Here is a 110,075-nt window from a genome sequence, read left to right on the forward strand (position 1 = left end):
CAATGTCCGCGAGCGCTGCGACCGCGCCGCCACCACCTGGGAGGCGATGGCGGTCCGGGCCGAGCAGACCCAGGTTCGCCGCGCCGCACGCGAAGCCGCCACCGCCGAGGCACGCGTCGCGTCCTTGCAGGACTAGGGGACGCATTCCAGGCGTCTTCCCTGCCGGGGGAGGAATTTTTCCGCTTCGTTCGACACCTATCCGATGATCGCCTAGACGCCGGGGCATGACAGAGCATGTCGCGATCGTCGGCGGCGGGTTCAGCGGTACGCTGCTCGCGATCAACCTGCTGCGCTTCGGCGGACCCACGGCGACGCTGATCGACCGTTCGGCCGAGCGGATCGCGCGCGGCGTCGCCTATAGCGCGACCGATCCCGCGCATCTGCTCAATGTCCGGGCCGCCGGCATGAGCGCCTTTCCCGACGATGCCGATCATTTCGTCCGCTGGCTGGCGGCGCGGCATGGCGGGGCGGCGGCCAGCTTCGTGCCGCGCCTGCTCTACGGCGAATATCTGGCGGAGACGCTCGCCGCCGTGCGCGACGACCGGCTGACGCTGTGCACCGGCGATGTGCGGGCGGTGACCGACGCGGGCGTCCGGCTGGCCGATGGACGCGCGATCGCGGCGGACATGGTAGTGCTGGCGACCGGCAACCTGCCTCCGCATACGCCGCCCGGCATCGATCCGGCGGCGCTGCCGGAGGGCCGCTATCTCGACGATCCGTGGCGCGCCGATCCGGCGCGGGGACTGGGCGCGGAGGATCGGGTGCTGTTGCTCGGCACCGGGCTGACCGCGATCGACGTGGCGCTGCAACTGGATGCCAGCGGGTTCGAGGGGCGGATCGTCGCCCTGTCGCGGCGCGGGTTGCGGCCGCACCGCCATGTCGAGGGCGCGGCCCCGGCGCGGCCGAGAACCGACCTGCCCGGCGTGGCTTTGTCGGGACTGATCCGCGACCTCCGGGACCAGGCGGCGGCGGAACCGGGTGGCTGGCGCGCCGCGGTCGACAGCCTGCGGCCGGTGACGCAACGGCTCTGGGGCGCCAGCGACCGGGCGACGCGCGCGCGCTTCCTGCGGCACTTGCGCCCTTTCTGGGACGTGCATCGCCACCGCCTGGCACCGGCGGTCGCCGACCGGATCGATGCGATGGTCGCGGCGGGGCGGCTGCGCTTCGTCGCGGGCAAGGTGGCCGGTGCGGCAGCGACCGCGCCCGGCATCGACCTGTCGTGGCGGCCGCGCCACGCGGAGGCGATCCGGCACATGGCGGTGGCGCGGATCGTCAACTGCACCGGGCCGCAGGGCGACCTGACCCGCACCGACGATCCCCTGCTGGCCGGGCTGGCGGGCGAGGGGGCGATCCGGCCCGACGCACTGCGGCTCGGCATCGATGTCGATGCGCAGTCGCGGGTGATCGATGCGTCGGGTGCGGTGTCCGACCGGCTCTGCTGCATCGGCCCGATGACGCGCGGCGGCTTGTGGGAGGTGGTCGCGGTGCCCGACCTGCGCCGCCAGACCTGGGATTTGGCGCGCCGCCTGTCCCACGCCCAATGGGTGGGCGGCGAGGGCCTGTAGCCGCCGCGGCGTTGCGCGCCGCCCTGCGCACGCCTATCTCCGCGCAATAGAGTCCATGCCTTGGGGGAATGAGCGGAATGACCAGCTTCGACGATCGCGAGCGCGCCTTTGAGGCGAAGTTCGCCCGGGACCAGGAGATGGCGTTCCGCATCACCGCGCGGCGCAACCGGCTGCTCGGCCAATGGGCGGCGGCGCTGATGAAGCTGACCCCGGAGGAGACGGACTCCTATGCCAAGGGCGTGGTCCAGGCCGATTTCGAGGAAGCGGGCGACGAGGACGTCATCCGCAAGCTGGTCGGCGACCTGACCGCCGCCGGGATCGAGGTCGACGAGCCGACCGTGCGCCGCGCGCTCGACGAGCGGCTGGTCGAGGCGCGCCGCCAGTTGATGGAGGCGCAGTAATCATGCCGATGGCCGCCGACGAGATCGCGGAGATGATCCGCGCTGCCATTCCCGATGCCCAGGTCGAGATCACCGACTTGGCCGGGGACGGCGATCATTATGCCGCCCGCGTGGTGTCACCCAGCTTCGCCGGGGTTCCGCGCGTCAAGCAGCACCAGCAGGTCTATGCCGCTTTGGGTGGTCGGATGGGGGGCGTGCTCCACGCGCTCCAGCTCACCACCGCCGCTTCGTGAAGGAAGAGATGATGACCCAGGACGTGAACGCGCGCATCGACGCGCTGGTGAAGGCCAATGACGCCGTGCTGTTCATGAAGGGCAGCCCGCTCTTCCCGCAATGCGGCTTCTCCAGCCGGGCGGTCGCGATCCTCGACCATCTGGGCGCGACCTATGAGAGCGTCGACGTGCTCCAGGACCAGGACATCCGCCAGGGGATCAAGGCCTATTCCGACTGGCCGACCATCCCGCAGCTCTATGTGAAGGGCGAGTTCGTCGGCGGCTCGGACATCATGATGGAGATGTACGAGAGTGGCGAGCTGGCCACGCTGTTCGGCGGCGAGCAGCCGGCGGCCTGACCGGACGGCGATCCCCATGCAACCATCCCGTTGAAGGTCAGGCCTTTGCGGAGGTCCCTACCGTGCTCCTGCGAAGGCAGGAGCCTAGGGTTGCGGATGCCTAAAGGCGTTGTTTTGCTCGGCTCTGGGCTCCTGCCTTCGCAGGAGCGCAAGCTTTGCCGGACGTTCGCAGAGTTCCGCCTCTATCCGGGTGGTGCCTGATGAAACACCGGGCATGAAAAAGGCACGGATCGTATCGTACGATCCGTGCCTTTTCAGCGTCCGGGACGATGCGCCGTCAGGTGCGGCGCGGCTTCGTCGGCTTGGCGCGGTAGGGCGCGCGACCACCCAGGCCACCGGCGTTCGACGGGCGACGGCCATGCGAGGCGCCGCGCGGCGGCGGGCCGTCGGCGGGGACGATCATCAGGTCGCCCTCGTCGCCATCCTTGCCGGCGGTCTTCTGCACCGAGGCCTGGAAGCGACCCGCGATCGCTCGCGGGATTTGCACTAGCGTCTCCGCCGGGCCGATGCGGATCGCACCGATCTCGTCGCGAGTCACATGGCCGCGACGGCAGAGCAGCGGCAGGATCCAGCGCGGATCGGCATTCTGCCGCCGGCCGATGTCGAGCCGGAACCACACCGTGTCCTCGAACCCGGCGCGATGCTCGGTCTCGCGCTGCGGCCGGTCGTTGGGGCCCGATTCGGCGAGTTCCTCGGGCGCGGGCTGGCTGGGCGCGCAGCGCGCGGATCAGCATCGCCGCGACCTCGCCCGGCGCGCGGGTCTCGAGCAGGCGGGCGCCCATCGCCACATCCTCTTCCTCGAACTCCACTGGCTCCGCCAGCTTGGCGAGCAGCCGCTCGCGATCGGCGTCGCGGATCGCCTCGGCGGTCGGCACCGGATGCCAGGCGAAGGCGATCCGCGCGCCCTTCAGCATCATCTCGACCCGGCGGCGGCGCGGATAGGGGACGATCAGGATCGCCGTGCCCTTGCGCCCCGCGCGACCGGTCCGACCGGAGCGGTGCTGCAACGTCTCCGCATCGCGGGGCAGCTCGACATGGACGACCAGGCTCAGGCCCGGCAGGTCGATGCCGCGCGCCGCCACGTCGGTGGCGACGCAGACGCGGGCGCGACCGTCGCGCAGCGCCTGGAGCGCCTGGTTGCGCTCATTCTGCGAATGCTCGCCCGACAGCGCCACGGCGGCGAAGCCGCGCTCGACCAGGCTGGCATGGAGATGGCGGACATTGTCGCGCGTGGCGCAGAACAGGATCGCCGTTTCCGCCTCGTGGAAGCGGAGCAGATTGACCACCGAATGCTCGATGTCCGACGGCGCGACCGCGACCGCCTGGTAATCGATGTCGCCATGCCCGCGGTCCTCGCCCACCGTCGAGATGCGGACCGCATCCTTCTGATAGGTGCGGGCCAGCGCCACGATCGGGCGCGGCAGCGTCGCGGAGAAGAGCAGGGTGCGCCGCTCGGCCGGGGTGCCGTCGAGGATCTGTTCCAGATCGTCGCGGAAGCCCATGTCGAGCATCTCGTCCGCCTCGTCGAGCACGGCGGCCTTGAGGTTCTGGAGCTTCAGCGCGCCGCGTTCGAGATGGTCGCGGAGACGGCCGGGGGTGCCGACGACGATATGCGCGCCGTGGTTGAGCGTGCGCCGCTCGCGCACCGCGTCCATGCCGCCGACGCAGGTGGCGATTCGGGCACCGGCATAGAGCCATTCCAGCTCGCGGCTGACCTGCAGCGCCAGTTCGCGCGTCGGCGCGATCACCAGCGCCAGTGGCGGGCCGGCCGGCGGCATCGCGCCGTCGACCAGCAGGTCGTCGGCCATGGCGAGGCCGAAGGCGACCGTCTTGCCCGAGCCGGTCTGGGCCGACACGAGCAGGTCGCGCCCCTGGGCTTCGTCGGCGATGACCGAGGCCTGGACGGGGGTGAGGGTTTCATAACCACGCGCGGCGAGAGCCGCCGAGAGTGGGGCAGGAAGCGTATCAGGAAGCATGTGGCTCCAATATGGGGACGCCGACACCCATAGGCCAGCATCATAAGCATAGGGGTCCATCCCCCTATAGCGCGTGCCCTGTAGCCGATCCGCTCGCCCATGCCCATTGAAAATTATAGCCGCCCAGCCATCCGGTCACATCGACCGCCTCGCCGATCGCGTAAAACCCGGGAACACGGCGTGATTCCATGGTCTTGGAGGAAAGCTCGGCGGTGCTGATGCCGCCCACCGTCACCTCGGCCTTGGCATAGCCCTCGGTCCCGTTGGGCCGGAACGGCCATGCCCCGAGTCGTTCACCCGCCGCACGCAGCGCCTTGTCGGTCGCGTCCGCCAGCCGGTCGATGCCCAGCCGCTCCGCCAGCGTCTCGGCCAGCCGGTCGGGCAGGGGAAGCAGCTTGCGCAGCGACGCGCGCGGCTGTTCCCGCTTCGCCGCGAGCAGCCAGTCGGACGGGCGGTCGGGCAGGAAGTCGATCCGCACCTCCGCGCCCGACCGCCAATAGGAGGAGGCCTGGAGGATGGCCGGGCCCGACAGGCCGCGATGCGTGAACAGCGCCGCCTCGCGAAAGCCGGGACCGGCGGCGGTCGCGCACACCTCGGTCGCGACTCCCGACAATTCGCGGAACAGCGCCTCGTCCGGGCCCAGCGTCAGCGGCACCAGCGCCGGGCGCGGCTCGACCAGCTTCAGCCCGAACTGCTTGGCGAGCCGGTAGGAAAAGTCGCTCGCCCCGATCTTGGGGATGGAAGGACCGCCGGTCGCGATCACAAGGCGGGGCGCGCTATCGGTGCGGCTGGCCGAGGCGACGCGGAACCGCGTGCCGTCATGCTCGACCGTCACCGCCTGGCCCATCGCCCAGTCGACGCCGCCCATCTCGCACTCGCCGACCAGCATCTCGACGATCTGCCGCGCGCTGCCGTCGCAGAAGAGCTGGCCCAGCGTCTTCTCATGCCAGGCGATGCCGTGCCGCTCGACCAGCTCCAGGAAATCGGCGGGCGTGTAGCGGCCGAGCGCCGACTTGGCGAAATGCGGATTGGCGGACAGGAAGCGATCGGGCGTGGTGTCGCGATTGGTGAAGTTGCACCGCCCGCCGCCCGAGATCAGGATCTTGGCCCCGGGGCGCGGCACATGGTCGACCAGCAGCACCCGCCGGCCGCGTTGCCCGGCGACGGCGGCGCACATCATTCCGGCCGCGCCGGCCCCCAGCACGATCGCGTCATAGTCGCTCACGGAATGTCGGGCCCTATCGCAGCTTGGCGATCGACAGGCCGTCGGCCTTGGCGCGGTCCTTGACCGACTCCTCGCTGCGGGTCAGCGCCTTGGCGATCGCCTTCAGTGCCATGCCCTTCTTGGCGAGCTGGTGCAGCTTCTGCACTTCGTCCGGCTTCCAGGGCTGGCGATGGCGTTCGAACTTCTCGGCCATTATCGGCGCTCCACATCAAGGACTTCGATCGCGTCGTCGCGACCCTGGAAGGGCAGGCAATCCCCCGCCGCCGCGCCCATCAGCGCGCGGGCGAGCGGCGCGGCATAGGCGATGCGCGCCTCCGCATCCGCCTCGTCATGGCCGACGATGGTGATCGTGCGCGTCGCGCCGTTCAGGCGGAAGGTGACGGTGCTGCCGATCCCCGCCTCGTCCGGCGCGGGGGCGGGGGCGACCACGGCGGTGGCGACGCGGGTGCGCCAGTAGCGAAGGTCGCGGAGCAGCGGCTCGCGCGCCTCACCCTCGGTACCGGCGAGTTGCGCCTCGATCGCGGCGGCCCGCGCGGCGAGCAGCGCCGGACCGGCGGCGGTCACCAGATTGGGGCCGGGCGGGATCGGCAGCTCGAATTTCGGCTCCAGATGCTCCTCGTCGCTTTCGCGGCGGAAGGCGACGCTCATGATGGCATGTCCATCACCGGCACATAGGGACGGCGGGGCGCGCGCGAAAGCAGGCGGATACGGTGAACGGAGGGGGCATCGGTTCGCATCGGGGGGCCGGGCATGCTATATGGGAGTCATGACAACGATCCCCCATCAATATCCGATCGCGGTCGATCCCGCGGACATCGACTTCATGGGGCATGTCAACAATGCCAGCTACCTGAAATGGGTGCAGCATGCCGTCGTCAGCCATTGGGAAAAGCTCGCCCCCGCCGAGGCGGTGGCCGAGCATCTCTGGGTCGCGCTGAAGCATGAGATCACCTATCGCAAGCCGGCCTTCCTCGAAGACGAGGTGATCGCCACCGTCATCTTGGAAAAGGTGCAGGGCGCGCGGGCCTTTTACGAAACGGTGATCCGCCGGGGCGAGGAAGTGCTGGCCGAGGTCAAGTCGAGCTGGTGCTGCCTGGACGCCGAGACGCTGCGCCCGGCGCGGCTCGCGAAGAGCGTGGTCGACCGGTTTTTCTGATCCTCACGCGCGGGCCGGTCGTGGTTCGTGCGGAGTTGCGATGGCGCCACGTCGTAAGGCTATAGGTGTCGTTCCCTGATCCCGTGTTCCCCGGCGAAGGCCGGGGCCCAGTTGGGAAGGTTGCAGTCATGGAGCGCTGCGCGCCGTCACCATCGTCCCCCAACTAGGCCCCGGCCTTCGCCGGGGAGCAGGATGGAGGGGATCGAGTAACGCCCCCTGCCTTCACTCCACCGGCGCGACATCGACGCTGACGTCCATCGCCTGCGCGCCCGAACCCAGCACCACGCCGTCGACGGGTGCGATCTCGGCATAGTCGCGGCCGACCGCCATCACGATATGGTCGCTCGCCATCCAGATGCCGTTGGTGGGGTCCAGCCCGACCCAGCCGCGCGCCGGCCCGCACCAGAGCAGGACCCAGGCATGGGTCGCGTCCGCGCCGACCAGTCGCGCCTGGCCCGGCGGCGGGATGGTGCGGATATAGCCGGAGGCATAGGCGGCGGGCAGGCCCGCGCCGCGAAGCCCGGCGATCATGATCTGCGCGAAATCCTGGCACACGCCGCGCCGCTGGCGGAACGCCTGTGCCGGCGGCGTGTCGACCAGGGTGGCGGTCGCGTCGAACTGGAACTCGCGCTGGATGCGCAGCGCCAGCGCGATCCCCGCCTCCAGACTGCCGCGATCCGGGTCGAGATCGGGTGCGCACCAGGCGGCGATGTCGCGGTCGAGCGGGATCAGCGGCGAGGGATAGAGATAGGCCGCCGGTCCCGCCGCCGACAGGTCGCGGCTGGTCCGCGCCAGCGCCGCGATCTCCGCCAGCGTCGGGTCGTCGGCGGCGGGCACCGGCACCAGCCGGTCGACCGTCACCCGCGCGACGCTCTCGATCGTCAGCGTCCGCACCGGCTTGTCGACCACCAGCCGGGTGACGTTGGCGAGCCCCGCCTCGGCACGGGCCGGGGAGAGGCGCCCGGTCGGCTCGGCGGAGAGGTTGTAGGCCTCCAGCCGCTGGCCCGGCCAGTCGATCGGCTTCAGCCGCAGGTTGCAGCGCGCGAACTTCACCTGCGCGCCATAGTCGAAGCGGGTCCGGTGGCGGATGTCGTAGGTCGTCATGCCAGCGTCAGCCCGGTCGCGCGCAGCGGCTCCGCGCCTTGCAGGAAATAGCGGCGGGCGACCGCATCGGCCAGCATCCCCAGCCGCCGCTCGATATCGCCCAGCACATCGGCGTCGAGCGTCGCGGCCTCGGCGGTGACGACGATGGCGTGGAGCGCGGTCGCCTGCGCCTGTTGCGGCTCCGCCATCTCGTCGTCGCTCAGGACCGGCAGTTCGGCGAGGCGCGCGCCGATCCGCTCGGTCTGGAAGGCGATGCTGCGCGGATTGCCGGGGTCGAGCGCGACCAGATCGACCACCGCGACCCGCGCGATGCCGGTCGGGTAACGCTGGCGATAGCTGATCTGGCTGTCGGCCAGGTCGAGCAGCGTCGACAGGTCGTCGATGCTGGCCCCCGCCATGCCGAACAGCCGCACCGCGCGGGCGATGCCCATCGCGCGCTCGATCCGCCGGCCGAGATCGTGGAAGCGCCAGGCCGAGGTACGGACCATATGTTCCGCCGACAGGCCGGCGATCGCGGCATAGCGGCGCTGGAGCGAGCCGGCGCGCTCCAGCATCCCGCGCTGGCTGGGGAAGGGGGCTTCGAGCAGCCGCACCATGTCCGCCGACAGCCGGTCGCGCGATCCCTCGCCGATCGTGCGGGCGTGGCGGTTGATGCGGGCGACCGAGTGGAAGCCGTCATCCTCCATCGCCTGCTTGGCGAAGGCGGTCAGCGCGGCGCGCGACAATGAGGGCGGATGGGCCGCCGCGCCCGCCCCCTCGATCGCGCCGACCAGCCGGCCGAGCGTCGCGGGCGGCAGCACCGCGCCCGCCTCCACGTCGATCGAATGGCCGAGCAGCACGCGGATCGCGCCGAGCAGCGCCTCGCCCCGCTCCAGATAGCGGCCGAGCCAGAAGAAATTGTCCGCGACCCGGCTGGGCAGCGTGCCCGGATTGCGGCGGACATGGAGCGAATCGGGCGCGGTCAGCAGCGAGACGGGCGCCACCGGGTCGGGCCCGTGGATGCAGACATCGGCCGACCACAGCCCCTCGCCGATCACCGAGGCGGTGGCCTCGGGATGCTCGCCGATCCGGCCGAAGCCGCCGGGCATCACCACCCAGCCGCCATCGCCGCCCCGCGCCAGGAAGACGCGCAGGGTGAAGGGCCGCGCCTCCAACCGGTCGTCGATCACCACTGGCATGGTCGACAGGCGGACCTGTTCCTGCCCGACATAATCCTGCGGCCGGCGCGCCAGGTCGGCGAGCAGCGCGGCGCGCGGCGCATCCTCGGCCAGGCCGAAGGGCAGGTGCTGGAAGGCCGGACCGATCGCCAGCCTGTCGAGATTCGCGGCGACATGCGCACGTTCCGCTTCGCCGCCGCACCACCAGGTGGCGATGGTCGGCAGGCGCAGGCCTTCGCCCAGCACCGCCTGGGCCAGCGCGGGCATGAAGGCGTGGAAGGCCGGGGCCTCCAGCACGCCGGCACCCGGCGCATTGGCGAGCACGACATTGCCGGCGGCAAAGGCGTCGATCAGGCCGGGCACGCCGATCTGCGAATGGGCGTCGAAGGCGAGCGGGTCGAGCAGGCGCGGGTCGAGCCGCCGCCACAGCGCGTCGATCCGCTTCAGCCCGCCGATCGTGCGGACATAGACCTGGTCCTCCAGCGCGGCGAGGTCCGCGCCCTCGACCAGCAACAGCCCCAGATAGCGCGCCAGATGCGCCTGTTCGGGATAGCTGGGATTGTAGCGGCCGGGCGTCAGCAGTCCGATTCGCGGGTCGGTCCGCCGGCAGAGCGCGGCCAGGCCGGCGCGCCACGCGGCGAAGAAGGGGGCATGGCGCTGGACGTTGAGCTTGGCCTGGAGCCCGCCCAGCGTCCGCCCGACCGCCAGCCGGTTCTCCAGCGCATAGCCGGCACCGGCGGGCGCGCGCAGGTGATCGGCAAGCACGCGCCATTCGCCGCTCGGCCCCCGCGCCAGGTCGAAGGCGATGAAATGCAGATGCCGGCCGCCCGGCGGGGTCAGTCCGACCATCGGTCGCAGGAACAGCGGGCTGCCGGTGACCAGGGCGGCGGGCAGCACCCCGTCCGTCACCAGCTTCGCCTCGCCATAGAGATCCGCGACGACGCGTTCGAGCAGCTCGGCGCGCTGTATCACGCCGGCGGCGATGCCGGCCCATTCGCCCGTCTCGATCAGCAGCGGCACGGGCGAGACCGGCCAGGGGCGCTCCTCCATCTCGCCGATGACGCGGAAGCCGGTGCCCATGTCGGCGGCGTGGCGCTGCACCCGTTCGCGCGCATGGCCGAGATCGTCGGAGGCGACGGCCGCCAGTTCCTCGAACATCGCGCGCCACGGCGCGGGGCTGCCGGCGCGCAGCATGTCGGCGGCGGGCGCGCGGGCGCAATACTCGTCGATCCAGCGCCGGGCGTGGAGACCGGCATCGAACAGCGGCGCGGCGGGCGGGGAGGCGGCATCGTTCGCCATGGGGAACAGGCGGTCTCCAGCGAAGGGGCAGGCTTGGGCTGGTGTCACGGATCGATGCGGCCGCGCAACAGCAATCTATCGGCCGCCGCCATTCCCTTACATCGGCGTTCCGCCTAGAGCGCGGCGCATGTCGGTGGACTCTCTTGGCCAGGCGCCCGCCGATTGGCGGGGCGAAGCGCGCGCATTGGCGTGGCTGGCGGGGCCGCTGGTCGCGGCGAATCTGTTGCAGATGGCGGTGTTCGCCATCGACGTGGTCTTCGTCGCGCGGCTGGGCGCGGTGCCGTTCGCGGCGGCGACGCTGGGCGTGTTCCTGTTTCATATCCTCGGATTCGGCATGGTCGGGCTGGTCGGCGCGGCCGAGCCGCTGATCGCGGCCGCGATCGGCCGGCGGGTCGGCGCGGTGCGGCAGGTGCGCCGTTCGTTCCGCATGGGGATGTGGCTGTCCGTCGCGGGCGGGCTGGTCGCGATGCTGGTGCTGAACCTCACCGCGCCGCTGCTGCGTCTGGCCGGGCAGGATGCGGCGGTCGCGGCGCAGGCGGGCGCATTCTGCCGCATCCTGTCGCTGGCGGTGATCCCGGCGGTGCTGTCCGCGCTGATGCGGATGACGGCGGCGGCGCTGGGCCGGCCGGGCTGGGCGCTGCTGGTGACGGCGATCAGCCTGGTCGTGGGCCTATTGGCCAATTATGCGCTGGTCTTCGGTCATTTCGGCCTGCCGGCCCTGGGCCTGCGGGGATCGGCGCTGGCCAGCGTCACCGTCTCCGTGACCGCGACCTTCGCCTATGCCCTGATCCTGTGGCGCGACCGGCGGCTGCGTCGCTTCCACCTGTTCGGTCGCTGGTGGCGGCCGGAGGGGTCGCGCATGGTCGAGATCGCGACACTGGGCGCGCCGATCGCGCTCGGCTGGATCGCGGAGGGCGGGCTGTTCGGCAGCGCGGGCCTGTTGATGGGGCGGATTTCCGTCACTGCGATCGATGCCCATGCGGTCGCGCTCAACATCGCCGCCATCGCCTTCCAGATTCCGTTCGGCATCGCCCAGGCGGCGACGATCCGCGTCGGCTTCGCGTACGGCGCGAAGGATGCCGTCTGGGTGGCGCGCGCCGGCCGGGTGGCGATCGTCAGCGGCATCGGCGTGATGGCCGCGACCGCCATGCTGCTCTGGGCGGTGCCGGGCCTCCTGGTGCGCCTCTATGTCGATCCCGCGACCCAGGGCGCGGAGGCGGCGCTGGCGATCGAGCTGCTCGGCGTGGCCGCGCTGTTCCAGCTGTTCGACGGCGCGCAGGCGGTGGCGGCGGGCGTGCTGCGCGGCGTGCAGGATACGCGCGTGCCGATGATGCTCCAGATCTTCGGCTATTGGGCGATCGGATTCGTCATCGCCGCGCTGCTCGCCTTTCCGCTTCGGATGGGCCCGATGGGGGTGTGGTGGGGACTGGCGGCGGGGCTGGGCGTGGTGTCGGCGCTGCTGCTGTGGCGCTGGCATGGCCGGCGCGCCCTGATCCTTGCATCATAGATCAACAAGATAGCTGGAATTTCGATCCAAGCGGAGACGATCGGGCCGCACAGCATCTTTCCCCGCCCGGCGGGTCTGATATGATCGCCGGCATGTTGGGTGTGGGCGCCAAGATCGACGAGACCGGAACGCTGATCCGCGATGGCGGGGCCTTCTACCTGCGCCGCGACCAGGGCGGCCGGTACGAACTGGAACTCCACCGCACCCCCGTCGACCTGGTCGAGAAGCGCGTGCGGCTGGTCGGCACGCTGGTCGGCCCGGCGCTGGTCAATGCCGACGGGGTCGCACCCGCCGAGTGAGGGAGGTCGGCGGCGGCAATGCCGCGCCGCCCGTTCGGTTCCGAAAAATTTCGCCAGCCCCCGTTGACGGTGGGTAGGGCCCGCCACATATCCCGGTCGTTGGCACTCGCATCAGCAGAGTGCCAGAAATTTGTAACACTGACCAAAAGGGACACCTAGCAATGAACTTTCGTCCGTTGCACGACCGCGTCCTCGTCCGCCGCGTCGAGGCGGAAGAGAAGACGGCTGGCGGGATCATCATCCCCGATACCGCCAAGGAAAAGCCCCAGGAGGGCGAGGTCGTCGCCGCCGGTTCGGGCGCCAAGGCCGAGGACGGCAAGGTCACTCCGCTGGACGTGAAGGCCGGCGACCGCGTGCTGTTCGGCAAGTGGTCCGGCACCGAGGTCAAGGTGAATGGTGAGGATCTCCTCATCATGAAGGAATCCGACATCCTCGGGATCGTCGGCTGATCCCAGTCACCGCCCCGGCCGCAGGACGGCCGGGTCTCTTCCCCCATTCTTCCGGCACCTGCCGGACACATTCCATCGAAAGGTCAGCCCCATGGCAGCCAAGGACGTGAAATTCAGCCGCGACGCGCGCGAGCGCATCCTGCGCGGCGTCGACATCCTCGCCGACGCGGTGAAGGTGACGCTCGGCCCGAAGGGCCGCAACGTCGTGATCGACAAGAGCTTCGGCGCGCCCCGCATCACCAAGGACGGTGTGTCGGTCGCCAAGGAGATCGAGCTCAAGGACAAGTTCGAGAACATGGGCGCGCAGATGGTGCGCGAAGTGGCCTCGAAGACCAACGACATCGCGGGTGACGGCACCACCACCGCCACCGTGCTGGCGCAGGCGATCGTCCGCGAGGGCATGAAGTCGGTCGCGGCCGGCATGAACCCGATGGACCTGAAGCGCGGCATCGACCTGGCGGTCATCAAGGTCGTCGAGGATCTGAAGGCCCGCTCCAAGCCGGTCGCCGGTTCGCAGGAAGTCGCCCAGGTCGGCATCATCTCCGCCAATGGCGACCGTGAGGTCGGCGAGAAGATCGCGGAAGCGATGGAGAAGGTCGGCAAGGAAGGCGTCATCACCGTCGAGGAGGCCAAGGGTCTCGAGTTCGAGCTGGACGTCGTCGAGGGCATGCAGTTCGACCGCGGCTATCTGTCGCCCTACTTCATCACCAACCCGGAGAAGATGACGGTCGAGCTGAGCGATCCGTACATCCTGATCCACGAGAAGAAGCTGTCGAACCTGCAGGCGATGCTCCCGATCCTGGAAGCGGTCGTCCAGTCGGGCCGTCCGCTCCTGATCATCGCCGAGGACATCGAGGGCGAGGCGCTCGCCACGCTGGTGGTGAACAAGCTGCGCGGCGGCCTGAAGGTCGCGGCCGTCAAGGCGCCGGGCTTCGGCGATCGCCGCAAGGCGATGCTCGAGGACATCGCGATCCTGACCAAGGGCGAGGTGATCTCCGAGGATCTCGGCATCAAGCTCGAGAGCGTCACGCTGGGCATGCTCGGCACCGCCAAGCGCGTCACCATCGACAAGGACAACACCATCGTCGTCGACGGCGCGGGTGAAGCCGATGCGATCAAGGGCCGCACCGATGCGATCCGTCAGCAGATCGAGGTCACGACCTCGGACTATGACCGCGAGAAGCTCCAGGAGCGTCTGGCGAAGCTGGCCGGCGGCGTCGCCGTCATCAAGGTCGGCGGCTCGACCGAGGTCGAGGTGAAGGAGCGCAAGGACCGCGTCGACGACGCGCTGCACGCGACCCGCGCGGCGGTCGAAGAGGGTATCGTCCCCGGTGGCGGCACCGCGCTGCTCTACTCGACCAAGGCGATCGACGGCCTGACCGGCGCGAACGAGGACCAGACCCGCGGCGTCGACATCGTGCGTCGCTCGCTGACCGCGCTGGTTCGCCAGATCGCGCAGAATGCCGGCCATGACGGTGCGGTCGTGTCGGGCAAGCTGCTCGACCAGACCGACACGTCGTTCGGCTTCAACGCCGCGACCGACACCTATGAGAATCTGGTCTCGGCCGGCGTGATCGACCCGACCAAGGTCGTGCGCACCGCGCTCCAGAATGCGGCCTCGGTCGCCGGCCTGCTGATCACGACCGAAGCGGCCGTGAGCGAGCTGCCGGACGACAAGGCGGCGGCCCCCGCGATGGGCGGCGGCATGGGCGGCATGGGCGGCATGGACTTCTAAGCCGCTGCCGGGAAAGCGGATCGGCCTCGGGTCGGTCCGGTTTCCCGGACGCTCTGTCCACAGACGAAGAAGCCGGGGAGGGCGACCTCTCCGGCTTTTTTGCGTCCAGGTTCCGGGGAAGTCGGAAGGACCCCGGCCGGTTCCTCGCCCGACCGCGCAACATCCGGTGGGGAGCGGCGTTTCCCGCGCCATGAGCCGCGCCGACGATCCCCGCATCCCCCTGAACAGCATCATCTTCGGCTTCGGGCCGATGCTGCCGCTCGCCTTTGCCGCGCTCGGGGCCTGGATGTTGCCGCCGCCCTGGCCGATGCTGGCGGTGCGGCTGGCGATCATCTGGGGCGCGATGATCCTGATCTTCGTCGCCGGGGTGCGGCGCGGCTTCGGCTTCGGCAATCCGAGTGCATCGACCGGGGTCGAGATCGCGACGATGCTCGCCTATTTCGTACCGGCGGGACTGGCGCTGGTCGTGCCGGTCGGGCCGATCGCGCTCATGCTTTTGCTGGTCGGCTATGTGCTGGTGCCGGTGCTCGACACGCGTGCGGCGCGGGCTGGTAATGCGCCCGCCCATTTCGCCCAGTTGCGCTGGCCGCAAATGGCGATCGCCATCGTCTCGGTCACGGCGCTGCTACACTATGTCGTCCGCGTCTAAAGCGCGATGACCTGACCCTGACCGGCGATCGTCATTGCGAGCGAAGCGAAGCAATCCACCGTCGCGCGCGACGCCCTGGATTGCTTCGCTGAGTTCGCAATGACGGCCTGGGGCGACCCGATGTCATCCGCGTCTTGGGCGCGGAAGGCGCCGGTCAGCCTCGCCGCACGCCGATGGTCGTGAAGGGCAGGGGCTCGTGCGGCGGCGTCGCCGGTTGCGCCAGCTCGCATTGCCACAGGCCGACATCGATCCAGCGGCCATGCTTGTAGCCGACCTCGCGCTGCACGCCCGCCCGGCGAAAGCCGACCGCCTCGTGCAGGGCGATCGAGCCGTCATTGGGCAGCGCGATCCGCCCGACGGCCTGGGTGAAGCCCTGCGCCCGCAGCGTCTCGACCAGCGCGCCATAGAGCAGCCGTCCCGCCCCGCGCCGCTGCGCGGCATCGGCGACATAGATGCTCGTCTCGACCGTCCAGCGATAGGCCGCGCGGGGGTGGAAGGCGCTGGCATAGGCATAGGCGAGGACGCCGCCCTGTTCCTCGCCCTGCGTCGCGACCATCCAGGGATAGAGGCCCTGGCTGGCATCCATCCGCGACCGCATCGTATCGGCGTCGGGGGCCTCCTCCTCGAACGAGGCCGCGCCGATCAGCACATGCGGCGCATAGATCGCCGCGATCGCCGCCGCGTCGCCGGGCTGGGCGGCACGGATCGCGATCACAGGCCGACCCGCGCCAGGATCAGGTCGAGCAGCCGCGCATCCTGCGCCTGGGTCAGGCTGGGGCCGATGCCGCCGCATTCCAGGCAGCGCGCCTGCACCGATCCGCCCATCGCCAGCCGCCGGGCGTCGCCCAGCGCCTGTGCGACCAGCCCACGGCGTTCGGCGGCGATCCGGGCGAAGCTGTCGCCGGCCGGGCTGCTGCTGTCGTCGTCGCGGTCGGCGACCGAGCCGGCGAAGCGGGCCAGCCAGCCCGGCTCCTTCTCCAGATAGACGGCATGGACCTTGGCGGGGTCGAGCTTCGCCTGGCGCGCGGCATAGGCGATCGCGTCCGACAGGCCGCCAAACTGGTCGACCAGGCCGATCTGGCGGGCGGTGCCGCCGTCCCACACCCGGCCCTGGCCGATCTCGTCGACCCGCGCCGGGGTCATCCGCCGTGCCTGGGCGACTCGGCCGATGAACTCGCGATAGCCATTCTCGATATTGGCCTGGAGGATCGCGTCGAGCTCGGGCGTGGTGCCGGCGAACAGGTCGGGCTGGCCCGACAGCGGGGTGGTGCGGACGCCGTCGGCGGTGACGCCGATCTTCGCCAGCGCCGATTCGAAGGTCGGCAGGATCGCAAAGATGCCGATCGAGCCGGTGATGGTGTTCGGCTCGGCGAAGATATGGTCGCCCGCCGTCGACACCCAATAGCCGCCCGATGCCGCGACGCCGCCCATCGAGATGGTGATCGGCAGACCGCGCCGCTTCGCCTCCAGCACCGCCTGGCGGATCTGCTCCGACGCCATGGCCGAGCCGCCCGGCGAATCGACGCGGACGACGACGGCCTTGAGGTTCTTGGTCGCCAGCCCGTCCAGCATCGCCTTGGACACGGTATCGCCTGCGGCGGTGCCGGGGCCGGCCTTGCCGTCGACGATGTCGCCCGCGACGGTCAGCACGCCGATCGCGTCGCCGGCGGTGGGCAGGGGGTTGGCGCCGACCCAGGCGTCATAGCCGATGGTGCGGAAGCTGCCGATCGGCTTGCCGCTCTCGCTGCCGACGATCTTGGCGACGCGCTGGCCGAAGGCGAAACGGTCGCCCAGCTTGTCGACGATGCCGGCGCGCAGGTTCGCCTGGGCGATGTTGCCGTTGGCGGCGACCACCAGGGCCTGCGGATTGCCGAGGAAGGCGGCGATCTGCGCCTTGGGGCGGGTCTGCTTGATGCCGCCGATCCACTGGTCGAGCAGCGAGCCGTAGAGCGCCTGCGACGCGGCGCGCGCATCCGGGCTCTGGTCGGTGCGGGTATAGGGTTCGACGAACGACTTGTAGCGGCCGACGCGATAGACATGCGTGTTGATGCCCAGCTTGTCGATCAGGCCCTTGTAATAGAGCTGCGTGCCGCCCGGCCCGGAGAACAGTGCGCCGCCCTGCGGGTTGATCCACACTTCGCTGGCGGCGGCAGCCAGGCGATAGCTGGCATCGGTATAGCCGGTCGCATAGGCCAGCACCGGCTTGCCGGCCTGGCGCACGCGGACCAGCGCATCGGCGATCTCGCCGAGCGGGGCCGGATAGGCGCCGCCAAACCGGTCGAGGTCGAGCACCACCGCCTTGACCCGCGCGTCCGTGCGCGCGGCGTCGATCGCGCGGATCACGTCGCGCAACCGGTACTGGCGCGGCGCCTCCCGGCCCGACAGCGCGGCGAAGGCGGCCGGCTCGGCCGGCTGCTCGACGATCGCACCGTCGAAATCGAGCAGCAGCGCGCCCGGCACGATCGCCTTGGTGCCCGGCCGCGCATTGAGCGCCGCGAACAACAGGCCGAAGAACAGCAGCATGGCGACCAGGACCAGCCCGTCCTTCACCGCGACCAGCAGCTTCCACACGCCGCGTACCAGGCGCCAGCCGGTGCGTCGCCGCCGGGGCAGGCCATCGGTGAAGGAGGGAGCGCCGCTGGCGGCCGGGACGGTGGTGTCGGTCATAGCCAAGGGCTAATCGAAGCGCCGCGCCGTGGCAACGGCACGGTGAGGGGCGGGGGCCGCGGGGTGACATGGATTGCGGGCTGGGCATGGATGGCGGCGACTTCATGGCATATTAACACGTCCGTCACGGCCGGTTGACTTGGGCTTCACCCCCCCGTAAACGGACCGCGCCTTGGCGGGAAAGCTCGCCGTTTGCGCGCTTTCCCCTGGCCAATATCGCAAGATGTTCAGAGGATGGCACGTGGCGGAAAGCGAACCCGGACAGGACTTCGACGATGCGGAGGACCCGCGGCTGGCGGCGCTCGATGAGCGGCTGCGACAGGCCAGGGTCCAGGAGGCGTCGCGATCGGGGGTGAAGCAGGACACGGACCGGGGCTATTCCCAGGGCAATCGTGTCATCTCGGCCCTGATTGGAAGTCTCGTCGGCAGCGCGCTGATCGGCTGGCTCATCGACCGCTGGTTCGGCACGACGCCCTGGGGACTGATCGTGATGCTGTTCCTGGGAATAGCGGTCGCGTTCAGACAGATTATTCGTATCGGCAACGAGCGCCCGGAGTAATCCGAGCGCTTTTTCGTAGGTTGGAGCTAGAGAGCAGTGGCGGCAGCGGAAGGCGGCAAGATCGACCCCATGCACCAGTTCCTGATCGAGCCCGTGCTCGGTCGGCACTGGATCGTCGGCGGGTACGACCTGTCCTTCACCAATTCGGCGCTGTGGATGGTGGTGACCCTCGCCAGCCTGTGGCTGTTCATGCTGGGCGGCATGAAGCGCGAGCTGGTGCCCGGTCGCTGGCAGGCGGCGGTGGAGGGCTTCACCGGCTTCGTCTCGTCGATGCTCACCTCGAACATCGGGCCGGAGGGCAAGCGGTTCATCCCCTATGTCTTCTCGCTGTTCATGTTCATCCTGTTCGCCAACATCCTAGGCCTGCTGCCCTTCGGCATCGTGCCGGGTGTGCATCCCTTCACCGTGACCAGCCACCTGACGGTCACCGGCGTGCTGGCGATCATCTCCTTCACGATCGTGCTGATCGTCGGCTTCGGCCGCCACGGCTTCCACTTCTTCTCGCTCTTCGTGCCGCACGGCACGCCGCCGCTGATGATCCCGCTGATCTTCGTGGTCGAGCTGATGAGCTTCCTGGTCCGCCCGTTCAGCCTGGGCCTGCGACTGTTCGTCGCGATGACCGCCGGACACATCCTGCTGAAGGTGCTGGCCGCGTTCGTCGTCAACGGCATCAACCTGGGTGGCGGCTATATCGCGCTCGTGACGCTGCCCAGCTTCCTGCTGATGATCGGCATCACCCTGCTCGAACTGCTGGTGGCGGCGATCCAGGCTTATGTGTTCGCGCTGCTGACCTCGGTCTATCTCAACGATGCGGTGAACCTGCACTGAGAGACGGGGGCACCGGCCCCGACTTCGACTTTCCCTTGAACGTGTGTTTTTGAACTGGAGAATGTGATGGATCCGCAAGCTGCAAAGATGATCGGTGCCGGCCTGGCCGCGATCGGCATGGGCATCGCCGCGCTGGGCGTGGGCAATGTGTTCGCGAAGTTCCTCGAAGGCGCGCTGCGCAACCCCGGCGCCGCCGACAGCCAGCAGGGCCGCCTGTTCATCGGTTTCGCGGGCGCCGAGCTTCTCGGCCTGCTCGCCTTCGTGACGATGATCATCCTGGTGTTCGTCGCCTAACACGCGATTCCCCGACCGGTCGCCTTTTGCGCGGCCGGTCGGCATCAGAGGACGCCCATGCCCCAGATTTCCCAGATCGCCGCGACCTATGCTTCGCAGATCTTCTGGCTGCTCATCACCTTCGGCCTGCTGTATTTCGTGGTGGGCAAGGGGATGGTGACCAAGATCGTGTCGACGGTCGACGCGCGCGAACAGCGCATCACCGGCGATCTCGCCGCGGCGGAAGCGGCGCGCGCCCAGGCGGACCGCGTCGAAGAGGCGTGGCGTATCGAAATGGACGCCGCGCGCAATGCCGCGATGGCGGAGACCGCCAGCGCCAAGGCGCAGGCGGTGCAGTCGGCCGAACAGCAGGTCAAGGCGGCGGATGCCGACCTGGCCGAGCGGATCGGCCATCATGAACTTGCGATCGCCAACGCCAAGGCGGAGGCGCTCGCCACGCTGGAGACGGTGGCGGCCGAGGCTGCGCGCGACCTGGTCGCGAAGCTGTCCGGCGTCGGCGTGACGGTCGATCAGGCCGCCCATGCGGTGCGGGAGGTGCGGGCGCATGGCTAATCATGGCAATTCCCCGGCAGCGGGGGCGGTCGAGCAGACCGATCTCAGCCAGCGGCCGATCAAGGGTGCGGACGGCATGACCGGCGAAACGACCGCCGGCACCGAGCATCACGTCGCCTCGCCCACCGCTTTGGGGCTCGACTCGACCGGTTGGGTGGCGGTGGCGGCGATCGTCGTGATCGCGCTGATGCTGTGGAAGCGGGTGCCGGCGCTGATCGGCGGGATGCTCGACGCGCGCATCGCGACGATCCGCTCGCAGCTCGACGAGGCGGGCAAGCTGCGCGCCGAGGCGGAAGCGCTGCGGACCGAATATGAGGCCAAGGCCCGCTCGGCGCACGAGGATGCCGAGGAGATGCGCCGCCACGCGCATCAGGAGGCGCATGCGATCGTCGTCAAGGCCAAGGCGGATGCCGAGGCACTGATGGCCCGCCGCGCCAAGATGGCCGAGGACAAGATCGCCGCCGCCGAGCACGCTGCGATCGCCGAGGTCCGGGCGCGGGCGGCCGATGCGGCGGCCAAGGCGGCCGGCGTGCTGATCGCGGAGCATCACGGCGTCGAGTCCGACCGGCTGATGGTCAATCGCGCGATTGCGGGACTGGGACGGCCGAACTGATCCCTTCGGGGCGTCACGGCGCTCCGGCTTCCGGGATCGGCGACAAGGGGCGGCCTTCGGGTCGCCCTTTTTCGTTTCTCGCGCCCTGTCGACGCGGCGGGTAGCGCGTTCGCCATGGTGCTGATCGCCTGAGTCCTCCCGAACGCGGCGGCGTGTATGGCTCGGGATCGTCGAGTTGGCGGAGCGGGACGGATCGTCGCACCGGGCGTTGAAGGTGACGGTGGGCCACTTGCTCGCCACCCATGGAAGGAACCCCCATGTCCTGGCTGATCCTGGCGGTCGCCGTCTGTACCGAGGTCGCCTGGGCGCTCAGCCTGAAATGGGCGACGAATATCGGCACCTGGGCCGCGGGCAGCGTGCCGATCGTGCTGAGCTTCGCCACCATGGGCATGTTGGCGCTGGCGATGCGCGGGCTGCCGGCGGGGACCGCCTATTCGGTGTGGAGCGGGTTGGGGGCGGTCGGCGTGATCCTGGGCGGGGTGGTGCTGTTCGGTGACCGGGTCGGACTGGCGCAGGCCGGCTTCATGGCCCTGACGGTGATCGGCGTGGTCGGCACCAAGCTGCTGTCGCCGCACTGATTCCCGAGCGGCGATGCGCCCTAGCGATGGAGTCGCCGCGTCCCTAAATCAGCCGATAATGTCCCAGCCCACCTCCGACCGCTTCAATGAGGAAAGCGCCACCTTCGCCATTCGCGGGGCCGATACGCCCGATCTGGATGCGGGGCTGGCGGCGATCCGCAACGTGCTGAAGACGCTGCCGCAACGCTCGGGCGTCTATCGGATGCACGATTCGCGCGGCGACATCCTCTACATCGGCAAGGCGCGGTCGCTGAAGCAGCGGGTCGCCAATTACACGCAGGTCAACGGCCTGCCCAAGCGGCTGCAACGCATGGTGTCGCAGACCCGGTCGATGACGATCGTCACGACCAACAACGAGGCGGAGGCGCTGCTGCTCGAAGCGCAGCTGATCAAGCGCTACCGCCCCGCCTATAATGTGCTGCTGCGCGACGACAAAAGCTTCCCCTTCATCCTGCTGCGCGCCGATACCGATTTCCCGCGCGTGCAGAAGCATCGCGGCGCCCGGCGCGCGGTCGGCAATTACTACGGCCCCTTCGCTAGCGCGGGATCGGTCAACAACACGCTGAACGCGCTGCAGAAGCTGTTCCTGCTGCGGTCCTGCACCGACGGGTTCTTCAAGACGCGCGACCGGCCGTGCCTGCTCTACCAGATCAAGCGCTGCTCCGCGCCGTGCGTCGGCCGGATCGACAAGGCCGGCTATGCCGAGCTGGTGTCCGACGCCAAGGACTTCCTGGCCGGCAAGTCGACCCAGGTGCAGGCGAAGCTCGGCGTGCAGATGCAGGCGGCGGCCGAGGCGATGGACTTCGAACTGGCGGCGCTGCTGCGCGACCGGCTGCGCGCGCTGACCTTCGTGCAGGGGACTCAGGCGATCAATGCGGAGGGGGTCGGCGATGCCGATGTCTTCGCGCTGGCGTGCCAGGACGGGGTGATCGGCATCCAGGCCTTCTTCATCCGTGGCGGCCAGAATTGGGGGCATCGCAGCTTCTTCCCGACCCACACCAACGAGGTGCCGGAGGAGGAAGTGTTCGTCAGCTTCCTGACGCAATTCTATGAGGAGGTGCCGCCCGCGCGCACCATCCTGCTCGATCGCGAGCTGGCGGAGGGCGAGCTGCTGGCGCAGGCGCTGGGCGAGGCGGCGGGCTACAAGATCGCGCTGTCGATGCCGCAACGGGGCGATCGTCGCCGGTTGATGGACCAGGCCAAGCGCAATGCGGTCGAGGCGCTGGAGCGGCGGCTGGCGGAAAGCACCACCCAGGCGAAACTGCTGCGCGAGGTGGCGGACCTGTTCGAACTGCCCGAGCCGCCGGCGCGGATCGAAATCTACGACAACAGCCACATCCAGGGCAGCCATGCGCTGGGCGCGATGGTGGTCGCCGGGCCGGAGGGGTTCCGCAAGGGCGAGTATCGCAAGTTCAACATCCGCAACAAGGACACGGTGCCCGGCGACGATTTCGGCATGATGCGCGAGGTGTTCACTCGTCGCTTCGGTCGGGCGCAGGCGGAGGACCCGGACCGCGACTCCGGCACCTGGCCCGACCTGGTGCTGATTGATGGCGGGCGCGGGCAGCTCAATGCGGCGCGCGCGGTGCTGGAGGATCTGGGGATCGAGGATGTCTGCCTGGTCGGCGTCGCCAAGGGGCCGAACCATGGCCGCGAGGGGCGCGAAGTGTTCCACCTGCTCGACGGGCGCGAACTGACGCTGCCGGTCAATGCACCGGTGCTCTTTTACCTCCAGCGATTGCGCGACGAGGTCCACCGTTTCGCGATCGGCGCGCACCGGGACAAGCGCGCCAAGGCGATCGGCGCGAGCCCGCTGGACGAGGTGCCCGGCATCGGTCCGGCGCGCAAGAAGGCGCTGCTGATGCATTTCGGCACCGCCCGCGCGGTGCGCAACGCCAGCCTGGAGGATCTGAAGCGCGCGCCCGGCGTGTCGCAGGCGGTGGCGCAGCAGGTCTACGACTTCTTCCACGCGCGCTGAACCGAAAAGCCACCGCCCGTCCATTGCTCCTGCACCGCGCCCGGCTACAAGAAGGGTCGGGACCAAGGGGGGACGGGAATGCGACGGATGATGGCGGCGGCGCTGGCTGCGCTGCTGACGGGGACGGCCTGGGCCGGCGAGGCGCCGCTCTACCAGCCGGTGCCCGACTGGGTGACGCCGGCGCCGCCGATCGGCCCGGTCGGCAAGTCCGCCACCGCGCCCGTCGCCCTCCTGTTCGACACGCAGCAGCGGCTGAAGGACGGGCAGGTCTGGAGCTATGTCGACACCGCCAATCGCATGGCGTCGGCCGAGATTCTGCAACAGGCGGGCACGATCAGCATTCCCTGGCAGCCCGATCACGGCGACCTGATCGTCCACCGGCTGGAGATCGTGCGCGGGGCCGAGCATATCGACCTGCTCGCGCCCGGGGCGAAGCGCTTCACCGTCCTGCGTCGCGAGCAGCAGCTGGAACAGCGCCAAGTCAACGGCATCCTCACCGCGACCTTGCCGATCGAGGGATTGCGGATCGGCGATGTGGTCCATTTCACCTTCTCCACCACCAGCCGCGACGCGGCGCTGAAGGGGCAGGTGCAGACGGTCGCGCCGCTGCCCGCGACGCCGGCGCGGTTCGGCTTCGTGCGCACGCGGCTGCTCTGGCCGGCGACCGATCCGATCCACTGGAAGACCTATGCCGACGGGGTGAAGCCGGTCGAGCGCACGGTCGCGGGCGTGCATGAATGGGTGGTCGAGGGCGTATTGCCCAAACAGCCCGAATGGCCCGGCGACATGCCGGCGCGCTTCAACCATCCGGTGGTGGTGGAGGCGTCGAGCTATGCCGGCTGGGCGGACGTGTCCAAGGCGGTCGCGCCGCTGTTCGCCACCACCGGCCTGATCCCGGCGGGCAGCCCGCTGGCGGCGGAGGTCACCCGGATCGCGGCGGCCGAGACCGATCCGGTCAAACGCGCGGCGCTGGCGCTCGATCTGGTGCAGGACAAGGTCCGCTATCTCTATAACGGCCTGGACGGCGGCAATTACCGGCCGCAGACGCCGGCCGATACCTGGTCGCTGCGCTATGGCGATTGCAAGGCCAAGACGCTGTTGCTGCTCGCCCTGCTGCATGGCCTGGGGATCGAGGCGGAGGCGGTGCTGGCCCCGGCGCGGGTGGGCGATGTCGTCAACGACCGGCTGCCGCTGCCGGGGGCGTTCGACCATGTGCTGGTGCGCGCGACGATCGGCGGCGAATCGCTGTGGCTGGACGGGACGATGAGCGGCACGCGGCTGGCCGATATCCGCGACGTGCCGGGCTTTCGCCGGGTATTGCCGTTGCGCGCGGGCGGGGCGGACCTGCTGGAGGTGCCGTTCCGCGCCAATGCCCGGCCGGACGGCGAGGTCAGCCTGACGCTGGATCAGAGCGCGGGCATCCGCCTGCCGACGCTGATGACGGTGCGCGTCCAGTTTCGCGGGCAGATGGGCTCGATGATCGGGCTGGTGGCCGACCAGGCGACGGCCGAACAGCGGCGCGACATGATGCAGGAGGTGGTCGGCAAGCTGGTCGGCGAAGTGCGGCTGGACGATGAGACGCTGGCCTATGACCCCGCCACCGGCATCGGGACGATGACGGCGAGCGGGACGCTGGGCTCCAACTGGGCCGTGGAGCGGGAGCGGCGACGCTATGTGCTCGACCGGACGGTCGGGCAGATCGATTTCACCCCCGACCGCGCGCGACCGGCCTGGCGGGCGCTGCCGGTGACCATCACCGGCCCGGAGCGCGCCGTCTATCGCAGCCGGCTGATCCTGCCCAAGGGCGTGGACGGCTTTACGCTGGGCGGCGACACGGCGCTGGCCGAGACGATCGCCGGCCGCACGATCACCCGACATGCCAGGATGACGGGCAATGTGGTCGAGGTCGAGGACGAGATGGTGGGCACGGCGCGCGAGATCGCGCCGGAACAGGTGGCGGCGGCGCGCGCCCGCGTCGCACTGGCCAAGACGCGCCTGCTGGAGGTGGTCGCACCCGATGGGCAGTCGTCGATGTACGCCAATGTCGTCGCGGCGCGGCGCACGGGGGCGCTCAAGCCGCTGATGGCGGCCTATGCCCGCTCGATTGCGCATGATCCGGAGGATCGCGAGGTCTATCTGAACCGGGCGCGCTTCCTGGCTGGCATCTACGACTATGCGGCCGCGATCCCCGACGTGACCAAGGCGCTGTCGATCGAGCCGGACGTGGACACCTATCTGTGGCGCGCCGGTCTCTATGCGACGATCGGCGACGAGGCGAAGCGCAAGGCCGATCTGGAAGAGGCGCTGGCCCTGGACCCCGCGGGCATGGCGGCGGTGCTGTCGATGGCCAATTACCGCATGTCGGCCGGCGAGAAGGATGCGGCGCTGGCCATGGTGCAGGAGCATGTCGAGGCCGGCGGCAAGGAGGCGGCGCAATATCTGGCGTCCAAGGCGGACCTGCTGGGCATGGCGGGGCGTGCCGACGACGCGCTGGCGGCCATGGACGAGGCGCTGGCGCAGAGCCCCAACGACTCCGACCTGCTCAACCAGCGCTGCTGGCTGAAGGCGACGCTCAACGTCCAGCTCGACTCGGCGCTGAAGGATTGCACCCGCGCCATCGAACTCAGCGACAGCCGGCTGGCCGCGCTGGATAGCCGGGCGGTGGTCCATTACCGGATGGGGCATCTGGATCAGGCGATGGCCGACATCGACGAGGTGTTGAAGACGCAACCCGACCAGGCCGCCACGCTCTACATGCGCGGCGTCATCCGCAATCGTCAGGGCAAGACGGCGGAGGCCAAGGCTGACCTGACGGCCGCGCGCACCATCTGGCCCCAGGTGGACCGGGACTATGGCCGTTGGGGGATCAAGGCCTGATCCTGCCGGTCCCGCCCGACCACTCGCGGGGACGGGGCAGGGCGCCTATATCGCTGGGATGCACCTGATCGCCGACGCCATCCTGCTCGCGACCCGTCAGCATGGCGAGCATGGCGCGGTCGCACGAGCGCTGACCCGTGGCGACGGGGTGCAGCCCGGCTATGTGCGGGGCGGGCGGTCGCGGATGCTGCGCCCGGTGCTCCAGCCGGGCAACATGCTGCGCGGCGAGTGGCGGGCACGGACGGTGGAGCAACTGCCGGCGCTGACCGTGGAGATGCTGCACAGCCGCGCCGCGCTCCATGCCGAACCGCTCGCCGCCGCCGCCATCGCCTGGGTGACGGCGCTGACCGCGACCGCGCTGCCCGAGGCGCAGCCCTATCCCTATCTCTATGACGGGCTGGACGGCGTGCTGACCGCTATCGAATCGGCCCCGTCGGCGCGCGGCTGGGCCGGGGCGGTGGTGCGGTTCGAATTGCTGCTGCTCGCCGAACTGGGATTCGGCCTGGATCTGGAGCGCTGCGTGGTGACCGGCCTGGCGGAGGATCTGGCCTATGTCAGTCCGCGCAGCGGCGGCGCGGTGTCGCGCGGTGCGGCGGTGGGATATGAGGGCAAGTTGCTGCGATTGCCGGAATTTCTCCTGGCTGGCGGGCAGCCGGATGGGGCCGCGATCACGCAGGGATTCGCGCTTACTGGCCATTTCCTGGCCCGCGACCTGCTGACCGAGCGCCGGGCCGAACCGCTGCCCGCGCGCGATCGGCTGATCGACGCGGTGAAGAGGGCGGTTGCGTGACGTCGCGCCGCCCGGCAAGGGCGGCGGCGGAGGTAGTCATGTCCCTGATCGCAGTGCTCGCCGGCGACGGCATCGGTCCCGAAGTCACCCAGGCCGCGCGCCAGGTGCTTGAGTCGCTGGACCTCGACCTGCGGTTCGAGGAGGCCCCGGTGGGCGGCGCGGCATATCGGGCGGCGGGCCATCCGCTGCCGGCCGAGACGCTGGCGCTGGCGGCGCGGGCCGACGCGATCCTGTTCGGCGCGGTCGGCGATCCCGAGTTCGACTCGTTGGAGCGCGCGTTGCGCCCCGAACAGGCGATCCTGGGCCTGCGCAAGGAACTGGCGCTGTTCGCCAATCTGCGCCCCGCCAAGCTGTTCGCCGGGCTGGAGGACGCCTCGGCGCTCAAGCCCGAGATCGCGCGCCGGATCGACCTGGTGATCGTGCGAGAGCTGAACGGCGACGTCTATTTCGGCGAGAAGAGCCAGGGCAGGACCCCGGCCGGCCTGCGCGAGGGCCGCGACCTGATGCGCTATGACGAGGCGGAGGTGGCGCGAATCGCCCGGGTCGGCTTCGACACCGCACGCACCCGCCGCAGCCGGCTCTGCTCGGTCGACAAGGCGAACGTGCTGGAGACCTCGCAGCTGTGGCGCGACGTGGTGGTCGAGGTGGCGCGCGACTATCCCGATGTCGCGCTGTCGCACATGTATGTCGACAATGCCGCGATGCAGCTAGTGCGCGATCCCGGCCAGTTCGACGTGATCGTCACCGGCAATCTGTTCGGCGACATCCTGTCGGACCAGGCGTCGATGTGCGCCGGGTCGATCGGGATGCTGCCCTCCTCCGCCCTGGATGACGCGGGCAAGGGACTGTACGAGCCGATCCACGGCTCCGCGCCCGATATCGCGGGCCAGGGCAAGGCCAATCCGTGCGCCGCGATCCTGTCGGCGGCGATGATGCTGCGCCATTCGCTGCGCCGGCCCGATCCCGCCGACCGGATCGAGGCGGCGGTGGCGGTCGCGATCGCGGGGGGCGCGCGCACCGCCGATCTGGGCGGGACATTGTCCACGCAGGGCATGACCGACGCGGTGCTCGCCGCGCTGTAATGGAGCGGTCGCTCGAACTGGCGGTCGTCGTCCCGACCTTCAACGAGCGAGGCAATGTCGCGACCCTCGTCGCGCGGCTGGACGCGGTGCTGGCGGGCCGGTGCTGGGAGGTGGTGTTCGTCGACGACGACAGCGCCGACGGCACGGCGGAGGCCGCCCGCGCACTGGCGCGGCACGACCCCCGCGTCCGGGTGATCCAGCGCATCGGTCGGCGCGGCCTGTCGAGCGCGTGCATCGAGGGAATGTGCGCCACGGCCGCGCCCCTGGTCGCGGTGATGGACGGCGACCTGCAGCATGACGAGGCGCTGTTGCCCCTGATGGCCGACCGGCTGGCGGCGGAGCCTGATCTCGACCTGGTGGTCGGCTCGCGCTTCGTGCCCGGCGGCGGCACGGGCGATTGGGACCGCGACCGGGTGGCCAAGTCGGCCTTCGCGACGCGGCTGTCGCGGGCGGTGCTGCGCGTCGACCTGCGCGATCCGATGAGCGGCTTCTTCATGATCCGCACCGGTATCGCGCGGGCGCTGGCGCCCCGGCTGCGCGCGATCGGCTTCAAGATTCTGCTCGACATCCTGACCGCGGCGCCCGCACCCTTGCGCTTCGCCGAGCTTCCCTACGTCTTCCGCCTGCGCACCGAGGGGGAGAGCAAGCTCGACCATGTCGTGGCGATGGAGTTCCTGATTGCGCTCTACGACCGCCGGTTCGGGCGGATCGTGCCGGTCCGCTTCGCCATGTTCGCCGCGATCGGCGCGGTTGGCGTGGTGATGCACATGGCGGTGCTGATCCTGCTCCATCTGGGTCTCGGCACCGGCTTCCTGACGGCGCAGATCGCCGCGACGGCGGCGGCGATGACGGGCAATTTCTTCCTCAACAACGCCCTGACCTATCGCGACCGGCGGCTTCGCGGGGGGCCGGCGCTGTTCCGGGGATGGCTGTCCTTCTGCCTGGTGTGCGGGATCGGAGCCTTCGCCAATGTCGGCGTCGCCGCCTTCCTGCACGATGCGAAGACCGACACCTGGGCGGTGTCGGCGCTGGCCGGCGTGCTGGTCGGCGCGGTGTGGAATTACGCGCTGTCGCGGCGGTTCGTCTGGGGACGCTACTGATCCGGCGTCAATGCGCGATGCTGGTCACCGCGAACATGAGCGCCATGCCGAACAGGCTGGCGACCGTGGTGCGCAGGCGGGGATCGAGCGCATAGCTGCGCGGCACCAGTTCGCAGGCCCCGACATAGAGGAAGATGCCGGCAAAACCCGCCAGCACCGGGGCCAGCGCGACCGGTGGAATCCGGACGCCGAGGCCCAGCACCACGCCCGCCATCGGTGCGGCCGCGTTGACGAACAGCCAGAACCGCGCCGCCCGCTCCGACCGGGCCGCCAGGCACAGGCTGACCGTGTTGACGCCGTCCGCCAGATCATGGGTCAGCACGGCCAGCGCCACCAGCCAGCCCGCATCGCTGCTGACCTGAAAGGCCAGGCCGATGCCCATGCCGTCCATCAGACTGTGGAGCGTCAGCGTCGCGGGGCCGAGATGCGTGCGCCAGGCGCGCGGCACCCAGGCCGCATGGTGCAGGGCGCGGTCGAGCAGCATGTACAGGCCCAGGCCCACCGCGACGAAGCCGATCAGCGGGCGCAGCGCCCATTGCCCGTCCGCCAGATCGACCGCTTCCGGGATCAGGTCGAACACCGCCACGCCCAGCACCACGCCGGCCGTCAGGCCCAGGATCAGGACGATCCGCTGTTGCAGCCGCAATGCCAGCCAGCCGCCCAGCCCGGTGGCGCAGACCGCCGCCATTCCGAACAGCATGGGGGTGGAGGCGGCGGTGGACAGGGCGAGCGACATCGGGCCGCTCTGTCGTGGATCAGGTAATGATACAAGGTATCATTTAATCGAGGCGGCGGGGATCGACGATCAGGCCCAGCTGTCCAGCCAAATCCAGCGCGCGAACGCGCCCGGTCCGGCGAGCGGGGCGGCGGACAGGATCGGGTAGAAATGCAGGAACAGCCCGACCGCCAGCATCACCACCACCTCGTCCCAATAGCGCAGCCGGGCGCGCCAATGGTCGAGCGCGACGGCCAGCACCACCGCCAGCCAGATGCTGGGGAGATAGTAATAATAGAAGAAGCCCAGCGACTTGGGGATCAGAGGCCAGATGGCGATGCTGGCGATCCATAGGCCCGCCGCCGCGCCCGGCCGGATCGCGCGGGTGCGCAGCCATGCACCCGCACAGGCCAGCACCGCGACCAGCCCGCCCCACATCACCGCCGGGTTGCCGAGCAGCAGCACGCCGCGCTGCGCCCCGTCGACCGGTTCGTAGAGATACCAGATCGGCCGCCAGTCGAACTGCCATGTGTACCAGGCCGATTGATAGGTGTGTGCGGGCAGCACCTGGGTCTGTTGCTGGAACATGGTCCATTGGAACGGCAGCAGCGTTGCCAGCGTCAGTGGCTCCTGCGCGTAGAAGAAGGCGGGGGCGAAGGTCAGGAAATAGGTGGCGACGCTCACCCCGCCGAGCAGCGCCAGCGCCATGACCGGACCCAGTCCCGGCCAGCGGTCCGGACGCCCGCGCCGCAGCAGCAGATAGGCGAGGGCGGCGAAGGTGACATAGGGGGCGGCGGTCCATTTGCAGGCGGTCGCCAGCCCCAGCAGCACCGCGCCCAGGCCCCAGCGGCGGCGGACCTGCCCCGGCGCGCCGTGCATCGACCATAACAGGCTTGCCGCGCCGAGGATGACGAAGGCGGCCATGAACCCGTCCAGCATCGCGATCCGCGCCTGCACGAAGACGGTGAAGTTGACGAGGGTCAGTACCGACGCGACCAGGGCGGGGCGCAGCCGCCGCGTACCGAGCCAGACCAGCGCGAACACCCCCGCCACCACCGCCGAGCCGGCCAGCGTCGACAGCATCCGCCAGCCCAGGGGATCGTCGCCGAACAGCCAGATGCCGAGCGCGATCAGTTCCTTGGCGAGCAGCGGGTGCTCGATATTCGCCGGGTGCGCCAGGGCCAGCAGCGTCCGCGCGGCGGGCACATAATGGACTTCGTCGAAATAAGGCTTGGACGGGATCGTCACCCGCCAGGCGAACAGCAGTTCCGCCAGCCCGGCGATCAGCAGGGCGAGCGGCAGCGGGCGGCGGAGGAACTGTGGCACGATCCTGCTTGTCCCTGCTTGCGGGCGCGGGAGCAAGACGGCAAAGCGGGCACATGAAGCGCAAGACTGGCCAGGACCGTTCGATCACCACCCAATGGCGCCCCGCCACCCAGGCGATTCGGGGGGGCACCGCCCGTTCGGAATATGGCGAGACGTCGGAGGCGTTGTTCCTCACCTCGGGCTATGCCTATGACTGCGCCGGCGACGCCGCCGCGCGCTTCGCCGGTGAACAGGACGGGATGACCTATTCCCGCCTCCAGAACCCCACCGTGCAGATGCTGGAGGAGCGGATCGCGCTGCTCGAAGGGGCGGAGGCGTGCCGCACCATGGCGTCGGGCATGGCGGCGATGACGGCGGTGCTGCTCAGCCAGTTGCAGGCGGGCGACCATCTGGTCGGCGGCCGCGCCGCCTTCGGTTCGTGCCGCTGGCTGACCGACACGCTGCTGCCCAAGTTCGGCATCGGCACCACCGTGGTCGATGCGCGCGATCCGCAGGCGTTCCTGGACGCGGTGAAGCCGGAGACCAAGGTCTTCTTCTTCGAGACCCCGGCCAATCCGACGATGGACATCGCCGACCTGTCGGCGATCTGCGCCATCGCCCGCGAGCGGGGGATCACGACGGTGGTCGACAATGCCTTCGCCACTCCCGCGCTCCAGCGGCCGATGGACTTCGGCGCGGACGTGACCGCCTATTCCGCCACCAAGATGATGGACGGGCAGGGCCGGGTATTGGCCGGCGCGGTGTGCGGGACGCAGGATTTCATCGACAACACGCTGCTGCCCTTCACGCGCAACACCGGGCCGACGCTGTCGCCGTTCAACGCCTGGGTGGTGCTGAAGGGGCTGGAGACGCTCGACCTGCGCATCCGCCGCCAGTCGGAGAATTCGCTCAAGGTCGGCGCCTTCCTGGAAGGGCGGGTGCCGCGCGTGCTGCATCCCGGCCTGCCCAGCCATCCGCAGCATGATCTGGCGATGCGCCAGATGTCGGCGGCCGGGCCGATCTTCGCCTTCGAGCTGGATGGCGGTCGCAGCCAGGCGCACGGCCTGCTCGACGCGCTGGAGCTGATCGACATCTCCAACAATATCGGCGACTCGCGGTCGCTGATGACGCATCCCGCCTCCACCACCCATAGCAGCGTTGCCGAGGAGAAGCGGCTGGAGATGGGCATTTCCGAAGGCATGATCCGGCTGAACGTCGGGCTGGAGGATGCCGACGACCTGATCGAGGATCTCGACCGGGCGTTGCGGGCCGTGGGCCTATGAAGGCGCTGTTCCCGCATGCGGAGACGACGCGCGGCGTGACGGTCCGCGTTTCGGTCAGCTACCTGCCCGAACAGTCGGAACCGACGCGGGGACGCTGGTTCTGGGCCTATCATATCCGGCTGGAGAATGCCGGCGACCGCACCGTGCAACTCCTGTCACGCCACTGGATCATCACCGATGGGCGCGGTGCGCGTCATACGGTGGAGGGCGAGGGCGTGGTCGGCGAGCAGCCGCTGATCGAGCCGGGCGCCAGTTTCGACTATGTGTCCGGCTGTCCGCTCGCCACCTCCAGCGGCGCGATGCAGGGCAGCTATCGCATGGTCGACGACAGCGGCACGACCTTCGACATCGCCATTCCCCGCTTCGCGCTCCATGCGCCGGCCGTGACTCAATAGGAGGCGGGGCATGAAGCGAACGCATCTGCCGCTCAACGGGCCTGCGCGTGCTCGACGCGGCGGCGCGGCACCTGTCCTTCACCCGCGCGGCCGACGAGCTGGCGGTGACGCCCGCCGCGGTCGGGCAGCAGATCCGCGCGCTGGAGGATACTTTGGGCGTCGTCCTGTTCCGCCGCACCACGCGCGGCCTGGAACTGACGCCCGAGGCGGAAGCGGGTCTCGCCCCCTTGCGCGATGGCTTCCTCCAGTTCGAGGAGGCGGTGCGGGCGATGCAGGCGGGCCAGTCGTCCAAGTCGCTGACCATCGCCGCGCCGCGCGACCTGACCGAGAAATGGCTGATGCCGCGCCTCGCCCGGATCGCGACGGCGGATTCGGACCTGCGCTTCGTGTTGATCGCGGCGGATGGCGAGGTGGACTTCACCCAGGCCAATCTCGACCTCGCGATCCGCTGGGGCGAGGGGCCGGGCGAGCATGAGGGCGAGGCGATCGAGTCCGAGGGCATGGTGACGGTCGCCGCGCCCGGCGGCGGGCATGACGCGGCGATCGCTTGGCCCGGCGCGCCGGAAGAGGCGGGCGTGCTGGTGCGGGTCGACGATGCCGGCCTGGCGATCGACGCGGCGGCGGCGGGGCTGGGACGCGCGACGGTGCCGGAGATCCTGGCGGCGGCCGATCTGGCGAGCGGCCGCGTCGTCGCGCTCGGCGAGCCGCACGCGTCGCGCCTCGGCTATTGGCTGGTCGCGCCGCTGCCGCAATGGCGGCAGAAGAAGGTCAGGCTGCTGGTCGAGGCGCTGGGCGGGTAGGGCGGTCCGGATAGGGACGACGTCGCATCGTCCCTATCCGCCACGGCGGCCTGGCCAAGGCCGCCGCACCTGTCAGTCGATCTGCCCGAAGCACCAGCGCAGGATCGACTTCTGCGCATGGAGGCGATTCTCCGCCTCCGGCCAGATCAGCGACTGCGGCCCGTCGATCACGTCGGCGGTCACTTCCTCGCCGCGATGCGCGGGCAGGCAGTGGAGGAACCTGGCGTCGGGCTTGGCCAGCGCCATGAAGCTGGCATCGACCTGATAGGGGCCGAGCGCGTGCAGCTTCTGCTCCGCATGGGCCTGGCCCATCGAGATCCAGGTGTCGGTGACGACGATGTCCGCATCGGCCACCGCCTCGCGCGGGTCGTGCACGACGCGGGCGCGGCCGGAGGCGGCGATGATCGCCTCTTCCTCGGGCGCATAGCCGGGCGGGCAGGCGGCGACGACGTCGAACTGCATCAGCCCCGCAGCCTCGACGATCGAGGACAGCACGTTGTTGCCGTCGCCCAGCCACGCGACCTTCAGGCCGGGCAGCGCCTTGCCGCTTTCGATGATGGTCAGCAGGTCGGCCATGATCTGGCAGGGATGCGAGGCGTCGGTCAGGCCGTTGATGACCGGCACGGTGGCGTGATGCGCCATCTCCTCGACCTTGGCATGGTCGTCGGTGCGGATCATGATCGCGTCGACATAGCCGGACAGGACGCGGGCGGTGTCGGCGATGCTCTCGCCCCGGCCGAGCTGCATCGTGCCGGCATCCAGCACGATCGAGCTGCCGCCGAGCTGGCGGATCGCCATGTCGAAGCTGACGCGGGTGCGGGTCGAGTTCTTCTCGAACACGCAGGCGAGCACATGGCCGGCGAGCGGCGCATCCGCATCGGCGCGGCCCTTGGGCCAGCCGGCCCGCGCCGCCTTGCGGTCGATCGCATCGGCCAGGATCGCGGCGACGCCCGATGCGCCGGCATCGGCCAGGTTCAGGAAATGGCGCATGATGTCAGTCCCCCAATGTCGCGGCGGCATGGCGGTGTGTCCGGGACGGATCGCTCGCCCGCGCCATGCGCCGCTGGCCCCTCTCCACGTCGGGAGAGGGGATGATGTCAGTCGTCGGCTGCGGGCACATAGACCCGCGCGGCATCCGACAGCTTCTGCGTGAATTCCTCGATATGGCTTTCGTCGATGATGAGCGGCGGCAGCACGCGCACGACATTCTCGCCCGCCGAGACGGTCAGCAACTGATGCTCGTCGCGCAGGAAGCCGACGAAGCGGCGGCTGTCGGTCTTGAGCTTCAGGCCGAGCATCAGCCCCTTGCCGCGCACCTCGGTGAAGAGATGATCGTGATTGGGGATCATCTGCTCCAGCCGGCTGCGCAGCCGCTCGCCCATCGCGGCGACATGGTCGAGGAAACCGTCCTCGAGCATCACGTCGAGCACCGCCTCGCCCGCCGCCATCGCCAGCGGATTGCCGCCATAGGTGGAGCCGTGGGTGCCGAACACCATGCCCTTCGCCGCCTCGGCCGTCGCCAGGCAGGCGCCGAGCGGGAAGCCGCCGCCAATGCCCTTGGCCACCGCCATGATGTCGGGCGTGATGCCGTAATGCTCATGCGCGAAGAACTTGCCGGTACGGCCATAGCCCGCCTGCACCTCGTCCAGCACCAGCATCAGGCCATGCTGGTCGCACGCCTTGCGCAGGCCCTGCAGGAATTCCGGCGTCGCGGTGGCGAGGCCGCCTTCGCCCTGGATCGGCTCGACCAGGAAACCGGCGGTCTCGTCGTCGATCAGCGCCAGCGCCGCGTCCAGGTCGTTGAACGCGGTATAGGCGAAACCGGGCAGCAGCGGCTCGAACCCGTCGCGCATCTTGGGCTGGTCGGTCGCCGAGATCGCCCCCAGCGTGCGGCCGTGAAAGGCGTTGCGGAAGGTGATGAGCTTGTGCCGCTCAGGATGGCCGTTGGCGAAGTGATAGCGGCGTGCGGTCTTGATCGCGCACTCCACCGCCTCCGCGCCCGAATTGGTGAAGAACACCGTATCGGCGAAGGTCGAATCGACCAGACGCTGCGCCAGATGCTCGCCCTGCGGCGATCCGTAGAGATTGGAGACGTGCATCAGCGTCGCCGCCTGGTCGGCGATCGCCTGGGTCAGCTTGGGGTGGCCGTGACCCAGCGCGTTGACCGCGATGCCCGCCGCGAAATCGAGATAGCGCGTGCCGTCCTCGCCATAGAGGTACACGCCCTCGCCTCGCACCGGTCGCACCCCGCACCGGGGATAGACGGGCATAAGCGCTGGCATCGACATGGCGGAAATCCTTCCAAACGACAAAAGGCGACCCAAGCGGTCGCCTGAGCCGTGTCAATAGGGAAGCAGGAGGGGGGACGCAACCGAATCGGGATGAGGGTGCCCCCTTCCTGTTCCCCGGCGAAGGCCGGGGTCCAGTTGGGGAGCAGGTACTGGAGAGGTTCACGCTTCCGTACAGCGACCTACCCGACTGGGCCCCCGCCTTCGCCGGGGAACGAGGGGGGTGCCGCGATCCGATCAGTTCTTCAACCGCCAGCCGCGCTTGAGCAGCAGGTAGCAGGCAAGGCCGAGCACCACGTCGATGCCCAGCACCACCAGCGAGCCGAGCGCGATCGGCGAATCGGCGACGCCGAGAAAGCCGTAGCGGAAGCCGGAGATGATGTAGAAGAACGGGTTGGCATGGCTGAATGCGCGGAAGGCGGGGGCCAGCCGGTCGACCGAATAGAAGGTGCCCGACAGCAGCGCGAGCGGCGTCACCACGAAATTGGTGACCGCGGCGGCATGGTCGAACTTCTCTGCCCAGATCGAGGTCAGCACGCCCAGGAACGACAGGAACAGCGTGCCGAGCAGCCCGAACCACAGGATCGCGAGCGGGGCGTGCGGCGTGACATGGACGCCGGGATAGGCGACCATCGCCAGCCATACGACGAAGCCGACGATCGCCGCGCGCGTCACCGCGCCGCCGACCAACGCGGTCAGCAGCTCCATCGTCGACAGGGGCGGTTGCAGGTAATCGACGATCGTGCCCTGGATCTTGCCCACCAGGAGCGAGAAGCTGGCATTGGCGAAGGCGGGGCCCATCATCCCCTGGCTGATGATCAGGCCGGGGGCGATGAAATCGGCGAAGGTCACCGTTTCGCCGCCGACCAGCACCGGGCGCTTGGCGCCCGTCGCGACGGTGAAGACGATCAGGAACAGCAGCGTCGTGATCGCCGGCGCCCAGATGGTCTGGAGCTGCACCTTGAAGAAACGGCGCACCTCCTTGATATAGAGCGTACGAAGGCCGCCCCAGTTGATGTTCCGGATTACGGGCACGCCGGGGGCGTTCCTGATTCGGGAATGAATTTGACCGATCGGGGGTTGGCTGCTCATCACCCGCTCGGGTACTCGCTGCCGCCGCCGCCCGCAACGGCGCAAGATAAGGAAACTGCATGTCCTGGACCGACGAGCGGATCGAAACGCTCAAGACGATGTGGGAAGGCGGCCAGACGGCCAGCCAGATCGCCGATGCGCTGGGGGGCGTCAGCCGCAACGCGGTGATCGGCAAGGCGCACCGACTCGGACTCCAGGCCCGCCCGTCGCCGGTGAAGTCGCATGACAGCACGGTGAGCGAACCGGCCCCGACCCCGGTCGAGCCGGTGGTCGTCGCCGCTCCGCCGCCACCGCCGCCGCCCGCGCCGCCTCCGGCCCCTGCACCCGCGCCCGAGCCGGTCGCGGTGGAGGACGAGGATGACGAGGACGATGTCGCCCCCGCTCCCGTGCCGGAGCGAATCGCCGCGCCGCAGCCGGTGCTGCGCTCGGTCGGTCCCGGCGGCTTCGTCCGCCAGTCGCCCGGCGAGCAGCAGCCGCCCGCCACGCCCGCGCCGCCGCGCCGGCTGGTGCCGGCCAAGCCGTCGCCCGAAATGGCAGGCAAGACCAGCCTGCTCGACCTGAACGACCGCATCTGCAAATGGCCGCTCGGCCATCCCGGCGAGCCCGACTTCCACTTTTGCGGCGAGAAGGTGAACCCCGGCTTCCCCTATTGCGTCGAACATTGCGGCCATGCCTATCAGGCGCAGATGCCGCGTCGCGATCGCCGCCCGCCGCCGCCGCTGCCCTTTGGCGGCCCCCGCGTCCGCTGATCGCGGAGAGCTGAAACGAAAGACCCCCGCCAGCCCATCGGCCGGCGGGGGTCTTTCGTTGGGCGAGGCGCGCGGGCGGGGCGGACCCCACCCGCGTGCCTATGCCTCAGAAGCGCAGCGCCGCGGTCGCCCGGATGCTGTGCCAGCGGAACTTGTCGTCGGTCCGGCGGAAGTCGGTGCCGTTGGTGGTGCCGCCATTCGCCGCATTGGTGAAGGGCGTACCCGCCGGGCCGCCGGCACGGACGCGATAATCGTCGTCCTGATACTGGTGGTACATATATTCCATGCCGACCGAGATGTTGCGCGTGATCTTCTGCTCGATGCCGCCGCCGCCCAGGAAGCCGAACTGGTTGCGCTTGCCCGAGCCGGTGAAGCTGTTGGTCGTGTTGGTCGAGGCGAAGCTGCGGTCGATCCGCGTATAGCCGGGGCCGAAGGTGCCGTAGAACAGCGTGGTACCGGCCGCATAGCCGGCGCGGGCGCGGACCGAGGCTTCCCAGTCGATGTTGCGGTACATCACATAGCTGGCGGGCGTGGACGAGAAGGCGCTGACATTGTCGCTGATCTCGGTCTTGCCGAACTCGCCGACGACGCCGACCACGATGTTACCGCGCTGCGTGTCCATGCCGACCCGGCCATAATAGGCCCAGCCGTCCTTGTCGTTGCGGCACGAACCGCCATTGGCGGGCGACAATTGCGTGCGTGCCGCGCCGTTGCAGAAGCCGGGCGCGAAGGCATTGGCACCCGTGCCGGTCAGCACCGTGTCGCCGAACCGGCCATCCAGGTTACGGTCGAAGGCGATGCCCGAGCCGACATCGTTGGGCTGCACGTCATAGCCGCCGGCCGCGCCGATGTAGATGCCGGAAAAGGGCCGGTCCTCGGTCATCTCCTGCGCGGCGGCGGGGGCCGCGAAGGCAAGCAAGGTCGTGCCGGCCAGCGCGGCCGTAAGCATGTGACGCATCATCTAACTCCCGGTAAAGACGCGCCTAGAAACGGAGGGGCGGCGCGTCCGTATCCGCTCACTGGCAATTTCCGGTCGATTTGTGGCTATTCGGCCACAGGAGGCATGGTCCATGTTCGCGATCCGTTCACGCTTGTGCTGGCCTTTGCCCGTGGCCTGCGCTAGGGGAGGACGGTAATGGCCCAAGACCTTTTCGCCTCCCCGGGAGGCCAGCCCGAAAGCTACGACGCCTCGTCGATCGAGGTGCTGGAGGGGCTGGAGCCGGTCCGCCGCCGGCCCGGCATGTATATCGGCGGTACCGACGAGCGGGCGCTGCATCACCTTGCCGCCGAAGTGCTCGACAATGCGATGGACGAGGCGGTCGCCGGCCATGCGACGCGGATCGAGGTGTTGCTCGATATCGGCAACCGGCTGACCATCGTCGACAATGGCCGGGGCATTCCGGTCGACCCGCATCCGAAATTCCCGGACAAGTCGGCGCTGGAGGTGATCCTGTCGACGCTCCATTCGGGCGGCAAATTCACCGGCAAGGCCTATGCGACCTCCGGCGGCCTGCACGGGGTCGGCATCTCGGTGGTCAACGCGCTGTCGAGCGACACGGTGGTCGAGGTGGCGCGCGACCGCCAGCTTTATCGCCAGCGGTTCGCGCGCGGCGCGACGCTGGGGCCGCTGGAACAGGTCGGCGCGGCCCCCAACCGGCGCGGCACGTCGGTGGCCTTCACGCCCGATGTCGAGATTTTCGGGCCCGACCAGGCCTTCAAGCCGGCGCGGCTCTACAAGCTGGTGCGGTCCAAGGCCTATCTGTTCGCGGGCGTCGAGATCCGCTGGAAATGCGCCGCCAGCCTGCTGACCGATGGCGGTCGCGACGATGCGACCCCGGCCGAGGCGGTGTTCCAGTTTCCCGGCGGCCTCGCCGATCACCTGCGCGAGCAACTGGGCGGCCGCGAATGCGCCACCGCCGATTGCTTCGCGGGACGGCAGGACTTTCCCGGCGACCAGGGCCGGGTGGAATGGGCCGTCGCCTTCCCCTTGTGGAGCGAGGGCAGCTATAGCTGGTATTGCAACACCATCCCGACCCCCGATGGCGGCACGCACGAACAGGGCCTGCGCCAGGCGCTGGTCCGGGGGCTGCGCGCGTTCGGCGACCTGGTGAACAACAAGAAGGCCAAGGAGATCACCGCCGACGACGTGATGGTCGGCAGCGAGCTGATGCTCTCCGTCTTCATCCGCGAGCCGCAATTCCAGAGTCAGACCAAGGACCGGCTGACCAGCCCGGAGGCGGCGGGGCTGGTCGAGCGGGCGATGCGCGACCATTTCGACCATTGGCTCGGCCATAATATGGAGCGCGGCAAGGCGCTGCTCGGCTATGTGCTGGAGCGGCTGGACGAACGGCTGCGGCGCAAGGCGGAGCGCGAGGTCAAGCGCAAGACCGCCACCTCCTCGCGCAAGCTGCGCCTGCCGGGCAAGCTGACCGACTGTTCGGCCGACGACCCCGCGGGCACCGAATTGTTCATCGTCGAGGGCGATTCGGCCGGCGGTTCGGCCAAGCAGGCACGCGATCGCAAGACCCAGGCGATCCTGCCGATCCGTGGCAAGATCCTGAACGTGGCCTCCGCGACCAGCGCCAAGATCCTGGCCAACCAGGAGATCGCCGACCTGATCCAGGCGCTGGGCTGCGGCACGCGCAAGGACTGCCGGCCCGACGCGCTACGCTACGAGCGCGTCGTCATCATGACCGACGCCGATGTCGACGGCGCGCATATCGCGACGCTGCTGATGACCTTCTTCTTCCAGGAGATGCCGGACCTGGTGCGGCGCGGGCATCTCCATCTCGCCCAGCCGCCGCTCTACCGGCTGACGGCGGGCACCAAGTCGCTCTACGCGCGCGACGACGCGCACCGGGCCGAGCTGGAACGCACCGCCTTTCGCGGCAAGAAGGTCGAGGTCGCGCGGTTCAAGGGGCTGGGCGAGATGAACCCGCAACAGCTGCGCGAGACGACGATGGACCCGAAATCGCGCAGCATGATCCGCATCACCCTGCCGCAGGAATATGAGGGCCGGGCCGGGGTGAAGGATCTGGTCGACCGGCTGATGGGCAACAACCCCGCGCACCGCTTCGCCTTCATCCAGGAAAATGCCGCCCGGCTGGACGAGGAAGCGCTGGACGCCTGACCGGGGCAGGGGCCGAGTTGCCAATCGCCCCGGCGCTTCCCAAATAGCCGGCTTTCCCGCCTTATAGCTGCGGCATCACTCCCCGGCCGACCGCCGGGGCGAGGAGCTACGCCCATGACCGATTCGATCACGCCTGCCCCCATTACCGACCAGACCCTGGGATTCACCATCACCGAGCGGCACGCGCGCGGCCGCGTCGTCCGGCTGGGGCCGGTGCTCGACCGGGTGCTGGCCGCCCATGCCTATCCGCCCGCCATCGCCGCCCTGCTCGCCGAGGCGCTGACCCTGTGCGCGCTGATGGGCTCGACGCTGAAGGATTCGGCCGGCCAGCTGACCATGCAGACGCGCGCCGAGTCGGGCGTGGTGCAGCTGCTGGTCTGCGACTATCGGGGCGGCGAGCTGCGCGGCTATATCGAATATGATGCCGACCGGCTGGCCGAGGCGCCGGAGAATCCGTCGCTCTTCGCCTTGTTCGGCAAGGGGTATCTGGCGATCACCTTCGACCTGGCGACGACCGGCGAGCGCTATCAGGGCATCGTGCCGCTCGACGGCGACACGCTGACCAGCGCGGCGGAACGCTATTTTGTCCAGTCGGAGCAGATCCCGACGCTGTTGCGGGTCGGCGCGATCCGCCAGCCGGACGGGTCGCTGGTCTCGGGCGGCATCCTGCTCCAGCATCTGCCGGACGGCGAGGAGGGGCGCGAGCGGCTGCATGTCCGGCTCGACCATCCGGAATGGGAGCATGTCGCGGCACTGGGTGAGACCATCGGCGCGGACGAGCTGGCCGATCCGACGCTGCCGCTGGAGACGCTGGTCTGGCGGCTGTTCAACGAGGAGAGCGAGGTGCGCGTGCTGCCCGGCACCATGCTGACCCGTGGCTGCCGCTGCACGCCGGAGCATATCCTGGGCGTCCTGGCCAAGTTCGGCGTCGAGGAACGGCGCGAGATGGCCGACGAACACGGCATCATCGCGGTCGACTGCGCCTTCTGCTCGACCAAGTTTCCGGTCGATGCCGAGAAATTGGAACCAGTCCGTTAACCTTATAGTGAGGGTTTCGGGTCTAGGAGGAGTGCGTGTTCGGGTGATCGACACGCTTTTCTCCCTTGATGGCTCCGGCCATGCCTTTCAGGGCCGCGGTTTTTCATCGCGGCCCTTTCTTTTTGGACGCGAAAGGCGTAGCGGGCGGCACCATCATGGCATCCAAAACCCCTGCGGTCGTCCTTGTTTCGGGCGGCCTCGACTCGATGGTGTCCGCCGCGCGTGCGCGCGAGGACGGCCACCCCATTCTCGCTCTGTCGATCGACTATAACCAGCGGCACAAGGTCGAGCTGGCGGCGGCGGCGCGTGTCGCGCAGTCGCTCGGCGCGGTGCGGCACATCGTGCTGCCGATGGACCTGTCCGCCTTTGGCGGATCGGCGCTGACCGCCGATATCGACGTGCCCAAGGACGGGCTCGGGACCGAGGATGGCGGCGGCATTCCCGTCACCTATGTGCCGGCGCGCAACACCATCTTCCTGTCGCTGGCGCTCGGCTGGGCGGAAGCGGCGGGTGCGCGCGACCTGTATATCGGCGTCAACGCGCTCGATTATTCCGGCTATCCCGACTGCCGGCCGGAGTTCATCCGCGCGTTCGAAGGGTTGGCGGAACTGGCGACTAAGGCTGGTGTGGAGGGCCATCCCTTCCGCATCCAAGCGCCGCTCCAGGACATGACCAAGGCCGACATCGTGCGCGAGGGCACGCGGCTGGGCCTCGACCTGGGGCTGAGCTGGTCCTGCTACGATCCGGTCGGCGACCAGCATTGCGGGCTGTGCGACAGCTGCCGCCTGCGATCGCGCGGTTTCGAAGAGGCCGGCATCGCCGATCCGACCCGCTACGCGCAAAAGCCATGACCTATTCGGTCAAGGAGATGTTCCTCACGCTGCAAGGCGAGGGGGTGAATGCCGGTGCGCGGGCGGTGTTCGTGCGCTTTGCCGGCTGCAACCTGTGGACGGGACGCGAGCAGGACCGGGCGAGCGCGATCTGCCGCTTCTGCGACACGGATTTCGTCGGCACCGATGGGCTGGGCGGCGGCAAGTTCGCCGATGCGGCGGCGCTGGTCGCGGCGGTCGAGGGATTTTGGGGCGACGCCGCCGAGCGTCGCTTCGTGGTGCTGACCGGCGGCGAGCCGATGCTCCAGGTCGATGATTCGCTGGTCGCGGCGCTGCACGAACGCGGTTTCCGCATCGCGATCGAGAGCAACGGCACGCTGGCGGCGCATCCCGGCATCGACTGGGTCTGCATCAGCCCCAAGGCGGGCAGCGCGGTGGTCCAGCAATCGGGCGACGAGCTCAAGCTGGTCTGGCCGCAGGCGGGGATCGACCCGGTGGCGCTGGAGACGTGGGACTTCGCCCATCACCTCCTCCAGCCGCTCGACGATCCGCAGGCCGACGCGAACCAGGCGGCGTGCATCGACTGGGTGATGGCGCGGCCGAAATGGCGGTTGTCGCTCCAGACGCACAAGATGCTGGGGCTGCGCTAAGCGGCAGGGTCTGCGCGATGGGGCGCTCCGGTTTGGGCCGGAGCGCCCTGTGGACGGCCTGAGGTCTGGCCGTCCCGAGTTTTACTGCGCGGCGGCGACGGCGGCGCCGGCGGGGGGCCAGCCGATCGAGCCGCACTTCTTGACCTGCCACTCACCCTTCTTGCCCCAGCAGACCGTGTCCAGGCGGGGCAGGGTGGCGCGGTCGAAGCCGATATACCGCGAGAAGCGCTGCTCGCCATAGGGCACCAGGCTGTTGCGGAGTTCGCGCATCCGCGTCTGGGCGAGCGTCGCCAGGCTGCCGCGCGGCATGAACAAGGCTTCCCGCCCGATCGACGAGGCGGTGCGGCAGAAGCCATATTGCGACGAGACCGTCGCGAAGCTGGAATAGGTGCGGGTGCCGAACGCGTCGATCGCCGCCTCGCCGGCCTTGGCCGATTTCGCGGTGCGCGCGAAATATTTCATCAGCGTCGTCCAGGTGTTCTTCAACTCCTCCTGATGGTCGGTCAGGATGGCGTTGTAGTTGCCGACGGTCAGCAGCGACGGTTCGAACTGGCATTGCAGCGCCGCGACGTTCAGCGCCGACCGCATCGTCCAGACCAGCGCCGCCGTCTTCTCGGTCGGGGTGGCATCGGGCAGCGTCTGCATGATGCCGGGCTCGTCCCCCTGCACCGGCGCGCCGGCATAATCATAGTTCTTGAGGAAAAACTGCGCCGAAGCGGGAGCCGCCGACAGACCGGCCACCATTACCCCCAACGCGCACGCACCACGCAACACCGTCTTCACCGTAGAGCCTCCCCGGGCAATATCTCTGAACGGAAACTTAAAACATTTCGCCCGGCACTGCGACCGATTTTACCGGTTTTCCGTGGTCGCCCGCATCGGGGATGCGACCAACCGTCGGTCGCAGCCGGAACGATCGCCCGACATGCCCATCGGCCGGCATCAAGGCCCGGACATGCGAAAGGGCCGCCCGGTCGCCCGGACGGCCCTTCGTCACGCAGTGATTTCCTTTTTAAGGAAATTACATCGCGTTGTTGGTCATGGTGTCGTTCGACATCATCGTGTCGTTCGCCATCATGGTGTCGTTGGCCATCATGCCGCCGTTCATGCCACCGTCCACGGCGGTCATGTTGTCGGTCATGGTGTCCATGCCCTCGGACGAATTCATGTCGGTGACCATCGTGTTGTCGGTCGTGGTCTCGGTCTTCGGACCGCAGGCCGAAACGGCCAGAGCGGCGCCGGCGATCATCGAACCGGTCAGGACCTTGGAGATGAGTGCACGCATTGGAAGCTCCCTAGATAGAGGATTTGGTTGGCTTGGTCGCCCTTTATCACCCAAATCGCAGTAGACATTAATCTGATCGGCCCTTGCCCTCAAGACTCGTTTTCCCGGGCGCCGGAAAGAGTTTCGAGGAAGCGCTGGAACCTGAACGCGAGGGCTGCGTCAAAAGTTTCCATGTCCGTAGAAGCCCCTAGCGCCTCCAGGCTGGTGACCGGGAAGGTCGGCAGGCCACAGGGCACGATGCCCCCGAAGTGGGACAGGTCGGGCGCGACGTTGACGGAGAAGCCGTGCATCGTCACCCAGCGCTTCACCCGGACGCCGATCGCGCCGACCTTCGCCTCGCGGCCGGACCGGTCGATCGTCCAGATGCCGACCCGCCCCTCGGCCCGGAACGCCTCGATCCCCAGGTCGCCGAGCGCTGCGATCACCCAGTCCTCCAGCGCATGGACGTAGCAGCGGACGTCGCGGCCGCGCCGGTTGAGGTCGAGCACCAGATAGCCGATCCGCTGGCCCGGCCCGTGATAGGTATATTTGCCGCCGCGCCCGGTCGCGACGACCGGAAAGCGGGGGTCGATCAGCTCGCGCGGATCGGCGCTGGTCCCGGCGGTGTAGACGGGGGGATGTTCGAGCAGCCAGGCCAGCTCGCCCTCGGCACCGGTGGAGACGGCGGCGGCGCGCGCCTCCATCTCGGCCAGCGCCGCGTCATAGGGCGTCAGGCCCGGCGAGACGCGCCATTCGGGATCGGGAAAGATCATGATGGACCCGCATCTGGCGTGTGCGGCGGGCGGGCGCAAGCCGCGCGCCGCGGCGAGCGTCGCGTGCCGCCCCATGCATCATGCACAGCCACTGGCGAGCGGCGGTCCGCTCCGCTATCTCCCGGGCGACGCGGATAGACAGGGGTAGGACGCTGATGGTCAGGATGGGCAATGTCTGGGATCGCGCGGTCGAGGTGCTGCGAGGCCGATCCTCCATCCTGGGATCGATCGCGGTGGGGGCGATCTTCGTGCCGTCGCTGGTCGGCAATGCGGTCAGCACCTTCCTGACCCCGACGCCGGGTGCGAACGTGGCGGCGACCACCGGCCTGCTCGGCCTCGTGCTGGGGCTGGCGGTGCTGCTGGTCAGCATCTGGGGTCAGCTCGCGATGCTCGCCGTGGCCAGCGACCCCGCCACCACCCGCGCCGATGCCGGGCGGCAGGCGACGCAGCGGCTGATGCCGGCGGTGGGGATCGTGCTGCTGCTGGGCGTGGTCTTCACCCTGGCGTTCATGCCGCTGGTCTTCATCCTGATGCGCGCGGGCGTCAATTTCACCTCGCCCAATGCCATGCAGACCGTATCGGCCAGCACGGCCGGATCGGCTTCGCTCTACATCCTGGTGCTGATGGTGCTGGGCCTGGTCGTCGGCGCGCGACTGCTGCTGCTGAACGCCGTGATCGTCAACGAGCGGCGCGGGATCGGCGCGATCATGCGCTCGGTGCGGCTGACGCGGGGCATGACGTTGCGGATCATCGGCCTGATGCTGCTGTTCGCCCTGGTCCTGCTGGTCCCGATGATCGCCGTCCAGTCGGTGTTCGGCCTGGTCGCGCGGCTGGTGCTGGGTGGCGATGCGCCGGGCCTGGTCACCTTCATCGCCAGCGCGGCGGGGGCGGTGGTGACGACGATCTTCTCGGTCGTCGCCGCCGCCTTCACCGCGCAGCTCTATGTCGCGGCGGTCGCCGACAAGGATGGCGCCAGCATCGGGATCTGAGGCGCCGTCTCCGGCGGGAGCAGGCCCAGGAGGCGGGGGTCGGGAAAGGTCTCGATCGTCCGGCCGATTGGCACGAACCCCTCCCGCCGGTAGAAGCCGAGCGCGGCCGGATGGTCGAGCGTGCAGGTATGGACCCAGGCGCGGGTGACGCCCGGCGTCCAGGCGCGCGTCAGCGCCTCCGCCATCAGCCAGCGACCATGGCCCTTGCCGGCCAGTTCGGGCACCAGCCCGACATAGGACAGCTCGCATTCGCCGACGCGGCGATGGTCGAGTTCGAGCATCCCGACCTCGATCCCGCGCGGATCGGCGACCGCATAGACCGACACCGCCGGGTCGTGGATGATCGCGGTCAGCGCCGCATCGTCCATCGTCAGCCGCGAGAACCACAGCCACGGCGCGCCGACCCGCCGGAAGAGCTGGCGATAGCGGGCCGGATCGGCCGGCCTCCACGCCACCAGCCGCAAGGGGGAGGGCGGCATCGGGCGCAGCGGCGGGCGGCGGCGCATTTCCAGCGTGGTGACGATCGTCGCCAGCTGGTCGTCCGCGACCGGGGTCAGGCCCATGTCGCCACCGGCGGCAGGCTCATCAGGATCGCATCGATATTGCCGCCGGTCTTCAGCCCGAACAGCGTGCCGCGATCATAGACCAGGTTGAATTCGGCATAGCGACCGCGCCAGAGGTGCATGGCGGCCACGTCCTCCGGCGTGAAGGGGGTGTCCATCCGCCGCCGCACGATCGCCGGATAGATGTCGAGAAAGGCCTGGCCGACATCGCGCGTGAAGGCGAAGTCCGCGTCGAAGTCGCTTTCCAGATGATCGTAGAAGATGCCGCCGACGCCGCGATGCACCTGGCGGTGCGGGATGTAGAAATAGTCGTCGGCCCAGGCCTTGAAGCGCGGATAATAGGCCGGATCATGCGCGTCGCAGGCGGCGCGTAGCCGGTCGTGGAACGCCGCCGTATCCTCCGCGACGGGCAGCGGCGGGTTCAGGTCCGCGCCGCCGCCGAACCAGCGCTTGGTTGTGCACAGGAAGCGCGTGTTCATATGCACGGCGGGGGCATGGGGATTGGCCATATGCGCGACCAGGCTGATGCCGGTGGCGAAGAAGCGGGGGTCTTCGCCCGCGCCGTGGATCGAGCGGGCGAAATCCCCCTCGAACCGGCCGCCGACCGTGGAGACGTTGACGCCGACCTTCTCGAACACCCGGCCCTTCATCACGCCGCGCACCCCGCCGCCGCCGGGCGTGCCGTCCGGATCGATGCGGTCCCAGGACGTGTAGGCGAAGCGGGCGTCCGATCCCGCCTCCGCCTCGATCGCTTCGAAGGCGGCACAGATCCGGTCGCGCAGCGACTCGAACCAGGTACGGGCGGCGGCTTGCTGTTCGTCGAGCTGGATCATCGCCGCCCCCTAGCAAGCGCGCGGGGCGGCGGGGAAGGGGGCGGATCAGGCGATGGTTTCGTGCAGGTGCAGGTATAGCTCGCTGAAATCGCCGACTTCGCGCAACTGCTCGATATGCGGGAAGCCGATCAGCCGGCCCTTGCGGGTGATCAGCCCCTCCTGCGACAGCGCCTTGATCGATCGGTTAACATGGACCGAGGTGAGGCCCAGCGCATCGCCGATCTGCTCCTGCGTCATCGGCAGCGCATAGCCGTCGGGCTCGTTCAGGCCGATCATGTCCATGCGGCAGGCGAATTCGCACAGCAGATGCGCCAGCCGCGCCCGCGCGTTGCGGCGACCGACATTGACGACCCATTCGCGCAGGATCGATGCCTCGATAAGCAGGTCCATCAACACTGCGCGCGCCACCAGCGGTCGTGTGGACACCAGCTCGCGCATCGCCGCGATCGGCACCACCGCCAGATCGGCCCGGGTCAGCGTCTGCGCGTTATGATCGGCATAGCGCAGGAAGAGGCTTTGAAAATCGAGCGCGTCGCCCGGCAGATGGAGCGACACGATCTGGCGCGCGCCGCTCTCGACGATCTTGTGGCGAAAGGCGAAACCGGACGACAGGATGACGCAATTGGATGGCGGCTCGCCCTCGCGCACCAGATAGGTGGCGGGGGGGACGCTGCGGGCATGGACCGGCAGGTCGAGTATGGCCCGCCGATCCGCCTCGGGCAGGGTCGTGTGCCGCTCCAACTTTCGGATGAGGAATTCTAGGGTGTCAGTTTCGGCCATCGGCACTCCCGGACACGCGGCGGAAGTCGCCATCGCTCAACCGCGGGATTATCGTCTGTTCATGAGCTTGCCATAACATTCACAGCATAGCGAATGACAACATAAGTTGTTCAATAGCAGAATGCCCATTCATTGAAGTTGGCGTCGAGCTTCTGCCAAGGCGATACCGCCGGCGACCGCGACGTTCAACGAACGCAAACCGGGCCGCATCGGGATCATCACGCGCGCATCGGCACGCTCATGGACATGGTCGGGCACGCCGGCGCCCTCCGATCCTAGCAGCAACACGTCGTCGGGCCGGAATGCTACATCCCAGAGCGGCTGTGCTCCGCGCGTCGTCAGCAGCACGATGCGCCTGGCGACGGTCCGCTCGAACGCGGCCCAGTCGGCATGGCGGGTGACGGTGGCGCTCCGGGCATAATCCATCGCCGCGCGGGCCATCGCCCGTTCGCCGAAGGGGAAGCCCATCGGCTCGATCAGATCGACATCGGCGTCGAAACAGGCGGCGGTGCGGATCAGCGTGCCGACATTGCCGGCGATATCGGGTTCGAACAGGGCGAGGCGCATGGCCGATCTTAACCCGGATCGCATCAATCCGACAAAGTCTTAACGAACCAAAATGCTGTTGGCAAAGCCGCCACGCCTTGTCTAACAAAGGCTGGGGTGCGCCGCGGGAACGGCGGAACCCTCATTCGGGGACAGCCCGGACAAGGACCAGTCGGGAATACCCGAACATAACAGGCTGAGGGTAGGTGAATGGCGACAGTGGACGATAGGCTTCCTCCCGGTGAAGACCCGGCGCTGCTCGCCGAGGAGGTGCACGACCCGCGCCGCCGCGACTTCATCAACATCGCCGCCGTGTCCTTTGCCGGGGTCGGCGTGATCGCGGTCGTTCTACCGCTGATCAACCAGATGAACCCCTCCGCCGACGTGCTGGCCCAGTCGACCACCGAGGTCGACCTGTCTAAGATCCAGCCCGGCCAGGCGATCAAGACCAGCTTCCGCAAGCAGCCGCTGTTCGTGCGCAACCTGACCCCGGCGGAGATCGCCGAGGCCAATGCGGTGCCGATCAACACGCTGCGCGATCCCCAGACGCTCGCCGAGCGGACCAAGGCGGGGCATGAGAACTGGCTGATCACGCTGGGCGTCTGCACCCATCTCGGCTGCGTGCCGCTGGGCGCGGGCGAGGGCGAGAATCGCGGGCCGTTCGGCGGCTATTTCTGCCCGTGCCACGGCTCCGCCTATGACACCGCCGCGCGTATCCGCCAGGGCCCGGCCCCGAAGAACCTCGTGGTGCCGGACTATAACTTCAACTCCCCCACGACCGTCACGGTCGGCTGAGGAGACGCGCGATGAGCTTTCCCTGGGCGAAGCATTATGAGCCGAAGCAGCCGCTGATGCGGTGGCTGGACGAGAAGCTGCCATTGCCGCGGCTCGTCTACAATGCGGTCGGCGCCGGCTATCCGGTGCCGCGCAACCTCAATTATTTCTGGAATTTCGGCGTGCTCGCCGGGGCCGCGCTGGCGATCCAGATCGTCACCGGCATCGTGCTGGCGATGCATTTCGCCGCCAATGCCGGCGTCGCCTTCGGCTCGGTCGAAAGCGTCATGCGCGACGTCAACGCCGGCTGGTTCCTGCGCTATGCGCATGCCAACGGCGCGTCCATGTTCCTGCTGGTCGTCTACATCCATATCGGACGCGGCCTCTATTACGGATCGTACAAGGCCCCGCGCGAAATGGTGTGGCTGCTCGGCGTCGTCATCTTCCTCCTGATGATGGCCACCGCCTTCATGGGCTATGTGCTGCCCTGGGGGCAGATGAGTTTCTGGGGCGCGCAGGTCATCACCGGCTTCTTCTCGGCGATCCCGCTGGTCGGCGAGTCGATCCGCGTCTGGCTGCTCGGTGGCTTCGCGCCGGACAATGCGACGCTCAACCGCTTCTTCTCGCTCCACTATCTGCTGCCGTTCGTGATCGCGGGCGTCATCATCCTGCATATCTGGGCGCTGCACATCCCCGGATCGAACAACCCGACCGGCGTCGATGTGAAGGGCGAGCAGGACACCGTACCCTTCCACCCCTATTACACTGCCAAGGATGCGGTGGGGCTGGGCGTGTTCCTGCTGCTGTTCGCGCTGCTGATCTTCTTCTCGCCCAACCTGCTCGGCCATCCGGACAATTATATCGAGGCGAACCCGCTCTCGACGCCCGCGCATATCGTGCCCGAATGGTATTTCCTGCCCTTCTACGCGATCCTGAAGAGCTTCACCGCCGACTTCATCCTGCCGGCGAAGCTGTGGGGCGTGCTGGCGATGTTCGGCTCGATCCTGCTGCTGTTCTTCCTCCCCTGGCTGGACAGTTCGCCGGTGCGCTCGGCCAATTACCGGCCGAAATACCGCGCCTTCCTGATCGTGCTGCTGCTCGACGTGCTGGTGCTCGGCTATGTCGGCGGGGCGGAGCCGATCGCGCGCAACGTGGTGCTGGGGCAGATCGCGGCGGCCTATTACTTCGCGCATTTCCTCATCATCCTGCCGCTGGTCGCCGCATCGGAGCGGCCGCGTCCGCTGCCCGGATCGATCACGGAAGCGGTGCTGGCCAAACATGGCGGCACCAGCCCGGCCAAGACCGCGATCGCCTGACGAACCGACGAGAGGATAGAACAGACCATGGTTCGCTTGATCTCCATATTGGTCGGGGCCGCCTTTGTCGGCGTGCTGGCGATCGCGCTGTTCGGCACGGTGGCCACCGCCATTTCCGATCCCGCGCCGGAAACGGCGGAGGCGATCTATCATCAGCATCCCGAGGATATCGGCCTGTCGTCGAACGGCTTTTTCGGCCGGTTCGACCGCCGCCAGCTCCAGCGCGGCTTCCAGGTCTACAAGGAGGTCTGCTCGGCCTGCCACAGCCTGAAGTTCGTCGCGTTCCGCGACCTGACCGAGCTGGGCTATAGCGAGCCCGAGGTGAAGGCGATCGCCAGCCAGTGGGCGATCGAGCAGCCCAGCGTGAACCCCGAGACGGGCGAGGCCACGACCCGCAAGAACATCCCCTCGGACCGTTTCCCCTCACCCTTCGCCAACGAGGTCGCGGCGCGGGCGGCGAACAACAATGCGCTGCCGCCCGACCTGTCGCTGATGGCCAAGGCGCGGCACGACGGCACCAACTACATCCACGCGCTGCTGATGGGCTATCGCACCCAGCCGGCCGAGCTGGTCCGCAAGTTCCCCGGCGCGAAGACGCCGACCGGGCTGCACTACAACCCCTGGTTCGCGAACCTGAACATCGCGATGCCGCCGCCGCTCACCTCGGACGGTCAGGTGCCCTATGCCGACGGCACCCGCGCGACCAAGGACCAGATGGCGCGCGACGTCGCCGCCTTCCTGACCTGGACCGCCGAGCCGAAGCTGGAGCGCCGCCACGCCGCCGGCCTGGCCTCGGTGGTGTTCCTGCTGATCTTCTGCTTCCTGGCCTGGGGCGCCTATCAGAATGTCTGGCGCGACGTGAAGCACTGATCCGAAAGGGGTTTCGTACAAGTCATAAGGGCGGGGCCGGTGGCCTCGCCCTTTTTCGTGCGCGGAACAGGCGTGGAACCCGCCGCCGCCCCGCCGGGTTATAGACCGACTGGCGGTGCGTTCGAAACCGCGAGCCTCATGTATCGGAGGTTCCCGATGATCCTGAAATCCTCGTGCCTGACGGCATTGCTCGTCGGGCTGGGCTTGTCCGTGGCCGGATGCGCGGACGGTTATGGCTATGGCGGCGTGGATGCCGGCTATGGGGCCGGTTACGGCTCCGGATATGGCTATGCCGGCGGGCCGTACGGGCCGGGCTACGCACCGGGCTATTATGGCTGGTACGACAATTTCTATTATCCCGGCACCGGCGCCTATGTCTTCGACCAGGATCGCCGCGCCTATCACTGGAATGGCCGTCAGCAACGCTATTGGCAGGATCGTCGCCGCGCCTGGTACGGCCAGGGGCGTCGCCAGGGCTGGGGCAATAATGGCGGCTGGGGACAAGGCCGTCGTCCGCGCGCCGACTGGGGCGGGTTCGGCCAGCCCGGGCGGCCGCGTCCCGATGGCATCCGTGGTCCGCGTCCGTCGGGCGCCGTGCGACCCGGCGGCGATTATCGCCCCCCGGCCGTCTATGCCCCGCGTCCCGAGGGCGTGCGTGGTCCGCGCGGCGGGGGCGGTCGTCCGGGACGCGGCCGGCGCTGACCGGACATGCGCCGTCTATAATGAAGAGGCGACCGGATGCCTCGACCGTGCGATCGTGCGCGGCAATCTGGCCGTAGAACTAATATTTGTGAAGGAAGTCCGCGCGGTACTGGCGCATGATGGCGTCGGCCAGAAGCCCAGTACAGCGTGAGACATCCACCAAGGATTGAACGATGAGGGACGACAAAGCCTATTATCATGCCCGCGCCGAGGCCGAATTGCGGATGGCGCGCACGTCGACGGAAGCATCCGCCACCAAGGCGCATTATACGCTGGCCGGCTATTATCTCGATCGCGCCTTTGGTGGCGATCATCGCGGCCATGTCGAGCGCTTGTCGGGCGTCGCCCGAATATGATCGTCTCCGTCACCCGTCCGAAGGGCGGGTGCGGATCATGCCATTGGCGACGAAGGTCATCACCGCCACGCCGTCCTGATTGAAGGTGGTGGTGCGCGATTTGGTGAGGCCGAGGCCCGGCCGGCTGGCGGACAGCCGCTTTTCGAGCAACTCGGTCTCCACCCGCAGCCGATCGCCCGGATAGACGGGGCGCAGCCATTTGAGTTCGTCCAGTCCCGGCGAGCCGAGTGACGCCTCCGCCGTCCGGCCCATCTGTGCGACCAGCATCGCCATCGTCATCGCCGCCGTGTGCCAGCCCGACGCCGCCAGCCGCCCGAAATGCGTGGCGGCGGCGGCATCGTCGTCAAGATGGAAGGGCTGGGGATCGTAGCGCCGCGCGAAGTCCAGCACCTCCTCGCGCGTGACCGCATAGTCGCCGAAGCGGGCGCGGCCGCCGACCACCAAATCCTCGAAATAGCGCATGGTCCTCTCCCCGAATTGTCCGTGTTTGCGGACAGTCTGTAAGAGATCGGCTCAGCGGTCCAGTCGCTCGGGACGCAGGACGGCGCGGAAGGTGCGGTCGGTGCCGTCCAGCCCCTGGCCCGGCGGCAGGCCGATCAGGTCGCGGAGCAGCGGCGCGACATCGACATTGTCGAACGGCGCAAGCCGCCGCCCCGACCGGAAGGCCGGCCCCTGCGCCAGGAACAGCGCGCGCATCGCCGGGTCGCGGGGGTCATAGCCATGATCGCCCCGCACATAGTCGGCCGGCCGGTCGGCGAAGCTCCATCCGGTGTCCGCCAGGCAGATGACCGGCGCGACGCGCGGATTGCGGCCATAGTGGAAACGGGCGGGAAGCGACTCGCGACGCCAGCACTGGTCATGCGCATGGCGGCCGACCGAGGCGTCGAGCGTGCGCGGGTCGACGCCGTCGCGGGGATAGACGCCGACCAAAGGCCCCCAGCCCAAGGTACGCGTGGTGGCGGGCGGCGCGACGCTGGCGGGATCGATCCGCTGGTCGATCGGCACCGGGGCCATGCCATGGTCGGACACGATCACCAGATTGACCGGTCGGCCGATCTCCGCCAGCCCCGCCTGGAGCACGCCGATCTGCGCATCGACATCGCGGATCGCGGCTGTCTTCTGCGGCGCGTAGAAGCCGTCATGGTGCGAGGTCTTGTCGACCGTATCGAAATAGAGGGTGATGAATCCCGGCCGCTCGCCGGCGGGGCGGCGCAGCCAGTCCAGCACGGTCCGTACCCGCTGCGCGCCGGTATAGTCGGCGTCGTACAGAATCCAGTCATGCGGCCGCACGCCCCGGATCGGCAGGTCCGATCCCGGCCAGAACATCGTGCCCGACAGGATGCCCGCCCGCTCCGCCGTCACCCAGAGCGGCTCCGCCTCGTTCCACCAGTCGGGATCGTGCGTGACCTTGCTATCACTCAGCTGGAACAGCGCGCCCGGCTTGGCCGGGTCCTCCATCGTGTTGGAGACGATGCCGTTACGGTCGGGGCGCAGGCCGGTGACCAGCGTATAATGGTTGGGAAAGGTGATGGAGGGGAAGGAGGGGTACATGCTGCCCGACACCCCCGCCGCCGCGATGGCGTCGAGATGCGGCGTGTCGCCATGGTGGAGATAGTCGGGGCGGAAGCCGTCGATCGATACCAGGATGGTGGCGGGCCGGTCGCGGAGGGCCTGTGACGATGGGGTCTGCGTGTCCGTCATCGCCGGGGCGGAAGGATTGGTTGCCGGTGGCAAGGCCGGCGGCGTGGCCGGCAGGGCACAGGCCGACAGCAGCAATGCGGCGAAAACGGGCAACCGGGTCATCGATCAAATCCTGTCCAATCTGGACCCATCTATCGCCGCTCCATGACGCTGTCGTGGCGTTTTCGCCGTGATCTCAGTCGCTGCCGATCCGGTCGATCCAGTCGGGCAGGTCCGCCAGCGTCGCCAGCTGGCGGAAGCGGGCGTGGTCCAGCGGCACCGCCGCCTGTTCATGGCTCCAGGCGAGCGGCTGGGGGATGAAGGCGGCCCAGGCGCCCGCCGTCAGCGCCGGGTGGATGTCGGACCGCAGCGAGTCGCCCGCCATCACCGTTTCGTGCGGCGCGACGCCGTGGCGGTCGAACAGGCGGTGGAAGGTGGCGGGCGTCTTGTCGCTGACGATCTCGATCGCGGCGAAATAGTCTCCGAGGCCCGATGCGGCGATCTTCGCTTCCTGGTGGAACAGGTCGCCCTTGGTCACCAGCACCAGCGACCCGCGTGCGTGCAGCGCGGCCAGCGTCTCACCGATCCCGTCGAGCAGTTCGACCGGATGGGCGAGCAACCGCCGGCCGGCCGCCAATATGTCCGCCACCACCGATACCGGCAGGCGGTCGCCGCCCAGCTCCAGCGCGGTCTCGATCATCGACAGGGTGAAGCTCTTCGCGCCATAGCCATAATGGGCGAGGTTGCGGATCTCGCACGCCTCCAGCGCGGCATGTGCGGCCGGGCCATCCGCGAAGGGGGCCAGCATCGCCGCCAGCGCCGCTTCCGTTTCTTGGAAGAAGCGCATATTGTGCCACAGCGTGTCGTCGGCATCGAGGCAGATCAGGCGGATCGTCATGGCCGCGGGAGATATTTCAGCGGCGGCGGGTGGGCAAGGGGCGGGGTGGTGATCCGCCTGAGATCACGCCTGCCATGCTCTACTCCGGCGCAGGCGACACCTTTGCTAAAGTCGACGGCCCATCCCCGCCAGATCCACCCCGACAGAGGCCGGGGTCCAGTTACGAAAGGTTTCGATCGACTCTGGAACGTCCCCAACGCCATCCCGGCCTCCGCCGGGATGGCGTGATGGATTTTGCAAAGGTTCGGCCTCTGCCGGAATGTCGAAATTACGCTTCGAGGGGCCGGGCGCTTACCTTGAGCGAAGTGCCGAAGCCCCCCCCGACACACCGATCACACGTTGAAGCGGAACAGCATCACATCGCCGTCCTGGACGACATATTCCTTGCCCTCGGAGCGCAGCTTGCCCGCATCGCGCGCGCCGCTCTCGCCGCCCAGCGTGACATAATCGTCATAGGCGATGGTCTCGGCGCGGATGAAGCCGCGTTCGAAGTCGGTATGGATTTCGCCCGCCGCCTGGGGCGCCTTGGCCCCGACCGCGACGGTCCAGGCGCGCGCTTCCTTCGGGCCGACCGTGAAGAAGGTCAGCAGGTCGAGCAGCGTGTAGCCGGCGCGGATCACGCGGGCGAGGCCGGTCTCGGTCAGGCCCAGTTCCGACAGGAACTCGCCGCGCTCCTCGGGCGGCATGGTCGCGATCTCGGCTTCGATCGCCGCCGAGACGACCACCGCCTGCGCGCCCTCGGCCGCGGCCTTCTCGAACACGCGGGCGCTGTGCGCATTGCCGTTCGCCGCATCGCCCTCGTCAACGTTGCAGACATAGAGGACGGGCTTGCCGGTCAGCAGCTGCGCCTGCGCCAGCGCGCGCTCCTCATCGGCGTCGTTGGCGACGGTCAGCCGCGCGGGCTTGCCGTCGCGCAGCAGGTCGAGCGCGCGGCCGAGCACGACGGCGGCTGACTTGGCCTCCTTGTCGCCCTGCTGGCCCTTCTTGACGAGGTTGGGGACGCGCTTCTCCAGGCTCTCCAGGTCGGCGAGCATCAGCTCGGTCTCGACCGTCTCGGCATCGGCGATCGGGTCGACCTTGCCCTCGACATGGGTGACGTCGCCATCCTCGAAGCAGCGCAGGACATGGACGATCGCGTCGACCTCGCGGATATTGCCCAGGAACTGGTTACCCAGCCCCTCGCCCTTGGACGCGCCGCGGACCAGCCCAGCGATGTCGACAAAGGCGAGCTGCGTCTCGATGATCTTGGCGGAACCGGCGGTCGCGGCCAGCTTCTGCAAGCGGTCATCGGGCACGGCGACGTTGCCGACATTCGGCTCGATCGTGCAGAAGGGATAGTTGGCGGCCTGCGCTGCCGCCGTTTCGGTCAGCGCGTTGAAGAGGGTGGACTTGCCGACATTGGGCAGGCCCACGATGCCGCAGCGGAAACCCATGCGTCGCGTCCTGTGATAAGGGGAATATGCTGCGCCGATACGCGCGCCGTGGCCAAAAGGCCAGCGCCGCGACTCCTATTGGCGGCGGTCAGCGGTAATTGAAGCTGACGCTGATCCGGTCGCCCTTGGCGGCATTGTCTACGACTGCGTGACGCAGCCAGCTTTCCCAGAGCAGCACGGTGCCGGGCATGGGCGTCACCGTCTCGAAGGTGCGCATCCCCTCGGCCGCGTCGGCGCGGCGGGGCGGGGCGGCCATCAGCATCGGCAGGCGCGGGTCCTCCAGCTTCAGCCCACCCGCGCCCGCCGGCATCGCGACATAGAGCGTGCCCGACACGACGCTGTGCGGATGGATGTGCGCGGCATGATGGCCGCCGGGCTTGAGCAGGTTGACCCACAGGCTGTCGAGCTTGAGCTTGCGACCGGCGAGGTCGAAGGCGCAGGCCTCGGCGAAGCGGGCGACATGCTTGTCGAGCTTGCGCTTGAGATCGGCGAAGACGGGATCGCGCATCGGCAGGTCGTCGAGCGAGGCGTAGCTGGTATAGCCGCGATAGCCATGGTCCTTGCACCAGCGGCGGCCGGCGCGATCGTCCTCCGCCAGCGCGCGGACGCTATGCTCCAGTTCCTCGATCAGCCCGGCATCGCCGAGATCGTCCTGGTAGAGCAGGGTGGGGAAGAGCGTGCGGATCGTCATGGTCGCCCGCTTGACGCGAAGCGCCGTGTTTCGTCAATCACCCTTCCCCATGGGCGGATCAGTCGAGCGCGACGAAGCCCGTGCCGACGATGCGGACCATCGCCGCGACGATGCGGCGCGCGCTGGCATCGTCGACCAGCCCGGCGGCGGCGGCACGCGCGGCGGCGATGCGGTCGGCGCGGACGAGTCGCCACAGGCCGAGCATCACGGCCTCGGTCTCCGATACCGTGGAATGGCAGGGGCGCTCGAACACCAAGGTCTCGGTCGATCCCTGGTCGAGATCGCGCATCAGCGAGTCGAAGGTGCGGGCGACGACCGGGCCGCCATGATCCGTGAAGCCCGCCGGGACCGTCGGTGCGGCTCCTGCCAGCGTCAGGGCATGCACCCAGCGCCGGGTTTCATCGAGGACGACATGTTCGAAACGGGGCAGGTCGGCGACGGGGCGGTCGATCAGATCGTACATGCACGCACTCGCTAATGAGAATGCCTCTTAGTAAGAGAAGCCGGTGGGGGTGTCAAATGGGGATGTGACGACCGGGCGCAGGAGCGAGGCGGTTCGACCTGGATTTCGCGCCATGTTTTCAACGACCATCAGGCCATTCCGACAGAGGGTGGAGATGGAGGGGCGGGTCCACGTCGCCACGCGCCATCACCGGCGCACAGCAAAAGGCCGGCCGCGACGGGAGTCGCGACCGGCCTTTGCATTCAGCCAGAATAGGCGCGGATCAGGCCGCGGCCGCCTCGAAATGGCCGCACCAGTCATTCGCCTCGACCTTCGGCCAGACGCCAGCGGCGTCGCCGCTCGGCTGGCTGATCGGCGGGTTGTAGCGGCACAGGCCGAGCTGCTCGCTCGAAGCCTCGGTGTCGAAGAACTTGCACTTGGCGCAGGCGGCGGCGCCGGCAGTGGTGAGAGCCATGATGAGTCTCCTCGTTAGATGTTGAGCGGTCGTTGTTTGCTGAAACGGCAGTTACGCCCGCAAAGTTCCCGGATCAACATAAATCAACAGTTGCGAAACACTCTCACCCAAGCTGCAAGTAACTCTCAAATCTATCGGCAAGATGCAATTCGCTCGCATGTACGACGATGCTTTTCTGCGAGCGACTATCATTTGCGCAATGTCACCCCAGGCGCAGCGCGACATCGTTCATGAAGCGCACGTCGTCGCCTTCGGCCAGCCGACCCGCTTCGGCCGCCACCGCGCCGAGGAGGTCGGACAGCGCATCCATCTCCGCCTTGGCGAAATTGCCCAGCACATGGCCGGTGACGCGATCCTTGTGCCCCGGATGGCCAATGCCCAGCCGCACGCGGCGATAGTCCTGGCCCAGATGCTGGTCGGTCGAGCGCAGGCCGTTATGCCCCGCCGCGCCGCCGCCGGTCTTCACCTTGACCTTGAAGGGGGCGAGGTCGAGCTCGTCATGGAAGACGGTCAGCGCCGACAGGTCGAGCTTGTAGAAGCGCAAGGCCTCGCCGATCGACCGGCCGCTGTCGTTCATGAAGGTCGCGGGTTTCAGCAGCAGGATCTTCTTGGTCCCGATGCGGCCTTCCTGCGTCCAGCCCTGGAACTGTTTCTTCACCGGGCCGAAATCATGCAGCGCGGCGATCGCGTCCATCGCCATGAAGCCGATATTGTGCCGGTGCAGCGCATATTGCGCGCCAGGATTGCCCAGCCCCGCCCAGATCTGCATCGCCCGTCTCCCCAGATGAATAAGCGCTCGAAACGAAAAGGGGCAGGGGAGCGTCGCCGCCACCCTGCCCCCGAAAGCGTGGGAGTGGGGAAGGGGCTCAGCCCTCCGCGCCACCCTCGCTGACGCCAACGCCCGCCTCGGCATCCGCAGCCTCGTCGGCGGCGGTCGGGACGGTCGGCGGCACGATCGTGGCGATCGCGAAGTCGCGATCCTCGATCGCCGGCTGCGCGCCCTTGGGCAGCGTCACGTCGGAGATGTGGATCGAGTCGCCGATCTCGCGGCCCTTGAGCGACACGGTCAGCTCGGTCGGGATGCTGGCGGCATCGACCACCAGCTCGACCTCGTGACGGGTGATGTTGAGCACGCCGCCCTGCTTCAGGCCACGGCAGTCATCCTCGTCCGCGAACACGACGGGCACGGCGACCGTGACGGTCGAATGCTCGCCGATGCGCAGGAAGTCGACATGCGTCGGACGGTCGGTGACGGGGTGGAACGCCACGTCCTTGGCCAGCGCGCGCTGACCGTCGACCATGATGACCGAGGTAAAGAAGTGGCCGGTCATCAGCGCCTTGGTCAGGGCCTTCTCCTCGAGATGGATCGAGGTCGGCTCCTTGTTCAGGCCATAGACGACGGCGGGGACGCGGCCGTCACGACGCAGTGCACGAGAGGCTCCCTTGCCAACCCGGTCACGCGTCTCGGCGGCGAGCGTAATGGTGTCGCTCATTGATAATCTCCAAGAACAGGTGTCTTCCGCGCCACGCCTCCAGGGATGACCATGGCCGGAAGCGGGCGCGCATAGCGGGGCGCGCCCGAAAAGGCAAGGTTGCGGCCGCCGCTCAGTAGCGGATGCGCTGCGCCTTCACCCCCAGCCGGGCGAGCTGCGCCTGCACCGAATCGGGCCCGGCCAAGTGGCCCGCGCCGACCGCCACGAACACGGTGCCGGGTTTCGCCATGCGATCCTTGATCCACTGCGCCCAGCGCTTGTTGCGGTCGACCAGCAGCACCTTGGCGACCTCGGGCGAGTCTTTCAGGCTGTCGTTCATCTCGGCGGCCAGCGCCTCGGGCTTGCCGCCGGCCCAGTCGTCGACCATCCGCGTCATCTGGTCGGCGACGGTCGGCAGTTCGTCGACGGTGCTTTCCAGGAACTGAATCTGCGCTTTGTCCGACAGGCCGCTGAAATAGCCGAGCTGCTGCTCCGCCGTCTCCAGCCCGGTGACCGGCTTGTGCGCCGCCTTGGCCGCCTCGGTCAGCACCGTCTCCGGCCCGTTCGCCGAATCGTAGCCGAGCTTGGAGAGCGGCGCGATCGACAGCTGCGTCGCCGCCAGCCAGGGCTTGTAGCGGTCGAGCGCGTCGGCGGGCAGGCCGAGATCGGTGACGGCGCGGCGGAAGGCGGCCTGCTTGCCGGCGGGCAGCCGTTCGCCGAGCGGCGGCGTGCCGGGCGCGGCGGTGCCGGTCGCCTGGACCAGCGAGGCCATCGCCGCCGGATCGGGCATCACCAGTTCCAGCTTCAGCTCCTGCGACCGATCGAACGCGGTCTTCACCGCCTCGTCGAACCAGGTGAGGCCGGGCTTCAGCACATGGATGGTGCCGAACAGATAGATGGTGGTGTCCTTGTCCTTCACCACCCACAGCGCGGGATCGGCATCCTGCGCGGCGGCGGCGGCCTTGGGCGTCTGCGCGCAGGCGGGCAGCGACAGGGTGAGGGCGATCGCGGTGAGCGCGGAGGCGAAGGAGCGTAGCATCGCGGGCCGATGTAGTCGCCCATGCTGCTGCTTGCCAGACCACGCCCCATTCGCCAGAGACGCGGGCGTGACCCAGCCTCTTTCCTTCCAGCGGATGATCCTCGCGCTCCATGATTACTGGAGCGAGCGGGGATGCGTGATCCTCCAGCCCTATGACATGGAAATGGGGGCCGGCACCTTCCACCCCGCCACCACGCTGCGCGCGCTGGGGCCGGACCGGTGGAACGCCGCCTTCGTCCAGCCCTGTCGCCGGCCGACCGACGGCCGCTATGGCGAGAATCCTAACCGGCTCCAGCATTACTACCAGTATCAGGTGATCCTGAAGCCCAGCCCGCCCGATCTGCAGGACCTGTATCTCGGCAGCCTCGCCGCGATCGGCGTCGACATGACCAAGCACGACATCCGCTTCGTCGAGGACGATTGGGAGTCGCCGACGCTCGGTGCCTGGGGCTTAGGTTGGGAGGTCTGGTGCGACGGGATGGAGGTGACGCAGTTCACCTATTTCCAGCAGATGGGCGGTTTCGACATGAAGCCGGTCGCGGGCGAGCTGACCTACGGCCTCGAACGCCTGGCGATGTACATCCAGGACGTCGACAATGTGTACGACCTGCGGTTCAACGACGCGGGCGTGAGCTATGGCGACGTGTTCCTGGAGAATGAGCGCCAGATGTCGACCTGGAACTTCGAGGTCGCCGATACCGACACGCTGTTCGACTCGTTCCGGAAATCGGCGGCGGAGTGCGAGCGGAGCCTGGCGGCGAAGCTGCCGATCGCGGCCTATGAACAGGCGATCAAGGCCAGCCACACCTTCAACCTGCTACAGGCGCGCGGCGTGATCTCGGTCGCGGAGCGCCAGGCCTATATCGGCCGCGTCCGCGACCTCGCAAAGGCGAGCTGCGCGGCGTGGATGGAGAAGAACGGGTGGGCGGCATGATGGCCCTTCCGCGCGACCTCAAGATAGTGATCCGGACAGCATGACCGACTTCCTTCTCGAACTCCGCTCCGAGGAAATCCCCGCGCGGATGCAGGCCAAGGCGCGCGAGGATCTGGCGCGGCTGTTCGCGGCCGAACTCGCCAAGGCCGGCCTGTCCGCCGGGGCGCTCACCACCTATGCGACGCCGCGCCGGCTCGCCCTGATCGCGCGCGACCTGCCGCACGCGACCGAGGCGGTGTCCGAAGAGGTGAAGGGCCCGCGCGCTTCCGCCCCGCCCCAGGCGCTGGAAGGCTTCCTGCGCAAGACCGGCCTGACCCGCGAGCAGCTGGTCGAGCGCGACGGCGTGCTCTTCGCGATCACCGAACGCCCCGGCCGCGCGACGGCGGCGGTGCTGGCGGAAGCGATCCCGGCGATCATCCGCGCCTTTCCCTGGCCCAAGTCGATGCGCTGGGGCGATGCCTCGCTGTCGACCGAGAGCCTGCGCTGGGTGCGCCCGCTGCACGGCATCATCGCGCTGTTCGGCGAAGAGATCATCGCGACCGAGATCGCCGGCATCGTCTCGGGCGCGGCCACCTATGGCCACCGCTTCCACCATCCGGGTCCGATCACGATCGGCTCGGCCAACGACTATGTCGAGAAGCTGCGCGCCTGCCATGTGCTGGTCGACCAGGACGAGCGTGCCGCGATCATCCGCAGCCGCGCCGCCGCGCTCGCCACCGAGGCGGGGTTGCAACTGGTCGAGGACGAAGGGCTGGTCGCCGAGAATGCCGGGCTGACCGAATGGCCCGTACCGCTGCTCGGCCGGTTCGACGCCGACTATCTGTCGGTGCCGCCCGAGGTGATCCAGCTCACCGCGCGCGTGAACCAGAAATATTTCGTCTGCCGCGACGTCGGCACCGGCGCGCTCGCCAACGCCTTCGTCTGCACCGCCAATATCGAGGCGAGCGACGGCGGCGCGAAGATCGTCGAGGGCAATCGCAAGGTGCTGGCGGCGCGCCTGTCCGACGCGCGCTTCTTCTACGACACCGACCTGAAGGTGCCGCTGGCCGACCAGACCGCGAAGCTGGAGCGGATCGTCTTCCACGAGAAGCTGGGCAGCGTCGCCGACAAGGTCGATCGCGTGGCGAAGCTGGCGCGCTGGCTGGTCGAGGAAGGCGTGGTCGGCACGCCTGACCTCGCCGACCAAGCGGAGCGCGCGGCGCGGCTGGCCAAGGCCGATCTGGTCACCGGCATGGTCGGCGAGTTCCCCGAGCTTCAGGGCCTGATGGGCGGCTATTATGCCGCCGCGCAGGGCGAGGATGCGGCGGTCGCCGAGGCGGTGCGCGATCACTACAAGCCGGTCGGGCAGGGCGACGACGTGCCGACCGCCCCGGTCACGGTGGCGGTGGCGCTGGCCGACAAGCTGGACACCATCGCGACCTTCTTCGCGATCGACGAGAAGCCGACCGGATCGAAGGACCCGTTCGCGCTTCGGCGCGCGGCGCTCGGCATCATCCGGCTGATCCAGCAGAACGGCCTGCGCGTCGCGTTGATGCCGCTCGCGGCGCAGGCGGCGTGGCGCTCGCCGGTCGGGCAGCCGTTGCGGCCCGAGGTGCAGGCGACCCGGTTCATGCAGCAGCTGATGCGGACCATGGCGATGGAGCCCGCCGTCGCCACCGACGCCTTCCGCCAAGTGATCGGTCAGGCCGATGCCGCCTATGCGCGCGCGTTGGACGGCCGGTTCGAGACCAGCCGCACTGTCGGCCTTGCCGTGCTCGACTTCTTCGCCGACCGGCTCAAGGTGCAGCAGCGCGAAGCCGGCATCCGTCACGACCTGATCGACGCGGTGTTCGCGCTGGGCGGCGAGGACGATCTGGTCCGCCTGCTCGCCCGCGTCCATGCGCTGCAAGCCTTCATCCGGACCGAGGACGGCGTGAACCTGCTCGCCGGCTACAAGCGTGCCGCCAATATCCTGAAGAAGGAAGGGCATGAGGCACCGACCGGCGCGGCGATGACCTACACGCCCGAGCCGGCGGAGGCGGCGCTGCTCGCCGCGCTCGACACGGCCGAGCCGGCCGCCGCGCGGGCGGTGGCGGCGGAGGATTTCGAGGCGGCGATGGCCGCGCTCGCCAGCCTCCGCGCGCCGATCGACGGCTTCTTCGACTCGGTGACGGTCAACGACCAGGATGCGACGAAGCGCGCCGCCCGGCTCGACCTGCTCGCGCGGGTGCGGGCGGCGGTCCACACCGTCGCCGATTTCGGCAAGATCGAGGGCTGATCCCGAGGAGGGACGATGGGACCGGTACCATCGTCCCTCGTCCCCGAATGGGGAGCAAATCGCTCTTGTCACCGTTACCCCCCTCTGCAATGCATACGTATGCAAAGAGGGATGTGACGATGGCCACCGCGTTGAAGCCGACTGTTGACGACCGTTACGTATATCGCTTCGGCGGCGGCGTGTCCGATGGCGGGTCGGGGGACAAGAACCTGCTGGGCGGCAAGGGCGCCAACCTGGCCGAGATGGCCTCGATCGGCCTGCCGGTGCCCCCGGGCTTCACCATCTCCACCGCCATGTGCACGCGTTACTATGACGAGGGGCAGCAATTCCCCCAGTCGCTGCGCGACGAGGTGGCCGAGGGTATCGCGCATATCGAGGGGATCACGGGCAAGGTCTTCGGCGATCACGACAATCCGCTGCTCGTCTCGGTCCGCTCGGGCGCGCGCGTGTCGATGCCCGGGATGATGGACACGGTGCTGAACCTCGGCCTCAACGACCAGACGGTCGAGGGGCTGGCCCGCGCCGCCGGGGACGAGCGCTTCGCCTGGGACAGCTATCGCCGCTTCATCCAGATGTATGCCGATGTCGTGCTGGAACTGGATCACGGCGCGTTCGAGGAAGCGCTGGAGATCGCCAAGGAGGATCAGGGCTTCACGCTTGATACCGAGCTGAGCGCCGGCGACCTGAAGGCGCTGGTCGTCGAATATAAGAAGCTGGTCCGCGCGCAATGGGGCAAGGATTTCCCCCAGGACGTGCACGACCAGCTCTGGGGCGCGGTCGGCGCGGTGTTCGGCTCGTGGCAGTCGGAGCGCGCCAAGGTCTATCGCCGGCTGAACGACATTCCCGCCAGCTGGGGCACCGCCGTCAATGTGCAGGCGATGGTGTTCGGCAATATGGGCGAAACCTCGGCCACCGGCGTCGCCTTCACGCGCGATCCGTCCAAGGGCGACCGCGCCTATTATGGCGAATTCCTGATCAACGCGCAGGGCGAGGATGTCGTCGCTGGCATCCGCACGCCGCAATATCTGACCCGCGCAGCGCGCGAGGAGGCGGGGGCCAAGCCGCTGTCGATGGAAGAGGCGATGCCGGAGGTCTATGGCGAACTCGCCCGCGTCTTCGACACGCTGGAGACGCATTATCGCGACATGCAGGACATCGAGTTCACGGTCGAGAAGGCCAAGCTCTGGATGCTCCAGACCCGCTCGGGCAAGCGCACCGCCAAGGCGGCGCTGAAGATCGCGGTCGACATGGCCAATGAAGGCCTGATCACCGAAGAGGAAGCGGTGGCGCGCGTCGATCCCGCCGCGCTCGACCAGTTGCTCCATCCGACGCTCGACCCGCAGGCGAAGCGCGACGTGATCGCCAAGGGCCTGCCGGCGTCGCCGGGTGCGGCGTCGGGCAAGGCGGTGTTCGACGCCGACACCGCCGAGAAGCGCAATGCGGCCGGCGAGGCGGTGATCCTGATCCGCACCGAGACCAGCCCGGAGGATATCCACGGGATGCACGCGGCGCGCGGCATCCTGACCGCCCGCGGCGGCATGACCAGCCACGCCGCCGTGGTGGCGCGCGGCATGGGCCGCCCCTGCGTCTCGGGCGCGGGCAGCATCGCCATCTCCGCCAAGGACAAGGTGATGCGCGTCGGCGGGCGGGAGATCCGCGAGGGCGACGTGCTGACCATCGACGGCGCGACCGGCGAGGTGATGGCGGGCGAGGTCGCGACCGTTCAGCCCGAACTGGCCGGCGACTTCGCGACGCTGATGGTCTGGGCGGACAAGGTGCGCCGGCTGAAGGTCCGCGCCAATGCGGAGACGCCGCTTGACTGCAAGACCGCGCGCGAGTTCGGTGCGGAGGGCGTCGGCCTGTGCCGGACCGAGCATATGTTCTTCGACGCCGGCCGGATCACGGCGGTGCGCCAGATGATCCTGGCCTCGGACGAGAAGGGCCGCCGCGCCGCGCTCGACCGGCTGCTGCCCGAACAGCGCAGCGACTTCGCCGAGATCTTCACGGTGATGGCCGGCCTGCCGGTGACGATCCGCCTGCTCGACCCGCCGCTGCACGAATTCCTGCCGCATGAGGAGGCGGAGTTCGCCGAGGTGGCGCAGGCGGCCGGCATTGATGTCGACACGCTCAAGCGCCGCGCCAACGAGCTCCACGAGTTCAACCCGATGCTCGGCCATCGCGGCTGCCGGCTGGGCGTGACCTATCCCGAAATCTACGAGATGCAGGCGCGCGCGATCTTCGAGGCGGCGCTCGACGTCGCGGCGGAGAGCGGCGCGGCCCCGATCCCGGAGGTGATGATCCCGCTGGTCGCCACCAAGCGCGAGCTGGACCTGATGAAGGCGGTGGTCGACCGCGCGGCGCAGGCCGTGTTCGCCGAGCGCGGGACGGAGGTCGAATATCTGGTCGGCACGATGATCGAGCTGCCGCGCGCGGCGCTGATGGCGGGTGAGATCGCGGAGACGGGCGAGTTCTTCTCCTTCGGCACCAACGACCTGACCCAAACCACGCTGGGCGTCAGCCGCGACGACGCGGCGCGCTTCCTGGGCGCTTATGTCGAGCAGGGCATCTATCCCAAGGACCCGTTCGTCAGCCTGGACGTGGAGGGGGTCGGCGAACTCGTCCGCCTCGCCGCCGAGCGGGGCCGGGCGACCCGGCCCGACATCAAGCTGGGCATTTGTGGCGAACATGGCGGCGACCCGGCCTCGATCGGCTTCTGCGAGCAGGTCGGCCTGGATTACGTCTCCGCCTCGCCCTACCGCGTGCCGATCGCGCGACTGGCGGCGGCGCAGGCGGCCTTGAAGGCGCGATAAGGGGGCGTTCCGCGCGAGGACGGGGAGGGGGGCTCTTGCGGTGCTGCCCCGCCCTTCCCAAACGCTCAGCTGTTCCCCGGCGAGGCCGGGGCCCAGTTGGGGGACGATGGTGACGACGCGCAGCGCTCCATTACGACCACCTCTCCACCTGGGCCCCGGCCTTCGCCGGGGAACAGGAAGGGGAAAGGGGAGGTGCCGGGGAATGCCTCAAGCGGGCGGCAAGAGCGCGCCCCTCGCATCCTCGCATGTCCGCCCGAACCAATCGCTTCCCGCCACGACCGCCGCACCCTACAGCCACAGCCATGACCCAGGCCGCTCCCGCGTTCGTCTTCGCCGTTGCGGCGCTCGGCATCGGTGTGTTCTCGGTGATGGACGCGGCGATGAAGATGCTGGTCATCGCCATCGGCGTCTACAACACCATGCTGTGGCGCTCCTTCGGCAATGTCGCGATCGGCCTCGGCCTGTGGAGCCTGGGCGGCCGGCGGCGGCCCAGCGGCCGGGCGCTGCGGCTGCACGGCGCGCGCGGGCTGGTCACGACCGGGATGGCGCTGCTGTTCTTCTGGGGCATCGCCCGGGTGCCGCTGACGCTGGCGGTGTCGATCGGCTATACCGCGCCGGTGATGGCGCTGCTGCTCGCGGCCCTGGTGCTGAAGGAGCGGATCGATTGGCGCGCGCCGATCGCCAGCCTGGCGGCGCTGGCGGGCGTAGGCGTGATCCTGGCTGGGCAGGCGCGGGGCGCGGCGCCACCGGACGCCTGGTGGGGCGCGGCGGCGATCTTCGCCTCCGCGATCCTCTATGCGGTCAACCTGATCCTGGCGCGGTTGCAGGCGCTGGCGGCGGGGCCGGTCGAGGTGGCGCTGGTCCAGTCGGTGGTGGTGCTGGCGGCGCTGGGGTGCGCCGCGCCATGGCTGGCGGTGCCGCCGCCCGCTGCGCTGTGGCCGATGATCGCGCTGGCGGCGGGGTTGGGGTCGATCTCGATGCTGCTGCTCGCCTGGGCCTATGCGCGCGGATCGGCGAGCTATCTGGCGAGCAGCGAATATACCTCCTTCGTCTGGGCGGCGGCGCTCGGCTGGCTCGTGTTCGGCGAGCGGGTGTCGGTCTGGACGCTGGCCGGGGCCGGGGTGATCGTCGCCGCCTGCCTGTTCGCGGCGCGACGGCGTGACGTGGCGGCGACCGCGACGTTACAGAGCCAGACATGACCCATCCCCTGATCCGCCCCGCCCGGCCCGCCGATGCCGCGACCATCCTGCGCTTCATCCGCGATCTCGCCGCGTTCGAGCGGGAACCCGATGCGGTGGAGGCGACCGAGGAAATGCTGAGCGAGGCGCTGTTCGGCGCGCATCCGGCGGCGGAGGCGGTGATCGCGGAACAGGATGGGCAGCCGCTGGGCTTCGCGCTGTTCTTCCGCAATTTCTCGACCTGGACCGGACGGCGCGGCCTGTATCTGGAAGACCTTTACGTCACGCCGGACGCGCGGGGGCGGGGGATCGGCGGTGCGTTGCTCCGCCATCTGGCGGGGATCGCGGTGGCGCGGGGATGCGCGCGGTTCGAATGGTCGGTGCTCGACTGGAATGCGGAGGCGATCGCCGTCTATCGGCGGATCGGCGCGGTCGGAATGGAGGATTGGACGGTGCAGCGCCTGTCGGGCGAGCCGTTGCGGCGGCTGGCGGCGGGCTGACACGCAAAAGCCGCTCCCCGGCACGGTCGCCGGGGAGCGGACGGGACGGCGTTACTCGCGACCCGGAACGTCGTGGTCGTGCGGCTCCTCGCCGGCGGCCTTGGCGTCGTCATAGCGCTCGATCGCCTCGCGGACGATGCGGCGCGCTTCCTCGGCGTCGCCCCAGGTGCCGATGCGCACCCACTTCTTCTTCTCCAGGTCCTTATAGTGGGTGAAGAAGTGCTCGATCTGCTGGAAGACGATCTCCGGCACGTCGTCGCGACCGCCGACGTTCGAGTAATAGGGGAAGACCTGGTCGACGGGCACGCAGACCAGCTTCTCGTCACCGCCGGCTTCGTCTTCCAGGTTCAGCACCGCGATCGGCCGGGCGCGGACGACGCAGCCGGGCACGAAGGGCGAGCGGGCGATGACCAGCGCGTCGAGCGGATCGCCGTCCGGCGACAGCGTGTGCGGCACGAAGCCGTAATTCGCCGGATAGCGCATCGGCGTGTGCAGGATGCGATCGACGAACAGCGCACCCGACGCCTTGTCGAACTCATACTTCACCGGCTCGCCACCGGTCGGCACTTCGATGATGACGTTCAGGTCGTCGGGCGGGTTCTTGCCCACCGGGATCAGGTCGATACGCATGGATTTTCCCTGTGAATACGGTCGTTGGAGGATCAGCGCGGCGTCAACAGCCGGTCGAGACCCGTCTCTCCGCTGCCGATCTTCTCGAGTCGCGGGTAGCGCGGGCCGCCATGATAGTCGATGGCGAGATCGCGGTAGCGCTCACCATTCTTCACCAGCAGGTGGATGGGCTCCTTGGAGGTCTTGGCCTCGACGATCGCCGCCTTGAGCACGTCGCCGCTATAGGCGCGGCCGTTCACCGCCTCGATGCTGGTGCCGACATCGATCGCCGCCTTGAAGGCGGGCGAGCCCCAGATGGTCGAGGTGACATTGCCGTCCTTGCCGACGACTAGGCCCAGCGAATAGCTGGTGTCAGTGCCGCGCAGCTTCTCGACCTTGCTGAAATAGCTGGTCGGCTCGGGCGTGAAGACCAGCTTGTAGCCGTTCATCGCAAAGCCCTGGATCGGCGCGGGCTGGCCCGTCTCGGTCAGGCGCTTCTGAAGGAATCCCGCCCAATCATAGGGTTGGATGCGGTTGAGCGTCGCGGCGACATCGTCGAACGTGTAAGTCACCTCGCCCCAGTCGCCATCGCGGATGCCGAAGAAGGCCTTGGCGAAATCGTCGATCGACTTGGTTCCGCCCGATTGCTGGCGGAGCATCGCATCGACCTCCATCCAGACCATCAGGCCTTCATTGTAATAATCCTCCGACCGCTGCCAGCTCGTCCAGCCCTTGGGCCGACGCGAGGAGATGATCGGATCGTTGGTGGTGTCGATCATCGGCCGCCAATCCCGCCCACGGCTGTTGTCGTAGCTGGCGAGGATCGACGCATAGGCGTCCAGCGTGTCCTGTTTCGAGACGATGCCCGAGCGCGCCTGAAGCACATAGCCCCAGAATTGCGTCTGCCCCTCATAGACCCAGAGTAGCGAGTCGCGCATCGGCATGCGGAAGTCGGGCGTCCACAAGTCCGCGCCGCGCCGGAACTTGCCGTCCCAGCTATGGGTGAATTCATGCGGCAGCAGGTTGCGCGTCGCGGTGCTGTTCTCCCAGTCGATGAAATAGCCGGGGCGCACGCCATTCTCGGAGGAGCGATGATGCTCCAGGCCGATGCCGCCGAGCTGGTCGGTGATCGACAGCAGGAAGTTGTACTTGTCGTAATGCTGCGCGCCGAACGTCTTGGCGGCCTGTTCGACCAGGCGCTTGTGCGCGTCGATCTGCGCCGGGGTGGCGTTCAGCTCCTTGGGATCGTCGGCGAAGACGCTCAGGTCGACGCGCGGGCGACAGCGGGAAGACCTTGCCATATTTGCCGGCGAGCACCGGCGAATCGACCAGGATCTCGTAATTGGTGGTGTCGTAGCTATAGGTCGAGCCGCTCGCCTTGGCCGGCACCGCGCCGGCGGCGGTCCAGCCGGTCGGGAACTTGACCGTCATCTGGATCGGGATCTGGCGGGTGAAATAGCCAGCCGGATACAGGCTGACCGAATTGGGCTGGAGCGAGATCATCGTCGGCGTGGCGACGATGCGGCCCTGGTCGCCCTTGGTCGCGGACAGGAACTGGAAATCCACGTCCAGCGTCTTCGTGCCCTGCGGCACGTTGACGTGGAAGGCGTAGACGTCGACCGTGTCGCGGGTCCAGGGCAGCACCTTGCCATTGGCGCGGACCACCAGGCTGGCGACCTTCTCGATCTCGCCGCGCGGGGCGTGGTTGCCGGGCAGCCACTTCGGATAGAGCAGCGCCACGTCGCCGGTCTTGGACACGGGGATCGTCTCGTGCACGGTGAAGATGCCACGCTCGGTATCGGTGGCGTCGACGTTCAGCGTGATCGTGCCGGGATAGGGCACGTCCTGCGCCGCCGGGATCGTATCGACGATCGGCACCGGCTGCGGCGCGGAATTGCCGGCGGGAACCTGGGCGAGGGCGGAGGTGGAGAGGAACAACGACGCGACGACGGCTTTGCGGATCATGGACGGTCCCGACATGGAGAATGGGTCAGGGTCTAGCGGCCGAAAAGGTCAGTCGTCCACCCCTGTCATGGCCTTGGCCGCCGGCCGACTCACCCGCCGCCTAGCACGTTGATCGAAAAGGCGATGATGCCGAGATTGAAGACGAAGGCGGCTAGGCAGTGGCCCAGCACCACGCGCCGGATGCGCCGCGACCCGATCGCCACGTCCGAGGTCTGGAAGGTCATGCCGAGCGTGCAGGCGAAATAAAGGAAGTCCCAGTAATCGGGCGTCTTCGTGTCCGGGAAGCTGAGCCCGCCCGCATCGCCCGCGCCGTCCTCCGCCTCCATGTAGAAGAGATGCGCATAATGCAGCGCGTAGATGGTGTTGGAGAAGAGCCAGCACAAAGTCAGCGTCACGATCACCAGCAGGATGGCGAGGGCGTCGTTCTTGCCCTTCAACTCGCCCGCCACCGCCGCCAGGATGACCAGCATCGTCACGCCGGTCATGGCCAGTAGCACCGCGCGATTGGCGTCGTTCTCGCGCGTGGCGGCGCGCATCCGATCCGCCTCGCCATGCCCGAGCAGGGTCGCGACGGAGAGGAGGAAGACGAAGGCGGCGAGGTCGAACGCGCCCATCACCGCCCGCCCCAATTCGAGCCGCGACCAGCCGAGCGCGAAGGCGCCCGCGAACACCAGCACGAACAGGACGAAGCGCGGCGGCGCCACGCGTTGTCCCAGGCCCCACCATCTGCTTTGCGTCATCGCGTGCGGTGCTAGCGCGAAGCCGCCCGCTCGACTAGATAGCCGCGCTCTTATGGCCCGTATCCAGACCCCCCACCGCGTGCGCGGCACGCAGGACATCTTCGGCGACGACCAGCGCCGCTTCGCCCAGGTGCTCGGCACCTTCGACCTGGTGAAGACGCTCTATGGCTTTCAGCGCGTCGACATCCCGATCTTCGAGGCGACCGAGGTCTTCTCGCGTTCGATCGGCGAGACCACCGACGTGGTGTCGAAGGAGATGTACACCTTCCCCGATCGCGGCGGCGACCTGCTGACGCTGCGGCCCGAATTCACCGCCGGCCTTGCCCGCGCCTTCCTGACCGAGGGGTGGCAGCAATATGCGCCGCTGAAGCTCGCCACCTCCGGCCCGGTGTTCCGCTACGAGCGGCCGCAAAAGGGGCGCTATCGCCAGTTCCACCAGATCGACGCCGAGGTGATCGGCGCGGCCGAGCCGATGGCCGATGTCGAGCTGCTGGTCATGGCCGATCAGCTCCTGCGCGAACTGGGGATCGAGGGCGTGACGCTCCAGCTCAACACGCTGGGCGATGCCGAGACTCGCGACGCCTGGCGCGCCGCGCTGGTCGCGCATTTCGAGGGCCACCGCGCCGACCTGTCCGAGGACAGCCTGACCCGGCTGGAGAAGAACCCGCTGCGCATCCTCGACAGCAAGGACCCGCGCGACCGGCCGGCGGCGGACTCCGCGCCCGATATCGATGCCTATCTGACCGAGGAGGCGCGCGGCTTTTTCGATGCGGTGACGGCGGGGCTGGACGCGGCGGGCGTGGCCTGGACGCGCAATCCCCGGCTGGTGCGCGGGCTGGACTATTACCGCCACACCGCCTTCGAATTCGTCACCGACCGGCTGGGCGCGCAGGGCACCGTGCTGGCGGGCGGTCGCTATGACGGGCTGATCGGCTCGCTGGGCGGCCCGGAGACGCCGGGCGTCGGCTGGGCGGCGGGCGTCGAGCGGCTGGCGATGCTGCTGGCGGAGCCGGCGCGGCCGGTGATCGATGCGGTGATCGTGCCGATGGGCGCGGCGGCGGAGACGCGCGCGCTGGGGCTGCTCGCCGAGCTGCGCCGCGCCGGCCTCGCGGTCGACATGGCCTATAAGGGCAAGATGAAGCAGCGCATGGCCAAGGCCGATGCGCAGGGCGCGCGCGCCGCGATCATCATCGGCGACGACGAGATCGCGGCCGGGGCGGCGGCGGTGAAGTCGCTGGCCGACGGTACGCAGCGCGCGGTGGCGTTCGACGCGCTGGCCGAGGCCTTGCGGTGAGCCGGACGCGCCGTTCGGGCGTTGGGGGCGGGGCATGACCCCCATCTCCCCCGACCGCATCCGCCAGATCGAGGCCAAGCGCGACGAGCTGGCGGCGCAGATGGCGACCGGCGACCTGCCGGGCGATCGTTTCGTCGCGGTGTCGAAGGAATATGCCGAGCTGGAACCCGTTGCCCAGGCGGCGAGCGAGGTGCGGCGGTTGCGCCAGGAGGCCGAGAGCCTGGCCTATATGGCCGAGGATACGAGCGACGACGAACTGCGCCAGATGGCGGCGGAGGAGCTGCGCGAGAATCGCCAGGCGCTGGAGGCGGCGGACCGTCGGCTGGCCCTGGCCTTGCTGCCGCGCGACGCCGCCGACGAACGCGCGGCGATGCTGGAAATCCGCGCCGGCACCGGCGGCGACGAGGCGGCGCTGTTCGCAGGCGACCTGTTCCGCATGTACCAGCGCTATGCCGATTCGCGCGGCTGGCGGGTCGAGCTGATATCGGGCAGCGTGTCCGATGCGGGCGGGTACAAGGAAGTCGTGGCCTCGGTAACGGGGCAGGGCGTGTTCGCGCGGCTGAAGTTCGAAAGCGGCGTCCACCGTGTCCAGCGCGTCCCCGCGACCGAGGCGGGCGGGCGAATCCATACCTCCGCCGCGACCGTCGCGGTGCTGCCCGAGGCCGAGGAGGTCGATGTCCGCATCGATGAGGCCAAGGATTTGCGCATCGACGTCTATCGATCGTCGGGGCCGGGCGGCCAGTCGGTCAACACCACCGACTCGGCGGTGCGCATCACCCATCTGCCGACCGGCATGGTGGTGATCCAGCAGGACGAGAAGTCGCAGCACAAGAACAAGGCCAAGGCGCTGAAGGTCCTGCGCACCCGGCTCTACGAGGCCGAGCGCGAGCGGCTGGCGGCGGAGCGGTCGGGCACGCGCAAGGCGATGGTCGGCTCGGGCGACCGGTCGGAGCGGATCCGCACCTATAATTTCCCGCAGGGGCGGGTGACCGACCACCGGATCAACCTGACGCTGCATCGCCTGCCCGAAATCCTGCAGGGCGAGATGGACGAGCTGCTCGGCGCGCTGATCGCCGAGGACGAGGCGGAGCGGCTGGCGAGCCTGGATGGCTGAGGCGCGCGCCGCGATCGTGGCGGCGGCGGCGCGGTTCGGCTTTTCGGCGACGGCGCGGCTGGATGCTGAACTGCTGATGGCGCACGCGCTGGGACTGTCGCGCGACCGGTTGCTGCTGACGCTGGACGACCATGCCGAGCCGCCCGGCTTCGCGGGCCTGGTCGCGCGGCGGGAACGGCACGAGCCGGTCGCCTATATCCTGGGTATGCGCGGCTTCTGGACGCTCGACCTGGCGGTGGGGCCGGGGGCGCTGGTGCCGCGCGCCGACAGCGAGACGCTGATCGAGGCGGCGCTGGCGCATCATGCCGGCCGGCCGCCCGCGACGATCCTCGACCTGGGGACGGGGCCGGGCACGCTGCTCCTGGCGCTGCTGTCCGAATGGCCGCAGGCGATGGGGCTGGGCGTCGACCGTTCGGCGGATGCGCTCGCCTATGCGCGGATCAATGCCGTGCCCTTCGCGGACCGCGCGCGTTTCGTGCGGGGCGACTGGGATTCGGCGCTGGTCGGGTCGTTCGACCTGATCGTCACCAACCCGCCCTATATCGGCACCGGCGAGGAATTGGCGCAGGAAGTGGCGGGGCATGAACCGGCCGAGGCGCTGTTCGCCGGACTGGACGGGCTGGACGATTATCGCCGGCTGGCGCCTGCGATCCGGCGGCTGCTGGCGCCCGGCGGGGCGGCGGTGATCGAGATCGGCTGGACCCAGGCGGACAGCGTCGGCGACCTGTTGCGGGCGCAAGGCTTTGCCGTGGCGGTGCATCGCGATCTGGGCGACCGGCCGCGCGCCCTGCTGGCGACTTGAACCGGAACGGCGCGGTCCCCATATTTTGCTTGTGGGGTGGAGCCATCCCCCGCTATGGATGGCCATGGGGAACGCGACCATTGACGGATTGTCAAGCGACGGCTTGTCAGGCAGCGACCCGCATCACCAGTCATGATGCCACGCATGTGGCGGTGACGAACCCGGCGTAGCCCGAGCGGCGCGCGGCAGGGCGGGGTGCATTCACAGGCCTAGGAGCCCGTTTTTGCGTTTGGCAAAGGACAACAAGCTTGATCAATAATCGGCAGGCCGGTCGTCGTCGCGGCCGGGGCGGTAATAACAATAACAACAACCCGCGCCAGGGTGGCGGCGGTGGTCGCCCCGACAATGGCAACCGCATCGACAGCCGTGCGCGGGGCAATGCCAACCAGCTGTACGAGAAGTACAAGAATCTGGCCTCCGATGCGCAGCGCCAGGGCGACCGCGTCAACACCGAATATTATCTGCAGTTCGCGGACCATTATTTCCGCGTGCTGAGCGATCAGCGCGGCCGGTTCGAGGATCAGCAGCCGCGCCGTTCGGTGCAGGATTTCGACGGTGACGATCAGGACGAGTTCGGCGACGAGGGCGAGCCGATCCGCACCGGCGAACAGGACGGGCGCGGGGCGCAGCGCGACTATCAGGGCCGCGAGCATCCGCGCCGGGAAGAGCGCGCCGAGCGCCAGGATCGCAGCGATCGTCCGGAGCGCGCCGAGCGTTCGGACCGGCAGGACCGACCCGAGCGCCAGGAGCGCGCCGAGCGCAGCGACCGCCAGGACCGGCCGCGCCGCGCCGAGGGCGAGCGCCCGCGCCGCTGGGATCGCGAGGAGCGCGCCGAGCGCGAGACCGAGCAGGCTGTGACCGCCGCCCCGGTCGAGGTCGCGGGCCAGCGTCGCTCCGATCCGCCGGTCGCCGGCGAGAATCTGGAGCAGCGCGCCGAGTCGGTGATCGAGGCGGATGCGCCGCTCGCCGTCGAGGCGCCCGCGCCGCGTCGTCGTGGCCGTCCGCGTCGCGATGCGGCGGCGGTCGAGGCGACGACGACGCCTGCCGCCGACGCGCCGGCTCCGGCCGCCGAGGCGAATGGCGTCGATGCGGATCGCCTGCCCCCGTCGCTCGGCATTGCGCCGGCGAATGATTCGGAGGACGTGCCCAAGCCCCGTCGTCGTCGCATCCGCGCCGCGACGCCGGAAGCCGCCGCCGAATAAGCCGCGACGCGCCGATGCGCCGAAAAGGCCGGTCCGCTACCCGCGGGCCGGCTTTTTTCGTGACGGGTCTAGCGGCGTGGCCGGACGCGCATCCGGATTGGCGTTGGGTTTTGGCAAAGGACAGCCATCACCGGGGTGGTGCGTCAGGAAGGCGGACCATCGGCAGGGACGCGAATCGCACTCCCCACCGGCTCAGTCCCGCCGGTCCACATCCTCGTCATGGCCCGATCCGGAACTGAGGAACACCAGCCCCATCAGCGCGCCGGCCAGCACCACCGATCCGCCGACTCCGCCCAGGATCGCGAACATGGTCACCAGATGCAGCGGCCCCTGGAGGTGCGCCATGCCGGTGATCGCGGCGGCGGCGCAGATCGCGGCGGCCAGGATCATCCAGGCGAGCAGGTTGCGATAGCGGCCCCAGGCATGGGCGGCCTGATCCGGATCGTCCAGTCCCTTGGGGGAATCGTCCATGAGCCACCATGGCATGCTTTCCTAAGCCCGCGAAACATGATCTGCTGCCCGGCAGATATAAGAGGAGGCGAGGATGACGATCGCGGCGATCCTGGGCAATGATCCAGTCCCGGTGGTGACGATCCGGCGCGGCGCGACCGTGGCGCAGGCGGTCGAGCTGCTGGCCACCCACCGGATCGGCGCGGTGCCGGTGATGGAGGGCGAGACGGTGGCCGGCATCCTGTCCGAACGCGACGTGGTACGGCTGCTTGCGCAGGACCGCGCCGCGCTGGACGGACCGGTCGATGCGGTGATGACCGCGCCCGCGATCACCGTCGGCCGGGCCGAGCCGGTGATCGGCGCGCTGTCGCTGATGACCCGCCGCCGCATCCGCCACCTGCCGGTGGTCGAGGATGGGCGGCTGGTCGGCCTGGTCTCGATCGGCGACCTGGTCAAATACCGTATCGACCGGATCGAGGCGGAGGCGGCCGCGATGCGCGACTATATCCAGTCCGCCTGAATCGGACGGGCGCGGTCAGGCGATCCGGTCGGGTACGGCGGCGGCGTCCTCTTCATGGGCGCTGTCCGGCGCCATCGCTTCCCAGGGGAAGACGTACCAGTCCTTGGTGACGGTGCGGTCGATGGTACGGGCGCGATAGTCGACCCGCTCGGCCGAGACGCGATTGTCGATCAACGTGGCGAAGCGCACCGCGCCGTCGGCCGCCGCTTCCTGCACCATCGCGCGGCGCAGCCGGCCGATGGTACGGCCCGAATCATTGATGTCGTCGATGAACAGCAGCCGCTCGCCGTTCCGCGTCCGTGCGGCCAGCTTCACCAGCACTTCGTCGGCGAAGTCGGGCACCTGCGCCGACAGGTCGCAGGACAGGGTCGGCAGGCCGGTCGCATGGCTCAGATAGACCGCCGGGACCAGCCCGCCGCGGCCGATGCCGATCAGATAGGTCGGCCGCCAGACGTCCCCGGTCAGTGCCGCCGCCAGCGTGCGGATATCCGTGACGAACTGGTCCTGCGAAATGGGCGTGAACACCGGCATCAGCGTACCTCCGCCGCATAGGCGTCGAGCCGGGCGAGATGGCCGGCGACCGCATCGTCGGGCAGGAAGCTGCCGAGGAAGCTGTTGCGCGCCAGCCGCACCAGATCGTCGCGGGACAGCGAACGCGCCTCGGCGGCGGCGATGTAGTTATCGGCGACATAGCCGCCGAAATAGGCCGGATCGTCCGAGTTGATCGTCGCGCGCAGCCCCTCGCGCAGCATCCGATCGATCGGATGGTCGTCCATCGTGTCGACCACGCACAGCTTCAGGTTGGACAGCGGGCAGACGGTCAGCGTCATCGCGGTGCGGGCGAGGCGGGCGGTCAGCGCGGCATCCTCCAGGCTGCGATTGCCATGGTCGAGCCGGTCTATGTCGAGCAGGTCGAGCGCCTGGACGACATAGTCGGGCGGCCCTTCCTCCCCGGCATGGGCGACGCTCTTCAGGCCCAGGGCGCGGGCGGCGGCGAAGACGCGGGCGAACTTCTCCGGCGGGTGGCCGAGTTCCGAGGAATCGAGCCCCACCGCCTCGATCCGGTCGAGCCAGGGACGCGCCATGTCGAGCGTGGCGAAGGCGTCGTCCTCGTCCAGATGGCGCAGGAAGCTCATGATCAGGCGCGAGGTGATGCCATGCTTCGCCTCCGCTTCCTCCATCGCCGAGAGCAGGCCGCCGATGACCGTGTCGAAGGCGATGCCGCGCGCGGTATGGGTCTGCGGATCGAACATGATCTCGGCATGGACGACGCCGTCCCGCGCCACCCGGTCGAAATAGGCGGCGGCGAGGTCGTGGAAATCCTGCTGGTGGATCAGGACGTTCGCACCCTGGTAATAGATGTCGAGAAAATCCTGGAGCCGGGTGAAGCTATAGGCGGCCCGCACCGCTTCCACCGAGTCGAAGGGGATGGCGATATTGTTGCGCCGGGCCAGCGCGAACATCAGTTCGGGCTCCAGGCTCCCCTCGATATGGAGGTGAAGCTCCGCCTTGGGCAGGCCGGCGATGAAGGCATGCATGGTCATGCGCCCCTACATCGCGACCATCGCCGGGCGGGGCAAGGGGCAGAATGGGTTCGCATGGACGCGCGATGCCGCGAAGGACGATGGGGAACGTGGGGAGGCGCGGCGTTCGTTCGGGAGGACACGCTTCGATGTCAGCCGCTGTGCTCCTGCGAAGGCAGGAGCCCAGGGCCACATGCGCCATCAGGCGTTATTTGACCTGCCTCCAGGCTCCTGCCTTCGCAGGAGCACGGAAGCCAATCCAGATAGGGGAGGCCGGCTGCGTCGCAGGCCGACCTCCCCCGTATCTTCGCGGCTTCGCGTGCGATCAGATCGCCGCCAGGGCCTGGTCGAAATCCGCGATCAGATCGTCCGCATCCTCGACCCCGATCGAGATGCGGACCAGATTGTCGGTGATCCCCAGCGCCTGCTTGCGCGCGTCGGGCACCGACAGATGCGTCATCGCCGCCGGATGGCTGGCCAGCGTCTCGGTGCCGCCCAGCGACACCGCCAGCTTGGCGATGCGCAGCGCGTCGAGGAAGCGGAACGCCTCCGCCTCGCCGCCCTTGACCAGCAGCGAGAAGGTCGAGCCGGCTCCGGTGCAGTGGCGGTCGTAAATGTCCTTCTGGCGCGCATCCTCGATGAACCCCAGATAGCCCATCCGCTCGACCTTGGGGTGCTGGCGTAGGAAGGCACAGACCTTGGCAGCATTCTCGCCCGCCCGGCTCATGCGCAGTTCCAGTGTCTCCAGCGAGCGGAGCAGCATCCAGGCGGTGTTGGGGTCGCAGATCGTGCCGATCGTGTTGCGCATCGACCGGATCACATCGATCTGTGCCTTCTTGCCCAGCACGCCGCCCGCGACCAGGTCGCTATGCCCGCCGGCATATTTGGTCAGCGAATAGACGACGATGTCCGCGCCGTGGCGCAGCGGCTGGTGCCAGAGCGGCCCCAGGAAGGTGTTGTCGATCGCGATCGGCGGCTTGTCGGCGGCGTCGGCGAAGATCGCGTCGCGGCTGGCCACCACCGCCTCGACATCGACCAGCGCATTGGTCGGGTTCGCCGGGCTTTCCAGATAGATGAGCGCGACATTACCGGTCGCGGCTTCCGCCAGGACACGGTCGATCTCCGCCCGCGTCGCGCCCGCCGGGAAATCGAGCCACTTGACCCCGAACTTGCCCAGGATGCGGCCGATCAGCGTCTCGGTTGCGGCATAGAGCGGGCCGCTATGAACGATCGTGTCGCCGGGCTTGACCATCGACAGGAACAGCGTCGCGATCGCCGCCATGCCGGAGGAGAAGGCGAGCGCGTCCTCCGCCTCTTCCCAGATCGCCAGCCGGTCCTCCAGGATCTCCTGGTTCGGGCCGTTGAAGCGCGAATAGACCAGCCCCTCCGCGCCGCCCGGCCGCTTGCCGGTCACGCCCTCGAAATGGCGCTTGCCGGCGGCGGCATTGGGGAAGACGAAGGTCGAGGTCAGGAAGATCGGCGGCTTCAGCGATCCTTCCGACAGCGACGGGTCATAGCCATGGCCCATCATCAGCGTCGACGGCTTCAGCTTGCGGTCGCCGATCCGGGCGGGTTCGGTGATCGGCGAGCGGTTCGCGTCGACGCCGGTCATGTCGGCTTCGGTCTCGTCCATCGGCATGTGATTCTCCTCTTCCGTCGGTCCTTGTACGCCGGAGAAAGTCTCATTGGAAACGATCTTGGGCGGGAAGAGACGGGCTCACGCCGAGCCGCGACGCGGTGAAGGCGGACGGCAGGTCCCTGTCGAGGCGTGGAGAAACGGGAGGCGAAACGGTCAGCCGACCCCGATCAAGGCAATCTGCCGTCCATAATCCGCCTCGCCCCGATGCGTCGCGCGGCGATAGGAGTAGAAGCGCGCCTCGTCCGCATAGGTGTCGAGTCCCAGCGCATCGATCCGCCGCAGGCCCGCCGCGATCAGCCGGTGCGCGACATAGGCCTCCAGGTCGAAGCGATGATGCCCCGCCCGGCCCGACGCGAAAAAGCGTTCGTTCGCCGGATCGATTTCGGCGAAGCGGGCGAGGAAGGCGTCGTCCACCTCATAGCTGCGCCGCGCGATGCAGGGGCCGATCGCGGCGGTGATGCGCTGGCGGTCCGCGCCCAGCGACTCCATCGCCTCGATCGTCGCATCGGTCACGCCGGCCAGCGCGCCCTTCCAACCGGCATGGGCGGCGCCGACCACGCCGGCCTGCACATCGGCGAGCAGCACCGGCGCGCAATCGGCGGTCAGGATGCCGAGCAACAGCCCCGGCCGCCGCGTCGCCATGCCGTCGGCATGGGGGCGGTCGTCATCGGCGAAGGGCGAATGGATCGTCACCACATCGGCCGAATGGACCTGATACAGCGTCTGGAGCGTCGCCCCCGGCAGCACCGCCGCCACTGCCCGGGCGCGGTTCTCGGCCAGTTCGGGCGGAATCTCGGCCTGTCCGCGCCGGCCCAGGTCCAGGCCCGCCGTCACCCCGGTCGACACGCCGCCGCGCCGGCCGAGGAACGCATGGGGCACGCCGTCGAGCACGCCGCTGCGGATCGTGTCCACCGCCTCCGTCACAGCGTCAGCCGCATGATGTCATCCTCATCGGCATGATCGCCGACCATGAAGGTGTAGCGCCCGATCCGCTCGAATCCGTAGCGCGTGTAGAAGCGCCGCGCGCGTGCGTTGTCGACATAGACCGACAGGAACATCTCGACCGCGCCGCGCGCCCGTGCGGTGGCCAGCGCCCAGTCCATCAGCACCGGCGCGATGCCGCTGCCGTGATAGGCGGCATCGACATAGAATTGGCGAAGCTCGATCGCGGGGCCGCTACGCTCGACCGGGAAGGTCGCGGGGCCGAGCTTGACGAAGCCGGCCAGCACCCCGTCCGCCTCCGCCAGGCGGAAGGCATAGGCGGGATCGGCGATTTCCGCCTGCCAGGCCTCGACCGTCATCGGGGCGAGGAACGCCGCCAGGTCGGCGGGGGCGTAGAGATGCCCGAACGTCCTGGTGAAGCTGTCGGCGAACAGCGTCCGGATCGCCGGCGCGTCGGCCGGGATGGCATCGCGATACGACATGGCGGTCATCCGAAGGCGGCCGGTTCGGGCCAGTCGCGAGCGGTCAGCGCCAGCACCTTGAACAGCGCGCCCATGCCATTGACCAGCCGCATCCGGTCGGCGGCGATCGCCTCCGCCCGGTCGGGGGCATGGCGGGCGAGTGCGGCGGCGCGCGAGTCGATGCCCAGCTTCACCAGCCATTCGGCCTGCTCGACCGGTCCCCAGGCGGCGAGGCCCACCGTCTGGCCCGCCGCCGCCAGCGTGGTGAAATCGACATGCGCGGTCAGGTCGTGCTCGCCCGGCGCGTCATATGGATTGGCGAAGCCGTGGCGCTTCACCGCCTGCAACGTCTCGCCCAGCGCGGGCCCCTCATAGCCGTAGTCGATCGCGAGCAGCGCGCCGCCCTGTGCGACGATGCGCCGGCCCAGCGTCCGCATCACGCCGATCGCGGCGGGGGCGACCTCCAGGATCGCGCCGGTGGCCGCGTCGCGCAGCGATTCCGGGATCACCGTCTCAGGCACCGGCTTGCCCGTAATGGGCAGGAACAGCGTGTCCTGGCAGGCGATCAGCCGCTCGTGCCACTGGTCGCGCTTGACCAGCTGGCGGATCGGCAGCGCGTCGAAGAATTCGTTGGCGACGACGATCAGCGCGCCCTCGCTCGGCAGCGTCTCGACCGAATCGTGGAAGCTCGCCTCCGCCACGCGCTCGGCCTGCGCGGCGCGCAGCACCGGGCTGGTCTCGACGAAATGCACGGCCGGGGTGAAACCGGCCCGCGCCATCGCGCGCCGGGCATCGGCGGCGAGCGTGCCGCGTCCGGGCCCCAGCTCGACCCAATGGCAGTCGGGCCGGCCGGCGCGGTCCCACAGGTCCGCGCACCACAGGCCGACCAGTTCGCCGAACATCTGGCTGATCTCGGGCGCGGTGACGAAGTCGCCCGCCGCGCCCAGCGGGTCGCGCGTCGCATAATAATGGGCGTTGGCCGCGCCCATGAACTGGGCGAGCGAGATCGGGCCGGCGAGCGCGATGGCGCGCGCCAGTCGCTCGGGCAGGGCCGGCTCGGCGGGATCGGGCAGCGTGTCGGTCATTGGTTCAGGCGACGCTCTCGGTGCCCCAGGTCGGCTCGACCCGCACCCGCCGCTTCGCCGCCGTCGCCATCAGATAGATTCCCCCGACGATCATCGGCACGCACAGCCACTGGCCCATGTGCAGGCCGGTATGCTCGGCAAAGGCGCGCAGCTGGCTGTCCGGCTCGCGGAAGAACTCGACGACGAAGCGGGCGCAGCCATAGCCGACCAGGAACAGGCCGACCAATTTGCCCGGATCATAGCGCGCCTTGGTCCGCCAGAAGGCGAAGCTCATGACCGCCAGCAGCAACAGGCCTTCCAGCGCCGCCTCGTAGAGCTGGCTGGGATGGCGGGCGGGATCGATCATGCCATAGGGGACGGTGTGCGGGAAGACGATCGCCCAGGGCACGTCCGCCGGCTTGCCCCAGAGTTCGCCGTTCACGAAATTGGCGAGCCGGCCGAAGAACAGTCCGAACGGCACCACGCAGGCGACATAGTCGTGGATGCGCAGCCAGTTGAGCTTGTTCTTGCGCGCGAACAGGATGATCCCGACCATGGTGCCGATCGCGCCGCCATGGAAGGACATGCCGCCGTCCCACAGCCGCAGGATGCGCAGCGGATGCAGGAACATCTCCGGCGCGTAGAAGGTCACGTAGCCCAGCCGCCCGCCCAGGATGATGCCCAGGGTCGCATAGAAGACCAGGTCGTCGGCATGACGCCGCGCCATCGGCGCGCCCGGCTGGTCGAGCATCCGGAGCATCGCCCACCAGCCGATCAGGATGCCGGCGATATAGGCCAGGCTGTACCAGCGCAGCGTGAAGAAGCCGATGCTGAACACGTCCGGGTGCAGCCCGAGATCTTCGAAGCGGATATGGCCGGCGGCGGCCGCAAGGAACTCTATCAAGGCTTTTCCCTCTGACTTGTCGCCTCCATAGTGACGGCAGGCAACAAGACCAAGCGGAGAGACGGATGCGGAGCGAGCTGGATCGTCGGATGGACGCGACCATGGCGCGGGTGACGGGGCCGGATGGTCCCTTGCCGCTGACGCAGGTGGCGCGACATGGCGTCACCCTGCCGGCCTTCGCCGTCGCGCCGCCCTCGCTCGCCCATTACTTCGCACATTACGGCCAGGCGCATCGCGACACCTGTTTCCTGGTCGCGGGCGAGGAGCGGCTGACCTTCGGCGAGGTGTACGGCGTGGCGGCGGGCATCGCCCGCTCGCTGGTCGCGCGCGGGATCGGCCGGGGCGACCGGGTCGGCATCGCCGCGCGCAACTCGCCCGTCTGGATCGCGACCTATATGGGCGTGCTGATGGCCGGCGGGGTCGCGACGTTGCTCAATGGCTGGTGGCAGGCGGAGGAGCTGGCCTCGGCGCTGGGCGATGTCGGCTGCGCGCTGGTGGTGGCGGACGGACCGCGCGCCGACCGGCTGGCGGCGATCGAGGGGCTGGCCGTGCCGGTGGTGCGGGTCGACGACCGCCTGCCGCTTCCACAGGCCGCCGCGCCGCTGATGGGCGGGGAGGGCGTGCTGCCCGAGCTGGGGCCGGACGATGCGGCGACGATCCTGTTCACCTCCGGCTCGACCGGCCGGTCCAAGGGGGCGCTGGCCGATCACGGATCGGTGTTGCAGGCGACGCTTAACTTCCTGGCGCAAGCGCTGATGGTGCTGGGGCTTTCAACCGAGGACGGCACGGCGCCGACGCTGCCGCCCGCGACGATGCTGACGCTGCCCCTGTTCCACATCACCGCGATGGTGCCGGTGCTGCTGCAAAGCTTCGCCATGGGGCGCAAGCTGGTATTGCTGCCCAAATGGGACGCGCGCGAGGCGATGCGGCTGATCGAGCGGGAGCAGGTGACCTATTTCGTCGGCGTTCCGCTGATGAGCTACGAGATCCTCAACCATCCTGACCGGGCGGCGTTCGACCTGTCGACCGTCACCGACTTCGCGGCGGGGGGCGCGCCGCGCCCGGCCGAGCATGTCCGCCGCATGGACGCCGAACTGGGCGGCTCCGCGCCGCTGATTGGCTATGGCCTGACCGAGACCAATGCCGCCGGCACCGCCAATTGGCGCAGCAACTATCTCGCCAAGCCCGACTCGGCCGGCCGGGCCTCCGCGCCGCTGATCGAGCTCGCGATCCTGGACGATGCGGGGCGACCGGTGCCGCAGGGCGAACGCGGCGAAGTGGCGATCCGCTCGGTCGCCAATTTCCGCGAATATTGGAACAACCCGGCGGCGACGGCGGCAGCGATCACCGCCGACGGCTTCTTCCGCACCGGCGATATCGGCTATCTGGACGCGGACGATTACCTGTTCATCGTCGACCGCAAGAAGGACATCATCATCCGCGGCGGCGAGAATATCAGCTGCCTGGAGGTGGAGGCGGCGCTCTATGCCCATCCGGCGGTGCGCGAGGCGGCGGTGTTCGGCCTGGCCGACGAGCGGCTGGGCGAGGTGCCGGCGGCGGTCGTCCATGCGGAGGCGGGAGTCGAGGCCGCCGCCTTGCAGGCCTTTCTGGGCGAGCATATCGCCGCCTTCAAGGTGCCGGCGCGGCTCTGGCTGGTCGATGCGCCGCTGCCCCGGCTGGGGACGGAGAAGATCGACAAGGTGGCGCTGCGGGCGACGTACCGGGCGCTGGCGGCCGGTGGATAAGCGGCGGACCGGCTCTTTCCTTGGCGCGTTATTGCCGCGCCCTTGATCCACCCCGGCACAGGCCGGGTGGGTTTCGGACCTACAGCTTCCCGAACACCGCCTCGAACCCGGCAATGTCGCCCGCCGCCAGGAAGCGTGCCTGCTCGATCCAGCGGTCGCGGGTCATGCGGCCGGAAAAGGGGCCGAGCTGCGCATCGAGCCGGGTAGCGGCATCCTCGTCCAGGGCCGCCATCTGGCCGACCGTGGCGATGCCCAGTTCGCCCAGCCGCGCGACCAGCTTGGGGCCCAGGCCCTTGAGCAGCGAGACCGGGGCGTCGGTGGGATTGGGAGCGGGGTCGGCGATCGGCTCGGGCGTGGCCGGCTCTGGCGTGGCGGGCACCGGTGCCGGCGCGATGGTCGCCGGGCTGGCCGCCAGCGGCGCGGCGGCGGCGATGGGTTCGTCGGCGAGCGGATCGGTCGCGGCCGGCTGTTCGGCTTCGACCGGCACGGGCCGGGCGACGGGCTGAGGCGCCGGCACCGGGGCGGCCGGGGGTGACACGGCAGGCGCGGCCGGCGGCGGCGGCGGCGGCGGCGGCGGCGGCGGCGGCGGCGGGGCAAGCGGCGTTTCCGCAACCGACTCCACCGATCGCTCGCTCACCCCCGCTTCGCGCGCATTATGCACGACCTCGCGTTCGGCCAGGGTCCGCTGGCGCTTGCGGCGCATCCCGACCAGGATGACCGCGATCGCCGCCATCGCGACCAGGGCGATCAGCACCAGATGGACGGTGGTGATGACGCCGACGCCGCCATCGGGCAGCAGGCTGGTTCCGGATTGCGAAGCGGTGGCGGTGGTCGACTGGCTCATGCGCGCGACCCTAGCCGCTGCTATCGGTCAGGGCCAGCCGCCACGCGCTCAGCGGGACCAGCGCGCCCAGATCGCGGTCGGCAGCGTCAGCCCGCGCGCCTCCTCGCGCACGCCCAGCTCACCCGCCTCGACCGTGCCGGGCAGGTCGGCGAAGAGCTGGCGCAGCATCTCGCCGATCGCCAGCGCCGACATCCGCACCGCATAGACGGTGAGGAACAGGAAGCGCGAATTCTCGTCCAGCAACTGGCGGCAATCGGCGATCAGGCGCGGCAGATCCTCCTCCAGCCGCCAAATCTCGCCCTCCGGCCCGCGGCCATATTTGGGCGGGTCGAGCAGGATGCCGTCATAGCGCCGGCCGCGCCGCACCTCGCGTGCGGTGAACTTGGCGGCGTCGTCGATGATCCAGCGCACCGGCGCGGCGTCCAGCCCGGACAGCGCGGCATTGGCGCGCGCCGCCTCCACCGATTTCTTGGAGGCATCGACATGCACCATCCGCGCGCCCTTGCTCGCCAGCGACAGCGTGCCGACGCCGGTATAGCCGAACAGGTTCATGCAGTCGGGCGTTTCCAGCCCGTCCAGCCGCTCGCGCATCCAGCTCCACACCGGCGCCATGTCCGGGAAGAAGCCGAGATGGCGGAAGGGGGTGGTCTGCGCGGTGAACCGCACATCGTCCCAGCGCATGCCCCAGCCGTCGCGCGGCACCGGCTGGTTGAACTGCCAGCGGCCGCCGCCCTCCTCGTCGGAGCCGGGCACGAACTCGCCGTCGAACGTCCAGTCGGGCTTGGCCGGCGCCCACATGGCCTGCGGCTCGGGCCGGACAAAGCGGAAGCGGCCATAGCGTTCCAGCTTGCGGCCATGGCCGCTATCGACCAGTCCGTAATCGGCCCAGGGCTCCCCGATCAGCGTGCCGAGCATCATGCGGACGGCGTGGCGTGTTCGGCGATGAAGCCGGCGATGGTCGAAAGGTCGGCGGGCAGGCTGGTATAGCGTTCCTCGCGATCGAACAGGTCGCCGACCCGCGCCGGCAGCGTCGGCCGGCTGCCGACCGCCCGCTCCACCGCATCGCCGAACTTCGCCGGATGCGCGGTGGCGAGCGTCACCATCGGCGCATCGACCGCCGTCGCGACGCGACGCGCGGCGGCCAGGCCGATCGCGGTGTGCGGATCGATCACCTGGCCGGCCGCCTCCGACGCCCAGCGCATCGCCATCGTCATCTCGTCGGCATCGACCCGCTCGCTGGTGAACAGCGCCGCCGCGCCCTCGCGCTGCGCATTGGTCAGGCGGAGCGCGCCGTCCCGTTCGAAGCCCTGCATCTGCGCGGCCAGCGCCGCGCCGTCGCGCCCGCCCAGGTCGAACAACAGCCGTTCGAAATTGGACGACACCTGGATGTCCATCGACGGCGTCGCGGTCTGCTGCACGCCCGCCTTGGAATAGTCGCCGGCCGACAGGGCGCGGTGGAGGATGTCGTTGACATTGGTCGCCACCACCAGCTTGGCGACCGGCAGGCCCATCTTCGCCGCGACATAGCCGGCGAAGACGTCGCCGAAATTGCCCGTCGGCACCGAGAAGGCGACCGCCCGTTCCGGCGCGCCGAGGCGGACGGCGGCGTAGAAATAATAGACCACCTGCGCCATCAGCCGCGCCCAGTTGATCGAGTTGACCGCCGACAGCGCATAGCGATCCGCCATCGCCCGGTCGGCGAAGGCGGCCTTCACCAGCGCCTGGGCCTGGTCGAAATCGCCGTCGATCGCGATGTTGAAGACATTGGGGGCCAGCACCGTCGTCATCTGGCGCCGCTGCACCTCCGACACGCGGCCCATCGGGTGGAGCATGAAGATGTCGACGCCCGCGCGGCCCGCCACCGCGTCGATCGCCGCCGACCCGGTGTCGCCGCTGGTCGCGCCGATGATCGTCAGATGCTTGTCGGTGCCGGTCAGGAACCGCTCGAAGAACAGGCCGAGCAGTTGCAGCGCCACGTCCTTGAACGCCAGGGTCGGCCCGTGGAACAGCTCCAGCAGCCACTGGTCATGGTCGAGCTGGACCAGCGGCGTCACCGCCGCGTGCGAGAAGCGGCCATAGGCGGTCTCGCACAGCGCGCGGAGGTCGTCCGCGCCCAGCGCATCGCCGACGAACGGCGCCATCACCCGTGCCGCCGTCTCCGCATAGGAAAGGCCGGCGAGCGCCGCGATCGAATCGCGGTCGAGCGTCGGCCAGGTCTCGGGCACGTAAAGTCCGCCATCGGCGGCGAGCCCGGCGAGCGTGGCGGCCCGGAAATCGACGATCGGCGCGGTGCCGCGAGTGCTGATATAGCGCATGGCCCTGCCGCTAACGCCTGTCCGCCGACACGACAAGCAAGCGCTGGTTCAGCGACGCCGCTTTTTCCTTGTCGGCGGCGGAGAGGCGCGGACGGGCGGAGCGGGCTGGCTGCTCAGGCGCAGGTCGAGCGGCGGGTAGATGCCCGGATCGGCCGGGTAGCTGGCACGCGCCCTGGCGAACAGGAAGCGCGCGCGCGCCGCGCCCGGCGTGGCGGCGGTAGTGCCGACCCAGCGCCAGTGCCACGGCTCCCATTTCACATTCTGCTGGTTGCCCGGCGGAAAGCTGAGCTCGAAGCCATAGCTTGGCGCATGGTCGTGCAGCCAGCGCGCCTGCGGCGTGGCGGCCATGCACGCCTCCGCATCGGGACAGCCGTGCGAGGGGCGCACCGCGAAGTCGAGCGCGAAGCCGGTGCTATGCTCGCTATGCCCCGGCGGCGCGACCGAGATCGCCCGGTCCGCCGCGGTCGGCCCCGCGCCGCCCCGCGCGAACACGCTGCCCTGGCGCAGCACGCCGCGGTGGCAGGACAGGCCGCGGATCGCGCCCGGCCCCAGGGCGGCGTCGGCGGCGGCGATCAGCCGGGTCAGGTCGGGGATCACCTCGCGCCGGAGCATGCAGGCGTGGATGCCGAAGCCGGGCGGAGCCGCGACCAGGTCGCCCGGCGGCGCGTCGCCATAGCGGAAATGGCCGTAGAGCCGTCCGTCCGTCGCGACCGGATCGACGGCGGGCAGGGCGGCGGGCGTCACCGCCTGGGCGAGCAGAAAGGCGAGCATGGCCGCGCGCCTCTGGCATGGGCGTCACGGCGGTGGCAAGGACCGCAGTCATGGACCCCGAACGTATCCTTTTCATCGACGGCGAGGCGCTCGTCATCGACAAGCCCGCCGGCCTGCCCGTCGATCCGCCGCGCGACGGCACCATCAGCCTGGAGAACCATCTCGAATCCTTGCGCTTCGGCTTCCAGCGCTGGCCGACGCCGGTGCACCGGCTGGACCGCGACACCAGCGGCTGCCTGCTGCTCGCGCGCAATCCCAAGGCGGGGGCGCGATTCCAGCAGGCGTTCGAGAATGGGACGGTCGAGAAACGCTATCTGGCGGTGCTGGACGGGGTGGTGACCGGCGACGGCCTGATCGACCTGCCGCTCGCCAAGGTCAGCAGCGCCGAGTCGGGCTGGCGGATGGTCGGCGATCCCGCCGGCAAGGCGTCGCGCACCCACTGGCGCGCGCTGGCGGAACAGGATGGCCGCACCCTGGTCGAGTTCCGGCCGGAGACGGGGCGCACGCACCAGATCCGCGTCCACGCCGCCAGCGGCCTGAACGTGCCGGTGGTCGGCGACCCCGTCTATGGCCGCGCGCGCCGGGTGGCGGCGAACCAGGCGGGCGGGCAGGGCATGTTGCTCCACGCCGCCGAACTGGTCGTGCAGCGGCCGGGCAAGGACCCGATCACGGCTACCGCGCCGCTGCCCGAGCGATTCGGAGCCTGGCCCGTCCTGGCGGGTTGAACCGCGATGGTTGGCATTCCCGTCACCCGCGCGATCTGGATCGACAGCGACGAGCTGCACGAATCCTATACCCGCGCCTCCGGGCCGGGCGGGCAGCATGTGAACACCACCGACAGCGCGGTGCTGCTGCGCTTCGACGTAGCGAACTCGCCCAGCCTGCCCGATGCGGTGAAGGCGCGGCTGGCGGTGCTGGCGGGATCGCGGCTGACCCGCGACGGCGTGCTGGTGCTACGCAGCGAGGGCGCGCGCTCGCAACTGCTCAACCGGCAGGAGGTGCGCGAGCGGTTGATCGAGCTGATCCGCGAGGCGACGATCGTGCCCAAGAAACGCCGCCCGACCAAGCCGACCCGCGCCTCCCAGACCCGCCGGGTCGAGGGCAAGGCGCGGCGCTCGGCGGTCAAGGCGGGGCGCGGCCGGGTGCGCGACTGACCGGCTGGCGGTCCTTCGTGCCGGTCCCTAGATAGGTGGGATGTACCAGTTCGACATTTCGTCCGGCAGCAAGGCGGACCTCTATCATGACCTCCACGCGGCGCTCGACGCGCTGACCGCCGGCGAGGCCGATGCGGTCGCCAACATGGCCAATGCCTCGGCCTTGCTGTGGCAATATCTGCCCGACCTGAACTGGGCGGGATTCTATCGCATGGTCGCGGGCGAGCTGGTGCTCGGGCCGTTCCAGGGCAAGGCGGCGTGCATCCGCATCCCGCTCGGCAAGGGCGTGTGCGGCACCGCCGCCGCCAGCGGCGAGACGCAGGTGGTGGCCGATGTCCACGCCTTTCCCGGCCATATCGCCTGCGACGCGGCCAGCCGGTCCGAACTGGTCGTGCCGATCCTCCGCGACGGCGCGGTGCTGGGCGTGATCGACCTGGACAGCCCGGAACCCGGCCGCTTCGACGCGGAGGATGCCGCTGGCTGCGAGGCGCTGGCGGCGCTGCTCTCGACGCGTCTCTGAACGCCGCCGTTTGCGGGGCGACTGGCGGTTCCTTGCCCCGGATCGGGACCGCCGTCGCGCTTCCCCCGTGCCGCGGGCGCGTTACAATTCTGCGTCGCAACGGGATCGCAGGATGAGGCGCATGAAGGGGAAATGCTGGAGCCTGATGGCGCTGTTGGTGGCCACCCCGGCGATGGCGCAGCAGGCCGGACCGCCACCGCCGCCTCCGCCGGGCGGGCAGGCCGGCTATCCCGTGCCGCCGGTCGTCGTGCTGCTCGATTGGCGGGGCGAGCCGGTCGAGCCGCCACCCCTGGCACCGCCACCGCTGCCCGAGGTGCGCTCCGGCCGGCGGGATGCGACGCCCGGCGCGACCGTCACCACCACGACCGCGGCGACCGGTTCCCGGACGCGCGCGGCGGACGACGGGACGACGACCATGACGACCGACATCTATGCCGATCCGTCGCCGCCGCGCCGTCCGCGTCGCGCGGTCAGCGGCCGCCGAAGGTGACCAGGCTCTCCGACCCGTCCGCCGCCAGCGCCGACACGCCGACGACGTGATCGTCGACCGGCACCTGCGCCAGCAGCGTCCTGGTGTCGGTCACGTCGCGGCTCTCGGTCCAGTCGGTCCGGTCGTTGCGCCGCCAATGGACGCGGTAGCCGGTCGCGCCCGGCACGGCCGGCCAGCTCACCTGGGTGTCGCGGGACAGGGCACCCGAGATCGTCACGCTGGCGGGCGCGGCGGGGGCGCCGGCCAGCCGGGCGAGCGTCGCGACGTTGATCGCCGTCACCTTGGCCAGATAGGGGAAGTCCATCCGGTCGATCGTGTCGCCATAGACCACGCCCTTTTCGGTGCGCAGGTCCTGATGCTGCGCGTCCCAATTCTCGTTGGCGACGGAGAATCGCACCGCCGGATAGCCGAGCTTCAGGAACGGCTCGTGATCGCCGCCGCGCCCGAATCGGTCGGGCCGCCGGTCGAGGAACACGTCGAGCCCGTACCGGCCACGCGTCGCGACGCCGTCGATCGCCTTGGCGAGCGCGCGGCTGGGGCCGTCATCCTCGCCGCCATTGCCGCGTCGGACCATCTGCTGCGCCTCGTCCTCCGATGAGCGGATGCCCTCGGAAAAGACGCGGACCCAGCGCGACTCGCGCACATTGCCCTGGCCGATGGTGTTGCCGACGATGTCGTTGTTGAGCATCGCTGACACCTGCCAGCCGCGCGCCTTGGCCGTGTCCGCCAGCAGCGTCGCGCCCCACAAGCCCTGTTCCTCGCCGGAAAACACCGCATAGACGATGGTCGCGTCGAACGTCCGGCGCGACAGGATGCGCGCTGCCTCCAGCACCAGGGCGACGCCCGAGGCATCGTCGTTCGCGCCGGGGGCGTCGCTGGTCGCGTCCATCACGTCGGTGACGCGGCTGTCGATATGCGCGCCGACGATCACCACCCGGTCGGGATCGCGGCCGCGCTGGATGCCCAGCACGTCCTGCACCACCACGCCGGTCGGCGCGCGCGGGCCGGTGAAGCTCCGCTCGATCCGCTCGACCGTGATGCACCCGCCACAGCCGCGCGCGATCTCCGCGAAGCGCCCGGCGGCCCAGTCGCGCGCCGCGCCGATGCCCCGCTTCGGATCGGTGGTGGTGGAGGCGGTGTGCCGCGTCCCGAAGCCGACCATCGCGGCGACATCGGCCTTGAGGCGCTCGGGGGAAGGGGCAGGGGAGGGGGCGGGCGCGGCGGCGGCGGCGGCCGCGGCGAGGGCGAGGAGGATGGGCATGGGACCAGGACATGCCGCAGCCTGATCCGACGCTCAAGTCGTTGCGATCAGGGCCGCCTTCCGCCGGATCAGCTCAGCCGGTCGATCTGCTCTGGGGTCAGCGATCCGGGGATGATCATGACCGGCACCGGCAGCGCGCCCGCATCGGTGCCGGCGAAATGGCTGATCAGCACGCCTGGCGCACCGGTCGGGGCCGCGCCCAGCACCAGCGCGGCGATCTGCGGATCGGCGTCGATGATCTCGCGGATCACCTTGGGCGCGTCGCCCTCGCGCACCGTGATGGTGGGGCGCAGGCCCGATTCGCGGACGATCGCGCCGGCCGCCACGCCGACCACCGCCTCGGCCTGCTGGCGCGCTTCCGCCTCCATCGTCGCCTGCACGCCGCCGAACGCGATGAATTCCTGCGGCGGCAGGATCGACAGGATATTGACGCCGCCGCCCGTCTTCACGGCGCGACGCGCGGCGAAACGCAAGGCGATCTCCGCCTCCGGACTGTCGTCGACCACCACCAGATAGATGCGCATATGGCCAGGGTGTGGGGCTTGGACGGATGCGACGCAAGGGGCGTCGGGCTTGACCCGGCGGCCTGACGCGGCAAGAGACGGTCGCCGCTACGGAATGCCTTGAGGACCTTCATGTCGATCGAGATCAAGATGCCCGCGCTTTCGCCGACGATGGAGGAAGGCACGCTTGCCAAATGGTTGGTGAAGGAAGGGGACACCGTCAAATCCGGCGACATCATGGCCGAGATCGAGACGGACAAGGCCACGATGGAGTTTGAGGCGGTGGATGAGGGCGTGATCGCCAAGATCCTGATCGCCGAGGGCAGCGACAATGTGAAGGTCGGTACCGTCATCGCGATCCTGGCCGAGGAGGGCGAGGATGCCGCGTCGGTGCAGGCGCCGACCAAGTCGGAAACGCCCGCCCCCGCCAAGCCGATGCCGACCGACCCGACCGATCCCAACAAGACCGGCAGCGAGGCCAAGCCGTTCGACCGCACGGTCGAGCAGGCCGAGGATCACGGCAAGCCCGCCCTGTCCGACGATTCGGGCAGCCGGACCGGCAATGGCCGCGCCATCGCCAGCCCGCTCGCCCGCCGCATCGCCGCGCAGAAGGGCCTGGACCTGTCCAGCCTGACCGGCTCGGGTCCGAACGGCCGCATCGTCAAGGCGGATGTCGAGGCCGCCAAGCCGGGCGCTGCCCCCGCCAAGACCGCATCCGCGCCCGCGACGCAGCCCGCCGCCGAGGCACCGGCCGCCGCTGCGGCACCGGCCCCCGCGCCCAAGCCCGCCGCCGTGCCGGATATCCCGCACGAGGCGACCAAGCTCAGCAACATGCGCAAGACGATCGCGCGCCGCCTGACCGAATCGAAGCAGCAGGTGCCGCACATCTACCTGACGGTGGACGTGCGCCTCGACGCGCTGCTCAAGCTGCGCGGCGAGCTGAACGCGTCGCTGGCCAGCCGCGGCGTCAAGCTGTCGGTCAACGACATGCTGGTGAAGGCGCTGGGCGTGTCGCTGATGGCGGTGCCCAAGTGCAACGTGATGTTCACGCCCGACCAGCTGATCAGCTTCAAGCGCGCCGATATCTCGGTCGCGGTGTCGACGCCCTCGGGCCTGATCACGCCGATCGTGACCGAGGCGGACACGCGCTCGCTGTCCTCCATCTCGACCGCGGTGAAGGACCTGGCCGCCCGGGCCCGCGACAACAAGCTGAAGCCCGAGGAATTCCAGGGCGGCACCGCCTCCATCTCGAACATGGGCATGTTCGGGATCAAGCAGTTCGAGGCGGTCATCAACCCGCCCCAGGGCATGATCCTGGCGATCGGCGCGGGCGAGAAGCGTCCCTATGTCATCGACGACCAGCTCGCCGTGGCGACCGTGATGTCGGCGACCGGCAGCTTCGACCACCGCGCGATCGACGGGGCCGATGGCGCCGAGCTGATGAAGGTGTTCAAGGAGCTGGTCGAGAATCCGCTGGGGATGCTGGCCTGAGGCTGATGGAAGGACAAGGGACGGTGGGCCGGCGGACGCTGATCGAAATCTTCTTCATCGTTGCCGGCCTGGTGATGGCGGGGCTGCTGACCCATGCCGCGATCTGGGCCTATCCGCTGGGACGCGAGCCGATCCTGTGGAGCGGGATCGGCGGCATGGTCGCGACGGTGGCGATGGGGCTGACCCCGTTGCGCCGCGCGATCCGGCTCGACCGGGCCGCGCCTGACCGACGGGGAGAAGGCGCATGACGATGCTGCCCGATCGCCCGCCGACGATCCGCGTCACCGCCATGCCCGCCGATGCCAATCCCTATGGCGATATCTTCGGCGGCTGGCTGATGGGCCATATGGACCTGGCGGCGGGTTCGGTCGCCTCGCATCATTCGGGCGGCCGCGCGGTCACCGTCGCGGCGGAAGGGATGAAGTTCCACCGCCCGGTCGTGATCGGCGACGAGATGTCGGTCTATGCGACGCTGGTCGCGACCGGCAACACGTCGATGACGATCGAGGTCGAGGCATGGCGACGCGGCCGGCACAGCGACGAGGCCTATATGGTGACCCAGGCGCGCTTCGTGTTCGTCGCGATCGGCGAGGATCGCCAGCCGCGCCGCGTGCCTCCCATGGTCGCCGGGGCCTGAGACTTACCGCCTGACGGGGTGGATGCGGTCGCTGCGCCACGACGCTGGGGCAGGGGCGCATCGGACGGACTATCAACATCGGCCCGGCCCAGCCGCACCGCGCGGCGACCGGCCCAAACGGGATCAGATCATGGCAGACACTTTCGACCTCATCGTTCTCGGCTCGGGCCCGGGCGGCTATGTCGCGGCGATCCGCGCCTCGCAGCTCGGCATGAAGGTGGCGATCGTCGAGCGCGAGCGGCTGGGCGGCATCTGCCTCAACTGGGGCTGTATCCCGACCAAGGCGCTGCTGCGCACGTCGGAAGTCTATCACTATATGACCCATGCCGAATCCTACGGCCTGTCGTGCGAGAAGCCGGGTTTCGACCTGGCCAAGATCGTCGACCGCAGCCGCAAGGTGGCGGGCCAGCTGAATGCCGGCGTCAAGGGCCTGATGAAGAAGAACAAGGTCCAGGTGTTCGAGGGCGTCGGCACGCTGGCGGGCAAGGGCAAGCTGACGGTCAAGCAGGGCGACAAGACGGTCGAACTGGCCGCCAAGAACATCATCGTCGCCACCGGCGCGCGCGCGCGCGACCTGCCCTTCGCCAAGGCGGACGGCAAGCGCGTCTGGACCTATCGCCACGCGATGGTGCCGGAGGTGATGCCGACCAAGCTGCTGGTCATCGGATCGGGCGCGATCGGCGTGGAGTTCGCCAGCTTCTACAACGACATGGGTGCGGACGTTACGATCGTCGAGATGCTGCCGCGCATCCTGCCGGTCGAGGATGAGGAGGTTTCGGCCTTCATGGACAAGGCGCTGACCAAGCAGGGCATCAAGATCCTGACCGGTGCCGGCGTCGAGAAGATCGAGAGCGGCGCCAACGCGGTCAAGGCGGCGATCAAGGGCAAGGACGGCAAGGTGACCGAGGCCGAGTACAGCCACGTCATCGTCGCGATCGGCATCGTCCCCAATACCGAGACGATCGGGCTGGAGTCGCTGGGCGTGAAGACCGAGCGCGGCCACATCGTCACCGACGGCTATGGCAAGACCAATGTCGATGGCATTTGGGCGATCGGCGACGTCACCGGCGCGCCCTGGCTGGCGCACAAGGCGAGCCATGAGGGCGTGATCGCGGTCGAGAAGATCGCGCAGCTCGCCGGCAACACGGATGTCCATCCCCATGCTATGGACAAGGGCAACATCCCCGGCTGCACCTATTCGCGTCCGCAGGTCGCCTCGGTCGGCATGACCGAGGCCAAGGCCAAGGGGGCGGGGCATGAGGTGAAGGTGGGCAAGTTCCCCTTCATCGGCAACGGCAAGGCGATCGCGCTCGGCGAGGCCGAGGGTTTCGTGAAGACGGTGTTCGACGCCAAGACCGGCGAACTGCTCGGCGCGCACATGGTGGGCGCGGAAGTGACCGAGCTGATCCAGGGCTATGTCGTCGCCCCGCCAGCTGGAGACGACCGAGACCGAGCTGATGCAGACGGTGTTCGCGCACCCGACGCTGAGCGAGATGATGCACGAAAGCGTGCTCGCCGCTTATGGCCGCGCCATCCACATCTGATCCAGATCGGCCCGGTGTCACCGGGCCGATCCTGCTCGCCGCCGGCCTGGTGCTGGCGGCGGTCCTGGTCTTCTGGCCGGGAATCGCGACCTATGACAGCGTGGTGCAATATGCGCAGCCGCTGTCGGGTCGCTATGACGACTGGCATCCACCGGTCATGGCGCGGCTCTGGTCGCTGACCCTCTACCTGAGCAGCGGGGCGGGGCCGCTGCTGGCATTGCAGATGGCCGGTTACGGGCTCGGCCTGGGGCTGATCGCCGGGCGGATGCGCCGTCTCGGCCGGCCGCGCGCGGCGCTGGCGGTGCTGCTGATCGGGCTGTGGCCGCCCTTTCTGGGCTGGCAGGCGGTGGTGCTGAAGGACGCGCAGATGCTGGGCGCGCTGCTGGCGGCGGTCGGGCTGATCGTCGCGGCACCGGGCCGGCCGGCGATCTGGCAAAGGCGGGTGGCGATCGGCGTGGCCGCGGTGCTGCTGCTCTATGCGCTGCTGGTACGGGCCAATGCCGTGTTCTCGGTGGCACCGTTGATCGCGATGCTGGTGCCGCTCCGCTCGGCGCGGTCGCGCATCCTGCTCGGCGTCGGGCTGGTCGCGGCGACGCTGGCGCTGTCGCCTGCGATCAACCACCGGCTGCTGGGGGCGACCGAGAGTCGCGTCACCGCCACCCAGCCGCTCTACGATCTTGCCGGCATCGCGGTGCGCGTCGGGCCGCAGGCGGCGATCGGCTTCACCCCGGCGGAGACGCGGGGGCTGATCGCGCGTCACTGCGTCCGCCCCTTTTTCTGGGACCCGCTGGACGACGACAGCCGCTGCGCCGGCATCGCCAGCCGGCTGTTCGCCCTGCCGTCCAGCCGGATCTATCCGATGCTGGCGGAGGCGGCCGTGCGGCACCCGCTCGCCTATCTGGCGCAGCGGCTGGCGCATCTCAATTCGACCATGCGCTGGTGGGTGCCCGCCGGCTGGATCAACGCCGCGCCGCCGCTGGGGGGCGAAGCGAACGATCTGGGGCTGGCGCAGCCGGGCCGGGCGGCGGTCGCCTGGGAAAGGCTGGCGGGCTGGCTGTCCGACTGGCCGACGGGATGGCCGATCGTCTGGATCGTGGTGGCGGCGACCATGCTGGCCGCGACCCGCCGGTCGCAAGATCCCGAGTTGCGGCTGCCGCGCGCGCTGCTGGTCTCGGCGCTGGCGCTGGAGGCGAGTTTCGCCGCGTTCAGCATCGCGTCGGACCTGCGCTATCATCTCTGGCCGATGATCGCGACCGCCCTTGCCATGTCGACCCTTCCGCCGGGCAGCGTGGTCGACCGGCGCGTCCTGCGCGGCGGCGCGGCCGTGCTGATACTGGTCCTGATCGTCGGGCTGGCCGCGCGGCTGACGCTGCCCACGCCGCCCGGTGATTATGCCGGCATGATGGGATAGCGGCGATGGAACGACCTGGATCGGCAAAGGGTTTGTAGCGCCATCCTTTTCGCAAGTGAGATACCGGTCATGACCCTCAACGCCCCGACCCGCTACACGCCCGATGTCGAGGACGTACAGCCGGACGAGGGGGAGGTGGTCGACCGGTTGAAGGAATCCTTCCGCCACATCCTCGACACCACGTCCCGGGATTATGGTCACGCCGTCCGCTCGGTCCATGCCAAGGCGCATGGCATCGCGAAGGGCACGCTGACGGTGCATCCCGGCCTGCCGCCGGAACTGGCGCAGGGGCTGTTCGCCAAGCCCGGCGACCATGAGGCGATCTTTCGCATCTCCACCAATCCCGGCGACATATTGGACGACGAGATCGGCCTGCCGCGTGGGCTGGCGCTCAAGATATTGGGGGTGGAGGGCGACCGCCTGCCCGGCTCCGAGGGCGACACGGTGCAGGACTTCATCATGGTCAACGGCCCGGTCTTCGCCGCGCCGGACGCCAAGGCCTTCGCCAAGAACCTCAAACTGCTCGCCGCGACGACCGACAAGGCGGAAGGGGCGAAGAAGGTCTTCTCGCACCTCCTGCGTGCGGTCGAAGCCCCGCTGGAGGCGATCGGCCTGCCCTCGACGACGCTCAAGCAAATGGGCGGCGCGCCGAACACGCATCCGCTGGGCGAGACCTATTTCTCGGCGACGCCGTACCGGTTCGGCGATTACATCGCGAAGCTGGCGCTGTTCCCGGTCAGCCCGGCGCTGACCCGGCTGACCGGTGAGGTCGTCTCGACGCGCGGCCGGCCGGATGCGCTGCGCGAAGAGGTCAATGCAGTGCTGGCCGGGCAGGGCGGCCGCTGGGAATTGCGCGTCCAGCTCAACCGCGACCTGGAGACGATGCCGATCGAGGACGCGACGGTCGAATGGAAGGAGGCGGACAGCCCGTTCCTGACGGTCGCGACCTTGTCCGTCGAGCCGCAGGCAAGCTGGACGGAGGGAGCGTCCGAGCCGGTGGACGATGCGCTGTCCTACAATATCTGGAACGGCATCGTCGCGCATCAGCCGCTCGGCAACGTCAACCGCGCGCGGCGCGAGACCTATCGTTTCTCGGCGGAGTATCGTGGGCGGTTCAACGGCTGCCCGATCCATCAGCCCCGTCATCTCGCCGACCTGCCTTGACCGGCGCGGCCGCCATCGGAAAGGGTCGCCCATGACCAAACTTTTCCACGTCAGCGACGTCCATTTCGGCAAGGAAGACCCCTCCGCCATCACCTGGTTCGCGGAGCGGGTGGCGGCGGAGAAGCCCGACGCCGTGATCATGACCGGCGACCTGACGATGCGCGCGCGTACGCACGAGTTCGAGGCGGGCGGCGCTTGGCTGAAGAGTCTGGCCGCGCCGGTGACGGTCGAGATCGGCAATCACGACATCCCCTATTATTGGGACCCGATCCGGCGCTTCCTGGCACCCTATAGCCGCTATGCCGCGATCGAACGGATGATCGAGCGGCCGCTGGCCCTGTCCGGCGTGACGATCGTGCCGCTGAAGACGATCGCGCGCGCGCAATGGCGGATGAACTGGTCAAAGGGCTATGTCGGCCGCTCGTCGCTGCGCCGGGCGCTGGCGCTGATCGCCGACGCGCCCAAGGGCAATCTGATCTTCGTCGCCGCGCATCATCCGCTGATCGAGGGCGGCACCAAGGGCACGGCGCGTACCTATCGCGGTGAGGAGGCGCTTCAGGAACTGGCGGCGGCGGGGGCCCATGCGGTGCTGTCGGGCCATGTCCACGACCCGTTCGACATTCCTGTCGAGCGGGCCGGGCGGACGATCCGGATGATCGGTGCGGGCACCCTGTCCAAGCGGACGCGCAACAGCCCGCCGGGATTCAACGAGATCCGCGTGATGGGCAACCGATTCGAGACGCTGGCGCGGACCCAGAGCCCGGAGCCGGTGCATCGGCTGGGGGCGAGCCGGACGGCCGATTTGGTCTAGCGACGCCCGCCCGGCCGATCATCCCCCGCCGAAGCGTGCTTGTGCGCGGGCGATATCCTGCTCGACGATCTGTCGGGTCAGGCGCTGGAACAGGCGCTGCGCATTGTGCCAAGGCGCGGTGCCGCTGGCGCGACCGGGCTGGCGATGGCGGGTGACGATTCGACTGCCCCATTCGGCCGTCTCGGCAGCAGGCGCGGCGGCATCGCCCGGTCGCACGATCAGCGAGGGAAAGGGCAGCCGGGTACGCGGAGCGGCGAAGCCGCTGTCCGCGACCTCGCCCGAGGGAAAGAGCAGCGCGCCGGCGATCCGATCGACATAATCGGTCGGCGACAATCGCGCCCACCAGGCGCTGGCCGCGCAGCCGATGCCGTCCGCGACCAGCAACACCGCGCGGTCGGCGTCGCGCACCACCCGGTCGAGCTTGGCGGCCCAGATGGTGCGATCCTCGGCCGACCGAATCGGCAAATGCGCCGCGCCGCTGGAGGGCCAGCCGAACATCCGCTGCCAGGCGGGGGGCGGCCCCTCCGAATCGAAGATGGTGACGATCGAGAATCGGTCCTGCGCGACGGTGGCGATCATGCGGCATCTCCCTCGTCTGCGGATTAGGCCTTGGATGGGCGCAGGACGCAAGGGCCGTTTCAGGCCGCCAGCAGCGATCCGTCGTAATCGGCGAGCAATGCGGCGACATCGTCATAGATCGCCGCCGCCCCGGCTCCAGTCAGCGCCGCGTCGGAAAAGCCGCCCGAGCGCAGGCCGATGGCCGGAATACCGCATTTGGTCGCCGCCTCCATGTCATAGGGCGTGTCGCCCAGCACGATCGCGGCTTCGGGCGGCAGCGGCGCGACCGACTGCAACGCGGTGGCGAAGATGTCCGGCGCAGGCTTGGTCCGCTCGACATCGTCGGCGCTGGTGCTGGCGTCGATCAGGTCGTGCACGTCGATCAGCGCGATATAATGGTCGAGTTCCACCTTGGACGCGGAGGAGGCGAGCACCACGCGCCGGCCATCGCCATGGACCCGCGCGATCAGGTCGCGCGCGCCGGGAAAGGCGCGCACCGCGTCCAGATGCTCCGCCTGGAAGATGCGGCCATGCGCCTCGCCCAGGGCCTCCTGCTCGGCATCGTCGCTGTCGGGCAGCAGGGTGGGGACCAGCATGTCGGTGCCCTTGCCGATCTGGTCGTGGATGGTCTGGCGGTCGAAGCTGTGCCCCGCCTCGGCAAAGGCGCGTTCCCAGGCTAGGATATGCGCGTCGTTGCTGTCGACCAGCGTGCCGTCGATGTCGAACAGGATCGCCTTGGGGGTCATGATGCGCCTTTCGGTTGGGGAGGATCGAAGCCGTCGAGGAGCGCCTCGATCCGGTCGAGTCGGTCGTGCGGATCGTCGATCCGCTCGGACAGGAGCAGGCGGCCGTTCTTCTCGACCAGCCCCGCTGGGATGGAGTCGGGCCGATGCCGGGGGGTGAGGGCGATGGCGGCGGGGCCGGCATCGATCCGGGCGATATCGGCGCCGTGCGCCGCGACCCGGATGCGCGCGATCGCCAGCAACAGGCGCACTGGATCGGGCAGTTCGCCGAACCGGTCCTCCCATTCGTCCGCCAGCGCATCCAGCCCGGCCATGTCCTCGACCCGCGCCAGCCGCGCATAGTTGGTGACGCGCAGTTCCTGCTCGGGCATCCACGCCTCGGCCAGCCGCCCGTCGATGCCGAGATTGAGTTCGGGGCTCCAGCGCTCCACCGTCTCGCCGCGCGCGGTCCGCAACGCGCTTTCGAGCAGATGCTGGTAGAGGTCGATGCCGATCAGCTTCATATGCCCGGCCTGCGTCTCGCCCAGCAGGTCGCCCGCCCCGCGCATGTCGAGGTCGCGCGCGCTGATCGCGAAGCCCGCGCCCAGCCGGTCGAACGCCTCCAGCGTCTTGAGCCGCTTCAGCGTGCGCGGCGCGATGCTGGCATCGGGATCGGTCAGCAGCAGCACCTGGCCGCGCCGCGCGCCGCGCCCGACCCGGCCACGCAACTGGTGGAGCTGCGACAGGCCGAACCGGTCGGCGCGCCAGATCGCCATGGTGTTGGCGCGCGGCACGTCGAGCCCCGCCTCGATGATATTGGTGGCGAGCAGCACGTCGCCGTCCCCGGCGGCGAAGCGGACCATCGCCTCGTCGATATCGGCGGCGGGCATCTTGCCATGCGCCTGGACGATCTCGAGTTCCGGCACGGCGCGCGCCAGCTTCTCGGCGATCGGTCCCATATCCTCGATGCGCGGCACCACGACGAAGCTCTGCCCGCCGCGACTCCGCTCGCGGAGCAGCGCGGTGCGCAGGGTGGCCGGGTCGAATGCGCCGACGCTGGTGCGGATCGGCTGGCGGCGCGCGGGCGGGGTGGCGATGACGGAGAGCTGTTGCAGCCCGATCAGCGCGGTCTGAAGCGTGCGCGGGATCGGCGTGGCGCTCAGCGTCAGGACATGGCCAGCGCACAGATCGCGCAGCCGCGCCTTGTCCGCCGCGCCGAAACGCTGTTCCTCGTCGATGATGACCAGCGCCAGATCGGCATAGGTCACGCCCTTGGCCCCGACCGCGCCGGTGCCGACGACGACGCGGATCGATCCATCGGCGAGGCCGGCTTTGACCCGCTTGCGCTCGGCCGTGCCGGTCAGGCGCGACAGGCCGGCGACGGCGATGCCGCTCTCCTCCAGCCGCTCGGTGAAGCTCAGCAGATGCTGGCGAGCGAGCACCGTGGTCGGCGCGGCGATCGCGACCTGGCGGCCGGCCAGCGCGGCCAGCGCGGCGGCGCGGAGCGCCACCTCGGTCTTGCCATAGCCGACATCGCCGATCACCAGCCGGTCCATCGGCCGGCCGCTCGCCAGGTCGGCGCGCACCGCCGCGATGGCGCGCGCCTGGTCGGGCGTCTCGCCATAGGGGAAGCCGGCGGCGAAACGCTCATAGGCCGCCGGGTCCGGCTCCAGCACCGGTGCGGTGCGGCTGGCGCGCTCCGCCGCCAGGTCGGTCAGCGCGCGGGCGCTTTCCGCCACCGCCGCGTCGATCGCGCCGCGCCGCTTGTGCCAGCTCGCACCGTCGAGCCGGTCGAGCGTCACCGCCTCGGCATCCGCGCCGTAGCGCCAGATCCGGTCCGCCTCCGCCACCGGCACCAGCCGCTGCCCGCCATCGGCATAGGTCAGCGCGATGGCGTCGCCGCCCGTCTCCGCCAGCGCCTCCAGCCCGGCGACGATCGCCAGGCCGTGATCCTCGTGCACCACGACATCGCCGACGCGGATCTCGCCATAGTCGAACAGGGCGGAGTCGGCCGTGGCGGCGTCCTGGTCGTCGCGCTCGGCGCGGCTGCCGAGCAGGTCGGCGGCGGCGACGGCGAGCACGCCGTCACAATGGAAACCGCGATCGGCGGCGAGCGGCAGGGCGAGCAGCGATCCCGGTTCCGCATCGCGCACCGCCTGCCACGAATCGACATCGGTCACCGCCAGTTTCAACGTGCGGGCGACGCGGCGGCGCAGGAACCGCACGTCGCGCGGGCTGCCGAGCAGCACCAGCCGCTCGCCCGCGTCCAGGGCGTCGCGCGCGGCCTTGGCGAAGGCGCGCAACGGCGCCTTGCGCTCGACGAAACGCGGCGGCGGTTCGGCGAAGCGTTCGACCGGCGGCAGGGTGCGGTCGCCGACCGCCCGGGTCCAGCGGGCGTCGCTGACCGTATCGGCACCGGCACGCTTGGGGCGGCGGCGGGCGGCATCGGCGGCGAGCGCCAGGAAGCGGGTACGCCGTTCCTCCGCCGCCGGCTCCACGCCGATCCGGGCGTCGGGCAGATGGTCGGCCAGCGTCATGCCCTTGCCCGACAGATCCGGTTCGGACACGCGGCCCAGCTCGCGCCGCTCGACGGTGCCGATGGTGCGCTGGTCGGTTGGATCGAAGCAGCGCAGCGATTCGATACGGCCCTCGACCGCCTCGATCCGCAGCGGCTCCAGCGAATCGGCGGGAAAGATGTCGAGCACCTGTCCACGCAGCGCGACCTCGCCCGGCTCGTCGACCCGTTCGTCCGCGACATAGCCGATCCCGGTCAGTTCCCCGAACAGCGCCTCCAGGTCCACCGTCGCGCCCCGTTCGACCACCGGTGGTGCGGCGGAGAAGGCGGCGGGTTCGGGATAGGCCTGGGCCAGCGCCTCGCCGGTGGTGATGCAGGCGACGGGGCGCGTCTCTCCCGACTGGGTGCGGCGATAGAGGCGGCCGAGCGCCGCCACCCGCTGCCCGACATTGGCGGGGGAGGCGGGCGCGGCTTCGCCTGGCAGCGCGTCGCTGCCGGGGCAGAACAGGACCTCCGCCTCCGGCGCGGCGATCGACAGGGCGCGGGTCAGCGCGATGGCGCGGACGTCGTCCGCCACCGCATAGAGGATGTCTCCCTCCGCCAGCCGCTGGGTCAGGGCGGCGGCGATCTCCGCGACCGGCAGTATGGGTTCGGGGGCGGGCTGCGACTGTGACAGGCGACGATCCTCTCGAAGCGGGGGAAGGAGCAGAAGGGCCCGGACGGGGCGGGGGTTCCGAAAAAGAATCAGTCGTCCTGCGGCTTTATGCCCTCCAGCCGGTCGAACCACCGGCCGATGTGGCCACGATGGTAGATCAGCCCCTGGTACAGGGCGAGCGCGGCCCCGGCCCAGCGGACGTAGAGGCCGGGTGTGTTTGTCACCTGCGCCATGCGGGCCATCCGGTGGCTCCAGCGGGCGATGGCGAAGCGGGTGCGATAGACCAGCCGCCGCCGCCACGGCAGGCCGGTGCGGGAGGGCGCGACCCGCTTGCGGATCGCCACGCCGGCCGGCGGTCGCCAGGCGAGGCGATAGGCGAGCCCCTCGCGTCGCTGGCGCAGCCCCGCCGCCTGGGTCCCGGCGATGAAGTCGGCATCGACCGGCGACAGCGCCAGCCGACCGTCCGTCACGGCGGCCGCGATCAGGTCTCGCAGCGCGGGCGAGCGGACGATCGCGACGTTGGTGCCACGCCCGTCCGCACTATAGGGTTCGATCCAGGCATCGCCGAACGCGATATCGGCCGTCTCCGCGACGACATCGTCGCACCAGTTACAGGCCGAGGCCTGGAAGAAGCCCGCGCCCCAATCGCCGTCCTTGCGGCGATATTCGACCGCGCGCACCGCGTCCCCCGGCACGCCGAGCTGCCAGGCGATGCTGTCGACGAAGCGCGCGCTCTTCATGTGACCGCAGAACAGGCCGAGCAGATGCGTCACCCGCTCGCCGATCACCGGGTCGGCGGCGCGCAGCAGGTTCACCGCCTTGATGAAACAGGGGACGCCGACGATCGCATAGCGGCCGGGGATGCGGCGGATCTCGTCCAGCACCCCCGCCAGGTCGACCGGGAAGTAGCGCAAGCGCGCATGGACGCGACCGCCGCGCTGGTCGCCGGCGTCGATCTGGTCGTCACCGTCGACACGATGATCGCGCATCTGGCGGGGGCGCTGGGGCGATCGACCTGGCTGCTGCTCAAGGCCGAGCCAGACTGGCGCTGGGACCCGGCCCGGCGCGACACGCCCTGGTATCCGACGATGCGCCTCTATCCGCAGGTCGCGCGCGGGGACTGGTCGTCCGTCCTCGCCGCCGTCCGCGCCGATCTCGCCGCCCCTCCACTCCGCAGGAGCCTTGTCGCATGGCTAGCCTAGCCGTTCCGTCCGTCCCCATGTCCTGGGGCGAGTTGCTCGACAAGCTGACGATCCTCGACATCAAGCGCGAGCGCATCGCCGCCGAGGGCGCGCGCGCCAATGTGCTGCGCGAACATGAGACGCTGCGTTCGGTCGGCGCGGCGGCGCTGCGCGAGAAGGAGGTGGCGGCGCTGGTGGCCGATCTGCGCCGCGTGAACGCCGAATTGTGGGAGATCGAGGACGATATCCGGGCCGAGGAGGCGCGGGCGCGATTCGGATCGGCCTTCGTGGCGCTGGCCCGCGCCGTCTATCACAAGAATGACGAGCGCGCGGCGATCAAGCGGCGGATCAACCAGGCCCTGGAATCGGAGCTGATCGAGGAGAAAAGCTACTGGACCGCCGGCCGCGCCTGAGGCGCGCGGGCCGGGCAGGGCGGTCGGGCGCGCGGCCGCTCGATCCGTTCCACCCCGGCCAGCATCGCCTCGATGGCGCGGCGTTCCTGCTCGACATGCCGGTCCAGCGCGTCGAACATCCGGAGCGTGGCGGCGGCATAGTCGGACCAATGGCCGTCGATCGCGCTGCTGGTCCAACAGGCGAGATAGGCCGCGAAACGCTCGCCGATCGCGATGCATCGCATCTTGAGCCGCGCGGCGACGCCCAGCCGGTCGTTGCCGGCCAGCGCGGGGTCGAACAGCTCGACATGCTTGAACAACTGATATTCACGCAGCAGCCGCGTCAATATCCACCGCCGTTGCGACAGGGCGGGCCGCGCGGCCTCGCCCTCCGCGTCGAACAGGGCGCGGTCGCTCGCGATCTGGGCGAGGATGCGGTCCTGATGATCGGACAGGATGCGGAGCGCGGCATCGGTTCTCATGCCGCCATCAACCGGGATCAGCCTTGCCGATCGGTTAAGGAACCGTTTGCGGCCAAATTCCGGCGCGACGCCTGCCGATCCGGTTGGATCAGCCGCCCAGCGCCTGGAGCAGCGCGCGAGCGGCGGCGGTCTCGGCCTCCTGCTTGCTGCTGCCGCTCGCCTGCGCCTCGGGCAGTGCGCCGATCGCGACCGCCACGGTGAAGCGCGGGGCATGGCCGGGGCCGGAGCGTTCCACGATCCGATATTCGGGTGCCTTGCGGTTGTTGGCCGCCGCCCATTCCTGGAGCGCGGACTTGGGATGCTGCGGCACCTTGGCCTCGCGCCGCGCCCGGTCGCCCCAGGCGCGGCGGATGAAGGCGCGCGCCGCGTCCAGCCCGGCGGCCTGGTAATAGGCGCCGATCAGCGCCTCCATCACATCGCCCAGCACATTGTCGCTGTCGCTCGCGCCATCGTCGCGCGCCTGCTTGCCGAGCCGCAGATGCGCCGGCACGCCCAGCTCGCGCGCCACCGCCGCACAGACGGCGCCGGTGACCAGCGCATTGAAGCGCTTGGACAATTGTCCCTCGGCTTCGCGGGGGAACAGTTCCGACAGCCATTCCGCCATGACCAGGCCCAGCACCCGGTCGCCCAGAAATTCCAGCCGCTCATAATTGGCGCCCGACTGGCTGCTGCCATGGGTCAGCGCGCGTTCGAACGGGGTGGGGTCGGCGGGGGCGGCGCCGAACAGCGCCGCCAGCCAGTCGTTCGACATGGTCAGAAGCCCTCGCCGATCCGGTTCCAGCGCGTCGCCGTCACCCAGGTCCAGGGCTTGATCCATTCGGCCGATCCATCGGTCGAGAAGAAGGTGACCATCGCCTTGCCCTCGATCCGCTCGACGGGAATATAGCCCATGCCGACCGGCGGCGCGAACCGGCTGTCGGCGCTGTCGTCGCGATTGTCGCCCATCAGGAAGACGTTGCCGGCCGGCACGATATAGACGCCGGTGTCGTCCGCCTCCGGAATGTCGCGCTGGTCGAGCACGAAATAGCTTTTCCCGTCGGGCAGCGTCTCGCGATAGCGACGATAGCGGCAGATCGCCGTGCCGTCGGGCAGCGTGTCCTGGAATTGCGGATCGCAGTGGCGCGTGTCGAAATTGGGCGTCAGCTTCACCGTGAAGTCGGCAACGCGGATCTTGGGGATCGCCTTGCCGTTCAGGAAGAGCTGGCCGCCGCGCATCTGCACCGTGTCGCCGGGCAGGCCGATCACCCGCTTGATGACGTCATGGCTGTCGGGATCGGGCGAGCGGAACACCACCACGTCGCCGCGCGCCGGGGTGGAGCCGAACACCCGCCCCGGGATCAGCGGCAGCCCCCAGGGCAGCGACCAGCGCGAATAGCCGTAGTTCCACTTGGACACGAACAGATAGTCGCCGATCAACAGGCGCGGAAGCATCGATTCCGAGGGGATCGAGAAGGGCGCCAGCACGAAGCTGCGGAAGATGAAGACGACCAGCGCCAGGATCAGCAGGAAGCGCAGCGTCTCGCGCGTCTCCGACTTGGCTGGGGGCCGGGCGGCTGTGGCGGTCTTGGGGGCGGGGGGCGTGGCCATGGTCCAGCGGCGTGGCGCGGCGCGTGCGGGTCGTCAAGTCGGGGCGGGAGCCTTCCGCCGTGTCCGATCGTTGCCGCCGCGCCGTCGGAGCTGCCATCGTCCCTCTTCGTCCCTTGTGGAAGGACCTATTTTGGTATTAGCCCCGGCATCGATCATATCCACGGAGATTTGCGCATGGCTGACTGGTCCGCGATCGAAGCCCTTCCCACTACCAAGCTGGTCGACCTGTTCGCCGAGGACCCTGACCGGCTGTCGCGCCTCAGCCTGGATGTCGCGGGCATCCATTTCGACTGGTCGAAGACGCATCTGACCGCCGAGGCGATCGCGGCGTTCGAGGCGCTGGCCAAGGCGCAGGACCTCGCCGGCAAGCGCGACGCGCTGTTCGGCGGCGCGGTGGTGAACGTGACCGAGAACCGCTCGGTCGAACACACCGCCGAGCGCGGCGAGGGCAAGGCGGAAAGCGTCGCCATCGCGCGCCAGAGCCACCAGCGGATGCGCGCGCTGATCGACGCGATCGAGGCGGAGGCGTTCGGCCCGGTGCGCAGCATCCTGCATGTCGGCATCGGCGGATCGGCGCTGGGGCCGGACCTGCTGGTCGATGCGCTGGGCCGCGAGGACAGCCGCTACGACGTCGCGATCGTCTCCAATGTCGATGGCGTCGCGCTGGAGGATGCGTTCCGCCGCTTCGATCCCGCGACCACGTTGCTGGTCGTCGCCTCCAAGACCTTCACCACCACCGAGACGATGCTGAACGCGCAGTCCGCGTTGCAATGGATGATCGAGGCGGGGGTCGAGGACCCCTATGGCAAGGTGATCGCGCTGACCGCCTCGCCCGACAAGGCGGTGGAATGGGGCGTCGACGAAACCCGCATCCTGCCCTTCTCCGAAAGCGTCGGCGGGCGCTATTCGCTGTGGTCGACGATCGGCTTCCCGGCGGCGATCGCGCTCGGCTGGGACCGGTTCGAGGAATTGCTGGAGGGTGCCGCGGAGATGGACCGGCATTTCCGCCTGTCCGCGCTGCACGAGAATGCGCCGGCGATCGCGGCATTCGCCGATCTCTACTACACCCAGGTCCGCGGCGCGGAGACGCGGGCGCCCTTCGCCTATGACCAGCGGCTGCGCCTGCTGCCCAGCTATCTCCAGCAGTTGGAGATGGAATCGAACGGCAAGGGCGTGACCGTCGACGGCCAGCCGGTCGGCCGCCCGACCGCCGCCATCACCTGGGGCGGGGT

General features: G+C 69.2%; 112 protein-coding genes and 4 pseudogenes (2 of these 116 running past the window's edge). 61 read left to right on the forward strand and 55 right to left on the reverse strand.

Going from position 1 to position 110,075, the window contains the following annotated elements:
- From QE452_RS00825 to grxD, 5 genes are all read left to right on the forward strand, one after another.
- On the forward strand, window positions 1-136 hold the 3' portion of the coding sequence (locus QE452_RS00825; protein ID WP_309658271.1) for a hypothetical protein. The gene continues 74 nt to the left of window position 1, outside the view; 136 of the gene's 210 nt are visible here — the last part of the coding sequence; the start codon falls outside the window, past its left edge; it ends in the stop codon at window positions 134-136.
- Window positions 137-224: 88 nt separating this feature from the next.
- Window positions 225-1,565 carry an FAD/NAD(P)-binding protein gene (locus QE452_RS00830; protein ID WP_309658272.1) on the forward strand — a complete coding sequence of 447 codons (1,341 nt, stop codon included), beginning with the start codon at window positions 225-227 and terminating at the stop codon, window positions 1,563-1,565.
- Window positions 1,566-1,642: 77 nt separating this feature from the next.
- Window positions 1,643-1,966: a DUF1476 domain-containing protein gene (locus QE452_RS00835; RefSeq protein ID WP_125994979.1), complete on the forward strand. Its 324-nt coding sequence runs from the start codon at window positions 1,643-1,645 to the stop codon at window positions 1,964-1,966.
- Between the two features lie 2 nt (window positions 1,967-1,968).
- Window positions 1,969-2,199 carry a BolA/IbaG family iron-sulfur metabolism protein gene (locus QE452_RS00840; protein WP_125994978.1) on the forward strand — a complete coding sequence of 77 codons (231 nt, stop codon included), beginning with the start codon at window positions 1,969-1,971 and terminating at the stop codon, window positions 2,197-2,199.
- An 11-nt stretch (window positions 2,200-2,210) separates the two neighbouring features.
- Window positions 2,211-2,537 (forward strand): Grx4 family monothiol glutaredoxin, encoded by a 327-nt coding sequence (grxD, locus tag QE452_RS00845; protein ID WP_309658273.1) that lies wholly within the window; start codon window positions 2,211-2,213, stop codon window positions 2,535-2,537.
- A gap of 277 nt (window positions 2,538-2,814) precedes the next feature.
- Here the strand turns inward: grxD and QE452_RS00850 are convergent.
- The 4 genes and pseudogenes from QE452_RS00850 to QE452_RS00865 all read right to left on the reverse strand — a co-directional run bounded on the left by QE452_RS00850 (window position 2,815) and on the right by QE452_RS00865 (window position 6,386).
- Window positions 2,815-4,513, reverse strand: a pseudogene (locus QE452_RS00850) (DEAD/DEAH box helicase).
- Between the two features lie 64 nt (window positions 4,514-4,577).
- Window positions 4,578-5,738: an NAD(P)/FAD-dependent oxidoreductase gene (locus QE452_RS00855; RefSeq protein WP_309658275.1), complete on the reverse strand. Its 1,161-nt coding sequence runs from the start codon at window positions 5,736-5,738 to the stop codon at window positions 4,578-4,580.
- Between the two features lie 13 nt (window positions 5,739-5,751).
- Window positions 5,752-5,931, reverse strand: coding sequence for a hypothetical protein (locus QE452_RS00860; RefSeq protein ID WP_184111371.1), 180 nt, complete (start codon window positions 5,929-5,931; stop codon window positions 5,752-5,754).
- Window positions 5,931-6,386 carry a GreA/GreB family elongation factor gene (locus QE452_RS00865; RefSeq protein WP_309658276.1) on the reverse strand — a complete coding sequence of 152 codons (456 nt, stop codon included), beginning with the start codon at window positions 6,384-6,386 and terminating at the stop codon, window positions 5,931-5,933. Before QE452_RS00865 ends, QE452_RS00860 begins: the two co-directional genes overlap by 1 nt.
- A 109-nt stretch (window positions 6,387-6,495) precedes the next feature.
- Between QE452_RS00865 and QE452_RS00870 the strand changes: the two genes are divergently transcribed.
- Window positions 6,496-6,894, forward strand: coding sequence for a thioesterase family protein (locus QE452_RS00870; protein ID WP_125994973.1), 399 nt, complete (start codon window positions 6,496-6,498; stop codon window positions 6,892-6,894).
- Between the two features lie 222 nt (window positions 6,895-7,116).
- On the opposite strand, the gene QE452_RS00875 is transcribed toward QE452_RS00870, so the two are convergent.
- Window positions 7,117-7,998 carry a transglutaminase family protein gene (locus QE452_RS00875; protein ID WP_309658277.1) on the reverse strand — a complete coding sequence of 294 codons (882 nt, stop codon included), beginning with the start codon at window positions 7,996-7,998 and terminating at the stop codon, window positions 7,117-7,119.
- On the reverse strand, window positions 7,995-10,454 hold the full coding sequence (locus tag QE452_RS00880) for a circularly permuted type 2 ATP-grasp protein (protein WP_309658278.1): 2,460 nt from the start codon (window positions 10,452-10,454) through the stop codon (window positions 7,995-7,997). The genes QE452_RS00875 and QE452_RS00880 overlap by 4 nt, the downstream gene beginning before the upstream one ends.
- A gap of 127 nt (window positions 10,455-10,581) precedes the next feature.
- On the opposite strand from QE452_RS00880, the gene QE452_RS00885 reads away from it, so the two are divergent.
- From QE452_RS00885 to QE452_RS00905, 5 genes are all read left to right on the forward strand, one after another.
- Complete coding sequence (locus tag QE452_RS00885) at window positions 10,582-11,961, forward strand: MATE family efflux transporter (RefSeq protein ID WP_309658279.1); 1,380 nt, start codon at window positions 10,582-10,584, stop codon at window positions 11,959-11,961.
- A gap of 92 nt (window positions 11,962-12,053) precedes the next feature.
- Entirely contained in the window at window positions 12,054-12,260 is a 207-nt protein-coding gene (locus QE452_RS00890) for a DUF5818 domain-containing protein (RefSeq protein ID WP_125994969.1), read from the forward strand.
- A 161-nt stretch (window positions 12,261-12,421) separates the two neighbouring features.
- Window positions 12,422-12,709, forward strand: a complete 288-nt coding sequence (groES, locus tag QE452_RS00895) for a co-chaperone GroES (protein WP_125994968.1) — start codon at window positions 12,422-12,424, stop codon at window positions 12,707-12,709.
- Window positions 12,710-12,800: 91 nt separating this feature from the next.
- Window positions 12,801-14,444, forward strand: a complete 1,644-nt coding sequence (gene groL, locus QE452_RS00900) for a chaperonin GroEL (protein WP_309658280.1) — start codon at window positions 12,801-12,803, stop codon at window positions 14,442-14,444.
- 190 nt (window positions 14,445-14,634) lie between these two features.
- On the forward strand, window positions 14,635-15,093 hold the full coding sequence (locus QE452_RS00905; protein ID WP_309658281.1) for a DUF3429 domain-containing protein: 459 nt from the start codon (window positions 14,635-14,637) through the stop codon (window positions 15,091-15,093).
- 154 nt (window positions 15,094-15,247) lie between these two features.
- On the opposite strand, the gene QE452_RS00910 is transcribed toward QE452_RS00905, so the two are convergent.
- Together QE452_RS00910 and sppA are read right to left on the reverse strand one after the other, a co-directional pair.
- Window positions 15,248-15,808, reverse strand: a complete 561-nt coding sequence (locus QE452_RS00910; RefSeq protein WP_309658282.1) for an N-acetyltransferase family protein — start codon at window positions 15,806-15,808, stop codon at window positions 15,248-15,250.
- Window positions 15,805-17,760 (reverse strand): signal peptide peptidase SppA, encoded by a 1,956-nt coding sequence (gene sppA, locus QE452_RS00915; protein WP_309658283.1) that lies wholly within the window; start codon window positions 17,758-17,760, stop codon window positions 15,805-15,807. Before sppA ends, QE452_RS00910 begins: the two co-directional genes overlap by 4 nt.
- 223 nt (window positions 17,761-17,983) lie before the next feature.
- Here sppA and QE452_RS00920 point away from each other — a divergent pair, with 223 nt between their 5' ends.
- From QE452_RS00920 to QE452_RS00970, 11 genes are all read left to right on the forward strand, one after another.
- Complete coding sequence (locus QE452_RS00920) at window positions 17,984-18,319, forward strand: AtpZ/AtpI family protein (protein WP_309658613.1); 336 nt, start codon at window positions 17,984-17,986, stop codon at window positions 18,317-18,319.
- 69 nt (window positions 18,320-18,388) lie between these two features.
- A complete protein-coding gene (locus tag QE452_RS00925; protein ID WP_309658284.1) occupies window positions 18,389-19,147 on the forward strand; it encodes a F0F1 ATP synthase subunit A in 759 nt (252 codons plus the stop codon).
- Window positions 19,148-19,213: 66 nt separating this feature from the next.
- A complete protein-coding gene (locus QE452_RS00930; protein WP_184111348.1) occupies window positions 19,214-19,441 on the forward strand; it encodes a F0F1 ATP synthase subunit C in 228 nt (75 codons plus the stop codon).
- Between the two features lie 57 nt (window positions 19,442-19,498).
- Window positions 19,499-19,993, forward strand: a complete 495-nt coding sequence (locus tag QE452_RS00935; protein WP_309658285.1) for an ATPase — start codon at window positions 19,499-19,501, stop codon at window positions 19,991-19,993.
- On the forward strand, window positions 19,986-20,606 hold the full coding sequence (locus QE452_RS00940) for a hypothetical protein (RefSeq protein ID WP_309658286.1): 621 nt from the start codon (window positions 19,986-19,988) through the stop codon (window positions 20,604-20,606). Before QE452_RS00935 ends, QE452_RS00940 begins: the two co-directional genes overlap by 8 nt.
- Window positions 20,607-20,863: 257 nt before the next feature.
- A complete protein-coding gene (locus QE452_RS00945) occupies window positions 20,864-21,184 on the forward strand; it encodes a multidrug efflux SMR transporter (RefSeq protein ID WP_309658287.1) in 321 nt (106 codons plus the stop codon).
- A 58-nt stretch (window positions 21,185-21,242) separates the two neighbouring features.
- Window positions 21,243-23,162, forward strand: coding sequence for an excinuclease ABC subunit UvrC (uvrC, locus tag QE452_RS00950; protein ID WP_309658288.1), 1,920 nt, complete (start codon window positions 21,243-21,245; stop codon window positions 23,160-23,162).
- Between the two features lie 78 nt (window positions 23,163-23,240).
- Window positions 23,241-26,039 carry a DUF3857 domain-containing protein gene (locus QE452_RS00955; protein WP_309658289.1) on the forward strand — a complete coding sequence of 933 codons (2,799 nt, stop codon included), beginning with the start codon at window positions 23,241-23,243 and terminating at the stop codon, window positions 26,037-26,039.
- A gap of 58 nt (window positions 26,040-26,097) precedes the next feature.
- Window positions 26,098-26,829, forward strand: a complete 732-nt coding sequence (gene recO / locus QE452_RS00960) for a DNA repair protein RecO (RefSeq protein WP_309658290.1) — start codon at window positions 26,098-26,100, stop codon at window positions 26,827-26,829.
- A gap of 38 nt (window positions 26,830-26,867) precedes the next feature.
- On the forward strand, window positions 26,868-27,911 hold the full coding sequence (gene leuB, locus QE452_RS00965; protein ID WP_309658291.1) for a 3-isopropylmalate dehydrogenase: 1,044 nt from the start codon (window positions 26,868-26,870) through the stop codon (window positions 27,909-27,911).
- A complete protein-coding gene (locus QE452_RS00970) occupies window positions 27,911-29,011 on the forward strand; it encodes a glycosyltransferase family 2 protein (protein WP_309658292.1) in 1,101 nt (366 codons plus the stop codon). The genes leuB and QE452_RS00970 overlap by 1 nt, the downstream gene beginning before the upstream one ends.
- 7 nt (window positions 29,012-29,018) lie before the next feature.
- Here QE452_RS00970 and QE452_RS00975 read toward each other — a convergent pair whose 3' ends face one another.
- Together QE452_RS00975 and QE452_RS00980 are read right to left on the reverse strand one after the other, a co-directional pair.
- Window positions 29,019-29,747, reverse strand: coding sequence for a ZIP family metal transporter (locus tag QE452_RS00975; protein WP_309658293.1), 729 nt, complete (start codon window positions 29,745-29,747; stop codon window positions 29,019-29,021).
- A gap of 69 nt (window positions 29,748-29,816) precedes the next feature.
- On the reverse strand, window positions 29,817-31,052 hold the full coding sequence (locus QE452_RS00980) for a phospholipid carrier-dependent glycosyltransferase (RefSeq protein ID WP_309658294.1): 1,236 nt from the start codon (window positions 31,050-31,052) through the stop codon (window positions 29,817-29,819).
- A gap of 53 nt (window positions 31,053-31,105) precedes the next feature.
- Between QE452_RS00980 and QE452_RS00985 the strand changes: the two genes are divergently transcribed.
- The 3 genes and pseudogenes from QE452_RS00985 (at window position 31,106) to QE452_RS00995 (ending at window position 33,509) form a co-directional block, all read left to right on the forward strand.
- Complete coding sequence (locus tag QE452_RS00985) at window positions 31,106-32,314, forward strand: aminotransferase class I/II-fold pyridoxal phosphate-dependent enzyme (protein WP_309658295.1); 1,209 nt, start codon at window positions 31,106-31,108, stop codon at window positions 32,312-32,314.
- The gene (gene apaG / locus QE452_RS00990; protein WP_125994952.1) at window positions 32,311-32,709 is read left to right on the forward strand and encodes a Co2+/Mg2+ efflux protein ApaG; all 399 of its coding nucleotides are present in this window, start codon (window positions 32,311-32,313) and stop codon (window positions 32,707-32,709) included. The genes QE452_RS00985 and apaG overlap by 4 nt, the downstream gene beginning before the upstream one ends.
- Before the next feature lie 10 nt (window positions 32,710-32,719).
- Window positions 32,720-33,509 (forward strand): annotated as a pseudogene (locus tag QE452_RS00995) (LysR family transcriptional regulator).
- Window positions 33,510-33,581: 72 nt separating this feature from the next.
- On the opposite strand, the gene argF reads toward QE452_RS00995, so the two are convergent.
- The 3 genes from argF to QE452_RS01010 form a co-directional block, all read right to left on the reverse strand.
- The gene (argF, locus tag QE452_RS01000) at window positions 33,582-34,499 is read right to left on the reverse strand and encodes an ornithine carbamoyltransferase (RefSeq protein WP_125994950.1); all 918 of its coding nucleotides are present in this window, start codon (window positions 34,497-34,499) and stop codon (window positions 33,582-33,584) included.
- Between the two features lie 107 nt (window positions 34,500-34,606).
- Window positions 34,607-35,797, reverse strand: a complete 1,191-nt coding sequence (locus QE452_RS01005) for an aspartate aminotransferase family protein (RefSeq protein WP_309658297.1) — start codon at window positions 35,795-35,797, stop codon at window positions 34,607-34,609.
- A gap of 237 nt (window positions 35,798-36,034) precedes the next feature.
- A complete protein-coding gene (locus QE452_RS01010; RefSeq protein WP_309729474.1) occupies window positions 36,035-36,889 on the reverse strand; it encodes an ABC transporter permease in 855 nt (284 codons plus the stop codon).
- Window positions 36,890-36,948: 59 nt separating this feature from the next.
- Here QE452_RS01010 and QE452_RS01015 point away from each other — a divergent pair, with 59 nt between their 5' ends.
- Window positions 36,949-37,638, forward strand: a complete 690-nt coding sequence (locus tag QE452_RS01015; protein WP_309658299.1) for a GcrA family cell cycle regulator — start codon at window positions 36,949-36,951, stop codon at window positions 37,636-37,638.
- Window positions 37,639-37,744: 106 nt separating this feature from the next.
- On the opposite strand, the gene QE452_RS01020 is transcribed toward QE452_RS01015, so the two are convergent.
- A complete protein-coding gene (locus QE452_RS01020) occupies window positions 37,745-38,596 on the reverse strand; it encodes an outer membrane beta-barrel protein (RefSeq protein ID WP_309658300.1) in 852 nt (283 codons plus the stop codon).
- A gap of 177 nt (window positions 38,597-38,773) precedes the next feature.
- Here QE452_RS01020 and parE point away from each other — a divergent pair, with 177 nt between their 5' ends.
- From parE to queE, 4 genes are all read left to right on the forward strand, one after another.
- Complete coding sequence (gene parE / locus QE452_RS01025) at window positions 38,774-40,768, forward strand: DNA topoisomerase IV subunit B (RefSeq protein ID WP_309658301.1); 1,995 nt, start codon at window positions 38,774-38,776, stop codon at window positions 40,766-40,768.
- 114 nt (window positions 40,769-40,882) lie between these two features.
- A complete protein-coding gene (locus QE452_RS01030) occupies window positions 40,883-41,806 on the forward strand; it encodes an Hsp33 family molecular chaperone HslO (protein ID WP_309658302.1) in 924 nt (307 codons plus the stop codon).
- Window positions 41,807-41,961: 155 nt separating this feature from the next.
- Window positions 41,962-42,657: a 7-cyano-7-deazaguanine synthase QueC gene (gene queC, locus QE452_RS01035; RefSeq protein WP_125994943.1), complete on the forward strand. Its 696-nt coding sequence runs from the start codon at window positions 41,962-41,964 to the stop codon at window positions 42,655-42,657.
- Window positions 42,654-43,286, forward strand: coding sequence for a 7-carboxy-7-deazaguanine synthase (gene queE / locus QE452_RS01040; RefSeq protein WP_309658303.1), 633 nt, complete (start codon window positions 42,654-42,656; stop codon window positions 43,284-43,286). The genes queC and queE overlap by 4 nt, the downstream gene beginning before the upstream one ends.
- Window positions 43,287-43,367: 81 nt before the next feature.
- On the opposite strand, the gene QE452_RS01045 is transcribed toward queE, so the two are convergent.
- The 3 genes from QE452_RS01045 to lipB all read right to left on the reverse strand — a co-directional run bounded on the left by QE452_RS01045 (window position 43,368) and on the right by lipB (window position 45,323).
- Complete coding sequence (locus QE452_RS01045; protein ID WP_309658304.1) at window positions 43,368-44,069, reverse strand: hypothetical protein; 702 nt, start codon at window positions 44,067-44,069, stop codon at window positions 43,368-43,370.
- Between the two features lie 238 nt (window positions 44,070-44,307).
- On the reverse strand, window positions 44,308-44,571 hold the full coding sequence (locus QE452_RS01050) for a hypothetical protein (RefSeq protein ID WP_125994941.1): 264 nt from the start codon (window positions 44,569-44,571) through the stop codon (window positions 44,308-44,310).
- A gap of 89 nt (window positions 44,572-44,660) precedes the next feature.
- Window positions 44,661-45,323, reverse strand: a complete 663-nt coding sequence (lipB, locus tag QE452_RS01055; protein ID WP_309658305.1) for a lipoyl(octanoyl) transferase LipB — start codon at window positions 45,321-45,323, stop codon at window positions 44,661-44,663.
- Between the two features lie 155 nt (window positions 45,324-45,478).
- Here lipB and QE452_RS01060 point away from each other — a divergent pair, with 155 nt between their 5' ends.
- Window positions 45,479-46,312 (forward strand): hypothetical protein, encoded by an 834-nt coding sequence (locus QE452_RS01060; RefSeq protein ID WP_309658306.1) that lies wholly within the window; start codon window positions 45,479-45,481, stop codon window positions 46,310-46,312.
- Here the strand turns inward: QE452_RS01060 and QE452_RS01065 are convergent.
- The 4 genes from QE452_RS01065 to QE452_RS01080 form a co-directional block, all read right to left on the reverse strand.
- Window positions 46,264-46,875, reverse strand: a complete 612-nt coding sequence (locus QE452_RS01065; RefSeq protein ID WP_309658307.1) for a GNAT family N-acetyltransferase — start codon at window positions 46,873-46,875, stop codon at window positions 46,264-46,266. The genes QE452_RS01060 and QE452_RS01065 overlap by 49 nt on opposite strands.
- Window positions 46,866-47,708, reverse strand: a complete 843-nt coding sequence (gene hemF / locus QE452_RS01070) for an oxygen-dependent coproporphyrinogen oxidase (RefSeq protein WP_309658308.1) — start codon at window positions 47,706-47,708, stop codon at window positions 46,866-46,868. The genes QE452_RS01065 and hemF overlap by 10 nt, the downstream gene beginning before the upstream one ends.
- A gap of 45 nt (window positions 47,709-47,753) precedes the next feature.
- Complete coding sequence (locus QE452_RS01075; protein ID WP_309658309.1) at window positions 47,754-48,488, reverse strand: Crp/Fnr family transcriptional regulator; 735 nt, start codon at window positions 48,486-48,488, stop codon at window positions 47,754-47,756.
- 129 nt (window positions 48,489-48,617) lie between these two features.
- Window positions 48,618-49,055, reverse strand: coding sequence for a tRNA (cytidine(34)-2'-O)-methyltransferase (locus QE452_RS01080; protein ID WP_309658310.1), 438 nt, complete (start codon window positions 49,053-49,055; stop codon window positions 48,618-48,620).
- Window positions 49,056-49,244: 189 nt separating this feature from the next.
- Between QE452_RS01080 and petA the strand changes: the two genes are divergently transcribed.
- From petA to QE452_RS01105, 5 genes are all read left to right on the forward strand, one after another.
- Window positions 49,245-49,829 (forward strand): ubiquinol-cytochrome c reductase iron-sulfur subunit, encoded by a 585-nt coding sequence (gene petA, locus QE452_RS01085; protein WP_309658311.1) that lies wholly within the window; start codon window positions 49,245-49,247, stop codon window positions 49,827-49,829.
- Window positions 49,830-49,840: 11 nt separating this feature from the next.
- Complete coding sequence (locus tag QE452_RS01090; protein ID WP_309658312.1) at window positions 49,841-51,124, forward strand: cytochrome b N-terminal domain-containing protein; 1,284 nt, start codon at window positions 49,841-49,843, stop codon at window positions 51,122-51,124.
- A 27-nt stretch (window positions 51,125-51,151) separates the two neighbouring features.
- Entirely contained in the window at window positions 51,152-51,994 is an 843-nt protein-coding gene (locus QE452_RS01095) for a cytochrome c1 (protein WP_309658313.1), read from the forward strand.
- Between the two features lie 156 nt (window positions 51,995-52,150).
- Entirely contained in the window at window positions 52,151-52,696 is a 546-nt protein-coding gene (locus QE452_RS01100) for a hypothetical protein (protein WP_309658314.1), read from the forward strand.
- Window positions 52,697-52,869: 173 nt separating this feature from the next.
- Window positions 52,870-53,052: a hypothetical protein gene (locus QE452_RS01105; protein WP_125994930.1), complete on the forward strand. Its 183-nt coding sequence runs from the start codon at window positions 52,870-52,872 to the stop codon at window positions 53,050-53,052.
- A gap of 9 nt (window positions 53,053-53,061) precedes the next feature.
- Here QE452_RS01105 and QE452_RS01110 read toward each other — a convergent pair whose 3' ends face one another.
- The 10 genes from QE452_RS01110 to QE452_RS01155 form a co-directional block, all read right to left on the reverse strand.
- Entirely contained in the window at window positions 53,062-53,514 is a 453-nt protein-coding gene (locus QE452_RS01110; RefSeq protein ID WP_309658315.1) for a MaoC family dehydratase, read from the reverse strand.
- Between the two features lie 51 nt (window positions 53,515-53,565).
- Complete coding sequence (locus QE452_RS01115) at window positions 53,566-54,855, reverse strand: ectonucleotide pyrophosphatase/phosphodiesterase (RefSeq protein WP_309658316.1); 1,290 nt, start codon at window positions 54,853-54,855, stop codon at window positions 53,566-53,568.
- A gap of 73 nt (window positions 54,856-54,928) precedes the next feature.
- Window positions 54,929-55,630: an HAD family hydrolase gene (locus QE452_RS01120; protein WP_309658317.1), complete on the reverse strand. Its 702-nt coding sequence runs from the start codon at window positions 55,628-55,630 to the stop codon at window positions 54,929-54,931.
- Between the two features lie 332 nt (window positions 55,631-55,962).
- Window positions 55,963-57,063, reverse strand: a complete 1,101-nt coding sequence (gene ychF / locus QE452_RS01125; protein ID WP_309658318.1) for a redox-regulated ATPase YchF — start codon at window positions 57,061-57,063, stop codon at window positions 55,963-55,965.
- Window positions 57,064-57,151: 88 nt separating this feature from the next.
- On the reverse strand, window positions 57,152-57,754 hold the full coding sequence (locus tag QE452_RS01130; RefSeq protein ID WP_309658319.1) for a TIGR02466 family protein: 603 nt from the start codon (window positions 57,752-57,754) through the stop codon (window positions 57,152-57,154).
- A 58-nt stretch (window positions 57,755-57,812) separates the two neighbouring features.
- On the reverse strand, window positions 57,813-58,217 hold the full coding sequence (locus QE452_RS01135; protein ID WP_309658320.1) for a hypothetical protein: 405 nt from the start codon (window positions 58,215-58,217) through the stop codon (window positions 57,813-57,815).
- Window positions 58,218-58,479: 262 nt separating this feature from the next.
- Window positions 58,480-58,671, reverse strand: a complete 192-nt coding sequence (locus QE452_RS01140) for a hypothetical protein (protein ID WP_125994923.1) — start codon at window positions 58,669-58,671, stop codon at window positions 58,480-58,482.
- Between the two features lie 202 nt (window positions 58,672-58,873).
- Window positions 58,874-59,440, reverse strand: coding sequence for an aminoacyl-tRNA hydrolase (gene pth / locus QE452_RS01145; RefSeq protein WP_309658321.1), 567 nt, complete (start codon window positions 59,438-59,440; stop codon window positions 58,874-58,876).
- 97 nt (window positions 59,441-59,537) lie between these two features.
- Window positions 59,538-60,164 carry a 50S ribosomal protein L25/general stress protein Ctc gene (locus QE452_RS01150; protein WP_125994921.1) on the reverse strand — a complete coding sequence of 209 codons (627 nt, stop codon included), beginning with the start codon at window positions 60,162-60,164 and terminating at the stop codon, window positions 59,538-59,540.
- 112 nt (window positions 60,165-60,276) lie between these two features.
- Window positions 60,277-61,182 (reverse strand): TraB/GumN family protein, encoded by a 906-nt coding sequence (locus QE452_RS01155; protein WP_309658322.1) that lies wholly within the window; start codon window positions 61,180-61,182, stop codon window positions 60,277-60,279.
- Window positions 61,183-61,276: 94 nt separating this feature from the next.
- Between QE452_RS01155 and QE452_RS01160 the strand changes: the two genes are divergently transcribed.
- From QE452_RS01160 to QE452_RS01180, 5 genes are all read left to right on the forward strand, one after another.
- The gene (locus QE452_RS01160; protein WP_309658614.1) at window positions 61,277-62,116 is read left to right on the forward strand and encodes a glycine--tRNA ligase subunit alpha; all 840 of its coding nucleotides are present in this window, start codon (window positions 61,277-61,279) and stop codon (window positions 62,114-62,116) included.
- Between the two features lie 40 nt (window positions 62,117-62,156).
- Window positions 62,157-64,373, forward strand: a complete 2,217-nt coding sequence (gene glyS / locus QE452_RS01165; protein ID WP_309658323.1) for a glycine--tRNA ligase subunit beta — start codon at window positions 62,157-62,159, stop codon at window positions 64,371-64,373.
- Between the two features lie 119 nt (window positions 64,374-64,492).
- Complete coding sequence (gene ppdK, locus QE452_RS01170) at window positions 64,493-67,183, forward strand: pyruvate, phosphate dikinase (RefSeq protein WP_309658324.1); 2,691 nt, start codon at window positions 64,493-64,495, stop codon at window positions 67,181-67,183.
- A 302-nt stretch (window positions 67,184-67,485) separates the two neighbouring features.
- Window positions 67,486-68,382: a DMT family transporter gene (locus QE452_RS01175; protein WP_309658325.1), complete on the forward strand. Its 897-nt coding sequence runs from the start codon at window positions 67,486-67,488 to the stop codon at window positions 68,380-68,382.
- Complete coding sequence (locus tag QE452_RS01180) at window positions 68,379-68,861, forward strand: GNAT family N-acetyltransferase (RefSeq protein ID WP_309658326.1); 483 nt, start codon at window positions 68,379-68,381, stop codon at window positions 68,859-68,861. Before QE452_RS01175 ends, QE452_RS01180 begins: the two co-directional genes overlap by 4 nt.
- A gap of 51 nt (window positions 68,862-68,912) precedes the next feature.
- Here the strand turns inward: QE452_RS01180 and ppa are convergent, their stop codons facing one another.
- From ppa to QE452_RS01195, 3 genes and pseudogenes are all read right to left on the reverse strand, one after another.
- Window positions 68,913-69,491, reverse strand: a complete 579-nt coding sequence (gene ppa, locus QE452_RS01185) for an inorganic diphosphatase (protein WP_309658327.1) — start codon at window positions 69,489-69,491, stop codon at window positions 68,913-68,915.
- Window positions 69,492-69,523: 32 nt separating this feature from the next.
- Window positions 69,524-71,435, reverse strand: a pseudogene (locus QE452_RS01190) (M61 family metallopeptidase).
- A gap of 89 nt (window positions 71,436-71,524) precedes the next feature.
- The gene (locus QE452_RS01195; RefSeq protein ID WP_309658329.1) at window positions 71,525-72,175 is read right to left on the reverse strand and encodes a DUF1345 domain-containing protein; all 651 of its coding nucleotides are present in this window, start codon (window positions 72,173-72,175) and stop codon (window positions 71,525-71,527) included.
- 52 nt (window positions 72,176-72,227) lie between these two features.
- Between QE452_RS01195 and hisS the strand changes: the two genes are divergently transcribed.
- From hisS to QE452_RS01215, 4 genes are all read left to right on the forward strand, one after another.
- A complete protein-coding gene (gene hisS, locus QE452_RS01200) occupies window positions 72,228-73,469 on the forward strand; it encodes a histidine--tRNA ligase (protein WP_309658330.1) in 1,242 nt (413 codons plus the stop codon).
- A gap of 34 nt (window positions 73,470-73,503) precedes the next feature.
- Window positions 73,504-74,583 carry a peptide chain release factor 1 gene (gene prfA, locus QE452_RS01205; RefSeq protein WP_125994911.1) on the forward strand — a complete coding sequence of 360 codons (1,080 nt, stop codon included), beginning with the start codon at window positions 73,504-73,506 and terminating at the stop codon, window positions 74,581-74,583.
- On the forward strand, window positions 74,576-75,385 hold the full coding sequence (prmC, locus tag QE452_RS01210) for a peptide chain release factor N(5)-glutamine methyltransferase (protein ID WP_309658331.1): 810 nt from the start codon (window positions 74,576-74,578) through the stop codon (window positions 75,383-75,385). Before prfA ends, prmC begins: the two co-directional genes overlap by 8 nt.
- 248 nt (window positions 75,386-75,633) lie before the next feature.
- Window positions 75,634-76,587, forward strand: coding sequence for a DUF4167 domain-containing protein (locus QE452_RS01215; RefSeq protein ID WP_309658332.1), 954 nt, complete (start codon window positions 75,634-75,636; stop codon window positions 76,585-76,587).
- Between the two features lie 192 nt (window positions 76,588-76,779).
- Here the strand turns inward: QE452_RS01215 and QE452_RS01220 are convergent, their stop codons facing one another.
- Window positions 76,780-77,073 (reverse strand): hypothetical protein, encoded by a 294-nt coding sequence (locus tag QE452_RS01220; protein ID WP_309729479.1) that lies wholly within the window; start codon window positions 77,071-77,073, stop codon window positions 76,780-76,782.
- 58 nt (window positions 77,074-77,131) lie between these two features.
- On the opposite strand from QE452_RS01220, the gene QE452_RS01225 reads away from it, so the two are divergent.
- Window positions 77,132-77,557 (forward strand): CBS domain-containing protein, encoded by a 426-nt coding sequence (locus QE452_RS01225; RefSeq protein ID WP_309658334.1) that lies wholly within the window; start codon window positions 77,132-77,134, stop codon window positions 77,555-77,557.
- Between the two features lie 15 nt (window positions 77,558-77,572).
- Here the strand turns inward: QE452_RS01225 and QE452_RS01230 are convergent, their stop codons facing one another.
- The 7 genes from QE452_RS01230 to lgt form a co-directional block, all read right to left on the reverse strand.
- Window positions 77,573-78,088, reverse strand: a complete 516-nt coding sequence (locus QE452_RS01230) for a phosphoribosyltransferase family protein (RefSeq protein ID WP_309658335.1) — start codon at window positions 78,086-78,088, stop codon at window positions 77,573-77,575.
- Entirely contained in the window at window positions 78,088-79,101 is a 1,014-nt protein-coding gene (locus tag QE452_RS01235) for an adenosine deaminase (protein ID WP_309658336.1), read from the reverse strand. The genes QE452_RS01230 and QE452_RS01235 overlap by 1 nt, the downstream gene beginning before the upstream one ends.
- Window positions 79,102-79,405: 304 nt before the next feature.
- A complete protein-coding gene (locus QE452_RS01240; RefSeq protein ID WP_309658337.1) occupies window positions 79,406-80,719 on the reverse strand; it encodes a cystathionine gamma-synthase family protein in 1,314 nt (437 codons plus the stop codon).
- A 153-nt stretch (window positions 80,720-80,872) separates the two neighbouring features.
- Window positions 80,873-81,643 (reverse strand): peptidoglycan editing factor PgeF, encoded by a 771-nt coding sequence (gene pgeF / locus QE452_RS01245; protein WP_309658338.1) that lies wholly within the window; start codon window positions 81,641-81,643, stop codon window positions 80,873-80,875.
- Entirely contained in the window at window positions 81,640-82,152 is a 513-nt protein-coding gene (locus tag QE452_RS01250; RefSeq protein ID WP_125994902.1) for a GNAT family N-acetyltransferase, read from the reverse strand. Before QE452_RS01250 ends, pgeF begins: the two co-directional genes overlap by 4 nt.
- Window positions 82,149-83,207 carry an SAM-dependent methyltransferase gene (locus QE452_RS01255; RefSeq protein ID WP_309658339.1) on the reverse strand — a complete coding sequence of 353 codons (1,059 nt, stop codon included), beginning with the start codon at window positions 83,205-83,207 and terminating at the stop codon, window positions 82,149-82,151. Before QE452_RS01255 ends, QE452_RS01250 begins: the two co-directional genes overlap by 4 nt.
- A 4-nt stretch (window positions 83,208-83,211) precedes the next feature.
- Window positions 83,212-84,090 carry a prolipoprotein diacylglyceryl transferase gene (gene lgt / locus QE452_RS01260; RefSeq protein WP_309658340.1) on the reverse strand — a complete coding sequence of 293 codons (879 nt, stop codon included), beginning with the start codon at window positions 84,088-84,090 and terminating at the stop codon, window positions 83,212-83,214.
- A 65-nt stretch (window positions 84,091-84,155) separates the two neighbouring features.
- On the opposite strand from lgt, the gene QE452_RS01265 reads away from it, so the two are divergent.
- Window positions 84,156-85,835 carry a class I adenylate-forming enzyme family protein gene (locus QE452_RS01265; protein ID WP_309658341.1) on the forward strand — a complete coding sequence of 560 codons (1,680 nt, stop codon included), beginning with the start codon at window positions 84,156-84,158 and terminating at the stop codon, window positions 85,833-85,835.
- A 79-nt stretch (window positions 85,836-85,914) separates the two neighbouring features.
- On the opposite strand, the gene QE452_RS01270 is transcribed toward QE452_RS01265, so the two are convergent.
- The 4 genes from QE452_RS01270 to QE452_RS01285 are packed head-to-tail and all read right to left on the reverse strand — an operon-like array spanning window position 85,915 to window position 89,765.
- The gene (locus tag QE452_RS01270) at window positions 85,915-86,679 is read right to left on the reverse strand and encodes a hypothetical protein (RefSeq protein WP_309658342.1); all 765 of its coding nucleotides are present in this window, start codon (window positions 86,677-86,679) and stop codon (window positions 85,915-85,917) included.
- A gap of 48 nt (window positions 86,680-86,727) precedes the next feature.
- Window positions 86,728-87,597 (reverse strand): class I SAM-dependent methyltransferase, encoded by an 870-nt coding sequence (locus tag QE452_RS01275; RefSeq protein WP_309658343.1) that lies wholly within the window; start codon window positions 87,595-87,597, stop codon window positions 86,728-86,730.
- Complete coding sequence (gene thrC / locus QE452_RS01280) at window positions 87,594-88,994, reverse strand: threonine synthase (protein WP_309658344.1); 1,401 nt, start codon at window positions 88,992-88,994, stop codon at window positions 87,594-87,596. Before thrC ends, QE452_RS01275 begins: the two co-directional genes overlap by 4 nt.
- A 48-nt stretch (window positions 88,995-89,042) precedes the next feature.
- Entirely contained in the window at window positions 89,043-89,765 is a 723-nt protein-coding gene (locus QE452_RS01285) for a M15 family metallopeptidase (protein ID WP_309658345.1), read from the reverse strand.
- Window positions 89,766-89,815: 50 nt separating this feature from the next.
- On the opposite strand from QE452_RS01285, the gene QE452_RS01290 reads away from it, so the two are divergent.
- The 4 genes from QE452_RS01290 (at window position 89,816) to QE452_RS01305 (ending at window position 91,929) form a co-directional block, all read left to right on the forward strand.
- The gene (locus QE452_RS01290; RefSeq protein ID WP_309658346.1) at window positions 89,816-90,490 is read left to right on the forward strand and encodes an RNA pseudouridine synthase; all 675 of its coding nucleotides are present in this window, start codon (window positions 89,816-89,818) and stop codon (window positions 90,488-90,490) included.
- 6 nt (window positions 90,491-90,496) lie between these two features.
- Window positions 90,497-90,919: an alternative ribosome rescue aminoacyl-tRNA hydrolase ArfB gene (gene arfB / locus QE452_RS01295; RefSeq protein ID WP_309658347.1), complete on the forward strand. Its 423-nt coding sequence runs from the start codon at window positions 90,497-90,499 to the stop codon at window positions 90,917-90,919.
- A gap of 40 nt (window positions 90,920-90,959) precedes the next feature.
- On the forward strand, window positions 90,960-91,439 hold the full coding sequence (locus tag QE452_RS01300; RefSeq protein ID WP_309658348.1) for a GAF domain-containing protein: 480 nt from the start codon (window positions 90,960-90,962) through the stop codon (window positions 91,437-91,439).
- Window positions 91,440-91,551: 112 nt separating this feature from the next.
- On the forward strand, window positions 91,552-91,929 hold the full coding sequence (locus QE452_RS01305) for a hypothetical protein (RefSeq protein WP_309729491.1): 378 nt from the start codon (window positions 91,552-91,554) through the stop codon (window positions 91,927-91,929).
- On the opposite strand, the gene QE452_RS01310 is transcribed toward QE452_RS01305, so the two are convergent.
- Window positions 91,910-93,190, reverse strand: coding sequence for a M28 family metallopeptidase (locus QE452_RS01310; RefSeq protein WP_309658350.1), 1,281 nt, complete (start codon window positions 93,188-93,190; stop codon window positions 91,910-91,912). The two genes, QE452_RS01305 and QE452_RS01310, sit on opposite strands and share 20 nt — an antisense overlap.
- A gap of 68 nt (window positions 93,191-93,258) precedes the next feature.
- Window positions 93,259-93,714, reverse strand: coding sequence for a universal stress protein (locus QE452_RS01315; protein ID WP_309658351.1), 456 nt, complete (start codon window positions 93,712-93,714; stop codon window positions 93,259-93,261).
- Window positions 93,715-93,825: 111 nt separating this feature from the next.
- On the opposite strand from QE452_RS01315, the gene QE452_RS01320 reads away from it, so the two are divergent.
- The 7 genes and pseudogenes from QE452_RS01320 to QE452_RS01350 all read left to right on the forward strand — a co-directional run bounded on the left by QE452_RS01320 (window position 93,826) and on the right by QE452_RS01350 (window position 100,751).
- Entirely contained in the window at window positions 93,826-95,184 is a 1,359-nt protein-coding gene (locus tag QE452_RS01320; RefSeq protein ID WP_309658352.1) for a pyruvate dehydrogenase complex dihydrolipoamide acetyltransferase, read from the forward strand.
- 23 nt (window positions 95,185-95,207) lie between these two features.
- A complete protein-coding gene (locus QE452_RS01325; protein ID WP_309658353.1) occupies window positions 95,208-95,432 on the forward strand; it encodes a hypothetical protein in 225 nt (74 codons plus the stop codon).
- Window positions 95,429-95,821: an acyl-CoA thioesterase gene (locus QE452_RS01330; protein WP_125994886.1), complete on the forward strand. Its 393-nt coding sequence runs from the start codon at window positions 95,429-95,431 to the stop codon at window positions 95,819-95,821. Before QE452_RS01325 ends, QE452_RS01330 begins: the two co-directional genes overlap by 4 nt.
- Before the next feature lie 130 nt (window positions 95,822-95,951).
- Window positions 95,952-97,365 (forward strand): annotated as a pseudogene (gene lpdA, locus QE452_RS01335) (dihydrolipoyl dehydrogenase).
- Window positions 97,366-97,414: 49 nt separating this feature from the next.
- Complete coding sequence (locus tag QE452_RS01340) at window positions 97,415-98,776, forward strand: hypothetical protein (RefSeq protein WP_309730485.1); 1,362 nt, start codon at window positions 97,415-97,417, stop codon at window positions 98,774-98,776.
- A gap of 69 nt (window positions 98,777-98,845) precedes the next feature.
- The gene (locus QE452_RS01345; RefSeq protein ID WP_309658356.1) at window positions 98,846-99,940 is read left to right on the forward strand and encodes a catalase family protein; all 1,095 of its coding nucleotides are present in this window, start codon (window positions 98,846-98,848) and stop codon (window positions 99,938-99,940) included.
- Between the two features lie 31 nt (window positions 99,941-99,971).
- Complete coding sequence (locus QE452_RS01350; RefSeq protein WP_309658357.1) at window positions 99,972-100,751, forward strand: metallophosphoesterase; 780 nt, start codon at window positions 99,972-99,974, stop codon at window positions 100,749-100,751.
- Window positions 100,752-100,769: 18 nt separating this feature from the next.
- On the opposite strand, the gene QE452_RS01355 is transcribed toward QE452_RS01350, so the two are convergent.
- The 4 genes from QE452_RS01355 to QE452_RS01370 all read right to left on the reverse strand — a co-directional run bounded on the left by QE452_RS01355 (window position 100,770) and on the right by QE452_RS01370 (window position 106,115).
- Window positions 100,770-101,330: an alpha/beta hydrolase gene (locus QE452_RS01355; RefSeq protein WP_309658358.1), complete on the reverse strand. Its 561-nt coding sequence runs from the start codon at window positions 101,328-101,330 to the stop codon at window positions 100,770-100,772.
- A gap of 59 nt (window positions 101,331-101,389) precedes the next feature.
- The gene (locus QE452_RS01360) at window positions 101,390-102,055 is read right to left on the reverse strand and encodes an HAD family hydrolase (RefSeq protein ID WP_309658359.1); all 666 of its coding nucleotides are present in this window, start codon (window positions 102,053-102,055) and stop codon (window positions 101,390-101,392) included.
- Window positions 102,052-105,189, reverse strand: a complete 3,138-nt coding sequence (locus QE452_RS01365) for a helicase-related protein (RefSeq protein ID WP_309658615.1) — start codon at window positions 105,187-105,189, stop codon at window positions 102,052-102,054. Before QE452_RS01365 ends, QE452_RS01360 begins: the two co-directional genes overlap by 4 nt.
- Before the next feature lie 101 nt (window positions 105,190-105,290).
- A complete protein-coding gene (locus tag QE452_RS01370; protein ID WP_309658360.1) occupies window positions 105,291-106,115 on the reverse strand; it encodes a Coenzyme F420 hydrogenase/dehydrogenase, beta subunit C-terminal domain in 825 nt (274 codons plus the stop codon).
- Window positions 106,116-106,121: 6 nt separating this feature from the next.
- Here QE452_RS01370 and QE452_RS01375 point away from each other — a divergent pair, with 6 nt between their 5' ends.
- Window positions 106,122-106,403: a glycosyltransferase family 9 protein gene (locus QE452_RS01375; RefSeq protein ID WP_309658361.1), complete on the forward strand. Its 282-nt coding sequence runs from the start codon at window positions 106,122-106,124 to the stop codon at window positions 106,401-106,403.
- Entirely contained in the window at window positions 106,391-106,795 is a 405-nt protein-coding gene (locus QE452_RS01380) for a DUF6165 family protein (RefSeq protein ID WP_309658362.1), read from the forward strand. Before QE452_RS01375 ends, QE452_RS01380 begins: the two co-directional genes overlap by 13 nt.
- Here the strand turns inward: QE452_RS01380 and QE452_RS01385 are convergent.
- The 3 genes from QE452_RS01385 to lepB form a co-directional block, all read right to left on the reverse strand.
- Window positions 106,771-107,256, reverse strand: a complete 486-nt coding sequence (locus QE452_RS01385) for a hypothetical protein (RefSeq protein ID WP_309658363.1) — start codon at window positions 107,254-107,256, stop codon at window positions 106,771-106,773. The two genes, QE452_RS01380 and QE452_RS01385, sit on opposite strands and share 25 nt — an antisense overlap.
- An 88-nt stretch (window positions 107,257-107,344) precedes the next feature.
- Window positions 107,345-108,007 carry a ribonuclease III gene (gene rnc, locus QE452_RS01390; protein ID WP_309658364.1) on the reverse strand — a complete coding sequence of 221 codons (663 nt, stop codon included), beginning with the start codon at window positions 108,005-108,007 and terminating at the stop codon, window positions 107,345-107,347.
- Between the two features lie 2 nt (window positions 108,008-108,009).
- Window positions 108,010-108,843, reverse strand: a complete 834-nt coding sequence (lepB, locus tag QE452_RS01395) for a signal peptidase I (protein WP_309658365.1) — start codon at window positions 108,841-108,843, stop codon at window positions 108,010-108,012.
- Between the two features lie 174 nt (window positions 108,844-109,017).
- On the opposite strand from lepB, the gene pgi reads away from it, so the two are divergent.
- Window positions 109,018-110,075 carry the 5' portion of a glucose-6-phosphate isomerase gene (gene pgi / locus QE452_RS01400; protein ID WP_309658366.1) on the forward strand. 436 nt of this gene lie beyond the right edge of the window, so the window shows 1,058 of its 1,494 coding nt (coding positions 1-1,058); its start codon is at window positions 109,018-109,020; its stop codon lies beyond the right edge, outside the window.

This window comes from Sphingomonas sp. SORGH_AS_0438, from assembly GCF_031453475.1.
In the GTDB taxonomy this organism is placed as follows: domain Bacteria; phylum Pseudomonadota; class Alphaproteobacteria; order Sphingomonadales; family Sphingomonadaceae; genus Sphingomonas.

What these genes read in the sequence shown, in the direction of transcription:
- QE452_RS00930 (WP_184111348.1), top strand. Translation starts at nt 19,214, where the DNA reads ATGGATCCGCAAGCTGCAAAGATGATCGGTGCCGGCCTGGCCGCGATC.
- QE452_RS01380 (WP_309658362.1), top strand. Translation starts at nt 106,391, where the DNA reads ATGGCTAGCCTAGCCGTTCCGTCCGTCCCCATGTCCTGGGGCGAGTTG.
- QE452_RS01065 (WP_309658307.1), bottom strand. Translation starts at nt 46,875, where the DNA reads ATGGGCCTGACCCCGGTCGCGGACGACCAGCTGGCGACGATCGTCACC.
- QE452_RS01090 (WP_309658312.1), top strand. Translation starts at nt 49,841, where the DNA reads ATGAGCTTTCCCTGGGCGAAGCATTATGAGCCGAAGCAGCCGCTGATG.
- QE452_RS00905 (WP_309658281.1), top strand. Translation starts at nt 14,635, where the DNA reads ATGAGCCGCGCCGACGATCCCCGCATCCCCCTGAACAGCATCATCTTC.
- recO (WP_309658290.1), top strand. Translation starts at nt 26,098, where the DNA reads ATGCACCTGATCGCCGACGCCATCCTGCTCGCGACCCGTCAGCATGGC.
- QE452_RS01255 (WP_309658339.1), bottom strand. Translation starts at nt 83,207, where the DNA reads ATGACCGACACGCTGCCCGATCCCGCCGAGCCGGCCCTGCCCGAGCGA.
- QE452_RS01130 (WP_309658319.1), bottom strand. Translation starts at nt 57,754, where the DNA reads ATGACGATCCGCACGCTCTTCCCCACCCTGCTCTACCAGGACGATCTC.
- QE452_RS01120 (WP_309658317.1), bottom strand. Translation starts at nt 55,630, where the DNA reads ATGACGATCCGCCTGATCTGCCTCGATGCCGACGACACGCTGTGGCAC.
- QE452_RS00860 (WP_184111371.1), bottom strand. Translation starts at nt 5,931, where the DNA reads ATGGCCGAGAAGTTCGAACGCCATCGCCAGCCCTGGAAGCCGGACGAA.
- QE452_RS01270 (WP_309658342.1), bottom strand. Translation starts at nt 86,679, where the DNA reads ATGAGCCAGTCGACCACCGCCACCGCTTCGCAATCCGGAACCAGCCTG.
- QE452_RS01010 (WP_309729474.1), bottom strand. Translation starts at nt 36,889, where the DNA reads ATGAGCAGCCAACCCCCGATCGGTCAAATTCATTCCCGAATCAGGAAC.
- QE452_RS01115 (WP_309658316.1), bottom strand. Translation starts at nt 54,855, where the DNA reads ATGACCCGGTTGCCCGTTTTCGCCGCATTGCTGCTGTCGGCCTGTGCC.
- QE452_RS00870 (WP_125994973.1), top strand. Translation starts at nt 6,496, where the DNA reads ATGGGAGTCATGACAACGATCCCCCATCAATATCCGATCGCGGTCGAT.
- QE452_RS01360 (WP_309658359.1), bottom strand. Translation starts at nt 102,055, where the DNA reads ATGACCCCCAAGGCGATCCTGTTCGACATCGACGGCACGCTGGTCGAC.
- lipB (WP_309658305.1), bottom strand. Translation starts at nt 45,323, where the DNA reads ATGATCTTTCCCGATCCCGAATGGCGCGTCTCGCCGGGCCTGACGCCC.
- QE452_RS01015 (WP_309658299.1), top strand. Translation starts at nt 36,949, where the DNA reads ATGTCCTGGACCGACGAGCGGATCGAAACGCTCAAGACGATGTGGGAA.
- QE452_RS01375 (WP_309658361.1), top strand. Translation starts at nt 106,122, where the DNA reads ATGGACGCGACCGCCGCGCTGGTCGCCGGCGTCGATCTGGTCGTCACC.
- QE452_RS00985 (WP_309658295.1), top strand. Translation starts at nt 31,106, where the DNA reads ATGAAGCGCAAGACTGGCCAGGACCGTTCGATCACCACCCAATGGCGC.
- QE452_RS01305 (WP_309729491.1), top strand. Translation starts at nt 91,552, where the DNA reads ATGAGGCGCATGAAGGGGAAATGCTGGAGCCTGATGGCGCTGTTGGTG.
- pth (WP_309658321.1), bottom strand. Translation starts at nt 59,440, where the DNA reads ATGCAGATCTGGGCGGGGCTGGGCAATCCTGGCGCGCAATATGCGCTG.
- QE452_RS01320 (WP_309658352.1), top strand. Translation starts at nt 93,826, where the DNA reads ATGTCGATCGAGATCAAGATGCCCGCGCTTTCGCCGACGATGGAGGAA.
- QE452_RS01275 (WP_309658343.1), bottom strand. Translation starts at nt 87,597, where the DNA reads ATGATGCTCGGCACGCTGATCGGGGAGCCCTGGGCCGATTACGGACTG.
- QE452_RS01050 (WP_125994941.1), bottom strand. Translation starts at nt 44,571, where the DNA reads ATGCGTGCACTCATCTCCAAGGTCCTGACCGGTTCGATGATCGCCGGC.
- QE452_RS01030 (WP_309658302.1), top strand. Translation starts at nt 40,883, where the DNA reads ATGACCGATTCGATCACGCCTGCCCCCATTACCGACCAGACCCTGGGA.
- QE452_RS01285 (WP_309658345.1), bottom strand. Translation starts at nt 89,765, where the DNA reads ATGCTCGCCTTTCTGCTCGCCCAGGCGGTGACGCCCGCCGCCCTGCCC.
- QE452_RS01220 (WP_309729479.1), bottom strand. Translation starts at nt 77,073, where the DNA reads ATGCCATGGTGGCTCATGGACGATTCCCCCAAGGGACTGGACGATCCG.
- QE452_RS00835 (WP_125994979.1), top strand. Translation starts at nt 1,643, where the DNA reads ATGACCAGCTTCGACGATCGCGAGCGCGCCTTTGAGGCGAAGTTCGCC.
- QE452_RS01385 (WP_309658363.1), bottom strand. Translation starts at nt 107,256, where the DNA reads ATGAGAACCGATGCCGCGCTCCGCATCCTGTCCGATCATCAGGACCGC.
- groL (WP_309658280.1), top strand. Translation starts at nt 12,801, where the DNA reads ATGGCAGCCAAGGACGTGAAATTCAGCCGCGACGCGCGCGAGCGCATC.
- QE452_RS01075 (WP_309658309.1), bottom strand. Translation starts at nt 48,488, where the DNA reads ATGGCCGAAACTGACACCCTAGAATTCCTCATCCGAAAGTTGGAGCGG.
- sppA (WP_309658283.1), bottom strand. Translation starts at nt 17,760, where the DNA reads ATGACCGACACCACCGTCCCGGCCGCCAGCGGCGCTCCCTCCTTCACC.
- QE452_RS00865 (WP_309658276.1), bottom strand. Translation starts at nt 6,386, where the DNA reads ATGAGCGTCGCCTTCCGCCGCGAAAGCGACGAGGAGCATCTGGAGCCG.
- QE452_RS01135 (WP_309658320.1), bottom strand. Translation starts at nt 58,217, where the DNA reads ATGTACGATCTGATCGACCGCCCCGTCGCCGACCTGCCCCGTTTCGAA.
- QE452_RS01095 (WP_309658313.1), top strand. Translation starts at nt 51,152, where the DNA reads ATGGTTCGCTTGATCTCCATATTGGTCGGGGCCGCCTTTGTCGGCGTG.
- leuB (WP_309658291.1), top strand. Translation starts at nt 26,868, where the DNA reads ATGTCCCTGATCGCAGTGCTCGCCGGCGACGGCATCGGTCCCGAAGTC.
- prmC (WP_309658331.1), top strand. Translation starts at nt 74,576, where the DNA reads ATGGCTGAGGCGCGCGCCGCGATCGTGGCGGCGGCGGCGCGGTTCGGC.
- QE452_RS01080 (WP_309658310.1), bottom strand. Translation starts at nt 49,055, where the DNA reads ATGCGCCTCGCCCTGTTCGAACCCGATATCGCCGGCAATGTCGGCACG.
- QE452_RS00920 (WP_309658613.1), top strand. Translation starts at nt 17,984, where the DNA reads ATGTTCAGAGGATGGCACGTGGCGGAAAGCGAACCCGGACAGGACTTC.
- QE452_RS01005 (WP_309658297.1), bottom strand. Translation starts at nt 35,797, where the DNA reads ATGTCGATGCCAGCGCTTATGCCCGTCTATCCCCGGTGCGGGGTGCGA.
- uvrC (WP_309658288.1), top strand. Translation starts at nt 21,243, where the DNA reads ATGTCCCAGCCCACCTCCGACCGCTTCAATGAGGAAAGCGCCACCTTC.
- QE452_RS01225 (WP_309658334.1), top strand. Translation starts at nt 77,132, where the DNA reads ATGACGATCGCGGCGATCCTGGGCAATGATCCAGTCCCGGTGGTGACG.
- rnc (WP_309658364.1), bottom strand. Translation starts at nt 108,007, where the DNA reads ATGTCGAACGACTGGCTGGCGGCGCTGTTCGGCGCCGCCCCCGCCGAC.
- QE452_RS01265 (WP_309658341.1), top strand. Translation starts at nt 84,156, where the DNA reads ATGCGGAGCGAGCTGGATCGTCGGATGGACGCGACCATGGCGCGGGTG.
- hisS (WP_309658330.1), top strand. Translation starts at nt 72,228, where the DNA reads ATGGCCCGTATCCAGACCCCCCACCGCGTGCGCGGCACGCAGGACATC.
- QE452_RS01195 (WP_309658329.1), bottom strand. Translation starts at nt 72,175, where the DNA reads ATGACGCAAAGCAGATGGTGGGGCCTGGGACAACGCGTGGCGCCGCCG.
- QE452_RS00955 (WP_309658289.1), top strand. Translation starts at nt 23,241, where the DNA reads ATGCGACGGATGATGGCGGCGGCGCTGGCTGCGCTGCTGACGGGGACG.
- QE452_RS01345 (WP_309658356.1), top strand. Translation starts at nt 98,846, where the DNA reads ATGACCCTCAACGCCCCGACCCGCTACACGCCCGATGTCGAGGACGTA.
- QE452_RS01235 (WP_309658336.1), bottom strand. Translation starts at nt 79,101, where the DNA reads ATGACCATGCATGCCTTCATCGCCGGCCTGCCCAAGGCGGAGCTTCAC.
- argF (WP_125994950.1), bottom strand. Translation starts at nt 34,499, where the DNA reads ATGCGCCATTTCCTGAACCTGGCCGATGCCGGCGCATCGGGCGTCGCC.
- QE452_RS00970 (WP_309658292.1), top strand. Translation starts at nt 27,911, where the DNA reads ATGGAGCGGTCGCTCGAACTGGCGGTCGTCGTCCCGACCTTCAACGAG.
- ychF (WP_309658318.1), bottom strand. Translation starts at nt 57,063, where the DNA reads ATGGGTTTCCGCTGCGGCATCGTGGGCCTGCCCAATGTCGGCAAGTCC.
- QE452_RS01350 (WP_309658357.1), top strand. Translation starts at nt 99,972, where the DNA reads ATGACCAAACTTTTCCACGTCAGCGACGTCCATTTCGGCAAGGAAGAC.
- QE452_RS01140 (WP_125994923.1), bottom strand. Translation starts at nt 58,671, where the DNA reads ATGGCTCTCACCACTGCCGGCGCCGCCGCCTGCGCCAAGTGCAAGTTC.
- QE452_RS01315 (WP_309658351.1), bottom strand. Translation starts at nt 93,714, where the DNA reads ATGCGCATCTATCTGGTGGTGGTCGACGACAGTCCGGAGGCGGAGATC.
- QE452_RS01155 (WP_309658322.1), bottom strand. Translation starts at nt 61,182, where the DNA reads ATGCTACGCTCCTTCGCCTCCGCGCTCACCGCGATCGCCCTCACCCTG.
- QE452_RS01160 (WP_309658614.1), top strand. Translation starts at nt 61,277, where the DNA reads ATGATCCTCGCGCTCCATGATTACTGGAGCGAGCGGGGATGCGTGATC.
- QE452_RS00840 (WP_125994978.1), top strand. Translation starts at nt 1,969, where the DNA reads ATGCCGATGGCCGCCGACGAGATCGCGGAGATGATCCGCGCTGCCATT.
- QE452_RS00940 (WP_309658286.1), top strand. Translation starts at nt 19,986, where the DNA reads ATGGCTAATCATGGCAATTCCCCGGCAGCGGGGGCGGTCGAGCAGACC.
- QE452_RS00890 (WP_125994969.1), top strand. Translation starts at nt 12,054, where the DNA reads ATGTTGGGTGTGGGCGCCAAGATCGACGAGACCGGAACGCTGATCCGC.
- apaG (WP_125994952.1), top strand. Translation starts at nt 32,311, where the DNA reads ATGAAGGCGCTGTTCCCGCATGCGGAGACGACGCGCGGCGTGACGGTC.
- QE452_RS01105 (WP_125994930.1), top strand. Translation starts at nt 52,870, where the DNA reads ATGAGGGACGACAAAGCCTATTATCATGCCCGCGCCGAGGCCGAATTG.
- QE452_RS00880 (WP_309658278.1), bottom strand. Translation starts at nt 10,454, where the DNA reads ATGGCGAACGATGCCGCCTCCCCGCCCGCCGCGCCGCTGTTCGATGCC.
- groES (WP_125994968.1), top strand. Translation starts at nt 12,422, where the DNA reads ATGAACTTTCGTCCGTTGCACGACCGCGTCCTCGTCCGCCGCGTCGAG.
- QE452_RS00830 (WP_309658272.1), top strand. Translation starts at nt 225, where the DNA reads ATGACAGAGCATGTCGCGATCGTCGGCGGCGGGTTCAGCGGTACGCTG.
- QE452_RS01330 (WP_125994886.1), top strand. Translation starts at nt 95,429, where the DNA reads ATGACGATGCTGCCCGATCGCCCGCCGACGATCCGCGTCACCGCCATG.
- QE452_RS01250 (WP_125994902.1), bottom strand. Translation starts at nt 82,152, where the DNA reads ATGACCGCCATGTCGTATCGCGATGCCATCCCGGCCGACGCGCCGGCG.
- queC (WP_125994943.1), top strand. Translation starts at nt 41,962, where the DNA reads ATGGCATCCAAAACCCCTGCGGTCGTCCTTGTTTCGGGCGGCCTCGAC.
- grxD (WP_309658273.1), top strand. Translation starts at nt 2,211, where the DNA reads ATGACCCAGGACGTGAACGCGCGCATCGACGCGCTGGTGAAGGCCAAT.
- ppdK (WP_309658324.1), top strand. Translation starts at nt 64,493, where the DNA reads ATGGCCACCGCGTTGAAGCCGACTGTTGACGACCGTTACGTATATCGC.
- QE452_RS01060 (WP_309658306.1), top strand. Translation starts at nt 45,479, where the DNA reads ATGGTCAGGATGGGCAATGTCTGGGATCGCGCGGTCGAGGTGCTGCGA.
- QE452_RS00875 (WP_309658277.1), bottom strand. Translation starts at nt 7,998, where the DNA reads ATGACGACCTACGACATCCGCCACCGGACCCGCTTCGACTATGGCGCG.
- QE452_RS00885 (WP_309658279.1), top strand. Translation starts at nt 10,582, where the DNA reads ATGTCGGTGGACTCTCTTGGCCAGGCGCCCGCCGATTGGCGGGGCGAA.
- QE452_RS01020 (WP_309658300.1), bottom strand. Translation starts at nt 38,596, where the DNA reads ATGCGTCACATGCTTACGGCCGCGCTGGCCGGCACGACCTTGCTTGCC.
- QE452_RS00975 (WP_309658293.1), bottom strand. Translation starts at nt 29,747, where the DNA reads ATGTCGCTCGCCCTGTCCACCGCCGCCTCCACCCCCATGCTGTTCGGA.
- QE452_RS01175 (WP_309658325.1), top strand. Translation starts at nt 67,486, where the DNA reads ATGACCCAGGCCGCTCCCGCGTTCGTCTTCGCCGTTGCGGCGCTCGGC.
- QE452_RS01310 (WP_309658350.1), bottom strand. Translation starts at nt 93,190, where the DNA reads ATGCCCATCCTCCTCGCCCTCGCCGCGGCCGCCGCCGCCGCCGCGCCC.
- QE452_RS01240 (WP_309658337.1), bottom strand. Translation starts at nt 80,719, where the DNA reads ATGCCGATGGACGAGACCGAAGCCGACATGACCGGCGTCGACGCGAAC.
- QE452_RS01230 (WP_309658335.1), bottom strand. Translation starts at nt 78,088, where the DNA reads ATGCCGGTGTTCACGCCCATTTCGCAGGACCAGTTCGTCACGGATATC.
- QE452_RS01110 (WP_309658315.1), bottom strand. Translation starts at nt 53,514, where the DNA reads ATGCGCTATTTCGAGGATTTGGTGGTCGGCGGCCGCGCCCGCTTCGGC.
- QE452_RS01300 (WP_309658348.1), top strand. Translation starts at nt 90,960, where the DNA reads ATGTACCAGTTCGACATTTCGTCCGGCAGCAAGGCGGACCTCTATCAT.
- QE452_RS01180 (WP_309658326.1), top strand. Translation starts at nt 68,379, where the DNA reads ATGACCCATCCCCTGATCCGCCCCGCCCGGCCCGCCGATGCCGCGACC.
- petA (WP_309658311.1), top strand. Translation starts at nt 49,245, where the DNA reads ATGGCGACAGTGGACGATAGGCTTCCTCCCGGTGAAGACCCGGCGCTG.
- QE452_RS01100 (WP_309658314.1), top strand. Translation starts at nt 52,151, where the DNA reads ATGATCCTGAAATCCTCGTGCCTGACGGCATTGCTCGTCGGGCTGGGC.
- queE (WP_309658303.1), top strand. Translation starts at nt 42,654, where the DNA reads ATGACCTATTCGGTCAAGGAGATGTTCCTCACGCTGCAAGGCGAGGGG.
- prfA (WP_125994911.1), top strand. Translation starts at nt 73,504, where the DNA reads ATGACCCCCATCTCCCCCGACCGCATCCGCCAGATCGAGGCCAAGCGC.
- QE452_RS00935 (WP_309658285.1), top strand. Translation starts at nt 19,499, where the DNA reads ATGCCCCAGATTTCCCAGATCGCCGCGACCTATGCTTCGCAGATCTTC.
- QE452_RS01355 (WP_309658358.1), bottom strand. Translation starts at nt 101,330, where the DNA reads ATGATCGCCACCGTCGCGCAGGACCGATTCTCGATCGTCACCATCTTC.
- QE452_RS01150 (WP_125994921.1), bottom strand. Translation starts at nt 60,164, where the DNA reads ATGAGCGACACCATTACGCTCGCCGCCGAGACGCGTGACCGGGTTGGC.
- QE452_RS00945 (WP_309658287.1), top strand. Translation starts at nt 20,864, where the DNA reads ATGTCCTGGCTGATCCTGGCGGTCGCCGTCTGTACCGAGGTCGCCTGG.
- thrC (WP_309658344.1), bottom strand. Translation starts at nt 88,994, where the DNA reads ATGCGCTATATCAGCACTCGCGGCACCGCGCCGATCGTCGATTTCCGG.
- hemF (WP_309658308.1), bottom strand. Translation starts at nt 47,708, where the DNA reads ATGATCCAGCTCGACGAACAGCAAGCCGCCGCCCGTACCTGGTTCGAG.
- arfB (WP_309658347.1), top strand. Translation starts at nt 90,497, where the DNA reads ATGGTTGGCATTCCCGTCACCCGCGCGATCTGGATCGACAGCGACGAG.
- glyS (WP_309658323.1), top strand. Translation starts at nt 62,157, where the DNA reads ATGACCGACTTCCTTCTCGAACTCCGCTCCGAGGAAATCCCCGCGCGG.
- parE (WP_309658301.1), top strand. Translation starts at nt 38,774, where the DNA reads ATGGCCCAAGACCTTTTCGCCTCCCCGGGAGGCCAGCCCGAAAGCTAC.
- lepB (WP_309658365.1), bottom strand. Translation starts at nt 108,843, where the DNA reads ATGGCCACGCCCCCCGCCCCCAAGACCGCCACAGCCGCCCGGCCCCCA.
- QE452_RS01290 (WP_309658346.1), top strand. Translation starts at nt 89,816, where the DNA reads ATGGACCCCGAACGTATCCTTTTCATCGACGGCGAGGCGCTCGTCATC.
- QE452_RS00925 (WP_309658284.1), top strand. Translation starts at nt 18,389, where the DNA reads ATGCACCAGTTCCTGATCGAGCCCGTGCTCGGTCGGCACTGGATCGTC.
- ppa (WP_309658327.1), bottom strand. Translation starts at nt 69,491, where the DNA reads ATGCGTATCGACCTGATCCCGGTGGGCAAGAACCCGCCCGACGACCTG.